A 115,343-nucleotide genomic window follows, 5' to 3' on the forward strand; every position below is an offset into this window, starting at 1 on the left:
AGCAACTGAAGATCTCCGGCCATGAGTTTATATTGGCTGCCGGGCAGTACTGTCCCATCCACGGTAACGCTGTTTACAGCGCTGCGCCAGGCAGAATCATCCTGGAAGGTTAAATCCAGTGCTTTTCCCAGAATGTTGTCAGTAGTGTCGGCGCTTATTACCGGCGGCTCGGCGTCAACGGTTTGCGTACTGCCAAAATAGTAAATGGAGGTTTGGCCATTGGTACTGACACTGTTGTTTTTGACAAACCTGTCATAAGCCGCTAAGGCCAGATAGGCTTGTTCGGTGGCCATGTCGTTGCCGCCGTCTCCCGATACATGGCTGAAAGACCCGTTGGTCTGCTGGAAGGCCAGCAAGGCATCCAATAAGGTATGGCCGTTTTTAGTGAATTTATCCGCCGTGGGATCAATCCCGTTAGCGCAGAGGGCAATGATGGTTTGAGAAATGGCCTCACTGTTAACTGTGCCGGTGGAGCTAAAACCTCCGTCTGCACGCTGCGATTTTGAAAGCCAATTCAAGGCCTTGTCTGTCGCTGTTTTAACATCCGGATTGGTGTTGTAATAAGGTGCCATAGCCTGCAAAGTCATGCCGGTAATGTCCACATCGCTGGTGCCTGTGGCCCCGAGATCCCAGCCGCCATCGCTGTTTTGATGACTGAGCAGGTAAGAGATCAGAAAGTCCCTGGAATAACGGGCATTCTCCGGGATCGGGTAGCGGTTGGAATCCAAGGCAATCAGCCCGAAAATAACGCTGTTCAATCCCTGGTAAGTGATATCCAGCTGACTTGAGGGAATATAAAAGTTGTAGATGCCGGAAATCAGGTCATGCCCGCCAATGTTGCGCGGATCACCGCCCGCCGCCAGAATGGAGAGCGTCCATTTTTCCAAATCAGTGACCTTGCCCCGATTTTCGTTGTTGAGGGTCGTATAGTAAGTATTAACGGTTTGCACCATGCTGTCCAGATAATCTGTCGGCGCAATGGTCTGCCCGGTAACCCCCTGGCCGACGACGGTCCAATCGGAGGTATAATGGCTTTTAGCCAAATAACTGTTAACCCCACTAAGAGCGGTCCGCACTTTGCCAATCGCTGTTCCCTGCTGGTCAATAAGGGTTTGAATCACTGTAGAATCGTTATACCCTGTGGCTTTGACAACTATAATATGATTGCCTATGCTTGTCAGGGCACCGGAAAGCAACTGAAGATCTCCGGCCATGAGTTTATATTGGCTGCCGGGCAGTACTGTCCCATCCACGGTAACGCTGTTTACAGCGCTGCGCCAGGCAGAATCATCCTGGAAGGTTAAATCCAGTGCTTTTCCCAGAATGTTGTCGGTAGTGTCGGCACTTATTACTGGCGGCTTGGCCAGGCTCTGTGACACGCTGGTATCAGCCATAACGGCATAAGTGGAGAAGTGGTAGGTGGGCACGGAAAGGGTTTTCGTGAGCGGATCATAGGTCCCGCCCAATTTGACCCATTCCTGCTTGTCCGGGTTCCACCAATAGACAGCCAACTGTCCCGTAGTGATGCCGGCCGGCAATTGGCTGGTGACGATCGGGAAGCTCAAAATGACGGGAGATGTAAAGATGGCTGTTTCTTCCGGGATTAAGCCCGCGGAGTTCTCCAGTTCAAACTGGCGCTGGTATTTAAGCGGATCAAGAACCTGAACCATGCTGCCGGCTTGCGGCGGAGTAGTGATTTGGCCGATTTTGACGCTGACTTTAAGCGCTCCGCTCCAGGTACTCAGCGCGCCGGACGGTACGTTCAGCTGGACTCCGTCGGCAGCAGTCAGGACAGTGGCCGCAGGGGCTGCGGGGTTGAGACTCGGCGCGCTTGCCGGCAAGGCCGCAGCGGTCTGCTGTGCGGCCGTGACCCCGGTCAAAGCAGCCAGAGCGTCTTTATTAGCTTGATCAAGGGTAGGTGAAGTGGGTGGGTTGGATGGGGGAGGCTGATAGCTTCCCGAACCTTCTTCTTTTGTATAGTCGTCGGTGTAGTGCCAGACGATGGTATCTCCATTTTTCAGTGTGTAATATTTCAGGCCCACATTAGGATGGGTTCCGTTGACGGTGTACATCCAGCCGGAAAGCTTGCCGTTGGTGAACTCAGCCAGCGTCGGACCGCCCGGCTTGGTGATGGAACTGACATAGTTACCGGAGGCCCCCACATAGGTATAGCCGTTGGCGTCCAAAACCTTGGTAAAGGCGTCATACACGGTAGCACCGCTGTTCAGGGTCACCGGAGTGGCGGGAATCCAAGTCGTCAGGTTACCGGCCGCCAGAGTGTTGACAGTGCCGTTGGGACCGTCAGCGTTTGTGCCCAGTAGGCTGAAGGTCACGTTGATAGTGTTGGGGGTGATGGGTGGGGTCGCCCCTCCCGAATACGGGATGGCGGTGAGCGTACCGCTGACTTGCACGCTGCCGGTAGCCAGAGTACTGCCCTGACCTTTCGCGAGATTTACCGTGAAAGTAAAACTACCGCTTGTGCCATTGACACTCGCCACTGTACCGGCAATGGCGGCGGTAAGGTTGTTCATGGTGACCGTTGCCGTGACGCCGTTCAGGCTGAGCGTGCCGATCTTATTCTCAATCAGGGCTTTGACTGCGTCCGTGCCGTTGGCCGCACTCATGGCGAAGGTATAGGTAAGGCCGCTGATCGCCGTTTTAGCCGCCGCCACATCGGCCTTATTCCCCGAGGCCGGGTCTTGCGAGACGCTGACCTGAAGGGTGTAGCTGGCCGTTGTCTTGCCGTCCGTGGCAGTGACGGTAAATGTCCAGGTCGCACCGTTGTCAGCAGTGCTGGGGTCTGAAGTCACGCTGGCCTTGGAGTCCAATGGTTTAACGGCCACATCGGCTGCGGTGACTGTGGACGGATCTGAGCCGTAGGGCAAGGCGACTGTAAAGGTATTATTCGCGCCCGCCGTCGCCGCCGTACCTTTGACGGTTACGGATTTGACACCCGCGTTATCGGGCGCGACAAAAGCGTCGGACATAACGTAGAGAGGATTCTCGCCTTTTGTGAAACGGTCGTAGGCCGAGAGCGCGTATGCCGCCTGCTCGGTAGACATCTCGTTTACGTTAGCCGGGGAAGATTCGCCGAAATAACCGGCCGTCTGGTTATAATTGAGCAGCAGAGCTGTGAGCGGGTTCTTACCGCCCGAGATCGTCCAGGCCGAACCCGCAGGGTCCTGTCCCAGCGCACAGAGCGCCGTGACGACTTGCGCCGTGCTGCTGGTGCTCAGCAGACCGCTTATACCAATAAAGCCACCCGTTGCCGCATTCTGCAGGCCGTGCAGAACAGGCAGCGCCGAGTCGACGGCCGTCTTGACGGCGGGGTTCGTGCCATAGTACGGAGCGAGAGCCTGAATCGCCATGGCCGTCATGTCCGGGTCCGCTGTGCTGCCAGTGAGGTTCCAGCCGCCGCCGGGAAGGGCGGCAGAGACAATGCCGTTCACATAAGCACTCGTGGAGGCTGCCGGATAAGGCTTGGAATCCAGGGCCAGGAGAGCAAAGATTTTAGCGTTGAGCAACATGCTGTCATCGTAGGTTGCATAGGGTACCGTCAGGTCGGCACTGTTCGTCCCATAGGCGGAAGCGTCGAGGCCGAGAGCCGTTAAAGCCAGAGTGACGCGTTCGTAATCCGTCGCCGAGATGATACCACCGCCCGCCAGCGCCGTCTGCAGATTGGCAAGATAGGTATGCGCCCAGGTACTGTCCGCGTCAATCGCTCCGGCGCGGGCTAGGGCCAGCACCGACCACTCGCCACCTTCCGAGCCGGGGGCGGGGTTGGTTACGTTGGTCTGAAGGTAGTTCAGCACACCTGTTAAGGCGTCGCCGGGCTGGACCGTTTGCCCCCCACCTCCGCCGCTGAGCGCCACATCGGTCAGTAGGGTATTGTAGGCCGTTTTATAAGGTTCGCAGGTTTTGAACAGGAAAGGATAATAGAGGGCAGAGCCGAAATCAGTCTTAGGCAGATTGTTGTAGGCTGTTTGGGCAACTCCGACTGCCGTGAGCCAAAGGCTGCTGCCTGTCGTCTCTTGGCCGATAGCGTCAATCTTGTCCTTGACCCGGTCGAGGGCGGGCTTAAGTGTGTCGGCGAGATGCCAGGAAAGGTCGATGCCCGGGTACTCGGCCTGCAAGGCCGTGACAGTATCCAAGGGAGCCGTGCCCACGCTGGCCGCCAGCAGGTCTGCATCCAAGTAGTGCTCGCGCAAGGTGGCCATTGCCCAGCATTGGCTAAACGAATTGCCGGTAAATTTTGTAGGGACCGTATTTTGGGTAGATACTCTTCCCCACATGATGGCTTCACCGTCTGAGCAAATCCATTGGGCGGTTCCGATATCACAGAAGAACCCGTTTACCAGATAGGTGCCCCATCCCCAGCAATCATTTCCGCCCGGCGCCGGCGGATGCACATATCCGCTCAGCGTCTTTGTGGGGTCGACGCCGATGTTGTTGATGAAACCATTGTAAATATCAATGTACCACGTACCGTGCTGATTGTCGGGGGGATATTCCTTTTCCAGCGCTGCCTGCAGAACCTCAAGAGCGCTTGAGACTTTGAGGACATGCACCATCGTAGGCTCAAGGCTGTCCTGGACGCTTATGGCAACGTTAATATAGTCGGTATCCGCTGGGGTCACGGTGGATACCGCGTAAGTCTTAGTGACATCCCCGCCGTCGCCGAGTTTGGCGACAACAGTCAGCTGAGACACGCTCGGCATTTGAGGGATCCTCAGGCATATCTTGTACGTGCCCGCGGAAATGGTAGGAGATGGTGATCCGTTGTTAAGCGTGCCGACAGCCTCCGCCAGGGGATCCCCTGTGGCGCTATCCCCCGCGTAAAGCTTAAACGAGACCGCTGTGCCGGCTGTGACAGCCCCCGAGAGGGTGTAGTCAAATCCGAAAGCCGATAGTTCTCCCGCAAAGACTTGGGATTGCCGAACATAGTTTACTGGACTTGCTATTATCTGATCGTTTCCCGCATAAGGCAGGTAAGGGTAAACTATATTCAAGTCGTGCAACCCTCCCAGGGTACTATCGCCCAAGCCGAGCTGCGTTGCGGAAAAATGCGCGGTATACGTTGTGTCCTGCGAAATCGCCACCGTTGTCGTCGCCTGGTCGATAGTACATACATCGGTGCTGGGGGCAACGCTATAGGTCCAGTTGCTGAAAGAGTATCCTGCGGCCGGTGTAGCGCTAAGAGTCCAGCTGCTGCCGCCGTCCGCGGTATTTTCGACAAAGGAGACTGTGGCCGTCCCTTTGGAGGCATCCTCCGAGACGGCTGTGGCTGTATACTGCTCACTCTCACCGGTGTCAAAAATGTAACTGATATTAATGTCTGACGAGGGGTCCAAATTGCTTAGTCCTATGTAAGGTCCATCTTCGATTTCATTGAAATCGTCGTCGTAATGGGTAGTGATACCGAGGTACAAATGCGCGTTACTCCCAAGCCCAAGTCCCGACGTCGAGTAGGCGTCAGTATAGCCATAGGGAAGGCTGTCAAGCGAGAAGGATTTACCGTTGATTTTGATGGCCTGCAGAGGATGGCCGGCCATAACATCCGGGTAGTTATTCATCCCTATAGTATAGTCGTCGTCAGAATCGATCGGCTCAGCGTTTATATCGGCAAGGAGATCAACATTCTGCCCCGAGCCGCGCATATACGTCATGTCGGCGCCGACTCCGCCGTCGCCGGTCAACGGGATATTCGACGTGATATTAAACTTATAGGCTGTTGGCGCCGCCGAAACTGCAGCCGGAAAAAAAGAGATCAGCAATATAAAGGCAAGCAGAACCGACATCAGTTTGAAAAGAGGTTTGGTTTTCATTCTGTTCACTCCATCTTTAGTTTTAAGCAAGTCACAAGCTGAGTTTCCTATTCATGCGGCGCCTGGGCCTAAACCGCCGTCACCCGTTTCGGAATCGGCAGAGGTGCCGCCGCTGGCGCGGCGGCACCTCTGTCAAATTACGATCTGGAATGAACCAGGCTGTCATCAGCTCAGTTAATGACAAAGAGCGTATTGCTGTCATTGCCGAAGACGAGTCTGCCGACATCGGCGGCAAATCCTTGGAGCGTGTAGGTTCCTGTGCTGGTCTGCCAAATCTGTGTCGCTGTTGGTGTTATGGTGTTGAACGAGTAGCAATAGCCGCTGCCGGAGCTGGAATTGGTGGTGAAGTAGAGGTAATCATATTTCGTGGTTGTGTTGGACCAGACGGCTACCGATGCCTGTACAGGGTCGCCGCTGTAGACGGTCTGCAAGATACCGCCCGTAAAGTTGGAGACCTGGACCCCCTGAACCGCACCTATACTGAAGCCGTTGGAACTGGCGGCATAGATGTAACCGTTCGAGGACACAACCGGCGTGGATGTGGAACTATTGGCGAGTGTCCGGTAAGTCGTTGTCGGTGTGCCAAGGATTGTACTCGTCGTCACTCTGACCAGCTGGCCGCCCATTGTTGTGTAATAAAGGTAACTGCCGGCGGAGCAAATGCAAGAACGAATCTTCCCGGATGTGCCCGAAGCCGTAAAGCTGTTACCGGCGGCGGAGCCAAAGGTCGAGCCGGTGGGCCTGACATAAACCGTGTTGGTCTGACTACCGAAGACCACATAGTCCGTGCCGCTGACCGTGGCTTTCGCGGACCCGGCCCAGTAGAAATCATCCCCACTGCCCGGCTTGAAGGCCGTCAGGGTTCCGGTGCCGAGATCATATTGATAGTAGCTCCTGTCACCCTCGAAAATTCCGAAATACAGGTTGTTGCCGATGGAATCAATCTGGGAATTGGCCTGACCATAGCCACTCGCCAATAAAGTCTTGGAGAGACTGCCGACACTATTGGTACTGACGTTGCCAATCTGGTACAACGCCCATCTGGAGGTCAGGAACTGGAAGCTTGACGCGGCCAGAGTGGTATTTGTAGTGATGGAGACGGTTAAGGTATAGGTACCGGCGGGAACCATAGTCCCATTGAGGTTGTACAGCGTGAAGGGGTTATTCACTGTGGGATCGTAATAATAGGTGTTGGAGCCAAAGGGAATAGAGGTTGCGCCGCTAGTCAGAGTGACAGTACCGGAAACTGAGGCGGTGGAACTCAGGATGTCCGTGGCCAGCTGGGATTCCCAGTAATCGCTGGGGACAACGAGTCCATCGTAGTGGATGGTGGTTGTTCCGACAGGGAAGCTGAAGCTGGAGAGCGGATTGTTCGAGGAGTCTTTCCAACCGCTCACACCGGTTCCGGCAAGTTCATTGTTATAGTGGGTCGTAGCCGCGTAAATTGTCTGGTTGCCCGCGGTGTCAAGGTAAGGCGTGGAGAGTTGCTGAACGTTGTTGGAACTTGGATCGACCTGATAGTTCCAAAGCAGGGACGGCGTACCGGAGGTATCCGTCGCGGCAAGGCGGGCCCCGCCCGTCGAGCCAGTAAAGCCGCCGTTATAGAGCGTATAGGCTCTGGAGCCGTTAACAACAGGCGTATTGTCCACACCGGAGTAGTACGCGCCATTGTTCGGCAGGGAAATCTGCGTTTCGGTTTTGGACGAGGTGATAGGCGGCGTGGGCGTGGAATCCAAGGTTCCGTTGTTGACATTGTTCTTCTGAAAGCTCGACCAGGCCGCGAAGGTCGAGGTGGTCATGGCGAAGATAAAAACCAGGGTCAGCAGAAGTGTCGCCAATTTTTTGGATAGCACTCTCATCTTTTTCATCCTCTCTTATTTTTTAGGTCACTATTTTGGAGTCCGGGGGGGAAAGTAGCGTTTGCCGTCCCTAAAGACGGCCTCAGTTCGACGAAGGATGTAAGCCCGAAGCTAGGAATCACCCCTTTTTCCGCGCACTTAGGAATCCTCCCCACCGCCGACTGAGCAGCCCGCTGTCCGGGCTTAGGGAATCATTTTGCTCCTGGGGGCTTCCGGCCACCTCCTCTCCTTCGTTCCCTTTGCGTCTGCCGGGACAGACGGTTTCAGCTGTCCATGGTGATCCCCCCCTTTTGTAATTTTGATTCTTTTAAAGGACTTGGCGCCGTAGCCACTCATGTTTCAGACGAAAACACTGTCTTCGCACGTATTAGCCTTCTTGCAGTACACAATAAAACAGTATTTTCCGGTTAGTGCAAAAAAAGAAGCATTGCTCAAGAGTGAGCAATGCTTCCGTTGTTCGGTCAGCATTTCCAAAACCTTATCATTACAGTGGTCCGGCTTGCTTTAAAGCACCAAAATAAGAAAAACCCTCGCGCATCCGGCTAACGAGGGCAAAATACTTTCCAGCACTGTGCCTCCTCATTTCCGTGAGTGACGCGGCAAATTCTCAATAAGCAGGTCTCCTGGCTCAGGTTCATAGTCCAACCTATTCCTTCCCGGTAAACCCGGTGGCATTTTATAGGCCGACTCCCCCTTACAGTGGCGGAACCGCGCCGGACTTACACCGGCTTCCCTTTTCAGTTTTGCGGAGCAAAACCACTTATTGTGAAACTATTAATTTAAAATAGCTGAAACAGTTTCCTCCTGGTTTTCAAAACCAATTAGAAATTTGAGAAATTTTCTATTTTTAGAATATATCTTGTAACATGCTATGTCAATATGTTCCAGGAAATTTTTCTTAAAATAGTACTTTATGCTATAAATAGTATTTTAAGTAATTTTTTTGTTTAAAATTCAATTCCCTTCCTCCCGACAATTCCCTTGCGGAAAGGATGCTTGACGGGGGTGATGTCGGAAACATAATCTGCCATTTCTATCAGTTCCTTGGGAGCGTAGCTTCCCGTCATGACCACCTCCAGCTTCTGAGGTTTATTTTTCAAAAACTGCACAATAGTTTTTTTGCTTATAAAGCCTGTCAAAATTGCCCCCATCACTTCATCCATGATAAACACGTCCCAATCTTCACTGTCAACTAACTGAAGGCTGTAGTTCAGCAAAGCTTCAGTGTTTTCCCTCAAGCCTCTTCTTTGTTCTCCATTTAAATTCCAGAGGAAATTAGTTTCTTCTGCCCGGCAGAGCTTAAAATTTGGTTCCAGTTTTTGAAGAATTGCTGTCTCTCCGGTCTCAGCCCCTTTAAGAAATTGGACCATTAAGACCCTTAAATTATTGCCAACCGCTCTGATTGCCAGGCCAACTGCTGAAGTCGTCTTCCCTTTGCCCTCTCCGGTGTAGATATGCACTAAACCAGTCAAGTGTTTACCTTCTTTCTCATCCATTTCTGAAAATTATTTGCTGAGTTAATAGCTGCTTTTTCGCTGGTCCATGAGATTATAAAACCACCGCTCCGAATTAAGATCCGTTGCGGAAACATTCTCGTCTATCCAGGCCATTAATTCACTGACGGTATTTACGATCAGTCTGCCCCTTTCTTGGGCTCTTTGCAGAAAAACTATCTCTATTCCCAGTTCTAAGGCCGCTGAGATTTTGGTGTCGGTTCCGCCGGCGGAACCGCTGTCCCTTGTCAAAAGAATATCTACCCCATAAAACTTAAACAAAACCTTATTGATATCTTTCGAAAAAGGCCCTTGCATCGCCACAATATTTTTGGAGCGAATCCCCATTTCCTTACACTTTTTAATGATTTGAACTTCCGGAAGGATACGTACCACCAAACGGGCAGACTTGGCAAGCTTGCTGCGGACAATAGTTTCCAGCCGATATCTGCCTGTAGTAACAAAAACCGTGATCAAACGCCGCCTTTCCTGGGCCAAAACCGCTACCCTTTGCTCCAGCCCAACTATGACTTCTTCCCAATCCTCTGCAGGAAAAATCAGCGGGCTCACAGGAAGTTCGGTTTCAGGGCGCTGAAGTCTGAGATAAGGGATTTTTTCATGGAGACACCAGTGACGTAATTGAGCAAGTTTAGCACTGACCGAGGGATGGCTCACATCAATAATCAAATGAGGAACTTGCGGACACTCATGTTCTGCCCAGGTGGGCATATGAAGCAACTCAAGTCCCCGTTTATTAAGATTTTCCTTTACCTCACGGGCCTCTGCCGTTTCTCCCAAAAGAATAATCATCCTTCGCTCCTCCTTCTTCTCTCTTCTATACTTCTTTTCTCCTCTATCTTCTTTTCTCCTCTATTTTTTTACTCTTCTTTTATTCTTTACTGTTTAGTGTTCAACACCTTTTTATCAGCTGTTTTCCAACAAGCCGAATTTTGTTTTAATCCGCTCCAGCCTTCTAAGCCAAGGCTTCGCCAAAACCGCCAGGAAGATTAGGGTGGTCAGAGCGTGGGTAAAATCGAACCAGAAGCTGGAGACGTAGGCTCCGATCACCGCCTGATAGGTGATGGGCTGAATGAAGCCGATCACATACCAAATATTCATCACCCAGCCAAAGCCAAACCCGCTCAGAAAACCAAAGACGGCCAAACTTAATCTGCTGCGCAGCCAGCCGGCCTTGCCGAACATTCCGGCCGCAAAGCCAATCAGACCCCAGGAAAACATCTGCCAAGGGGTCCAAGGCCCCTGCCCAAAAAACAGGTTCGAGGTAAGGGCGGCCACGGCGCCCGTCAAAAACCCGGCCTCCGGTCCAAAGGCCAAAGCCGTAATGATCACCACCGCCGAGGTGGGTTTGACTTGGGGAAGCGCGGCAAATGCCACTCGCCCTAAAGCGCCGATGCCGGCCATGACGGCAATGACGACCAATTCCCGGGCCTCCGGCCGGCGTTTCTCAAAACTCAGGAAAAAAGGGATCATCATCAGAAGGATCAAGAGAATACTCAGGAAACCATAATTCCTGTCCCCCATTAACGTGAAACCAATCAACAAGCAGGGCAAGGCGGCCACCAAGGCCCAGCGGATTATTTGGAGGCGGCGACCCTGGGGGTCTGTAGGGTTTGACATTGTCTAATCACATCCTTACAAGTGACTGCTTGGGGGAAAATCCCACGGGCCATGCGGTTGGCGGCTGTAGTATAAAAGCTGTTGCCGGCAAAAAATTCCCGCGGGCTTCCCTCCGAGACAATCTCTCCATCGAACAGCAGCGCACAGCGGTCTCCGTACTCGGCGGCAAATTCCAGATCGTGGGTCACTGCCACAATGGCCACCCCCTGAGAGCAGAGCCGGACAAGAATTCCGGCTAAGCCTTCTTTAGAGCAGGCATCCAATCCTTTCGTAGGTTCGTCCAGCAGGATAACCTTAGGCCGGAGCAGCAAAAGCTTGGCTATCCCGACCTTTTGCTGCTCCCCGCCGCTTAAATTGTAAGGATGACGCTGGAGCAAGGCTTCAATCCCCAGTTCTTCCACTAATTTAGAGATTGCCTCTTCCTGCACTGTTTTATCCTGCTCAATCAGCCCCGCTGTTTCTTCCAGTTCTCCCCGCACCGTTTCCGAGGCAAACAACGCTTTAGGATTCTGGGGCAGCACGACCAAATTGTGGCGATACAGGTCACCCCCTTTAAAGTCGGCAAGTTTTCTTCCCCTGACCCAAACCTGCCCCCGCTTTAGCTTCAGGGTCCCGGACAACACCCCCAAAAGGGTGGTCTTGCCCGTGCCATTGCCACCCAGCAGACAGAGGATTTCTCCAGGATAAGCCTGCAGGAACACCCCTCGGAGAATGTCACCCCCTTCGGCGGAGTATTTAAACCAGACTTCCCGGGCCTCAAGAGCCGGCCTGCTGTCCCCGGTCTTTGTTTCCCGACTAAAGGCAGTCTTTTTTAAATTACCCGGCCATTCCGCTCCTATCCCCTCGGCTGAGTCGTGCCGGACATACTGCCGCAGCCACTGCCGCCCTTCCCGCACCGTCAGAGGGCACTTTCCTCTCAATTGCAATTCGCTGTAAATCCGCACGGGCGAAGGAAGGGCTTTAAAGATCCCCTGCCGGTTGTCTGCTTCTAACACCTGGGCGATTTCCTCCGGCTTGTCGGCCCAGAGAATCCGCCCCTTCTCCAAGACAACGACCCGGTCCGTCAGGGGGAAGATTTCTTCCAGCCTGTGCTCGCTCAGGATAACCGTAACGGCTAAGTCGCGATTGATTTTTTCAATCATGGTCAGAAACTCCTGAGCAGCAATGGGGTCAAGCTGAGCCGTAGGCTCGTCGAGTAAAAGCAGCCTGGGCTGCATAACCATGATGGCGGCCAAATTCAGAATTTGCTTCTGTCCCCCGGACAAATCGGCCACGGAGCGGCGAAACCAACTCTCGATACCGAAAAAGCCGGCCATTTCCGCGACCTTACGCCGGATCTCTCCACTCTCCGTCCCGATATTTTCCAAACCAAAAGCCAGTTCATGCCAAACTGTGTCCGTCACAATCTGAGTCTCGGGATTTTGCTGGACAAAACCGATTTCCAGCGCAGCGGCACGCCGCTCCAGCTGCTCGATGTTTCGCCCTGCGTAACAGATTCCCCCGCTCTTAGGCCCATGCGGGCGCAGCTCAGGTTTAAGGTGGCGCAGCAGCGTGCTTTTGCCGCAGCCGGAGGGACCGATCAGCAGAATTAATTCCCCCTCCCCTACCTCCAGCGTGATATTATCCAGCGCTTTCTGAGGGGATTCAGGATAAGCGAAACTTAAGTTACTGATTTGTAAGAGCGCCATTGCAGTTTCTCTCCCAACTCGATCAAACTGGGCAGCAAAGCCAGAACCCAAAAACACAGATACATGCCCAGGGCGGGCCAGGACAGGTCTAAAGGCGCGAGTGAGGGATAGAAGCTCAAGGCTCCCCATCCCCTCAGGTAACCAATCAAACAGGCAATCCCTAAGACAGCGACAAAGCTAAGCAAGATCCCATCGCGCCGGGAAAATCTGTAGAGAGAAAAGGAGGAGCGGTTTCTTAAGCCATACCCCCTGGCTTTCATAGAATCCGCGGTTTCTATCCCGTCTTCCAAAGCCCAGCTAAGCAAGACGGAAAGCGTGCGCATGCTCCGCCGGAGCCTTTGCCAGATCCTTCCTTCCCCGGCATCCAAACCGATGGCCTGCTGAGCCGTGGCGATCATTTTCAGGTGAAAGCGCAGCTTGTAAACCATTCTGATGCTCATGGTTATCAGCAAGGCCACCGTAGGGATCGTTTTGGCAAAAATATACAAGAACTTATCTGAAGTTATCACTTTATTGTAGCAAGAAAACCAGATGATGATTCCGACCAGGGAGGCAGCGGAACAAAAGCCATAGAGGGTGGACTCTAAAGTAACCGGCTGACCCAGAAAGAAAAACAAGACCGTTTGCCCTTGATGATTAAAGAGCGGATTCGCCAGGGCAATCAGCAAAAACATAGGCAGTCCGAATCTGAAATTAAAACGAAGGTCCCGCCAGCCATTCAAAAACCAGGAAAACAGACAGGCCGAGATCAGGTTCAGACCAACGAATACCGGATGCCGCAAAAGCATAGCTAAGGCCAAAATCACCATAAAGAAACTGAAGCTGACTACAGGGTGATAGGAAGCAAAGGCTTTGTTCATCCTCCTTCTCCTCTTTGACATTCTTCTTTACTTGTTGTCACTCTATTTCTGCAAAGCGGATTTTAAAGCCTGCAGAGTACCGTCCGGAACAACGGCGCTGCCGCCGAGAACATAGGTTTCCGTGACCTGGCTGCGAACCCCTTGGAGAAGCTGTTCTTGCCCGCTGCTCAAACCCTCTGCCTCGGTTGCCCCTCCGTTGACCAGCAAAATCCAGGCATTCGTCTGACCGGCAACGGCCGCCCCGGCCAAGGCATCGGCAAATCCCCTCCCGGTAGCCACAAAAATCTTGGCAGGGTTGGGCTGGAGTTCACTTAAAACCTCCAGGTTGGTGTCGAAGAGCGTTTGCCCGCTGTAGCGCGTCGGAGCGGGGAGCAATTGCTCCAAGGCCGGAGAGAGTACGGCCGGACCGCCAACCAGGAGAGTCTTGGTAATCCCCAGTTCGGCGATAGCCTTCTGAGTCGCTGGGGGCAAGGGGGCCGCTTGATCCGCATAAAGGATCGGCACGCCGTTGTAAGCGGCCCAAGCCGAGATGGAGAGCGCATCAGGATAACTGTGCAGGTAATCCCCGCTGACAATCACAGCTTGCCCTGAACCGCCCAACAGCTTGGCGATTTCATAGGCCGTGGCGTAGTGGTCCTCACCGGATACTCTCTGAACTTCCAGGCCCGCTTGAGTTAAGCTATCGGACACCGCTCTGCCGACAGCTCCCTCTCCCCCTATGATTAAAACCTTCTTAGCCCCCAAGGCTTGGATTTCTGTGAAGACCAGGTCAGGCAGACGGTCGGAGGGCGTCAGCAAAAGGGGCGCCTGGTATTTTTGGGCTAACGGCACAGCCGGCAGCGCGTCGGCTGAAACATCCCCCCGGGTGAGAAGAACCGTTTCCGCACCCTGGGGAAAGTTTTCTTTGGCAATCTCCACCGCCGTAGCGTAGCAATCCGCTCCGGCCAGACGCACTATCCCGGGAATTGAGGTTTCCGGCTGTTCTCCGGAAGAAGTCGGGTAAGGCAGCGCCTTTTCCGGGTTATAGTCGTATAAAGCAGACTTTTTATCCTGGAATCTCACATAGGCGGCCAGGGCAATCAGGGCCTGCTCGGAGGCCATATCATTAGTCTTGCCGTCCAGGGTGTGTTTAAAACCACCGTCGTCAGCCCGGTACTGCAGCAGATTGCTTAAAAGGGTGTGGCCGTTTTTCACAAAGCGCGAGTCCGTATCCGGATCAAGTCCCAGAGAGCAGACTGCAATCATAGTTTGACAGACACTCTCGCTGTTGGTTGTCCCCCAGGACTGATAACCTCCGTTGGCGTCCTGCAGCCCGGACAGGCAAGTGAGGGCTTTTTCCACGGCGGCTTGCACAGCGGGTTGGCCGGCTCGGTAATAAGGAGCGAGAGCCTGAAGCGTCATGGCGGTAATATCCGTATCGCTGCTGCCGGTGCTGTTCAAGGAAAACCCGCCGTCCGGCAGCTGCTCATTTAAAATAATTCCCAATAGTTTTTCCCTGCTCCATTTAGCGTCGGAAGGAATGTCATACTTGCCGCTGTCCAGGGCAATCAAGCCAAATACCGGCCCGTTGATACCCTGAGCCTCAATGTCGGGGTAGTTGTAGATTTCGGCCACCAGGTCTTTGCCGCCGAAATCCCGCGGATTACCCTTGGCCGCACCCACGGCCAAAGTGATTCTCTCCAGATTAGTCACCTTACGGGCTGCGGAATCCCAGTCCTGGCTGATATACTTCTCGGTTTCCGCCAGATAAGTATCCAGCCCCTGATATTGCTCCAGTCTTCCCAGTCCGATGGTCGGCCAATTGTGAATTGTGGGATCGACATAAGCTTCACCGTCTGCGGCCTGGAAAGCAGCTTGAATATAGTTCCTTTCCCATTGGGTCAATGCATTGACCGCCTGATCGACTGCAGCACGGCTCACGTCAGTCTGGCCGGCTGTGGTTTCCGCGCCGGCCTCGGCTGCCAGACCGGCAAGACAAGTACTGACCAGCAGCAAGGTGACCAAGAGGAGGGCAAATGTCCCTTTTATTCGTTTCATTCTCTCTGACTCCTTCCCCAATATTCCTTTATCTCTTTTTAAACAGGGCTTGCTAAATTATTAAAAAAAACTGGATTTTGCCAGGGTTTACGGACAATTTTGAGGAATATACGTGCCTGAAAAAACAGTCTTTGGCAGCAAAAACTCTGCCCATGGAGGTAAAAACAACGTAGCGAAAAGCCAATAGTTAAGATGAAATCCGGCCGGGCTTGTACCAAGAATCTTACGCGCGTAAGATTCTTGGTACAAGCCTAGGACAAGGCTCTCAGAATTGCCCGGATTCTGATTGGGATATCGGCCGGAAAAATGGCAAGATTCTGGCCACCTACCACGTTCTGTGCCTTGAGAACAGACTCAAGCTTAGTTGGGAGGGCGGCACTTCATGGCATGCGCTAATCCCCTCCTGATGATGGCAGCTCTCCGTTTTGGCGGCAAAGCCGGACCACATCCTCCACCGTCACCGCGTTTTCGTACAAAGTGCGTGAAATGCGGCTGGCTGCCGTCGTGTAAAAGGTGTTGGCCGAGAAAAAATTTCTCGGGCTGTCGGCTCCGATAATCTCTCCTTCAAACAGCAGAGCGCAACAGTCCGCGGCAATGGCGGCAAATTCCACGTCATGAGTTGCCATAATCACCGTCAGACCCTGGCTTTTCAACTCATTAAGAATATCCTTCAGGGTATTTTTGGCATAAGCATCAATTCCTTTCGTCGGTTCGTCCAGCAGCAGGATTTGGGGCTGGAGAAGCAGAATTTTGGCCAAGGCCGCCCGCTGCTGTTCTCCGCCGCTCAGGTCATAAGGATGCTTTTTCAGCAAATGATCAATTTCCAGCAAAGCGGCGTTGCGGCGGATCATGGCCGCCGCTTCCCTTGGCTTATAGTCCATAGCGGAGCATAGTTCAGCAAAATCTTCTTCAACGCTGGATTTCAGAAACACCGTCTGCGGGTCCTGGGGCAAAAGAGCTAGGTTATGCCTGTATAACTCTTTGCCACCGTAGCGCTGAATCTTTTGGCCGTTAATCTCCACTCTGCCGCGATAAGCACGGTTCTGGCCCGCAATCAGGCGCAAAAGGGTCGTTTTTCCCGAGCCGTTTTCTCCCAGGATGGCGAGGGTCTCGCCCCGGGCCGCCTTAAAGGTCGTTCCTTTAAGAACGTCGGGAAGCTGGCGTTCATAGCGAAACCAGACCTCCTTCAAGTACACGGAGTTCTGTTCCCCCCCGTTTGCCGGCGGAGCTTGCTCAACCGGCAGACGGGAGATCGCATTTTGATAATGGTCTTCCAGAAAAAGCCGTCCTTCCTTGACCGTCAACGGGCATTGTCCCCGGGAATCAAGGGCTGTGAAAATGCGCACGGCACTGGGCATCCCCAGCAGCATGCGCCGGCCCTCCGCAGCCCTCCGCAAGGTCTCTCCCACCCGGGCCGGCGTGTCAGCAAGAAGAATGCGGCCCTGATCCATGACCGCGACCTTGTCGCTCAGGGCGAAAACCTCTTCCAAGCGATGCTCCGCCAGAATAATAGTCAAACCCAAATCACGGTTGAGTTTATAGAGGGTGAAGATAAATTCGGCGGCGCCGATAGGATCAAGCTGGGAGGTGGGCTCATCCAAAATCAAGACTTTAGGCTGCATGACCAGGATGGAGGCTAAGGTCAGCAGCTGCTTCTGACCGCCCGATAACTCGGAGGTTTTGCGCTCAAACCAGCGATTAATGCCGAAGAAGCAGGCAATTTCCCCCACGCGGCGACGAATTTCGGCATGGGAAACGCCCATATTTTCTAAGCCATAGGCCAGCTCATGCCATACTTTGTCGGTCACCACCTGCTGTTCGGGATTTTGCATGACAAAACCAATCTCCGCGGCGGCTGCCCGGTCGGAAAGCTGAGTCTGCGCTGTGCCGCAATAACGTATTTCTCCGCTTTGGAGACCGTGGGGAGCGATTTCGCGCTTCAAAAGCCTCAATAAGCTGGTCTTGCCGCAGCCGGAGGGACCGCAGAGCAGCAGGAATTCCCCCTGGTTTACCGTGAGATTGATTTGATCCAAGGCTTTTCCCGTCTCACCGGGATAAGAGAAGGTCAGATTTTCGATCTGAAATAGTTCCATAGAATGGTCTCCTTAACTTCACTCAAAAAAGGGAGCAACATCAAAATCAGCACCCCGCCATAATTGGCCTTGGCGTACCAGGACAACTCCAGCTCCGACATGCCGGGGTAAAAAGCAAACCTCAAGCTTCCCCCTCTAAAACCCAGAGCCGTCCAACCAAACAACAGTACGAGCAGTCCCAGCAGAGCTAAATCTCCCAGGGTAAAACGAAAGCGGGAAAAATTCGTTCTTCCCGGCAGGCCGTAGCCCCGGGCCCGCATGGCGGCGGCAGAATCAACGGCATGTTCCAACGACCAGGTCAAAATCGCCGCAAACACCCGCATTCTGCCCCGCAAGCGGTCGACGACGCTTTCCGTGGCGTATAAACCCATAGTCCTCTGGGTCTGATGTATTTTTTTCATCTGCTTGAGGAACAACGGACAAAAACGCAGCGCTATGGAGAGGAACAAGCTCAGCTTCGGTATGGCTTTGCCGAACAAATAAATGAACTTATCCGAGGTCATAACCTGACTATAACACCGGCCCCAATAGAGAATTGACACCATCATTCCGGCAATGGCCGCTCCGTAAAGGACCGCTTCCAGAGTCACCGGGTTGTCATTGAGAAAAAAGAGCGGCGTGACCCCGTTATGGGAAAAGAGCGGATTGATCAAGGCAAGCAGCAAAAACAGCGGCACGTAAAATCCCAGGCTCAGCACTACCGCCTTGCCGCTCTCCAGCCTGCCGGCCCAGAGAAAGGCCCCCAGAAAGGAAAAGGCCAAGAGGAAAGGGTGGAAGGTCAGGGCCGTTATCAGGGCAACGCCGCTGAAATAAAGCAAGAGCACACTTGGGTGGTAGGTCGCAAAGGTTCTCATGGCTGCTTGTCCTCCTTAAGCCAGGTGTTGCCGACATCGCGGCCCAAATCACAAGTATAGACCCACTCGACGACGTCGCCGTCCCGCAGCACGTATTTGCTGCAGCCGAATTGCGGAAATTTTTTATTGACAAGATACATCCAGCCGCTGAGGGGGCCGCAGGAAAACTCATAGAGATAATGGATGCCCTGAACGTAAACACTTTTATAACTGTTGTAATTGGCGCCCTGGTATTCCATTTGGATCTTGTTGTAGCGTACAGCCCGGTCCAGCAGGTCAAAGGCCGTGTCCCCTGGTCTCAGGACGTATTGCGTAGGCGGCAGGATGATGCCGTCCGCCGGCACATAGTTCTTCGTCTTGAGTGACGGATCCAGTTTGTCCCAATTGCTGAGAACCGTATCACAGCGGATGCTGATGGTCACTGTTTTGGACTGGGGCGTAATCTGATCGATATGAGTCAAATAGTACTCGTCAACAGACTGAATTTTAGTCCCTGAAATCAGCAGCGCGATGATTAAAGCCACAAAGCCCAAAACCAGCAGGTCTTTTTTCATGGACTGTCCTTCTCCCCATAGAGCGCAGCGAGTTCTTCCATCTCCCGCGCTTTTTTACCCCGGCGGCGTTTTATCCTGTACGTCACGCCGATCGTCGCCGCAGTTGCCGTCACCGCCAAGGCCAAGGCTATATAAAGGGCCCGCAGCAAGTTGTCAAGCTTGGTTTTGGTCTTGACAACATCATCCCAACGCAGGATTTTTCCCTGGTCATAATCAGACAAGGTCTCATAGCGTTGCACGATATCGTTGACTACTCCCCTATCGGCCAGAGAAATCCCTTCAAAGGGATAAAGCTTATGCAAAACATCCTGATTGATGCCGTCAATCTTAGCTTGAATACCCAGTATTGCCTGCCTGGCAGCTGCGAGACGGGCCGCATAATCCGCCTTGCCCGGAAAATCCCCGCTTTGCTCCAGCTTGTTGAGCAGGCTGACCACTTCCACATACTGCCCGGTGGTCAGCTTAGCTGGCAGGGCTTCCACACTCGCCCGGTCGGCGGAGGAAAAAATCAGCTTCGGCCGGCTCTCTCCTGTTGAATCCGGAGTACCGGCAAGGGTATCCCCAGCCGGCCTAAAATCGTAAAGGGAACTCAAGCCTTTCATCTGCCGCCAGACTGCCACCAAAGAATATAAGGCCTGTTCACTGGCCATGGAATTGGATTTGTCCGGTTGGGAGGTTGGGTTGTCCGGATCATAAGCCCGGGAATGGACAAAGCCGCCGTCAGGCATACGGTAACTTAACATAGCAGCCAGAAGCGAATGACCGTTTTTAATAAAGCGCTGATCTTTCTGAGGATCTATTCCCAGTGAGCACAGGGCTACGGCTACCTGGGCGGTACTCTCCAGATTCCTTGTTCCCCAGCTCTCGTAATCACCCTCCGGCAGCTGCGCCTTGGCCAGCCAAGCCAAGGCTTCATCCGCGGCTTCCCGCACCGAGCGCGTTGTTCTTTCTCCCGTAGCCTCGCTCTGGTAGGTATAGGTCTGGGTACTGCCGTAATAAGGAGCCAGGGCCTGCAGGGCCATGGCCGTGATATCCGGGTCGGCGCTGTTTCCCGTTAGAGTAAAGCCCCCGTCAGCCAGTTGGCGGCTCAGGATCTCCCTGATGATGTCGCTGCGGGAGTAAGAAGCGCCGGCGGGGATGGCGTAACGCTTGGAATCCAGGGCAATCAGGCCCCAGATCCAGCCGTTGATCCCCTGTCTGCCTAAAGAGGCCGTTTGGCCCCGGTTATATGTCCCATCGGCAATGAGATTAATCGGTTTGCCATTTTGATCCTTTCCCACCGCCGTGGGGTCGCCGCCCATTGCCAGAATGGCCAGAGAAATGCGGTGCCATTCCGTAGCTTTGACTGCCGACAGCTTGCCCGGTTCTTGATACCTGTTTTGAACAACCTCAGTGATCATGGCTAAGTACCCCTGGTCGTTGTCCGGATAACCATAGCGGCCCAAGCCGAAGGGAAACCAGTCCCCGGAGGTCGTCCCTGCGAGGGTCAAAAAGGTATCGTTAATTAAATAACCTTCCGGCGTCGAGCCGTTATCAGCTTTCTTCCAATTAATAATCCCCTCAATGACCTTGGCGATATCCGGGGCGGAATAGTGTTCAGCGGGCGCATCCTGGGCCCGAACCGGCTGGGCCGCAGGCAGCAGCGGAGCGGTTAAGGATAAAAGGCACATAATGACGGCGATCAGCCCTTTGCCGATTCGTTTCTCACCCTTGCGCGCCATTACGCGGCTTCCTCCATTAAGAATTTGACGGCCTGATCAACCTCGTCCTGGGAAGCGTTCAGCTTGACAACAGTTGCACGTATTTTGTCCGGCACCTTGGCATAACCCTTTTGGGCAATCAGCGTCGTTAATCTGTCCTTATCGGCTACGCTGTAATAATTGCCGGCGGCACCGCTGCTGCCTATGGCGGCTCCGCCGCCAATATCCGCGCCGTAGGCCAAGGTAAACTGCAGGCGCAGCACATCCCCGTCCGAGGGGTAATAATCCGCCAGGCCCACGTTGGGGAATTTGGTGTTGACACAGTACATCCAGCCGGAACCGTGTGTATAATCAAACTCACCCAGGCCGCCGTCATTGACCTTGTCTTTCTCATTCAAATCATTAAAGCCATTGCTTAAGAGCTTTTCCTTCAAAAAATCCGGAACCTGAGCTTTAAGCGGCAAAACACCGCCCCGGAGAACGGCCAGATAAAAGCCGGCGGTGAGAGAACCCTCTTTTTCGTAGGTGTAGCCATGCTCTTTGAGGACACTGTCCAAAAGCTGAGCGCCGTTTTCTCCTTCTTCAATGTCCACATAGGCCGGATTCAGCAAATAGCCGCCGCCAATGCTGAAAGCCTCAATGCTCAGCACCATTTGCCCGATCTTTTCACCCTTTTGAGCCGGCTGATAGTTCAAGGTGTAATCTTTTTTAAGTGCTCCGGTTTTAATCTCGACAACGTTGGCCCCGCTTTTCCCCTGAGAGAAAACCAAAGTATAGCTTGTTTTCTCCGTGTCATCCCAGGCAACGGAAACCGGCTGCCCGTTTAAGGTGACCGTCAGCTCCGCGGGGGGGATTTTTTCCCCCTTTTGGTCTTTGGCCCAGACGTCAAAGGTTTTTTTGCTTCCTCTTTGGAGCGCTCCCTCTTTTAGTGTCGTCTCTAACGTACCGGTCGTGGTCTGCGCAAGGGCCGGTATTGGCGCGTCAGAGGAAGAAGACACCTGAGCCTTGGGAGAAGAAGCCGCTGTAGAGTCCGGGGCAGCATTTTCCGGAGGGTTTCCCGCAGAGCTTGCCAAAGAATCCTGCGCCGGGTTTTCCTCACTGGCTCCGGACAAAGCGGATACTGCAGACACCGGCAAGGAAGCTCTCTCTCCGGCTTGCTCTCCGCTCGTCTGAGCCGCCACACTTTTTGATAGCTTAGCAGGCTCGGGGCTTGCTCCCTTACATCCGGCCGTCAGCCACGTGAGCAGAAAAACCAGGATCAGCGCTGTTATCGTTTGTTTTTTCAGCTTACCTCACCCCTTTCTTAACTCTGACGACATCTGAGTATCTTAGAAGAAATCCATTTTGACAATAAACCAACAAAAAAAGCATCACTCAAGACGAGCAATGCTTCCGTTGTTCGGTCAGTCATTGTTGCAGCAATAAAATTGCCAAATGTGAAAATTATTTGTTTATTTAATAATAACACATAGAAAGAATGGCTGCATAGGAAATTCTAAGCAATGGCAGGATTAAAAGCCGGAAAACATCTTTTCGCTGCTTGATCACCACTGTTAACAACGGGTGTGAAAAACGCGGCCAAAATTTTGTTGCCTTAAAGCGGGTATTTCCGTCCCCCTTCTGACATAGTCATATCAAGGATAAGGTGGGATGGAGGGTAAAACAGTGCAATTCAATGTCTCCCAATTATTTGTTTCCACATTTATAATTCATATCATCGATACTTTTGCTTATTCCGTACGGCTCAATTCTGTCAAGAGCAGACAATTCGCCTTGTCCAACACTTTCTTTAACCTTTTCTACTTAGTCTCTCTGGCGGCGCATACCCTGCAAGCCCCCTTGATTGGAGGGCTGATGGATATTTCTCTCAATCAAAGGAGCGATCCTCTTCCCGCCATGCGCAAAGTCATTTGGATAGCGACGTTAGGAGTTTTTGTGGGTATTTTGTTAACCCCAAGCTTTTTGAGGTTTTTCTCCAAGGCCGTGAAAAGCCTTGAGCGGTCAGGTTCCGTGCCCTCCGTTGTCATGCACACTTTGAGACCTGGCAATGTCCGTAAATTCTTTTGGAATGTCACATTGCCTTCAAAAAGCATGGTAAATACGTTGCCCTTTCGCAAAGTACCCGGCGAATTAATGGCTCTCAACGCTTTCGTCACGGGGCTCTATACGGTTGGCGTGATGTCGGCTTTTTATGCCACGTTACTGGTCAATGCCCAGCATCGTTTGGCCGCCTCGGCCTCGGCGGGGATCATCAACAGTGCCGCCAATATTATCCTTATGCTCTTTGTCGATCCAAAGTCTTCAATCATTACGGATCAGGCTTTAAAAGGAAACCGTCCCTATGAAGATGTCAAGGCCCTTGTCGTTATGCTGATCGGTTCCAAGCTGGCGGGGACCTTAATGGGACAAGTGCTTCTTATTCCGGTAGCTCATGTTATTGCTATTATCTATAAATGATTATAGAGATAGCTGTGCTTAAAACACAGGTTTGACCTGGTTTAATCCCAGTTTAACTCAAGTAATTAGTTAGCCCGCTGCGAAAGTTTCTATGATCCGGGATTTATCCATGTTATACTCATAAAAAGATTGCCCTGAATTTTGCAGATCTGCTTTTTACTTTTTGCGTACTTTCCCGAAGATGGTTAAATTAAGAGCGGGAGGAAATTTAATGGCAAATCAACGTAGACTGGGAATATTCTCGTGGTTTGGTTTTGTACTCCCTTTTCAAAAACGGCTGAGCCTAATCAAAGAGGCCGGATTCGACGCAACTTCTATCTGGTGGGAAGATGAGGATACACCATGGCAAACCAAAAAAGAGCATATGCCCCAGTTAGTTAAAGATATGGGGCTGGAATTAGATAACCTACATGTCCCTTACAATAATTCTAACGAATTGTGGTCGGAGCGCGAATCCGTCAGATCAAATTTTATTCAACGGCATATCCGCTGGCTTAATGACTGCGCCAACCATCATGTACCGCTCATGGTCATGCATCTGACCGAAGGCCTCAATCCTCCGGCCCCCAACCATTACGGCCTGCAAAGTTTTTACGAGCTTGTGAAGGCCGCGGAAGAGCTTGGAGTGACCATCGCCATCGAAAACACCCGCCGCAGTGACAATCTTCCTTATCTGCTCTCCGCAATCCCCTCAAGCCGTCTGGGGTATTGCTATGACAGTTCTCATTACTTTTTATCCAACAAACAGGACTTCGACTTACTGAAAAATTTTGGCGAGAGGCTTGTTGCGACTCATCTCTCAGACAATGACGGGTTGGAAGATCGGCACTGGCTGCCCGGACACGGCATCATTGACTGGACCGTGTTAAGCAGGCATTTTCCGGCCACTTACCAAGGGGGGTTAACCTTGGAGGCCTATCCGACGCTCGAAGAACGCCGGAAATCTCCTGAAGCCTATCTCAAAAATGCCTGGCAAAAAGTCAGAGCTACCCGTGATCTCTTCGGAAATTTATAATTTCAGAGAGCGGGTAATCTCTTCAATTCTCACGGGTTCGTTATTTTGAATGATTATCTTTAGTTCGCCGTATCCCGTAGCCCTGATTAACTCAATAATCTTCTTTTCCTTTGCTGTAAGGATTATATTCGACCCATCCTCTCTCATTGATGTTCCTCCCTATTTATACTTTTTCTTTAGGAAACCCTTAACCAATTAGTTCTTCATTCGCAAACTCTCGATTGCCCGTTCACTTAGCGCCAGGCAGCAGCTATGCCAGAATATAAAAAATCCTTCCTCAAGGGAAGGATGCAAAATCCCAATCAGTATCTAAAGCATCTAATCAACATTACAAGATACCGATCACCTTCCCTAACACCCCGTAGGTCCAAAAGTGTGGTATGAGCAGGTCTCCTGGCTCAAGATCAACATCGGCTCACGTCTTCCCGAATAAATTTCAGTGACAGTTTGTGAGCAAACTCCCTTTTACAGTGGCGGGTACCGCGTCAGGCTTAACTGACTTCCCTTTTCAGTTTCTATCCAAAGATAGAAATCACTCATCACCGCATATTAAGTTCTATGTTTACAGAATACCATGAAAAAAGGGACATTGTCTAGAGGTGCAAAAAAGCCGTACTTCTCCTTTGGAGAAGATACGGCTTAATATTTTTTTTGGTGCGCCACCCAGGATTCGAACCAGGGACCTGCCGATTAAGAGTCGGATGCTCTACCAGCTGAGCTAGTGGCGCATTTAGAAGAACAGTAATTAGTATACCTAAGGAAGTTAAAATAGTCAAGCCTTTTCTCGATCTTTAGTTCCGATCTTTAGTTCCGGCTATAAGAAAGAGAACTGATCCTGAGGTGGGTTTTCAGGAATTAACGAAGTTCGGGATCAGCGGCAAGGTTTAATATAGCCTGAGCATATACCTTAGTCGTTAAGAGAATATTGTCAATGGAAATGTATTCATCTGCGCAATGGATTACCTCAGGTTCACCCGGAAAAACAGGGCCAAAGGCAACCCCTTGCGGCAATGCTTTGGCATAGGTTCCCCCGCCTATGGCAAAAGCATAGGGTTTGAGGCCCGTAACATCGGCATAGGCTTTAAGCAGGGACTGAACTAAATCGCTGTCTTTAGGAACATGATGAGCCTTCTGCTGGCTGATCACCTGCAAACTATAGTTTTCTTTTTGAGCGACTTTTTCTATAGGCAGCAGCACATCTTCACGTTCATAAGTAACTGGGTAACGTATATCCAGAACGAAACGTATCTGGTCGGACTTTAATTCTAAAATGCCGAGATTGAGGGATAATTGACCGGAGGGTTCGTCACTGTAGGCAATGCCAAAGCCTTCCCCGGAGAAGCCTGTGCCGGGATAGTTTAAAAGGAAATCAAGAGCTGCTTGTTCTTCCGCACTAAGAGACAAACACCGTAAAAACTTCAAAGCGTAAAGAACTGCATTTTTACCTTGTTGGGGAAGACTGCCATGAGCCCCGACCCCTTTAAACGTGAGCTTTATTTCCTGTCCGGCCTGCTGGGCCTGGATTTGTCCGCTGACATCCTGCGGAAAAGCAAAGTCCTGCAAGGATTGAGCAACACTGCCGTGATCAAGTCCGGTTAAAGTAACTTCGCAAATATCCGGGACGACATTGGCCCGTTCTCCGCCGCGGATAGTGACAAGATGCGGCAAAGAGGCTGCAAAGGATTTCTTAAATTCAAGATGGAGAATTCCCTTTTCGGCATGGATTAAAGGAAACTCAGCGTCAGGTGCGAAGCCCATATAGGGAACTTCTTCTTTTTGCAGATAATAGTCCATGTCGGCCCAGCCGGACTCTTCATCCGTGCCCAGAATCAAGCGCACTCGTTTACTCAAAGGTATTTTAGCATCTTTTATGGCTTTCATGGCAAACAGAGCTGCCAAAGACGGTCCTTTATCATCTAAGGCGCCCCGCCCATAAATTTTTCCGTCTTTAATTGCTGCACTATAGGGCGGGACAGACCAGCCGTCCCCTTCCGGCACAACGTCCAAGTGACCTAATATGCCAAAGAGTTCTCCGGAACCCATTTCTATATGACCGGCATAGCCGTCTACATTCTTCACAGCAAAGCCCAGTTTTTCACCCAATTTCAAAGTCCACTCTAAAGCTTCCCGTATTCCAGGTCCAAAGGGAGCCCCCTGGGCCGCCTGGGTCATGTCTTTAACACTTTTAATTTGGATGCAGGCCTGCACAGCCGAAACTATGTCTTCTTTCATGGCGTTAATTTGTTCGTCGAGACGCATCAGCAATCATTCCCCCGTCTTTTTATGTTTGTTTCAACCCATCCTATCATACCCGGCTTGATAAATGAAGATGCATAAGTTATCACCCCAAGAACTAAGGCGTTAAGGTGGAAAACTTGACATCAATTGTCGTACCTTTGGGCACTACTTTTCCCGCCTGAGGATTTTGTTCCGTTACAAGACCACTGCCCGAAAAATTAAAATGAAGTTCGGACTTGGCCAACATGTCCCCCACTTGACGCATCGTCATTCCGGTTAAATCAGGAACAACAGCTTCTCCGCCGACAGGCGAACGATCCGGGACAACCGGTTTGGGAGAAGGCCTGACCGGAAAATCGCCAGAAGATATCGTAACCGTGCTTTGCGTATCTTTAGCCACCGGCAAACCATAATATTGCAGCGCCCCTTCAATAATGGCCTTGGACGGAGGACCTCCTAACGTTCCGCCTTGGTGCCCTTCGGCGCTTTTAGGGGTATCGAGGATCACTAAAACGGCTATTTTGGGATTTTCCGCCGGAGCATACGCCGCAAAGGAAGCAATGAAGTCTGTTGGAGAATATTCCCCGGTCTTAGGATCTACTTTCTGCGCGGTTCCCGTTTTACCGGCAACATTGATGCCCGGAATTTGCGCAAGATGACCCGTCCCCCCTGATACGACTTGCTCAAGGATATTAGTCATCTGGGAAGCCGTTGCCTTCGAGATGACTTGACGGATTGGTGTCGGTTTTTGTTGCTGAACCACTTGTCCGTCCGGTGTCGTGATTTTATCCACGATATAGGGGCGATATAAAGTTCCACCGTTGGCAACCGCGGATATGGCCGTTAATAATTGAATCGGAGTCACCAGATTAGCTTGCCCGAAGGACATCGTTGCCAGCTCCAAATCGCGGACTTTATCCTGGGGAACGAGCAGACCGCTTTCTTCACCCGCGATGTCAATACCGGTTTTAGAGCCAAAACCAAAAGCCTTTAAATACGTATTAAATGCATTTTTGGTTAATTTCATGCCGACTTGAGCCAGCACAACATTGGAGGATAGCTGCATGCCCTGAGTAAAGGTTGGATTTCCATGAGCTTCCTGGTCTGAATCCCAGTTCGTAATTAAACGAGGGCCTACCCGCAAATAGCCAGGATCAGGAAAGGCTTCGTCGGGGCTGATCACACCCTCTTCCAAGGCGCCCGACCCGGTGATGATTTTGAACGTTGAGCCTGGTTCATAAGACATACTGATGGCTAAATTCCGTCTGTCTTCGGGGGAGGTCTGCGCGTAATTTGTCGGGTCAAAGGTTGGACGGCAACCCATGCCTAATACTCGTCCTGTCAGTGGGTCCATAGCCAGGATTGTCACACTGTTGGCATGAGCCGTTTGCTGCAGATTATCCAGCTGCTGTTCTATTAAGTATTGAATCGTCGCATCTAAGGTAAGTACTAAAGAGCTGCCCGGGCGGGAAGGGGCGCTTTGATCATTGGCTTTAAGAATGGAACGGGCCCGCGTGTCTTGTTCTTGTGACTGAAAACCCGGCTTGCCGAACAATACTTTGTCATAATAAGACTCAATACCTTCCACACCATGGCCTTCCAGATTCACGATTCCCAAAGCCGCTGCCGCCAGGCTCCCCATAGGATAAACACGTTTTTCTTCGTCATTCAAGCCTACCCCTGGAATTTTCAGCGCCATGATTTTCTCGGCCTTTTGCAGGTCCACTTGATGGCCCAGGCTGACCCAAGACAAATTCTTATTGAGTTTAGCGAGAATATCCTGTGAGTCGATTCCTAAAATTTCCCCCAGTTCTTTGGCCACAGTCTCTTTGGAAGCGTTGAATTTATTTTGAGTGATTAAACTCGTTAAGGTTTTGGGATCAGCATAAATCTCTTTCACCGGAATGCTTTGGGCTAATACGGTTCCTTGGGAATCATAAATTGTGCCACGTTCGGGCTGAAGGCTCTGGTCCGTTGTCCGGCGTTGAATTCCTTTGGCCTGAAGATCGGATGCCTGAACAACTTGAAGGACAATAAGTCTCCCTACTACCAGGAAGACAAAAAGAAACAGCCCAATATGGACCCAGCGATCCCGGGAAAAATAGTTGATGATGCGCCTGCCTCTTTTTTTCAAAAAACTCCATCCTCCTCTCGTTCATTATAGCATTAACCTCTCACTTCCAGTCCGTTTTAGACCTAAGAAATAAGCAAATTTTATAGCACGGATTGCCCTCAACATCATAAGCTATACAAAAAGAGAAAGGAGTCCTGCTATGAACAGCCCGCAAGAGATTGCAACGCGTATCACTATGGCTTGGTTAAACGCCTTTGCCACAGTCACCAAGGAGCTGGGTCATGTCGATCAACATATTCCCACCCCTCAGGAAGTGAGCGAATTCTTCATTGAAATTCACCGCACCGCTCAACAAACTAATACTTAAACTGTACCGGAAGAAAAAATAACCCAAAAGAGCTTACGCTATCTTAACTAACGATGGCATTATTAAAGGCCACCTCGCTAAGAAACCGCAAGCTCTTGATTGTATTTTTCCCTCAGTTGGGTGAAAACTATGCTCGTTGGAAAAAGGTATATTTATGAAACTCTGGTACACTTAGGCTTTGACGTTTTGCTGAGATAAGAGAAACCCCAGGAGCGCTCCGGTGAAAAGTCCGCCTAAATGGGCAAAATTGTCAATTCCCGGTTGGGAAATTCCAAAGCCAAGGTTTACTAAAATTACAATCACAAGGTTTAGGCCCAAACCGGATTTCCAAAGATGCGGCCGTTTATAGCTATAAATCAGCTGGGCGCCTAAAAGACCAAAAATTGCTCCGGAGGCCCCGGCCGAAAGTGCCGCAGAAAATAAGTAGCTTGCTATAGATCCGCCGAGTCCGCTCAGAATATAAATCAGGAAATACTTCTTATGTCCGTAACTTTCTTCGGTCAAAGGACCCAAAGCCCATAACGAGTATAAATTAAAGGCTAAGTGCATGATGCCTATATGAATAAACATACTCGTTAATAAGCGCCACACTTGACCGGCTTGAATCAGGGAATTCACTTTCGCCCCAAAGGCAATCAGCACAAGCTGATTGGTTGATCCGCCCGCTAAGGTCATGAGTAAAAAAACCAGAAGATTAATTCCTAAGAAAGTAAAGGTCACATACGGCTTCTCGCGCTTTCGCGTCAGAGGCTCAGGCTCCAGCGAAAGCGGCGAACCGCTGGCAATCTGCTTCAAGAGACGGGGAATATCTTGTTTTTTCGAAGGAGGATAAGGAAATAAATTGCCCAGTTTCAAATCCCAATACCACAATTGAAAGCCCGGAAAATGGTGCCTTTTTAATTCCGAAGAGTCAATTCCCGCAGGGCAAAAAACAATGGCGTCCCATTGGGGGATATTGGCGAATCCGGAAACTTTAGATCTTAAATCCGCAGTCAGCTCAGTTAGGTATCCAAAAAGAAGTCCGCGCTGAAGTGCAGCGTGAACGGCGCAGAGCCAATTTCCTTCGAGTGTTCTCACATCCCAGCCGGATTCTTTAAGGTTAGAGCTAATTTGTTCAAACATAGTCTCTCCTTGTTTTAAATTTCTCCGATAACTCCTCGCAGTAAACTCGGTATTCCATAGTCATTTTTCCCTGAACCATAGCCAACATTATGGATCACCATTTCCGGAAAATCCGCTTGCCGCGCTAAAGCTCTAATCAGAGCTGCACCCGTGGGGGTAATAAGTTCCCCGGTAATTCCCGAATCCCGGAATTTGAACCCCCGCAACAACATGAGCGTTGCCGGGGCCGGCAAGGGCAAAATCCCATGAGCACATTCTACAAAGCCCTTTGACCACGGCAGAGTAGAAATCCGAATCTCCTCAATGTCCAACTGATCCAGAGCGATGCAGGTGCCTACAATATCCACGAGAGAATCCACAGCCCCAACTTCATGAAAGTGAACTTGATCGAGAGTTGTTCCATGAACATGGGCTTCCGCCTCAGCCAAGGCGTTAAAAACTTGCAAAGCGTGTTTTTGGGACCGTTCGGACAACGATCCGCTCAGAATCATTTTCTCAATATCGGGAAGCCGCCGGTCATGATGATGATGATGGTGTTCGTGTTCATGTTCATGTTCCGACTGGTCGTCATCATGGTGATGCTTAGCATGATGATCATGAATAACCACATCAATGTCAGTCGCTTGGATACCGTGAACCTGACGGGACCGAATATCCAACTTAAATTCTGTCAAACCCATAGAATGCAGTTGATCGATGATCGCTTCAGGGTTTGCGCCCAGAGCAATTAAGGAGCCTAAAGCCATATCTCCGCTGATACCGGCAAATGTGTCCCAATAAAGAATTCTCAAGTTGAAGCACCTCGCAAATGATGTTTAGAAATTCTGTGAATAATTGTCGACGCTAAAGAAGCCGCCCCGAAACCATTGTCAATATTGACAACTCCTACCCCGGAGGCACAACTGTTCAACATGCTGAGTAAAGCTGCCAGGCCTTGAAAATGAGCGCCATAGCCCACACTTGTCGGTACCGCTATGACGGGCTGTTCCACGAGTCCGCCGACAACACTGGCTAGAGCTCCCTCCATTCCGGCGACAACAATCAGGACTTCCGCGCTGTCCATCGTCTCACGCTGGGCAAGAAGGCGATGAATGCCCGCAACTCCAACATCATAGACAGTCTCTACGACGTGCCCCATATAACGGGCTGTTAGCCATGCTTCCTGAGCAACCGGCAAATCTGCTGTACCTGCCGTCATAATCAAAATCTTGCCTGGAATTGTCGGTTCTTCCAAAGGACGCAAGAGCAGACAGCGCGCTAAAGTATCATAGTGAGCCTGAGGAAAATGAGGTAAGATTAAAGCCGCATGCTCAGGGGTAAGGCGGGTCGCCAGGACATTTTTGGATTTGGCCCCCAGATGCCTTAAAATAGAAATAATCTGCTCCGGTTGTTTGCCTTGACAGAAAATGACTTCGGATTGGCCTGTGCGCAGTGCTCTATGATGATCTAAACGGGCAAAGCCCAAGTCTTCAAAAGGCAGTTCTTTCAATTGACTCAGAGCTTCTTCAGGAGTACAGGCCCCCCCTTTAACCGACTCAAGAAGAGCTTTGATTGTTTCCTCATTCATTGTAGCTTTCCTCCCTCCGGTTCGGGGTTAAGGCTTCCCGAACGAAGTCCGTCTAAATCCAAGGTTACAAAGCGGAAGCCGAGCCCTTTGAAGGAGTTGGCAAATTCAGAATGATTCTGAAGAAAAGGGGCAAAATTCTCAATTGGGATCTCGATACGCGCAATGTCACCATGGACCCTGACGCGACATTCTCCAAAACCTTTGCTCTGGAGAATGGCTTCAGCTTGAGCAACTTTAGATAACAGCTCAAGCGTAATCAAGTCCCCATATGGAACCCTCGAAGCAAGACAGGCCATGGAGGGTTTATTCCAAGTCCTTAAATTGCGGCGTTGCGATAATAAGCGTATCTCTTCTTTTGTGAGTCCGACTTCAAGTAAAGGGCTTTTGACTTTTAATTCTTGCAAAGCCTTTCGTCCCGGTCTGTAATCCTGGGAATCCGAAGCATTTGTTCCTTCAATGAGCGTGGTATAACCCAATCCCTCGCCTAAAGCTAAAAACCTGGAGAAAATTTCTTTTTTGCAAAAATAACACCGTTCCGGTGAATTAGCTCGGAATTCTTGCAACTCCAGCACGTTTATATCAATCACTTCTAAGGGGAATTGATAGGTTTGGGCCAAAGAGAGCGTTTCCTTTTGCTCTTGAGCGGAAATCATCGGCCCCCGGGCAAAAACTCCTTTGCAGTTTGCTCCCAAAGTCTCTAAGCTGACTGCCAGGAGATAGGTGGAATCTACTCCGCCTGAAAAGGCGACCAAAACACTTTGCAGCGATTTAATGAGGTCAATAAGTTGAGACTCTTTCTTTAAAATATCTGCATCTAATTTCATACCGTGGCTTTACTCCCTTCCACTCTATTCTACCTACGGTTTAAATGCCTGTCAAAGAATCTTTTGCAACACGAAATTTCAAAAAAACTTCATTTTAAAATGAATTATTTAAATAAAAAGAGAACAGGGTCAAGTTTTCCACTGCCCTGCTCTGATTCACCAGATACAATCGCCAATTCAGTAACGTCCTAAGAACTTAGCCATTTTTCCAGGAAACGCCAAATCCGCCTCTGGGGTATTTCCAATTGATGTTGCCGTAAGGACAACCAATCAAACAGGTGCCACACTCAAGACAACCTTCATACCCCACTGAAATCCGCTTCTCTTCATCATCCCAATCATAAACGTGAGCCGGGCAAAAGCGCGTGCAGGGTTTATCCTGGCATTGATTCAAGCATACTTTCGGGTCGTTGATCTTGATATGACTCAGTTTGTCCGTATTAAAGCGCACTAAATAAAGTTTATCATCTAATTTCATAGTAAGGCCCTCCATGCTCCATAGATATCTTTAAGGATACCGCCTTTGGACCTCTGCTCAAAGATCATTTTGATAATTTCCTTTTGGCGTTGCTTCTTGGGGGTCCCGTCCGCTGACAAATACATCTTAACAGCTTTGGAAAACATTTTGGGATAAAGTTTTAAGAGATGAGGATTATCCTCAAAGAATTTGCCCATATGGCGGTAATGGTGAAGATCTCTGAGCACAAAAGAATCGCGCAAACGGGTCTCATAGACCGCCATGGCCTGATCGCTCAAATCTCCGGCTTTGATGGCTTGGGCCGCGACTTCACCGGCAATTTTGCCGGATACCATAGCCAGGTTAGACCCTTCGCGGTTAAGGGAGTTCATAAGCATGGCAGTATCGCCAACGACCATGACCCCTTGCCGGTGCAGCCTGGGAACTTGAGTATAGCCGCCTTCCGGTATCAGATGTGCCAAATATTCTTTGGTTTCTCCCCCTTGTAAAAGTCGTTTAACGTAGGGTTTGGCTTTCAAGTTTTCTAAAAGATCGTTAGGAGTCCATTGTTCCTGGATCAAACGATCCAGTATGGCTCCGACGCCAATCGATATGGAATCCTTGTTTGTGTAAATAAAGCCGACACCCATCATACCTGCGGTGGAGTCTCCATATAACTCGATAGTAGCTCCTTGTCCTTCGTCAAGGCAGAAACGATCTTCAATCTTTTCTTTGGGGAGAGCGATTACTTCTTTAGCCGTCACAGCGACTGAAGCAGGTTTTAAAGGTCTGGCCAGTCCGGCTTTTACCGCTAAAAAGTTGTTAACCCCTTCAGCGATAATCACGACTTTAGCGCCTAAATCTCCTTCCGCGCGCCCGGTGCGAACTCCCACAACGTTCCCGTTGAGATAAAGCAGATCTTCCACGAGAGTTTCCGTGATGATCATAACACCGGCTTTTTCGGCTTGCTGAGCCAACCAGCGGTCAAATTTAACGCGCAGGATCGAATGAGCGTTATAAGGTTCCGTCGCCCAGGCCGGGTCCCGATAACCGGCGAGGATAGATTCATCCCCGCTCAACATAGCAATTCTTTGTTCAATAATCGGCCGTTCTAAAGGTGCCTCTTTCCAAAACTCAGGTACAACCATATCCGTAGCTTTAGTATAGAGAATACCGCCCATTACGTTCTTTGTGCCGGGATAATCTCCGCGTTCAATGACTAATGTTTTCATACCTGCATTAGCAGCACTAATTGCGGCAGATAGGCCAGCAGGACCGCCTCCGACGATGATCACATCAAAGTTTTCCATGTTTGCCCCTCCTTAATTAGCCACGCCATGCTGAAGGCGTTTTTTGAATTCTGCTGTCAATGCCGGTACTATCTGAAAAAGATCTCCGACAATACCATAATTAGCAACTCTTAAAATCGGAGCTTCCGGATCATTGTTAATGGCGATAATGAAATCTGAAGTTTCCATACCCACCAAATGCTGAATTGCCCCGGAAATCCCGATAGCAATGTATACTTTGGGACGAACTGTTACTCCGGACTGTCCGACTTGCTGGTCATGGCTGAGCCAGCCCGCTTCAACAGCTCCGCGCGATCCGGCAAGAGTGGCACCTAAAGCCTCGGCCAATTCCTCCGCCAAAACCAGATTGCGCTTAGCAGCAATTCCCAGACCCACGGCAACGATGATTTCCGCTTTATCCAAGAAAGCGCTCTTGGCGTCGGCAGGAATAAACTCCAGAACTTTGGTGCGGAAATCCTCTTCCGTTAAAGCAAATTCTTCGCGGATAAGTTCTCCGCTTCGCCCTTCGACACGTTCAGGCATTCCCATGACTCTGGGGCGGACAGTGGCCATTTGCGGGCGCCTCGTGCGGCAAAGGATCGTGGCCATGATATTGCCGCCAAAGGCCGGCCGGGTTTGTTGCAGAAGCTTGGTCTCGGGATCAATTCCCAAAACCGTGCAATCAGCCGTCAGACCTGTTTGCATTTTAGTGGCAACAGCGGGGAAGACATCCCGTCCCATTGAGGTGGCGCCCATCAAAATAATTTCCGGTTGATATTTGCGAACCAAAGCCGCAATTGCCTCGGCATAAGGTTCTGTACGATAATCCTTAAGTACTGGATGGTCTACAACATAAACTTTCTCTGCCCCATAGGCAAAAGCTTCAGGAATCACGCCCTCAACCTGATGCCCCGCAATTACGCCGCAAAGCTCACAGCCAAGGGAATCGGCCAGCTTTCGGCCTTCGCCCAGCAATTCCCAGGATACAGGCGCAATCCTGCCATTGCTGTATTCAATAATAACCCAAACCCCACTCCAAACATCTCCGCCGGCCACAGGAGACACTTGAGAACGGATCGTCTTCTTCTCATTGCCCTGGGAATAATCACTGACCGCTTCAGGGAGCGGATCTTTTAAATTAAACTTTGAACCCGCCTCCGGAGAACGTTGTTCGGGATTTGCTTGAGCTTGAGCTGGAACGGCAAGAGATAAAGCGTTCGTCGGGCAGACTTTAACGCAGGCCCCCAGGTCCTTACACTTTTGGGGATCGGGAACTGCGACTCCATCAACAAGATCAATGGCTTCAAGGGAGCATTCCATGACACAAGCTCCGCAGCCAATACATTTTGTTCTATCAACGGCAACCGTCATTAGTGTTTACCTCCCTTCATGAGGGGACTGACCATGATGATATTTTGTTGGAAAAGTTTTTGAACAACCGAAGCAGCAACCCCTGAAGGATCTTTCATGCCGTCGATAATCTCTCCGCCGGAGCGGCCGGGAGGCGCAAAAATGCGTGAGACGCTGGTCGGGGAGCCCTTAAGTCCCATTTGAGTCAGATCAAAAGGCAAGGCATTGACGGTCCACATTTCGGGTTCATAGGCGGCGGCTTTCATCATATTGGGAAGGGAGGCATAACTCAAATCATTTAGTTCCTTTTCCACGGTAATCAGAGCCGGCAGTTGAGCTTGGACGATTTGCCGGCCGCTTTCCGTTTTTCGCTCCACTGTGACTGACGTTTCTGTCAGTTCTTTTACTTTAATGGCATAGGTTAATTGCGGAAAACCAAGTCTTTGAGCAATACCGGGACCCGTTTGCGCCGTATCCCCGTCAATTGCCTCTTTACCGGCAAAAACTAAATCAATAGGCTCTGTTTCGTGAATTTTTTTCAGGGCAGTTGAAAGAATATAAGCTGTTGCCAAAGAGTCTGAACCGCCAAAAGAACGGTCACTTAAGAGAATTGCGCGATCAGCCCCAAAAGACATAGCTTTTTTCAGGGCCTCTTTGGCTTGCGGGGGGCCCATACTTACGATAGTTACCTTACCCCCAACTTTTTCTTTTAAGCGAATTGCTTCTTCTAAACCATGGGCATCATAAGGATTAATAATTGATGGAACTCCCTCCCGCATGAGGGTATTCGTATTGGGATCAATTCGAACTTCAGATGTATCCGGTACTTGTTTTAAGCAGACCACAAAGTGCACAGAGCTTCCCCCCTCTATTCCTTAATAGTTTTAATTGTTTGAAGTTACAAAATCATTGCATAGTTACAGCATATTACAAAGCATAAAAAATATCAAGGTTTGACACATTCTTCATTAAACCAACACGATAATACAAATTCCATCAAACTTATGAAGTACACAACCTCCGCTTAGCTGTTTGGTGTCCCGGAAAGATACTTCTCAACCTCAGCCGCCGCTAAAGCACCATCCCCCACCGCTGTGGCGACCTGACGCAAAGGAGTATCGCGAATATCACCTGCCGCATACACCCCCTCAATATTTGTCTGCAAGTACTGATTAGTATAAATATACCCTCGTTCGTCGGTTTTTATCTCACCATGAATAAATTGGGCATTGGGATCTGTCCCCACGTAGATAAAGACACCGGCAGCGGGAATTTCCCGCTTGGTAGAATCAAGGACATTGCGAACTCGAACTCCTTCAACATAATCGGAACCAAGAATCTCCTCCACAACACAATTCAGCTCAAAACGAATTTTGGGATTTTCTTTCGCTCGATTGACAGCGATCTGAGAAGCACGGAAACCCTCACGGCGATGAATAATGATTACTTCTTCCGCAAACCTTGTTAGGTACACCCCTTCTTCAAGGGCCGCATCTCCGCCGCCAATTACGGCAACTTTCTTTCCTTTAAAGAAAGCTCCGTCACAAGTTGCGCAATAGGATACTCCCCTCCCTTTAAAGAATTCTTCACCAGGAACACCGAGCAAACGCGGTTTGGAACCTGCGGCAATAATGATGGACCTTGCCTCCAGTACTCTGCTTTCGGTCTGGATCTTCTTTACCGGGTCTTTAAGGTCAAAGGTTTGAACTTCTTCGAAAATAAATTCCGCACCAAAGGACAAAGCTTGTTGATGAAAGGCATTCATAAGTTCATATCCGTTAACCCCTTCCGGAAATCCCGGATAATTTTCAATTTTTTCGGTTGAAGCTGCTTGTCCGCCTGGCATTGCCAACTCAACAATGCCGGTTTTGAGCCCTCCGCGAGAAGTATAAATTCCCGCTGTCAGCCCTGCAGGTCCTGCTCCTATAATAACAACGTCAAACACTACAAAACAACTCCTCTTTAATCCTTCCTCAGATACCCCTTATGGGTATTATATGCAATTATACCATAACAAGCGTAAATTTAGAAAGGACTGGATTAGCAATTTCTAAAATTTTAGGAGGGATTTTTATTTGTTGGGCAGAATATAACCATTACTATCCATTAAAACATTATTGACTTTTATTGAAATAAAGGAGGTATTTTGGTTGCAGCGTTTTCTTAAATTCCTTGTGGGCCTTGTTTTAATTGTGGCTTTGTTAAAAGCCTCGAGCGGGTTATTTGAAAACTGGCTCTGGTTTAAAGATCTCGGCTATGCACAGCTATTCTGGACCCCCCTTTTGAGTAAGGTTCTTTTTCAAGCTGTCAATGGCACAATTCTTTTTATCTTTATCGCCGGAACCCTATTTTCCGCGCGCCATGCTATAGTGACCTTTGTCAATGAACGCCTGCGCCTGCGTTTGCGTTTAGTCCACGATATGAACCGGCCTGTCCTGAGCCTGAGCCAACGCAAGGTGACAGTTTGGCTGCTCATTTTCTCAGTTATTGTAAGCTTCGGGGTGAGCTTTATCGCCGGTTTTACCGGCTGGCTTGATGTCTTATCCTTTATCCACGCCACACCTTTTGGCCAGACCGACCCCATCTTTGGTAAGGATTTAGCCTTTTATTTCTTTCAGCTTCCTTTTTTGGAAACGCTGTTCAATGCTTTTTTCGGTCCTTTGTTTCTGCTTACACTCTTTACCGCAATTTTTTACTTCGTTACAAGGGTCTTGAAATTCCACTCGCTTAAACTTTGGCGCAAAGGGTCTGTCGAAATAACTGCAAGTGCTCGGAAACACCTGGCCTTATTAATTGGTATTCTTTTAGTTCTTAAAGCCTTTGGTTATTATCTTGACATATTTCAGTTACTTTATTCTGTCCACGGACATGTCGTGGGTGCAGGCTGGGCCGATCTGACAGCAACACTGCCCGCCCTTAAAATCCTGGTGGGCATTAGTGTCCTCGGCTTCGTCTCGGCGATCCTTGCCCAACCATTTAAAGACCCTCGCCTCTTAACCCTTCCCATCGCAGGAATTTTTACAATAGGAATTCTTATCTACGGTATTTTTCCCACCTTGCTCCAATCGTTTATCGTTATCCCCAACGAACTGACTAAAGAACAGCCCTACATCCAGCATGAAATTGAAATGACCCGCTATGGATATGGTTTAAACCATATCTCAGAAGTTGATTATCCCGGCAACACGCCCATAACTCTAAATACTTTGAAATCCGACCAGGGAACCCTTAATAATATCCGGCTCAACGATACCCGGCCTTTGCTGCAAACCTTCACTCAAAAGCAAGGGATTCGCCTTTATTACAAATTTAACGATATCGATATTGATCGGTACACAATAAATGGGGAATACCGGCAGGTTATGCTGGGACCCAGAGAAATTTCCACGCCCGATTTAGATCCCAAAGCTCAAACCTTTGTTAATTTACGCTTTAAATACACTCACGGTTATGGTGTCGCCGCATCATTTGCCAATGCAGTCACCCCCGAAGGGCTCCCCTCTTTCGCCATTAGCGATGTGCCTCCGGTTACAAATTTTCCTGAGCTCAAGCTCAAAGAGCCGCGCATATATTATGGGGAACTGACAAATGATTGGGTTGTCGCCGATACTTCAGTCAAAGAGTTTGATTACCCTCAAGGGGACACCAATTCAGAAACATCCTATACGGGCAAAACCGGTATTCCTTTTACTCCAATTAACAAATTAATGCTCTCCTTAAGCCATGGGACTTTGCGGTTTTATCTGGCAAGCGAAGTGACCCCAAACAGTAAAATGCTGATTTACCGCAATATTAAAGAGCGGGTTCAAAAACTGGCTCCCTTTCTTACTTACGATTCTGATCCCTATATGGTCATTGATAACGGCCGGCTCAAATGGATTATCGATGCCTATACCACCTCGTCAGCCTTACCTTATGCCAATAAATATTCCGGCCAGGATTTTAATTATATTCGCAACTCCGTAAAAGTCGTTATTGATGCTAATGACGGTACTGTTGATTTTTATGCCATTGATCCCCAAGACCCTATTCTCCAAACCTACATGAGTATTTTCCCGGGCGTATTTAAAGATTTTACAAGCTTCCCCGCCTCATTGAAAAGCCACTTGAGATACCCTGAAACCCTTTTCTCTGTCCAAAGCAATATGCTAAAGACCTTTCACATGACAGATCCTTCAGTATTCTATAACAAAGAAGACGCCTGGGATATTGCCAAGGAGCTTTACGAGGCCAAACCTCAGAACGTAGATCCTTATTACACGATCATGACAATTCCCGGGGAAACAAAACCGGAGTTCGTCCTTATGTTACCCTTTACTCCCGCCTCAAGCTCTTCTAATTCCCGCAATAATATGGTCTCCTGGCTGGCCGCACGCATGGACGGCAGTCATTACGGCCAGCTACTGCTCTTTAAACTCCCTAAGAATATTGAAGTCGACGGCCCTTTACAAATTGAATCCCGCATTGATCAGGACCCGGATATTTCAAGACAGCTCGCTCTCTGGGATCAAAAGGGTTCCAGTGTCATCCGGGGGAATATTTTGGCTCTTCCTGTCGGAGGAAATTTCCTTTACGTAGAACCCATTTTTCTTCAATCCGATAAAGGAGGGAGTATTCCCGAAATGAAACGAGTCGTTTTGGCCTATCAAGATCAATTAGTCATGTCTGAAAATCTGGGGTCGGCTTTAACTCAAATTTTCGGAGATGGAGCACCCCAGCCCACAACACCTGGCCAAGCCGCTTCTCAGCTCACCACTCCGCAGCAAACGCCAACTCCGGCCGATCAAACAGAATCCATCTCTTCGATTCTTGACCAAATGAATCAGATCCGCGACATCCTTGATAATTTGGAGTCTCAGCTTAAGGATTTACAGAGTTCAGCAAGTCCCGGGCCCTGACGGGCATCGTCTTTCCTGGGCGATCCTGCTGTTTTGAATTTAACTCAGTCATCGGCGAGGCGTTGCCAAACGAATATTTGTAAGTTTTCATAAATAAAAGCCATGCATATATGTGGACTTTACCCACATTATGCATGGCTTTGGTTCTGGTAAGGCTTTTAGGTATTTTGCAACAATCCTTTAACTTCAAGATTTGCAAATCACCTTAATACTCCCAGGTTCACTGTCTGACGGTGCCGCGGTAGCAGCAGGAGCGTCTATTTGGATTTGAGGGGCTGTAATTCGGCAAGGGTTGTATTGCCGTTCTTTGTAAGTTGGATTAACTCCGCGCCATCAACGGAAACGTAATTTTCATCGCCTTGCAATTTGACTTCCGAAAGCTTGCCATCAACCACAATGTAAGCAGTTTGATTGTCATAAACTATAACTTGACCATCCTCGCCAATGAGAGTTCGTATGGAATCTCCAAAAGGAATACTGCCTTCCCATTCAGTTTTTAAAGAGGGATTGCTGGTTACGTGAGTAAGGTCATCGGTTGTTTTAATTTTAACCAGTTGATCGTTTTTCACTTCACCAATATAAACACTCCCGTCCCTAATACCTAAAATCTGATCAGAGTTATTTTTGGAAATGGTAACCCGTTTAGAACCGTCTAAAGCCAGAACCTGATGAGTAGAGCCTACCTTACTGTCAATATAGAGGGTTCCATAGCGGTCGGAAGCAGCCATGTTATCAATAGTTTCTCCCGATTTGCTTAAGGTTTCAACGTTTTTCATAACATCAATTTCCAGAAGCAATTCGGAGGATTCATTTTTTACTGTAAGATACATCAAATTGGTAAAGGTGGAAACAACTAATTCCTCGATTTTGCCGCCTGCCGGAAAATTATCGATCGACTGATTGAAACGATCGTCGGGCGCAGTTGTGATGTCATCACTGTCGGGAAGTTCCAAAGAATATAACTCTGTAATCTGCGGATTATTATAACGCTTCTCAACATGAGGCTGAGCCGGCGTTTCCTTAGTTTCCGCCTTGGCTGGTTCTTTAGTTGTGGTTTTGTCAGTCGTTTTATCGTTCGTTTTATCATTCGTTTTTTCATTGGGATCTTCAGTTTTGGGTTCATTCGTTGTCGGTGTTTGAGTTGGAGTCTGAGTAGTTTTTGCTGGTTCAGTTTTAGTTGGGTAAACCGTAACATAAGTTACAGGATTGGGATTTTTCTTAGCATAAAAATACAGCAGTGTATTTCTGTCAGGCAACCATTGATAAGTCAAGACTCCCAAGGATTTATCGTTAGAAGGTGGGGCCTTTTCAAAAACAACCTTTTGCTTTTGTAGGTTAAAAACTTTAAACGTCCCATTTTCGGTATAGGCAATGTAATCTTTGGCATAAGAGACTTGAATATTGCTTAGATCTGATCCGGGAATTTCAGCCTTGAGCTGACGAGTGATTGGAGTGTTGTTCGGTTTATTAGGATTAATAACCTGCTTCACCTTATTATTCAAATAAGAGTAGGCCCCAAATTGCAGCAGCAAAGATATTAACGTCCAAACGATGATTACACGCAGTTTCTTCTTCATGAAATTTCTCCTTTTTCACAGAGATTCTGGTTTAAGGGGTGACGACAAAGGCTGTAGGGATATAGCGTTCGCCAAAAATATCCCAGAGCTTGTTTTGAACCTTCCCATTATAGACGAGTTCTGAAGAAGAACCTCCATCCAGATTAACGGCATTGACGGCATGATAATCATTAAAAACATTCATAAGGTCCCTTAGAGTTGCCCCAATGCTCCAGGTTGGCTGGCGACCGTCAATTACCACAAAAATCACAGTTCCATCGGCCATTTGTCCTATTCCGGTCCGCGGAGCAATTCCCCATCCTCCATCTCCGGAAATCACCGACTTGCCATTAACAATGAGATTCGGTTCAAAAGACACCGCTTCTTGGATGTGTTTCTTTTCCAGCTGACTGGCCGTCATATCTCCGATCACCAAGTTCCCCTGATCATCAAAGCCTACGATATTAACTGTCTGATTGCCAACATTATTGTGAACCAGTTTGCCATTTTGCACGGTTAAACCATCCGGAAAGGCTCCATTGCCTTTACCATTGGGATCATAAAATCCTCCGGCATTTATTCCGGCGATCGCTCCCATATCCTGAACAAGATCACTGACCCGCTCACCGGTCGTGCCAATTTCTTTGGTCACTGCCAATTTCACTCGTTTGGGATCTTTAATCAACATCACTTTACCTTTAAAGCTTGGGCCTTGTATATCTTCAATGGTAATTCCTGAAGTCGTGTCATTAACAACACTATTGCGGGAAATGTCCTGACCTGTGCTGATTACGCCGTTATTACTAGTCATGATTTTATCAATTTCATCTTGTGATAAAAAGGCTTTGACAACCTGTGGATGGCGCGAAGTATAAACAGAACCTACGGCAACGGTTTTGAGTGCTTGGAATGGCCCCCAAAACAGAATAAAGGGAGAAAGAACAGCAGCAAAAATTAGATTAAAGCCCAAAAAGGCTAAAATCTTTTTCATTCTGACAGTACGCTTTTTCTTCATATAATCCTTTTTCTCCTTCTCTAATCTAATAAAATTCAAACTATAACTTAATTCATGAATCCTTCAAAAAACAAAGCCGCAGTTTTTGCGGCCCCAAACCTTTATTGACCTCGTTTTTTTAACTCAACACCTAGCTTCCATATAGAATAAATAATTATAATCACATAAAAGTAAACGCTGATCTGTGTAGAGGACCATGGAGACGTTCCCAGATAAACTCCAAGCAGTTGGATAAGTAAGCCGGAGGTCATACCGATGACGATAATAGTCCATAAATAAATTGAGACATTATGTTTTTTTCGTTTAGAAAAATAATAGATATAAAGTACTACACAAATAATAAATATGCTCCTTAAAACCATCTGTATTATTGACATTCTTCATCCTCATTCGCCATTAAAATATCATAAGTACACCGTAATTAGTATAGCAAAACATACTAGCTCAAGCAAGGATTGTCTCTGAGGTATCTATTGGGAGAAATTATGAATAAAAGCTCGGCATGTGCCGAGCCTATTCATTATCCGGATTTATTTCAATTCGATATGTTAAGTTAGCCGCCTTATCGACCATATTGGCCACACTGCAATATTTCTCCATAGAGAGCCGTACTGCCCGCTGCAGCTTGTCTTCAGGTAAGGATTCTCCCCAAAACTTGTAGACAACCTCGATATCTTTAAACACTTTCGGATGATCGCTGGCCCTCTCCCCTTCTACCGTTGTCTCAAACCTTCGAAATTTAACCTGCATTTTGCCAAGTATTGACACTACATCCATACCACTACAGCCCGCGATGGCCATTAATAACAGTTCCATAGGATTAGAGCCGTGTCCCGACCCCCCTGCCGTCACCGCTGTATCAATATGCGTAACTACCTTCGAGCTCCCTTCACCTTGAAAATACATTCCTTTAATATATTTGACAGTTACTTTCATAAAAGCACTCCCTTTCTTTTATTTAGATTTTCTCTCAAACTCAAATTCATTCGTTGCTGCTTGGCAGCCATATTCCTTTTATGACACTTTGGGCTATAGTTCTTAATGATTTACGGGTTGCCATGGCTTGATTGCGCAGCGCTTTATAGGCCGCCTGCTCTGTAATTCCCTGTTCCTGTATAATGAATAACATTGCTTGAAAAATAAGTTTACGGGTTTTAAGTTCTTCTTCCAAACGTTGCACTTGCTGAAAGTGTTCAGTTTCTCGCTGAAAACGATGCTCTGCCATCTGGATGCCGGCTACCATTTCTAAAACGCGCCAAGGGTAGACGATAACATGATGAGCGTCGGCTTCTACAACTTCAGGCAGGACATAGTGCTCTTCTTGAGTCAACATAACAATAATGGGACAGAGATGCTGTAAAACAAGATTTTGCAGAACTTCTGATGAACTTAAACCCCGAAGGTTCCAGCCCATAATCATCAGATCCGGTTCAAAACGGTGAATAAAGCGCAAAGCTTCCATACCGTTATCCGTTGTCGCCAGGAGCTGGTAGTCAGCCAAGGGCAGCATGGATTTTACTTCTTGCATTAATAAAACTTTTCCAGTTACTAGAATAGCCCTCTTCATTCGAAACCACCCATTTCAGTTCCAAAATAATCGTTAAAGCAATTGTCTTAATTTCTTCGACAATGAATACTTATTTCCCTGCAAAAGAAAGCGCGGCCAGCGCCTGATGGCACTATCTTTGAAATTGTTTGCAGCGGTATCGGCTCACTGTCTTTATGTTTCCAGAAAGTTTCTAAATCTATGTCAGCATTTCTGATGTTGTTACATAAAAAACAGGACCAAACTAAATAGCTTTACAAGAATAAAGCTTTCTAAAATAAAAGAAAAAGGCGCCCAAAGAGAGCGTCTTAGCTTATAATTATTTAGCCACGGCACCAATATGCTCATCTGGTGAACAGAATTCCGAATCTTGCTGAACTACAGAAGCAACGTGCCGTGCAGGGTCAATTTTCAAGGGAAAGATCAGGACTAATAGAGCGAGCCCACCAAAGGCAAACGCTAAATACTGTAAAAATACCGACGTGAAAACCAGAGAAATAACGTTGGCAGGAGTACCTATAGCAAAGCTAAATGGTTGAATAAGTTTGAGATTGGCATTTTGCAGTTCATTGCTTGTTTCATCCGTAATGCTTGTCTTATCCGCAAGAATCCAGACGGGTTTTGTTTCAGAGTCAACCGATCGGATAAGCTGTTGCCCAGTTTTAAAGAAAGGGTCTAAGGATGAAAAGTAAATGAACCCTTGTGTGGTATAAATCTTATCCAGCTCAACGGATGTTCCTGTGATACTAGCTTTAGCATATGTCTGCTCTATTCTTAAAATATCATTTTTATCAACATTTACAGGACCATTATCAGTAATAACAGTGTACAGATCACCATCTACTTGTTCGATGTTAGATATTTTTACATCGAAATACCTGATACTAAGCATTGACAGGAAGATCACCAGTAAACTGATGATTATAGCCGCTCCAGCTAGGCGCTCGCGATCGATCTGCCTTTCTTTATTAAACAACTTTGACACGTCCTTTTCTTGCTTCTTAAAAATCTAAGATTATTAGTTCTAGTTTAACCACAAAACTCATTGTACTATAAATAATTTTGTGAAACAAATTTTTTGTAAAATCAACGATAAGATCAGCCTATTGAAAAAAGAAGGCTATAAGCCTTCTTTTTTCAATAGGATCTTTGATAATTTTTCTCTTTGCGTCTAAGCTGTCTGGATGTTAAAGCGCTTTTTACGCCTCGCTGCTAAATAATCAAGAACCCGCTCTGGTGACGTATTGAATATCTGATCTTCTCTAATCCCGGCCTCTTGAATCAGTTCAAGCGACCGGCTAAATACACCAACCCGGTCCCAGTAGTGGGCATCACTTCCCAAAATGACAGGTCCCTTGTACTTGGCCACATAATTTGCAAAACGATGGCAATTATCTTGAGTTGTTTTTTTACCCGAAGATAGAGAACTGTTATTTATCTCCACAGGCACCTTTAATTGAGCTGATTTATAAGCAATTTTCTCCAAATCCAGTTCGAATTCCGGGCGCCCGGGATGAACCATCATATCTGTAAAAGGATTTTCCATTGCCCTAATATAAGCTTGAGTATTTTGTTCAACAGTTCCACCAGGATAACAATTTTCATGAAGCCCGGCGAGGACTAGTTTCAACCGCCCTAAATAGTCAAGAGGAACATCCAACTCTCCCTCATGACTAATAATGTTCGCCTCTACACCCGGTAAAATGGCAACTCCATAAAGCTCTGCCGGCAAAATCGCCAAATTTCCAAAATGATAAAGAGACGGAGCCCCCAGCATACTGGGACCATGATCGGTCATTCCCAAAAGCTTTAATCCTCTGCGCGAAGCAGCCAGAGCATTTTCCGAAAGGGTGCTGTAAGCATGCCCACTCGAAATTGTATGAGTATGTAGATCTACCAACATCTCCATATGCAACACCTCTAGGCTATTATAACACCATTGAAAGTTATAAAGCAAAAGCGAGATAGTTGGCCGTAGCCTCTGCAATGACAAAGAGAATCATACCAAACTCAGTACAATCCTCTTTAAAAAGCTTTATTCTGCTCGTTAATTTGCGGTCTATCCGCCTATCTCTTGCTGGCGCCTGCAGGAGCTTTAACGGTTGAATCAACTACAAAGCGAAAGCTTGCTTCAGTAGCCTGATCCACTCCGCCCACCGGATTAGGCTTAATTCTTACGGTCATTATGTGCTGCCCTGCAGTAGCACTTTTCCCCATGGCATCCCCTAAGCATTTAATCTGGCGAAAAGCAATACGGGCTGTGGCACCGGGGTCTAAGGAAGGAAGCGTACCCGGCGAAGTTACTTTCTTGGTCTCGTCTCCGGCCAAGGATACTTGTAATTCCACCGGAATATTTGTCATTTTTTTAGCAGTGGTATTCTGAACAGTAACAATTAGATCAAAGGTTTTACTCGTAATAACTTGCGCTCCTTTAAGAGTAACATTGCCGTAGGTTAGATCTTTGATAATTGAAGCTGGCTCTACCGCTACTCCTAACATTTGAATTTCAGGTGCCGCATTAACCTTAGAGACACTTGCTTGCTTGTTCTGCCAAAGTGAATACCCAGCAATACCAATTAAACAGATTACGAAAACACAGGTCGCCATAACGATGTATTTGCGATTGAGCGCTACAATTTTAGTCAAACTAAAAACCTCCTATACTAAGTATTTTTTCCTATAAAAAACCTATGCATGTCCTTTTAAAGACATGCATAGGTTAGAAAATTTTTATATAAAACTTTATAAAACTTTATTTTTTAATTCTTCCCTCACGTTCCTGGTAAAGCTGAAGCCGGATATCTTTGGGTACGGTTAAGCGAAAGATGCGTGTCGCTTGGATAATTCTTGAGGTTGTGCGTACACCCAAATATTCTTCCATCTCTTCAAGGGTGAGGTTTGAAGTGATAATCGTCGGTAATTGTTCGTTCATTCGGTAATTAATAATCGAATAGAGACGGTTGCGAGTCCAATCGGTGTAATTGTGAGCGCCTAAATCGTCAAGAATCAGTATAGGAATAGTTCTGGCGGTGTCAAGCAAATCAAATTCATTGACCTCCGATTTAAACGTTGCCCTTAACTCATCTAAGAGATCGGGGACCACCAAAAAGAGAACCTGATGTTGAGACTCCATAAGCTCATTGGCAATTGCCGCTGCGAGAAAGGTTTTGCCCGACCCTACAGGGCCGGTGAACATTATTCCCAAAGCATTGGGGTTTTTGCGGCATTCGTCCACAAAATTTTGAGCTGCCCTTATAGCTTTTACGGCACTTTCACGATGAGTATGATCGTCCTCAGAAAGATAATAATCATACCTAAAATCTGCGAAGCGGCATTTTTTTAAATCCCGAGAAATGCGCGCGGTGCGAAATTGATTCTCTAATTTTCTAATGTTCATGCAGCTGCAAGGAAAGGCCACATCTCCCTCGAGCAAAATCCCCCGATCCTGACAAAGCGGACATTTGTACTTGGGGGCTGATGGTGCATGTTCCTCTGTTTCAGGGAGATTATCAGGCCTGGATGGCCTTGATTGAATATTCAAATCTCCGTCTAAACCCGACCTGATTGCGGCCTCTGAAACCAGAAGATTATTTTTCAAGAGATCTTTAACCTGTTTCATCTTAAAATCCCTCCCAAACAAAATAGCAACTCAATAAACTAAAGGTAAAAGTTATCATATTTGTTAGGGGAAGTTTTCGATCCTTTTTTCGGCCGAGCCGTTTTTTTCTCCTGACGGGATTGAAAATAGGCATCTTCAGCTTCGACCTCCGCTTTTGTCCGCAAACCCTTCTTTTCCCATTCACGAAGTATCGAGTCCAAATAGCGGAAATTTCTAATGCCTGCGCTGACGCCTCTTCTCAGGGCTTCAATGATAAGTTCTTCCGAAAAATGGGATGACAACCACCGGTCAAAATTCTCACATTCCAGACTCGTCAGAGGTCTGCCTAATTCTTCCTCAAAAACGCGAACCAAATTTTCCAGGGCTGATTTTACTGGCGCGGCAGGCATGGTGTTGGAAGCTGATTGAGCTTGGCGTAAAGCTCGTTCCTCCTCCAGTTGCTGGGAACGTTCAATTGCCCAAAGTTCGGCAAGTTCGTCAATCAACCCGACAAAACCATAACTATTCAGCCATCTTTCCTCAGCCGAACTCCAATATCGTTCTATGGACAATAAACTTCGTTCGACCAAATGACCTACACTTTCCTCTATATCGGATAAAGAAGCAGTCATGCGTGCTGCCAGGGAAGCTAAGGAAGGATAGGGGTTCGTCTCGGCCTCACATAAAATTTGCAGCAGGATCATCAGTTCACGATCCGTCAAACCAATAGCTTTATAGTGCGTCAAAAGATATTTGGGAACTGAAACGACACCGGAAAAGAAAAGAGCTTGTGTGAAGCTCCCATAAACACTTACCTTATTCACAACAACATCACTCCCTGGGTATATCCATTAAATAATTTACAGCCTTATTCTCTTTTCGAAAGTTATCCTCCCTAAAAACAAATTATTGAGCTTTTTAAGCTATTAAATGTCTAATTTACTAGATTAGAGGATGGTTTTACGCTCAATTTGTTTCCATTTTCTAGGAGGATTTTGGGATGCTTTTGGCGTATATAGTTTTGGAAAAGAAACTAAGGAGGCCAAATTTATGGAGTTCCGGCAAGAACTTATTCAAATCATCAATAAATCAGGAGCACATCCCGGCTGGGGAATTAAGCACTGCTTTAGAGTATATCATCTGGCTAAAGAACTTTCTACTCATTTGACGCTGGACGATGAAACCTTATTTACGGCGGCAATGCTCCATGATACAGGGAAGTATCCCATTTATGCCCTAAAAAATGTCGACCATGCCTTACGATCTAAAGGGGTCTCGGCAAATCTTTTACAACAACTAATGTTTCCTGCAGAAAAACTGCCTTTGGTCTTAGATGCCATTGAAAATCACATGTATTATTCTGAACCGGGTCGAAGTGATGAAGCGGTCTATTTGCGTGAATCCGATATTTTGGATAATCTAGGCAATATTGGCTTGATGCGGTTATTCAGCTTAGTCGGGCAGGATGAATTAATTCAGACTCCCGAACAGGCTCTGGAGAGAGCCCGGCTCTTCGCCGATGCTTTGCCGGATAAAGTCTCCACTAAAACAGGAAAACGTTTGGCAATCAAACGGCGGGAAGAAACTCTGCGTTTTCTTGCCGGTATAAAACGGCAAACGGCAGAGTTTGCCTGGATTTAAATTCCAAAATATTCTTCCGCCTATTTTGGCTTACGCTCGTTCAGCCGTTCTTGCTCCTCGAGCCAATGCGTCAAGCCATCGAGCAAGTAAACTGCCTGGTCATAATTATGTGTGCGTTGACCCTCATCTACGAGCTCCTTAAGATGATGCCGCAGGCGAATATACGCCCGATTCAGCTGAGCTCTGGTATGGTGAACTTCAAGACGCCTTGCGCGCTTTGCCGGCACCGGAATAGGTTGAGGCAGTGGTTCCTTAATAAAGGTCTCTGCGGGACACCCTTGCTCGGCTTTTGATGGCTGCCCGGAAGCTTCTTCAGTCATCCAAACCTTTGGCGGCGCATGCCGGACAATCTCATTGAACTTATATTCGAACACTTCACCCAATTGGGGAATAGCCGGCGTTTTTCCAAAGGTTTCCTGAACCTTGTCTGAAAAGACCGACTGAGCCTCTATTTCTCCGTGAATAAGGATAATCTGCTCCGCATTCTTACCTAAGAGAGAAAGCCAATGGAGAAGCTCAGCCTGATCAGCATGTGCCGATAGGCCATCCATGTGGCTTATTCGGGCTTTGACCGCTACTTTCTCTCCATGAATGGTGACTGTTTCAGCTCCTTCAGAAAGAAGCCTGCCGAGAGTTCCTTGAGCCTGATAACCGACAAATAAAACTGTAGCGTTCTCACGCCAAAGATTATGCTTGAGATGGTGCTTGATTCTACCGGCATCAGCCATGCCGCTGGCAGCGATAATAATCGCTCCGCCATTTATCTCATTAAGGGCCATTGACTCTTCGGCAGTTTGACTAAAATGAACATTGGCCATAGTAAGCGGGCTGCTGCCGTGCTTAATAAGCTCACGTGTTTCCAGGTCAAAATGCTCTGTATTTTCCTGGAATATCTTGGTCGCGGCAATCGCCAGAGGACTATCTATATACACAGGCAACGTAGGTATACGATGTTCATCCTGAAGTTTACGTAAGTAGTAAAGGAGATCTTGAGTGCGTTCTATAGCAAAAGCAGGAATAATTAAATTTCCTCCAGCCGCATAAGTTGAACGTATCGTTTCGGCGAGTTGCTCCACACGATCCGTTTTCTTACCGTCATCATGAAGTCGATCCCCATAGGTTGTTTCCATAATAACGATTTCAGCGTCACTTAAAATGCTGGGGTTTTGCAGATACGGCTGATTAACATTGCCGATATCGCCGGAAAATACAATAGATTTATGGAAATCCGCTTCTTTGATATGAAGCACGACATGAGCCGATCCCAAAATATGACCGGCGTCAAACATTTGAAACGACACCGTAGGCACGAGCTGGACAAGTTCATGGTAGGATACGGCTTGAAAATAGGGAAGGGTATCCAGAGCATCTTGAACAGTATAAATGGGGACTAACGGGGAAAGTCCTGCTCTAAGACGTTTCCTATTTTTCCGTTCTATTTCCATTTCTTGAATATGACCACTATCAGGCAACATAATAGAGCATAGCTTTATTGTTTCCGGTGTAGTCCAAATATGTCCTTTGAAACCGGCTTTCACTAATTTAGGGAGCATCCCCGAGTGGTCGGTATGGGCATGAGTTAAGATAACGGCATCAAGGCTTGCAGGATTAAACGGAAAATCGCCGTAATTCAGCTCTTTAAGCGCCTTAGATCCTTGAAACATTCCACAATCAATTAAAATTCGGGATTCACCGGATTCTACAAGAAACGATGATCCAGTTACAACCTGTGCTGCACCATAAAAGCTAATTTTCATTGACAATCCTCCACTAAATAAAATCCAGCATACTTGATTTAGACTTTTAAATAATTATTAGATTTGGGAAAAAAGCTGTTATTTTGAGTTTCCGGAGAATTTAGTTTATACACTATATTACCTTTTTAAAGCACGTTTAGCAATGAATAAACGGGTGTTAATTATTAATCCAAATGTATAAATTTAAGCTTAACGGCTTTGAGGGCAGCTTGAGTCCGATCTTCAACCTCTAATTTTCGATAAATACTCGATAAATGGTTTTTTACTGTTTTTTCGCTGATAAATAGAGCTGAGCCTATTTCTCTATTGGATGATCCCCGAACTACATAGTGAAGAATTTCCAATTCCCGTTCGCTAAGACCGTAGGTGTTCTTGACAGGCGGATGTGATAATTGTCCCATTAATTTGCCTGTAACAGCCGGAGATAAAATGGGTTCACCATTAAATACTTTGCGGATAGACTGAATCAGGGTTTTAGAGTCAACATCTTTGAGCAAATACCCGGCAACTCCAAGCTGTAGAACCTGAAAAATCTTTTCATCGGAATCATCAACTGTGAGAACCACTATGCCAATATCAGGTTTCTCGCGGCGGATGACCCGCCCAGCCTCAAGGCCATTAACTCCAGGCATATTGAGATCCATTAACAGAATATCGAACTCTATATTTCGGGCGATATTTATAGCACCTTGGCCATCTCCAACTTCCGCAACAACTTCAATCCCATCTTCAAACTCTAAAATACGGCGTAATCCCTCTCTCAAGAGTGGGTGATCATCGGCAATGACGATCCGTATCATGTTCTTGTTCCTCCCTCATGCCTCGATGGAATTGAAATTTCAATTGTCGTTCCTTTCCCATAGGTCGATTGAATAGAAAATCGTCCGGAAAACATTTCTACCCGTTCCCGCATACCTATAAGGCCAAAATGTTCCCCCGGAATCATCATTGCAGATTCAACTTCAAAGCCTTTTCCATAATCACGAATACTAACTGAAGTCCAATCGTCTTGAAAATTCAGAGATATGCTAGCTTTAAGAGACTGGGCATGCTTTGCGACATTTGTCATAACTTCTTGAACTAAACGAAAAAGTGCAACTTCCTGAGCAGGAAGAAGCCTTTTTACGTGCCCCTCAAGTTGTAATTCACAATCAATTCCATAACTTTTACGAAAATTATTAAGATATTTAGTAACCGCAGGTACTAACCCCAGATCATCCAAAGCTACAGGCCGAAGGTCGAATATAATCCTGCGGATATCTTGAAGATTTGCCCGTACTAAATTCTTTAAATCCATTAGCTCAGATTTGACACGGTTGGGGTCTAATTCCAGCAGCCTCTCAGCAATCTCTAAACGCAAGACAATATTAGCAAGTGTTTGCGCCGGCCCATCATGTATTTCTCTGGCAACGCGACGTCGTTCTTCTTCCTGGGCTTTAATCACTCTCAAAACCAATTCTTGCCGCTGTTCATGATTTTGACTGTTTAGCGCTCCTTCAGCCTCACCTTTTAGTAAACTAATCGCCATACTAACCTGTGTCATCAAATTCTGGGCCCGTTCAATCGTTGCTTCCATTTGGTGCAAAGAACGCTCCAGTTCATCTCTGCGTTTACGCAACTGCGTTTCTTTCGCTTGGAGAAGCTGTAAATTCACCTGGGCGTCTTTGGCCTCAGCATAAGCTTCAATCATCTCTTTTTGGGTGTGTTTTTGAAAAGCCCGATTTACTTCCATAAGCCTCATGCGCTTTTGCCGATCTACTTTTTCCTGAGCGTTTACCTGTTCAATGATCTCTGAAATATCAGATTTAAGCTGAGTAAGTTCGCTTATCAGCCGGAGTGTCTCATTGCGCGAAGTTTCTGCTATAAAAAAAATTTCTTCTTTTCCTGATTCAATGGCTGCCAACGTCTTTTTTAGGATTTCTCCCAGTTGATCAGACAAAGATTACTCCTCATTTCACTGTCGATGTTATCGCTTAAGCGATTTCTAAGTTTATAATTCGACAAAGAAATGGTATTTCCTACTACCTGCTAATAAAATTCCCCTAATCGACTGACACCTTTTGTTTGCTCACTCGTAATATTTGTCGGATTCCTCTTTCCACCCGGCGGGGAAACAGTAAATCTTCAGAGTTGCAAACATATACTTTCCAGCCCTGACGATTCATTTTTTTAATATCGCAGGGGTTATTAGGATCATCCAGGCAAATTATTAGATTCTCAACCTGGGCAAAAACACACTGATCGGCAATCTTAACATTCCATTGGATTGATTTCTTAGGATAAATTGTTGACAAGACACGTTGCAAATGCTTTTGTTCCTCAGATACTTGAGGCATAGCGCCGGAATCCGCACTTTGCCTGCTTGTTTCCACCAAGTTCATTTCCGTTTTGCCAGCTTGCGCAATAACGGGAACGCTCAGCAATTTCTCGTTCATTGTAGCCTCTGCCATAGTTAAGGTCTCCTGAGGAGGCTCATTTTGTTCTTCTTGTTCAGCACCTAACATTTCGATTTTTGATAAATCCTGTTTAACAAGTTGATTTGAAGCAGCAAAAACCGGAGTTATTCCCTCTATATCAAGCTTGTCATTTTCCTGCTCTTGATTCAAAGGAATCTCTGCCTCTGCCATCTCTCCCTCTGTCGAAGCGACAGTGTGACTTTGTTGTCCAAAAGCAGATTTTAAAGGCTCCAGCGAGTCAGCCGGATAAGAGATTTCTTCGTTGATTGGGGTTGCTATTCCTACGGCTATTCCTTCATTTAGCATGCGGTTTTTTATATCGTGAAAAGCTGAAAAGTTGTTGGTAATCCGGGCATCGGGAAGCTGTTGTTCGATGAGCTGCTTTACCGCCTCTTCTAAATATTCCTCTGGAAACGCTGAGATGTTTTGCAGCAGCGCTGTTAACTTAGTGACAATTTGGGCTCCTTTATTAAATTCCGTTTCAGCGTCCGTTCCTTTTAAAAGGCAAACTGTAAATACTTCTTCAATGATTTGATCAATCCATTCCGGAATGCGTGAGTCGTTATGAAAATATGTTTCCAAGAAATCCACCTCCAGATTTAATATCTGTAGATAGCTATGCTTGTTTCTTGAACGGTATGAATGCAATCCGTGAAAAACCCTCTATAAATGCCAAAACTCCTCAGATGTTTTCTGAGGAGTTTTGATAACGAGAAAATCTAACGTTTAACGAGTCCGGAAAACTTTTAAATAAGAATCGGCGTAAATGCTCTTATTGAGCAAAATTTGGGCAGTTGCGGCTACGTCAACCAAAGCATCGTCATTAGCGTCCATAATGGCAGCATCCAGACCGCAAGCAATAGCCATTGCCAAGTATGTTCTATTAATTAAATTGCGGTCCGGGGACTTTTGCGAAACGTTTGATAAGCCAAGGACCGTACGAGGCGCCGGATTAGCCAACATTTTCACTTGGCGCAAACTCTCCAGCACTTCCGGGGCATGTTCTTGAGCGACGTTGACGGGAAGAATTAAAGGATCAATGTAAAGATCTTCCATTCTCAACCCATATTCATCAGCAGCGGCTACTAATTCCATGGCAAAAGCCACCCGGTTTTCAGCGTCTTTAGGAATACCCTGTTTGTCCATGGTTAATCCGATGACGCCGGCGTTATATTGCATAGCCATTGGAAATACCCGTTCAATTTTAACTTGCTCGGCCGGGCAGGAGTTAATAATCGCCGGGCGCTTGCAAACCTTCAAGCCTGCTTCGATAGCGTTATAATTCGTAGAATCTAAAACAAGGGGTAAATCTGAAACTTCCTGAATAACATTAACCATCCATTCGTAGGCTTCAACACGTTCCTCGGAAGGAATTGCCGGTCCGGAGTTAACGTCGAGGTAATGGGCCCCTCCCTCTTGCTGCTTTACCGCCCAGTATTGCAAGGGCTTAGGATCTTTACTGCGCAGGGCGTTTCCAATGTCGGTAAACATTCCATTAATACGTTCTCCAAAAATAATCATTTAATCACGACCTTTCATTATTATCCAGTTGATATTACAGAAAGTCTAGCACTTAAGTGAGCGAGCCTTGAGGAGAAGTTATTTACTCATCATCGCCGCTATATTTTTCTGGACTAAACGCACCGCTGCAGGATTACGCATAACAAGAATGCTGGCACCAACTTGAAGCATAGCTGAAGCTGTCATAGCCTCCCAAAGTACGCCTCTGTCCTGAAGATCGCCCCACCCTGGGAACTCCTCAGCTGAGGCATTTGCCTCTTTGCAGCGGTTGGACTCATACCCGACCGTACAAATCATAGGCATGGAAAGCATTTTGTCATTGGCCAGGGCGCCTAAACGAGCACGCTCCATAATTGAATAGGCGTATTCAATACCAAAGCCAAGCCCCCCAATCATAGGGTCAATGACGATTTTATTGAGCGGCAATCCCATTTCATTAATCAGAATGTTAAGCTGTTTGCAAATGTTGATATCCAGAGGTGAACGGGCAATCAGAGTATGCTTATGAACCATAGCGGCGGCAGTAATCGATTTATAGTTATCCTGCTCCGCCAGTCCAAGGAGAAGGTTTTCTCCTGTCGCTGCTTCAGCAATAACAGCCATAACCTCATTGTTCTTTTGGTCATTTTCACACCCGACAACAATAAGGGGAACCCCAACAGCTGCTAGAACTTCCTTGACAATACGTGCACAATCTTCCGGCGATCGATTCTCTCCATCGGGATCTGCTCCGTTTAATTTTAAATAAATTAAATCCGCTTTAAATTCCTCAACACATTTTTTAGCCCAAGCGGCAGGATCATTGAGAACATCTCCAAATTGACTCATAATTGCCTCGTTCCAAGAAGGCACAATGTCGTTAATTTCCATGGCAATCACCGGGCGATTTTGCATTTCCCCCTCAAAGTGAAGAAATGGTAATGTGCTGTCTCCGCCCACTGTTAAAGTTGAAGTTCGTGTTCCTCCTTGTTCAGGAGTCGCGCCAAGAACAACCTCTCCGACTTTACTGGAATATCTTTCTTTCACTAATGTAACGGACATGAACTTCTCTCCTTTCTAGTTAAAGATTCCGGCACGGTTCAAAATGCTGGCTACAGCTTTAACCGAGACGGCATCATCTGGCAATTCAAATAGTGGCTTCCCTGCAAGGTCATATTCCGCAACCAGAGGGTCAAGAGGAATATCACCTACTACAGTGAGGCCTGTGCGTTCAATTTCTTCGTTTAGAGATTCCACACTTCCCTCATGTGTTTTAGTGACTACCAAATATAATTTTCCTACTGCCGATTTAAGCCCTCGAATGAGATCATGAACCCGGCCGGCCGAACGAATCCCCCGGGCTGAAGAATCGCTGATGACAAACATGACGTCGACATGGGGAATCGTTCGCCGGCTGATATGCTCAAGACCGGCTTCGGAGTCCACGGCTACAAAGTCATAATTTTCTCCGATATTCTCGATATGCTTGCGCAGGATATCGTTAGGGTAGCAGTAGCATCCTGCTCCCTGAGGCCCACCCATGACGAGAAGATCAATATCCTTAGTTTCTACGAGCGCCTGCTGAAGCTTATACTCGATAAAGATATTTTTCGGCATCCCATTGGGAATTGCCTTGGGATCTTTGCTTTGTTCCAACAGCTCTGAAATAGTTGCCGTAACTTTCAGACCCAGAGCTTCATCGAGATTGGCGTTCGGATCAGCGTCAACTGCCAGGATGGAGATTCCTTGTTTCTGCTGAACCATTTGCCTCAATAACAACGCGGTGAATGTGGTTTTTCCTACTCCACCCTTACCTGCAACCGCTATATATTTTGCCATTTATGAAGACCTCCATTTATAACGTTAGTGACAAGATGGAAATAGGGCTAAGTCTGTATGAGGCAAAAACAGCGCGGAAACATATTCATCCATAAATGTTGCCCCAACCGATAGCTCAACGTAAGTCATTTTGCGTCCCAGCTCTTCAGCTTCGCGCCATGCCGCTTGGGATAAAAGCGCCAAACGTGCACCTTTGACCGAGGAATTTCCGATAAACTCAAATCGTTCCGGCTCAAGATCCGGCAACAAGCCTATTTGCACGGAATCGTGAACATTGAGGTAATTGCCAAAACCGCCGGCAATAACAATACGGCTGATCATCTCAATATCTACTGCCACCATATTGAGCAAGGAGCGAATTCCTGCGTAAATAGCCCCTTTGGCGCGAATGATATTTTTGACATCATTTTCGGTAATGACCACATCTTTCTGTCCGCCTGCTTGGTGCGCCCAAGCTAAGACAAACTCTTTGTCATCGTCCGTCGCCCGCAAGCGCAGAGAGCCTGAGGGATGCCCCATTTGGAAATTCCCGGCGCGGTCGATAATTCCTGCCTGGAGAAGTTTAGCCACACAATCAACGAGCCCGGAACCACAGATACCGACAGGCAGGCGTTTGCCTATCACCTTGAGCGAAACATCAAGTGTCTCCGAATCAATAACGACTCGCTCAATCGCTCCCGGCATTGCTCTCATGCCAAAGGTAATCCCGCCGCCTTCAAAACTCGGACCGGCAGAACAGGCGCAAGCCACGAGCCAATCCTGGTTTCCCAGCACAATTTCCCCGTTAGTGCCAATGTCGATGAAAAGAATGATGTCCTCTCCATTGGCCAAATCTGTGACTAAAGTTCCCGCAACAATATCCCCGCCGACATAACTGGCCACCGAGGGATAACAGTGGACTAAAGCTTCAGGTAACATGTGCAGTCCTACCTCCCGGGCAGAAACAGGAGGAACCGCCGACATCGTTGGGATATATGGTTCCAGGCGAATATACTTAGGATCAACACCTAAAAACAACTGGGTCATTGTTGTATTGCCTGCCACCATCGCACTGGCAACATCAGTTGGCTTGATTGATCGTCGACTAAAGATTTTATCGATCAATTCATTAATCGTCTCTACAACAGCCCGGCGAATTTCCTGTAAATGTTCCCCGCTTTCCACGGCATAGACGATGCGGGAAATTACGTCGTCACCATATCTGGCCTGCTTATTGTAAGATCCTTGCTGATCAACAATCTCACCGGTCAACAGATTTATGACATAGACAACGACCGTCGTCGTGCCGATATCAATAGCTAAGCCGTAAAGAGGAGTGTCATTGCCGGTTTCAACGTGAGTCACTACAAATCCCGACTCAAGGTCTGTCAAAGTAACCGAAACGTTCCAATCTGCTTTCCGTAAAGTCTCAGGCAAGTTTTGGAGAACGGAGAAAGAAATATGGATAGGCTTTTCTCCCGCTTTCAAAACACGGCGAAGTTCCATATTCAGGCGAGCCCAGTCACTGGTGTTTTCCGTCAAGGTAGGAACCGACAGCACTATTCTCTGTTTCGTTGCCAAAGGGTGATGCCCAAACTTTTCGAGTAAATCATGTTCGCTTTCCTGTAAAAGCCCTGTTTGGGTGTCTCCCAACAAAACTTGATGCTCTTGTAAACGGGACTCAGGAGGCACCTCAACTGTCATATCTCCCTGAATAATTGTTTTGCAGGCAAGCCGCACTCCTTTGGCTAGCTGTTCCGGCGTGAGGTTTCCGGTTCCGGTCACCAGAGGGGCTCCGCTTAAAACGACTATTTTACAGGCACCGCATGTTCCCTTGCCTCCGCACCCTGATTTAATGAATATTTCTGCTTGAGCAGCTGCAGTGAGCAGCGTAGTACCACTTTCAACTTGAATAATGCGGTTTTCGGGCATGAATTTAATTTGAAATAGGGGCATCATCTTTCACTTCCTTAATCTTCCAAAGAAATCCCTTTTACAACCCAGTAATTATAAATAGTGCTCTCTTAAAAGAATGTGACTCAAATAAAGACGCTTATATTATGACAATTGAGATTTAGCAAAGGCTGAAATCCCACTCGATTCACGGGGACCGACAACAACTTTCCAGCCGGTCAGTTCGGCTAGTTTACCCGAGATTACGGCAACATAACCCGGAATAATTACATTGCGATGGGTTACTTTATCGGCAATCCCACTGGCAGTCATGGAGTCCGAAATTTTATCCGGCTCGAATTTACCGGCTGCATAAGCTGTAAGCACAGAGGTTCCATCTGTATCAATAGGCAGTATATAACTAGGTATTTTGGTAGCTTCCACTTCTCCCTCAACACTGTAGTATGTTAAGGAGAAGTTGGTTGTAATATACAGCGGGGAATTCTCATTAACGTCCCCTACAGAATGAAGTTTTGGTTCAACCTGAATTGGTTTCTGAGGGTCTGTGTAGAGATTCTGACGCAAGGTCATTAACGGTAAAAGATGAGCTTTAGTACTAGTATTTAAAACAACGGCACTGGCATATTTGGCAACATAAACAGACGCTTCCATAATTTCATCAAGAGGCTCTGTTTGAGTGGAATAAGCGATCACCGGATAGCCAAAGGGCCGGAATTTCTTCTTAATCGCTAAGCGACGCATATGAGTCAAATTAGCTAAGGTTTCCACGGGAGTTCTCGAACCCGGATCTAAAACGAATTCTTTATAACCTAAGGCTTGAGCTTTTTCCACGAGGTCGTTAAGGGCATCGAGTCCTTCCGCTTTCAAAATCAACGGAACGGAATTTTCTTTAGCCAGATTAACGAAAGCCTCATAGTTGTCTGCTGTCGCTTCACCGACCAGCGGCTTACGAGCAGCCAAGGGCCCAAGAGCTGCCTTTAGGGCTGCAGGATCACTGCTAAGCAAAAGTAAAGATTTATCAGTCCTTGCCGCTACAATGCCGGCTACTTTCTCAAAACGGGCCGCATCCCCTGATTCGTTGACAACGGCGACACCATCGACAGAATAATGCAAGCCTACACGGTCAAACTCTAAACTATTGATTTCTTGAACTTTAGATTCCACTTCAGCGTCGCTTAAGGTATCGGATACCCGGATCAGTAAGGTTGTCGGGTGATAAAAGGTTTTATCATGACGGAAGAGAACATTTTCATCCCCAAGAATGGAGTCTTTTCCGAACTTAATCGCTTTAATAGGGGGGGCGGAGGCAGAATCCAAAGCCTCTCTGGCGGCTGCCGTGACGTATTGGCAGGTGTCTAAGGACGCTTTGCCGGAAGCTAAGGCCATGGCAAAAGCCAGACAAGTCGGTACTCCACACTCTCCGCAGTTTTTCTTCGGTAATTGCTTATAAATTTCTAAACCTGTTAGAGCCATAGTGAAACCCCTTTCTTTTTGACTTTAAGTAAGTAAGCAGACTCTAAGGCCCCTTTGGAGAAAATTACGGGGCCTAGAGTCCTTAAATGTCTTACATTACATTAATGGATCAAGGCTGAAGCATGGATGTCCGTTTTCTTCAAGGAACGGTACTATTTCCTCAGCAGTCGTTCCAATGGACTCGTCCGCAATCTTGTCGATGAAATCGGCACCTAACCCTTCATCAGTAGAACGTTGGACAAAATCTTCACGCAAGAATTCTTTCAGTTCCTTAGGCATCCAGACAATACGGGCAATACCGCCGTCCGCGGGAATGAACTTCTTGCTAAGAAGATAGGTGCGGCCAATTCCCATAAAGCCTGGTGTTTGCATTCCGCCGCCACAGGTTCCAGCCAAAGTTGAGAATGTCATACCACAAGGTGTCATTCCGGAATGTTCCCGGGTTGTCAGCATGAGACCGTTTGCCTCAGGAACAATGGCCATAATCGCCTCGAAGCAGCCACAGGAAGTCATCGGTTTGTCCATTAAGGTGTAAAGATTAACTTCCTCTAAAGTATTGTTGGAAGCCTTGTAAAGGTAATCGTTGGTACTTTGCCACATACCTTTTAATTCATCAATCGCAGGTCCCTTGGGAATCGGCTGATTGGGGCCATTCGGTGCAATTTCGTGGGATGCTTTGGCATCCAGCCAACTCACTGCGCCACAAAGGCCAACCCGTTCCGGTGTGACAATACAGACATGGTTCGGAGCAAAGGACTGGCAAAGCAAGCAGGAATAGAAGTCTTCCACCGACTCGTCGGTTAGGCTCCTCATGCGGTCGTCGCGAGCTTTATAACGTTCGCGGGCCAGAATGATGCCTTCATCGACTGCCGCTTGGTCAAGCATAATGGTGACTTCGACCCGGTCAATAATAGCCGGGAATTCTTCTTTCAACTTAGCAATTAACAGATCTCCGAAATGTTTCATTAAGAAGCCTTTGGCCCGGGCATCTTTAGAAATCCGCACCCAGCATAAATCACGCTGAGCAACGTGCCAAACACCTTCGCCATAGTTAGCAAAATAGTGAATTCTACGTTCAAAAACCCCTTCGAAGTCAGCCTGCATCTTGCGGCCATAGATATCGATTTTAATTCCTAAAGGAAGTTTGGAACCTTCAGGGACAGTGTCGATGTCGGGGCCTATTACCGTTACCCGGCCATCTACGATATTTTCCGGACCAACCATTTGGACAAGTTCAAAAGCAGTCGTTCGGCCGCCGCCGAATTCGACGTAGGTGTCTCCTTTACGAATCGTCTCACCTTCGAAGGCAGGACCAAAGTTGACCGGGATAGGCAATTCAATGTTAGTTAATTTAATTCCGCGAACCTCCAAGGCTAAGGGCACTATTTTCTCATAGTCCGGTTCAGAAATATACCAGTCGGGAATCTGCATATCTTCATCAAGAGACTGATCCGTCAGAACCGGGAAGCCCATAAAGATTGCGCCCATTTCCGCGGCCACTTTGACATCGTCGAGTTCTCCAAGATGAAGCACGAAAGCCCGTACCCGGCGACGTTGGTAATCGCGATGGTTTTCCCGTTCTCCGGCAGGAATTCCACCGAAAGCGAGACCCGCCCGGAAAGCATAGTTTACGGCATGAATTACTTGAGTAAAGTTTCCTAAGGGGAAAGCGATGTAATCCTCACCGATTTTAACATTCTCTTCAAGTAATTGCTCAATGACCTCATCGCAAAGGAAAATCATAAACCCTTTACCCATCAAGTTATCAACAATTTTCTTGGCTGCTTTAGAATCTTTAGCGCGTCCAAGAATAACGGCAACGCCTGGGATGGTCCAGTCGACCATTTTAATTCCGTGTTTCCGTACAACCGGATCGCCTAAAAATCCTGTCCAGGGTTTCACTTTAGGTTCATCCCCGCAGAGATAGTGAATCGTCTCGATTATTTCTGCCGCATAAAGAACGGATTCACCCCAAAGTCTTGCATTTTCAAAAGTAAGTTCTGTCCGTACCTGACTGCGCATGCGGTTTAGAATAGGAACCAGTTCACCCAACGTGGTCACCTTTTCACCGGAAAGACATGTGATGACCGGGAGATGGTAAGCGGTATCGGGGTAACCAATGGTTTGAGCTGTTCCATAATCTTTGATGGCACGATTAAGAAGAATTTCAGCATAAGTCATGGCAATGACAGTTCCGTCATAAGCTTTGCGCAATAATTTTTTCGGTTGATTGTTAGGATCCTTAATGGCTTCTTCGTAAATTTGTTCCATCGACATCAAACATTCCTCCTTTCTTACCAGCCTTGGGCTAATGAGGTTTCATTTTTTTCGGCCGTCTTTTTATGAACGCCGAGTTTCCAGGTCCGGTACTCCAAAGCATCGAGAAGTTTTTGGGCACCAATAACCGGATCTACTTCAAAAATAAAGTTTCCGCCAAAGACATCGTGGGCAATTTGAGTTGCAATGCCATAGACAAGGTCACTGCCTTCAAGCGGCGGCAGAGAGCCGACATGAGTCGGTAAGCCCATGGTGACAGCCCAAGTACCAATCGCGACTGCCTTTTCATGCATGGCTTCAGGGGCGGAAGCCACAAACGGTACTTTGGGAACATCGACGCCGAGTTCGTTGGCCATAGCCATGGCTAAATCGATACCGCGGCTGTTGTCCACACAGGAACCCACGTGGAAGACCAGCGGTAAACCGGTGGAAAGTTGCGGATTGGCTTGTTCCAGAGTTTTAAGGAAAGATTTAAGTCCTTCTCCGGCATAGGCATCCACCGCCAGAGGCGACATCAGGCCAAATTTTGCATAGGCGCCAGCGGAGCAACCTGTTGCAATCACGAAAACGTCATTTTTGACAAGTTCTTTTAAAACGGCAACATGCCCTTCATCCTGAATCCGCTTGAGGTTGTTGCAACCGGCCATCAAAGCAACTCCCTTAAGTTGTCCGCTTAAAATGGCATCTGTTAACACGGAAATTGGCCGTTCGGGGCAAATCTTGGCGAAGATTTCGGTAAGCGCTTCGATACTGAAACCGGCAACCAGCTTATGCCGTTCCGAAGGAATGGAGATTTTCTTCGGATCACGATGTTTGTATGCTTCAATCGCAATACTAACAAGCTTCTGGGCATCTTCCATTGCGGTTTCGGTTTTAAAGGCAACATGCTGAGCCCCGGGAGTTTTCATGATCGCTTCAGTTGTTATCACTTTTGTGTGGAAACATTCCGCAGCGGTTTGTACGGAGGGATAAATACATTGAATATCAACAACCATCGCATCTAAAGCGCCGGTCATAATCGCCATTTCCTGGGATGCGGAGGAAGTTGCCAAATAAACTCCTTCTCTCATGAGCAGCTCATTACCGGTACAGCAAATTCCAACAATATTGATTCCTTCGGCGCCAACTTTTTGAGCTTCCGCTTTCATCTTCCGAGCTGCGGCAACCACCATTTCACTCAAGACAGGGTTATGTCCGTGAACGGCGATATTTACCATTTTGGGATCAATAACACCGAGATTCGCTTCAGAAACAATGGGTTCAGGGATTCCAAATAAAACGTCGCTTAAATTAGTTCCGATATATTCTCCGCCCAAATCAGCCAGTGCAGCTTTAAGACCTCCGAAAATAATATTGACGGGATCATTGTCAACTCCCATGGCTGTTTGAGCGATTAACTCAGTCACTGTGCCGTCAATTGCTTTAGGCATTACGTTCGTGTGCAAGAATTTTTTACGGCGTCCTTCCGTCAAAAAAGAATCCAGAAAAGCCAGCGGACGATCTTGATAACGGCCAAAGTCGGCATAACCCAGCTCAACGACCTCGCGGAGAATTTCCTTGTCTTCACGGTCAATTGTGGAAATTCCCAGCTTCTGCGCGAGTTTATGAAGTTTGGCCGGTGACTTAATTTCGTAATCCGGAGCGTGACCTTCTACCATGGCATGTGCCGTATGCAGAACATGGCGCGCATGCTCTGAGTGAGATGCAGTTCCTCCGGCGATTAGGCGTACAAGATTACGAGAGACAATGGTATAGGCAGATGCTCCACAAATCCCCCGGCTGCCGGGGCCTTCATCTTTTTTCACTCGACAAGGGCCGGCAATACAAATTCTACAGCATACACCTTTATAGCCAAAAGTACACTGCGGCTGTTGAGCAACGACACGGTCATACACCGTTTCAATATTTTTACCTTCCAACATTTTTAACATTTGCAAGGTACCCGGGTCTGTCGTACGAACAGGATTTTTAGGATCAACAACTCGCGGTGCATCCGATGGTCGGGCAGTATGGGTTAAATCCCGATATCTAGGCATGTTACAACCTCCTCTTTATTAAGATCCCCTTCTCATATTCTTATTGCTACAAAAGAAAGCCTCAGTCATCTCCTTCCTCGATTATTTTCCCGTAAATTTTATTGAGCTGAACTCCCAGAGACCCCTCAGGCAATACTTCACTGCCTGTATTAATGGACATTTCCAACAGTTCGTCGCTGTAAGGGATGATGCCAATAAGCTGTTCTGAAGAAAAGCGGTCTCTAAGAAACTTTTCATCGTTTAAATTACGGACTTTATTGCCGATAACGACGACGCGGGGAATACCAAGCTCTTTGGCAAGCTGTTGAATAACCTGAACCGTTTGAACGCTGACTTTGGAGGGTTCCGTAATAATCACTAAAACATCAACACCCAAAGCAGTGCCCCGGGTCAATTGCTCAATACCTGCTCCCATATCCAATATTACGGTGTCTTTCTCCCCTAAGATCAAGGAGTTTACCAATGCTTGCAGAAAACTGTTTTCTTTGCAATAGCAAGAGGTTCCTCCTCCCTTGATATTACCCATTCGAAAAAAGCGGAGTTGGCCGACAGATACACTGTAATCATCTAAAATGTCATCAACGTTAGGGTTAAGCGGATAAAAAGCGCCGCTTCCCCCCATACGTTCCTCAATAAGCTCCTTCATATCGACGATTGGCTTCAAATCTGTCAGCACATCGTCTGAAATTCCCAATATTGTCCCCAAGCTTGCATCCGGGTCTGCGTCAACTGCTAAAACTGTAGCTCCTTTTTGTACTAACCAACGAGCGAAATTTGCAGTAAAGGTAGTTTTTCCGACACCACCTTTACCGGAGATTGCGATTTTCAAAACTCTTCAACTCCTTTGTGATGCAATTTAGCGACATATCGGAGACTGTTTTGGTATTATAGATATATTCTTTTTTTCTTTGACTAATCCTGCAAAATTTCTGAATTTATTTTAAAATTACCATTATTTTTATTAATAAGTTTATTTTTTCCCGATCAGAATATTGTTATCTATTTTAATTTTCTGTAAATATGAATATTCTGTTAAATCTTTTTTTCATTTTTTGGCCATATGCATAAAAATTTGTAATTAATTGACCTTTGATATTATTCGCTAAAAAAGTCATTATTCCTATCTTTGGAATAAATATTAAGCACCTCCGAATTTTCAAACTCAAAAAGATCTCTTGTTCAAACGCCGCTTTTTATTGCCCGTTCAGCCCACTGGGAATCAGCCAGAATTGCCCTGCCAACGCCAATTAAATCGGCTTTTCCTTCTGTTAATAATTGCTCCGCAGCAAAAGAATCGGTAATCCCGCCTGTTAGAATTACGGGGATTGTTATAACCCTTTTTAAGGCCTCCGTTAAGGGAGCGAAATAACCTTGCCCACTGAGTCCGGGAACCTGATAACCGGAAAATCCCCCCGAAACATCCAGACAGTCAATCCCGGCCTTGGCAAATTCTTTAGCCGCGATGAGGCTGTCTTCGCTAGTTACTCCACCTTCCCTATAATCGCAGGCTCCCAGGCGCAAGAGCACCGGGAAGTCTTGTCCAACCACTCCGCGAACCGCTTCAATGATTTCGAGGTGTATGCGAATACGGTTATGAACATTTCCGCCATACTCGTCGGTCCGCCGATTCGTAAGCGGAGAAAAGAATTGATTGAGAAGATAACCGTGAGCCGAGTGAATTTCAACTCCGTCAAAACCCGCCTCTTTGCTCCTTCGAGCGGCATCCTGAAAATATTGAACCACTTGATTGATCTCCGGGCGAGTAAGTTCCCGCGGCAAACTGTCTCCACCTTTACGGGGGTTCACAACGGCTGAAGGACCTACCGGTGTCGTTCCAATAATGTCTTCGCCGGCTGAGCTTCCGGCATGATTTATTTGCAGCACAGTTTTAGAACCATTTTGGTGAATTTTTTTTGCTAAAGCGCGTAATCCGTCAATCATACGGTCAGAAGCAGACGACAATTGACCAGCGCTGGCTTTTCCTGTTTCATGAATAAAACTATGTTCAATAATGATCAGGGAAATATATCCCCCTTGAGACTTTTCAGCATAATAATCTAAAAGTGCCTGGTTTACCTCCCCTTGCGGAGAAGCTTTTGCGGTAGCCATCGGCGGCATGACCAAACGATTTCTAAGTTCGAGAGCTCCAATATGAAGGGGTTTCAGTAAATAAGACATGCCCCAATCCTCCCAATATTCCATTTAATTCCAATTGAACCCTTAGAATAGGCTTTAAGAAAAAGAACTTTTACTATTTTAATGTAAGAGCCAGTACTATAGCGGCCAAGGATGAAAGACCAGACCAAACGCTCCCGTCCCGACATGAGTGGCAATTACGGCCCCCGCTTCAAACAAGCGAATATCATGTTCAGGAAAACGAGACTTCAACTCCCTAAGAAGTGCTTCCCCTTCATCCGGGATGTTGACATGCATCACACAAATGCGAAAACGTTTTCCGCTGGAGATGGCTCTTGTTAACATTTCCAGGACCCGCTGCCATGCTCTTGGGCGAGATCGCACTTTATCAAAGACATCTATCTCCCCCTGTTGATTAAAGTAGAGAATTGGTTTTATCTGAAGCAAAGTACCCAATAGTGCCGCAGCACCGCCTATCCTTCCACCTTTACGCAAATTCTCCAGAGTATTGACAACAAAATATAATTCTGTCTGTTCTTTTAAAATTTTTAGATTTGCCATGATTTCCGAGGCACTTAACCCCTGTTCCGCCCACTCCGCTGCAGCCCAGGCTAAAACGCCAAGGCCCAGGGCCGATGATTGGGAATCAAAACTATAGATTTTCTTATCTAAAGCCAAGTTGATTGCCATTTGGGCTGACCGCAATGTTCCGCTTATAGAACTGGAAAGATGAAGACTAATAATCTCCTCTACGCCTTGAGAAAACAGGGATTCATAAGCTTCAAGAAAAGCCCCGACAGAAGGCTGTGACGTTGTTGATAAGCCGTTTATCCTTTTAAGCTTTTCAAAATATTGCTTATTTGACAACTCTGTTTCAGGATACGTTTCAGTCCCGACAGTAACAGCGAGGGATACGACAAGAATCTGGAATTGCTGCAGGATATCACGGGTCAGATATCCGGTAGAATCCATAACGATTCCTATTTTTCTCAAATCTTTTCTCTCCTCAAACAAAAGCCTAAATTATCTGTCAATTGCATCTGTCTCCAGTATATCCTAAAATATTGGGGCTAGCAATTCTGTCAACAGCCTAATCAAGAAGCAAAATTGCTCCCTGACTGTTGAGATAGTTGCTCTTCTTTGGAATAAAGGTTGACAGGATTAACATGGTTTGTTATTATAATATTCGTTCTGACGAACAGAAAGCGGGGCGTAGCGCAGTTTGGTAGCGCGCTTGGTTCGGGACCAAGAGGCCGTGGGTTCGAATCCCGTCGCCCCGACCATTGTAGAGTGAAGGTTTTCTTGGAAAAGGAAGCCTTTTTTATTTTTATGTTTTTAACTTTTAAAATTGATATGCACATGATTTGAAATTATTGTGATATGATATAAAAAGACTATCATGGTTTCACTGACTTGTCGATAGGAAATCGATATACTGGCGATCGTTTTTATGTATGGAAACATTTTGTACTTTTGCCAAGGAACAATCACTTTCTAAGCGCCGAAAAAAGCTCACAGCTTTGTTAAAGTTGGATAATAAAAACCCCCACCGTTTTCTGATGAGGGCCTATCAGAGCATATCCCTGAATAAGGCTAAAGTTAAGTGCGCAACCTTGAACAAACCTATAGATTGCCCATCATCACAAGTTTTTCTGCCATTTGGGTAATTTGCACTAAAGCATTTGTAAGTTCCGTCGCTGCAGTTGCTTGAGAATCAGTGACTCCGCTCAATTGTTTCACTGATTCCACCAAATTATTAACGGAAATTCGTACACCATTAAGATCCGACTCAATTTCATTCGTTGAGATCTTAGTTGACTCGGCCAACTTTCTTATCTCATCGGCAACCACAGAAAATCCTTTGCCATGCTCTCCGGCACGAGCTGCTTCAATCGATGAATTAATACCCAGAATATTACTCTGAGCTGAGATCTTATTAATCTTAACTGTTACTTTATTGGTATGCTCAACTTCCTCCATAACCTTATCCGTCTCATCAATCATAGCTTTCGTAGTTGCTGCCAGCTCCTCCGAGGCGGCTGTAAGGTTTTCTGAAATTGCCGAAATTTCCTCCACCGCAGCAAGAATCTCCTGCCCGGCCTTAAGTAAGTTATCGTAATGTTCGGTTGAAATACTTACGGTAATGCATCCAACAATCGTGCCATTTTCCCGGATAGGATGAGCTATGCCAACATAAGGAATACCCAAAACTTCTTTGGGAATACGTTTTACAATGCGGCTGCCTGTGCGAAGGGCTTCTTCAGTTGCCGTATTTTTAGGTATTAAATCTCCGGCTGTTAGGTTTAAGTTTAGACGTGGTCCGGGACATGCCGCCAGCACCTTTTCGGTATCCATTAAAGTAATCGCTGTTTCTGTATCAAAGAGGTCCTGTAATTCACCAACGATTTCCAAATAAGAATTAAGTTTCAATTTAAATGACCTCCGATTATTATAAAATAAAGATTAATTTTAATATTTACTGACATTCTAGTATGCTTTAGCGTTAAAATCAACTGTTTGGCTTTAAACTATGTTTTTTTCTTTAATTGTTCTGATTTCGCAAGATTTTCTTTAAGCTGCACTTGTTTCAGACACATGATAAAATAGATATTATTTTAATTTTAATAGAGAGTAAAAGGAGCCAAAAATGCTGAAAGGTAAACGTATCAGGATTCGTCCTATAGAAGAAGATGATATTGACCTTTTATATCAGTGGACAACTGATGAAGAAGTTAACTATTGGTCCAGCGGCGCTTGGCCGCTAAATTCCCTGCAAACCAAAGATCAACTAGCCGAAAAATATCTGGACAGTCAACCGGATAGTTACAGGTACGCCATTTTAAACGAAAAGGATTCTTTAATCGGGACAATAGGTTTTAAGGAAATCAATGTTCCCAGCCGCTCGGCAACTCTTTTCGTCGTTTTAGGCGATAAAACATGCTGGAATCAAGGTTATGGGACTGATGCCCTTATTACCTTTGCGCGCTTTCTTTTTACCCAGTGGAATTTTCATAGAATCTCCCTGGACACTTGGGATGAAAATCTTCGAGCTATCAGAGCTTACGAAAAAGTAGGTTTTAAAGTCGAAGGCCGCCAGCGCGAAGCTCGTTTTGTCTTAGGAAATTATCATGATGCCATACTCATGGGCTTATTGCGTCATGAGTTCCTGTCTCTGCACGGGAAATTATAGGTTGCCAAATCAAACGGCCTGGAGTAAACTATAGTTAAATTTAATAATGATAATATCCTCTGGGGTTGGGTGAAATTCCCTATCGGCGGTAAAGCCCGCGAGCCTTCTGGCAGATCCGGTGAAATTCCGGGGCCGACAGTAAAGTCTGGATGAGAAGAGGAATGGATAAGGATGCGTTTTTCTGCGCTTTTTTAACTATGACTTTTGATTCGACACCCAAGGATAGGCGGGTGTTTTTTATTTGCCTTTTTATTTGTTATAGAGATTTTTACGCTTTTTGGGAGACAATAAATAACGCCGTTAAGAAAGGATTCTTATGAACGAAGAAACTTCTCTGAAATTTACGGATGAACAATTTATGCGCAAAGCTTTGGAACTAGCCGGCCGAGCCAGGGGCAGAACAAGCCCTAACCCAATCGTAGGCTGCGTTCTTGTCAAAAACGGCCAAATAATTGGCGAAGGATACCACCAGAAAGCGGGAACGCCTCATGCTGAAGTCCACGCTTTAAAAGCCGCTCAGGACCAAGCCTTTGGGGCAACGGCCTATGTTACTCTGGAACCTTGCTCACACTTTGGGCGAACTCCACCCTGTGCCGACGCCTTGATACGCGCCGGCATTCAGCGAGTTGTTATCGCTATGGAAGATCCCAATCCCTTAGTATCCGGTCGGGGCATAGAGCGATTGCGTGAAGCCGGAATTCAAGTTGACGTTGGGATTTTACATCATGAGGCAGCCACACTGAATGAGGCATTCTGCAAAACAATGACTGCGAATTTGCCTTTTGTAGTTTATAAAACGGCTATGACCTTAGATGGAAAGATTGCTACCGAAAGCGGCGATTCCCGCTGGGTAAGCAATGAAACATCACGTCGTTACGTCCATCAATTGCGCGACTATTACGACGTTATTCTCGTAGGGAGTGAAACTGTTCTCCGCGACAATCCTGCACTAACCTGCCGCTTGCCTGGCGGACGAGATCCGGTTCGTCTTGTTGTTGACGGAGAATTGCGTCTGCCTGAAAGCTCGCACGTCCTGACCTCCTCCCCATCCAGTCCCTGCATTATTGCCACAACAAAGGCAGCACCCTCCGATAAGCTTGAGCGGCTTAAAAAGCTTGAACAGGTAGAAATCTGGCAATACAACACGTCACGGCATGTTCCGCTGAAAAAGATGCTGCAAGATCTGGTGCAGCGAGGGTGGATAAGCGTTTTGCTGGAAGGCGGAGGCCGGCTGGCCGGCGCCCTCATCCAGGAACAGTGTATCGATAAACTGGATTGCTTTATTGCACCTAAATTAGTCGGCGGAAGCGGCCCTTCCCCTCTCAGCGGACTGCATATTCAGCGCATGAATGAGGCCATTGAACTTTATGATCTATCTGTCGATAAAAATTCAGGGGATATTCATGTAACCGGATATTTCCGACATGATTAAAGCGCTGCTTTAAAGGAGGATTCAAGTGTTTACCGGAATTGTTGAAGAACTAGGTATTGTCCGCGCTCTTCGCCTTTTGCCAGATTCAGGAAAACTAACTCTTCAAGGAAAAAAAGTCCTCGAGGATACACAATTGGGAGATAGTATAGCGGTTAATGGAGTCTGTCTGACCGTTGTCCAGCAAAATGGCAATGAATTTACCGTCGATGTTATGGCTGAAACTCTGGCTAAAACAAACCTTGGCGACTTGAAGAATGGCAATCAGGTTAATTTAGAGCGAGCATTACAGCTCAAGACCCGTCTTGGGGGACATTTAGTTAGCGGGCATGTGGACGGGGTTGGACGTATACGCAGGATAACTCCTTGGGGTATTGCTCAAGTTTTGGAAATCAGTGCTCCCTCTCCTCTCCTTTCTTTTGTCCTGCCTAAAGGCTCTATTGCTATCGACGGAATTTCTCTAACCGTTATTGATGTCGAAGAAGATTATTTTACGGTTTCCTTAATCCCTCACACCTTTGAGGAAACAACCCTGGGACTAAAAAAAGTAGGTTCAAGCGTTAATTTAGAAACAGATTTGATCGGAAAATACGTTGCCCGATTTATGGGACATAAACTTTCAACTCACGATTCCCAAGAAGACCTTTCTTTAGCTTTTCTAACCGAACACGGTTTTGTTTAGAAATTGTAAACTTATTCAACATTAATTTCAAAGGAGTGAATGATCATGCCATTTAATACAATTGAGGAAGCTATCGCCGATATCCGGCAAGGTAAGATGATCGTCATGGTGGATGACGAAGACCGGGAGAACGAAGGGGACTTAGTCATGGCCGCTGAAATGGCAACCCCTGAAGCTATTAATTTTATGGCTACTTATGGCCGAGGACTTATTTGCGTGCCCATGACCAAAGAACGAATTCAAGCCTTAGAACTCGAACCCATGGTCACTCAAAACACAGATCCCCATGGAACTGCTTTTACAGTCAGTGTGGATTCCTCCGACAGTTCAACGGGAATTTCGGCCTTTGAACGGGCTCAAACCGTAAAAGTTCTTATGGACCCTAACAGTGTACCCAGCGACTTGCACCGTCCCGGTCATATCTTCCCTCTGCAGGCCCGAGAAGGCGGAGTATTGGTCCGCGCCGGCCACACTGAAGGAGCCGTAGATCTGGCGCGACTTGCCGGAATGAAGCCGGCAGGCGTTATTTGTGAGATTATGAATGAAAATGGGACCATGGCCCGGGTACCGGATTTACAGCTCTTCGTGCAAAAACATAATTTAAAAATTGTAACTCTTAAAGACCTCATTGCTTACCGGCGTCAGTCCGAGAAGCTTATTGAACGGGGAGAAACGATCCACCTCCCGACTGATTTTGGCGATTTCCGCGCCGTGGGCTATCTCAGTATTGTCGATCAAAAAGAACATTTAGCTTTAGTCAAAGGAACCGTCAACGACGGAGAGCCGGTATTGGTGCGGGTTCACTCGGAATGCCTCACCGGAGATGTATTCCATTCCCGCCGCTGTGATTGCGGCGACCAGCTTGTCGCTGCTTTAGAAGAAATCGAACATGAAGGGCGCGGCGTTTTGCTTTACATGCGGCAGGAAGGCCGCGGAATTGGTCTCTTAAACAAGCTTAGAGCTTACAAACTTCAAGAAGAAGGAAAAGATACTGTCGAGGCAAATCTGGCTTTAGGCTTTCCCGAAGACCTGCGGGATTACGGCGTTGGTGCTCAGATTTTAGCCGACCTCGGCATTTCTAAAGTTCGTTTAATGACTAATAATCCACGCAAAATTGTTGGACTCGAAGGATACGGCCTGAATGTTGTAGAACGAGTTGCTGTGGAAATTCCTTCGAAGCCCGAAAACTCAAGATATCTCTGCACCAAGAAAACCAAATTAGGCCATTATTTATCTGCTGTCCAATAATTAATTTCTGTACTGTTATATTTTCAAGAAGGATTTTTTAAGAAGAAAGGGCGTCACAAACTTATGAAAACATTAGAAGGAAATTTACTGGCTCAGGAACTCAAAATTGGTATTATCGCTGCCCGTTTCAATGAATTTATCACAAGCAAACTCGTAAGCGGTGCTCTGGATGCCCTACGCCGTCATGGCGCCCTGGAGGAAAATATTGAGCTGGCTTGGGTCCCGGGAGCTTTTGAAATTCCCCTTGTAGCGCAAACTATGGCCAACTCCAAAAAGTACGACGCCGTAATCTGTTTGGGGGCGGTCATTCGCGGCGCAACTCCTCATTTTGACTTAGTCAGTAACGAAGTCAGTAAGGGGATTGCTCAGGTCGGTTTACAAAGCGGAATTCCCGTTATCTTTGGCGTATTATCCACAGATAGCATCGAACAAGCTATTGAACGGGCGGGAACAAAAGCAGGAAACAAAGGTTTTGATGCGGCAATGACTGCTATTGAAACAGCAAATTTATTAAAATCTTTTTAAATTAACTTTTGAAGCTTTTTAACAAGATCTGGATGATTGTCCACTAAAAACTCCTTGTCAAAACGGTCGATCTTTATTAGACTCATGAAGAGGGATCATGACAAATTTTTGGCAAGGAGTTGAGTGCCATGTCTGGCAAAGAAAAGGCCATTGAGATATCGATGCTTGAGGCAGCGCGCTCAGGTAATAAAGAGGCATTGAACCAACTGATCGAATATTATGAACCTGAAGTCCGAATGATCGCCTGTAAATACTTTTTACCGCGAGCCGACTATGAAGATCTTATCCAAGAAGGACGAATCGCCATTTATAGGGCTGTTTTAGATTATGATGAGGGTATGGCTATCCCTTTCCTTCATTTTTTAAGAATGGTTGTGAAACGCAAATTAATCGATAGCATTCGCAAATATACCCGCAATAAACACGTTAATCTCAACAACGCTTACTCTCTCAACAATGTTGTTTCAGAGTCCGAGGAAACGAGCTTTATTTCCCTGCTACCCAATGCTGAGGACCCTGCTACGGCGGTTATCGCCAATGAAGAAGCCCGTTCAATTATTAACGATTTAAACCAAGACCTTTCCAATCTTGAGCGTCTGGTCTTTGAACATTATTTTCTTCAAGGCTTTAAACAGCGGGAAGTGTCGGAACAACTAGGGCTTCATCCTAAATCTCTGGACAATGCTATCCAACGCATACGGCGCAAAACAGTACTCTATCGATCTCGACAAATGGCTGGCTAAATCAACCACTTGGAGGAGGTATTGATGCTTTCGTTTTCCAGTTTCGTTTTTTCCTGGCGAATGCGCCTCTCAAAATTAAAACATCATAAATTAGCTGTCAGTCTGGGGGGAATTATCCTTCTTTTCGCAATAATAATGGGACCCCCTTGCTATGAGGAAAGCTGGCTCGACCCTTTCAGTACCCTTAATGTCGCCAATCGGGAGCTTCACCCTCACTCCATCACAATGATCGGGCTGCTTAATTCTGACGATCCCTTTCACCCTTATTATTACGCAAACAAAGGGAAAATCAGTGAGTTAATGCACAATTTGCAAAGATCAACTCCTCTTTCTTCTTCTGAGATTCCTGCCAATACATTAGATAATCTCAAGATTGAATATTTCACACTCCATAGAGCATCCTCAAAATATCATGATGAAGAAGATTACGCCTTGCAATACTATCCGGACAAGGGGATCGTTCGTTTTGGACAACAATTATTTCGTGTTAACGAGGCTACAATTTATACGTTTACTCAAATCTCCACAGGCATGACTCCAGGATGGTGGCAATAGATTTTAGGGATTAAGGAATAAATCTTGAAATATTGTAAATTTCGTAATAAAATGGGCTGTAACAATTGGAAAAGTTTGTTACAGCCTTTTATTTCGCAATAAGATCTGTTTAGGCGATGCCACCGTTTTGATTAATTAATTTGCTGACTTTACTATGTGCATTGGTGGCTTCGTTAGCTAAACGTAAGTAGATATTTCTGAGATCGCCATGATGAGCCCGGGTTGCTAGGGTCATATAACCCATGGCGGCAGTTGCGGCGTCTTTTTCATAATCATAGAGCATATCCAAATCTGTGAATTGACTCATGCCAAAGCCTCCTTTTTATTGTATTTCAGCTATACCTTTTTTAAAATACCCTATTACGTCTTCTAAACCCTTAGCTTGGTCTTTGAAAAATCCTTTTACAGTGGGGTCTTTAGCCATTTCATAATACATTTGGCACTTTTTCAGGGCTGTTTCGTTTTCAATAATACTTCGCGTCAACATTCCTTGATCTAGAAGTTTCTTCATTTCCATCTCATTGAGTTGCATCTTGGTCCCTCCTTTTTTTAGAAACTAATTCCATATAACAATTTCAGGATGTGTAAAAACCACTCAAATTATTCACAAACCTTAAATTTCTATAAGGCAAAGAGGAGGATTTTAAATTTGGAAATGCCCAATTTCAAGCGAGTCATTCGTGGTTACGAGCCCGAAGCAGTTGATCAAGCATGGGCAGAAATGGACCGCCAATTATCAGAAGCAAACGCAGCCAATAAAGAGCTTCGTCTTCAGATAAACAATTTAAAAGAACAAAATACGGAGCGGGGCAATCGTCTTAAAGACTATGAGGGCATTGAAAAAGACTTGCGGGATGCTTTGCTCAATGCGCAGCGAATCTCCACTCAAATGAAAGAAGAAGCTGCTAAAGAAACCGAAGAGCTGATCCAATCAGCTCGTGCGGAAAGCAAAGCCCTCATTGATGAGGCGACTCAAATTTCGGAATCAAAAGAAGCTGAAATTGAGTTATTGCTTATGGACAAAAAGCAGAAAGTCATTGCCGTTGAAGAACAAATTCGGGAACTTACCTCTAAAAAATCCGATCTCCAGGCTCTGGTAGAACAAAGCATTCAGCATCTGGACATTGTGCAAAGAATATTAAGAGATTCTCCAACCTTAATTGTCGAACCTCTTGAGGGCCTGGAAAAGGGCAATTTTTCAAATGATAATTTTTCTTTCACCAAGAACCACGAGAACTTAGAGCACGACCAATAATCAACAGTACGACGGCAAATACTATCCCCCATAGGATCAACTTAGAGGAGTTGGGGGAAGGAATTTCTTCTTCCTCTTCCTGCTCAAACCTAAACGAATTTTCCGGCTCGCCGCTATCTTCCGCCCCTGTCTGCAAAGGCTCTTGAACTAGTTCAAGAGCCTTATCTCGTAATTGGAGCGGAACATAAAGATCTACCCCCGCCGTTAAGCCATAAGCTATTTTCAAAAAGCCTCCGGCTTCCGGATACTTTTTAAGGGATGGAATGCCCTCTTGATCTAACAGGGCAACAATAATATCCGCCTCTTGCTCCTTATTTACACCGCAAAGGAAAGCCCAATTTTCCTTCTCCATCATGTTCTCACTCCCCTCCTTGTCTTATATTAGCCAATCGTTAAACCGTAGTCTTGCCAACGCCGGTCAACAAGTTTGCTGGTCGCCTCATCAGGAAGTACTTCTCCGGGATAATCCGGTTTCATGCGGGCGTCAATTAAGATGGGGCCATGATATACCAGGCGATGCTGACAAATTTCGCTCTCCGCGTAAATATCGTGAGCAGGATCAAAGCGTGTAAAAACTTGCCAGAGAAAGCCGGTGCTATCCAGCGCCGAATCAAGGTCATCAACTAAAACAGCCAGAGGCCAGTTTTTGAAGGTTTCACCGCGTAAATCAGGCAAAATCTCCTGCGCAAATTCCGGGGCCTCTTTAAAAGGAGGAGCCTCCAACAGCAGACAGCCGGCACAAAAGGCTTTAATTCCGGACATGCCCGGCAGCTCCTCTCCCTCAAATTGATGAGGCAACTCGCGTTTCGGACTGCCCAGACCAAGCATAATGGCCTTGCTGCCGTGATTGAGCCTGCGCCCAGTGTAGTCTAAAGTGTCCATAGAGGTTTCATTTAAAATCATAAGATCTGTTTCAGGCTCAAAGCGAGCGAGAACAGTCTCCAATAAATTGGGGAAATTTTTTAAATCCAGGGAAACATCCGTAAGCACCAGGAATTTTGTTAACGTGAGCTGCCCTTCTCCCAGAATTCTAAAAGCGTGAGCTAAAGCTTCCCTGCGATAACTTTCCCGGACTACAGCCGCAGCCAAAGCATGAAAACCTGTTTCTGCATAAGTCCAAAGGGCTTTTACCCCGGGCATTACAATGGGAAACATTGGAGACAACAGCGATTGCAAATATTCGCCGATAAAATAATCTTCCTGGCGAGGTTTACCGACAACTGTAGCCGGATAAATAGCGTCCCGGCGATGGTAAACTGCCTGAACATTAAATACCGGAAAATCGTGGGTTAAAGAATAATAGCCATAATGATCGCCGAAAGGCCCCTCAGGCTTGCGAATACGTGCCGGCACGCTGCCGCATAAGGCAAATTCCGCTTCAGAGATCAGGGCATGGGGATGGGACGGTATATTCACGCGGGACAGTTTTTCTCCCATTAAGAAGGAAGTAAAAATTAACTCAGGCAACATTTCGGGCAGAGGTGCTATGGCGGATAAAACCAGAGCCGGCGGTCCGCCTAGAAAAAGCGTTGTTGGGAGGTCTTGGGCGAGCTGTTCCGCTTCATAGTAATGAAAACCCCCGCCTTTATGTATTTGCCAATGTATCCCCGTTTGTTGAGGGGTATGAATTTGGATGCGATACATCCCTAAATTATGTTCTTTAGTTCTCGGATGTTCCGTGTAAACCAAAGGCAAGGTTACAAAGGGTCCACCATCTTCCGGCCAACTTGTCAATACGGGAAGGCGGGTTAAATCCACTGACTTCTCCTGAATCTCTAAGACCGGGGCTTTAGCTGGTTTTATGCAGCGCAAGCCGCTTTTAGCCAGAGAGATGATCCACTCGCGCTCTTGCCAAAGCAGGGAAGGCTTCGGAGGGAGCAAATAATTCAGGGCCGACACGGCTCGTTGAACAATTTCTTCCGGCTTGGGGCCTATGGCTAAGTCAACTCTGCGGCGAGTGCCAAACAAATTGGTGACAACCGGAAAATCGCTGCCTTTGACTCGTTTGAAAAATAAAGCCGGCCCTTCCTTCTCGATGACGCGGCGGTGAATCTCAGCCAGTTCTAAATAAGGATCAACTTCGGCTTCAATTTCCACAATTTCTTTTTCTCTTTGCAGAGTATTAATAAATTGACGTAAATTTATATGCATAATTCACCTTCTAAAAAGATTTCAGAATGAAGGATAATATTAGCGTGAGGTTAAAAACTTTAAAGCTTCCTGAGAGACAAGATTGCAGTTTGCAATGATGCCGCCCAATTCCTTGGCATTTAAATGATCGGAGTGAATACCGGCCGTAATTGTCACCGGAACCAAGAGGCTCTTAGCCAGCAATTCAGCGACTGTATGGGCCACATCGACGTCCTTGTGTCCCGGAACGGGCGTGACATAGACGTCTGTGCTCCAGCCTTCTCCGCGCAGGCTGGGACGAGGGAGCGCCAGAACAGTGCCGCCAACATGAGGTTTTTCTCCTCCCGTTAAGAGACCTTGAACACCGTTACCGGTATCAATCAGGGTCAACACTACCTGACAGCGTCCTTCACCTTCCTGCCATTGCCAAAAGCCTAAATGGATAGGGCTCTCTAAAAACATGGATAAATCCCCCGCTTAACTTTATGGTTCGGCTTCATTATACATTTTGTCCTTGATTATAGACAAGTTTTTAAGGCAAAATATTTAAACCGTTCGGGGAGACAACGAAAGCTGTCTCCCCGAACGGTCCAGGATAATTTAAACGCGTATACTGTAATCTCCGGTAACGTTGTCGACGTCTACCAAAATCCTTTGTCCGTCTTTAATCTCACCTTGCAATAGTTTAAGAGCCACAGGGTTCTGGAGGCGCTGCTGAATCACCCGTTTGAGAGGCCTTGCGCCATAAATAGGATCATACCCTTCGCCGGCAAGCTGTTGCAGGGCCCGCTCAGTCAATTCTAAGGTTATCTTGCGTTCACTCAAGCGCTGGCGCAAGAGGCCCAGTTGAATCTCGATAATTTTCCCGATATGGGAGCGGTCAAGGGGGTGGAAAACGATAACTTCATCCAGCCGATTGAGAAATTCCGGTCGGAAATGCTGCCGCAGTTCCTCATTAATCGTTGTGCGAACCTCTTCCTGAGGGGCATTACGGCGGGACATTTCTTGAATTAAAGGACTGGCGATGTTGCTCGTCAAAATCACGACAGTATTCTTAAAGTTAACAACCCTTCCCTGCCCATCTGTAAGACGACCGTCATCGAGAAGCTGTAAAAGTACATTGGTCACATCACTATGGGCTTTCTCTGTTTCGTCAAAGAGAATGACACTATAGGGTTTGCGGCGGACAGCTTCCGTTAATTGTCCTCCTTCTTCATACCCCACATAGCCGGGAGGCGCTCCGATAAGACGGGCAACGGTGTGTTTCTCCATATATTCGGACATATCTATCCGGATCAGAGCTTGTTCGTCATCGAAAAGGAACTCAGCCAGAGCGCGGGCTAATTCTGTTTTACCGACACCTGTGGGCCCTAAGAAGAGGAAAGACCCGAGAGGACGATTGGGGTCCTGCAGACCGGCACGTGCCCGCCGCACTGCGTCTGAAACCGCTCGCACAGCTTCATCTTGACCGATTACTCGTTGATGAATGCGCTCCTCCATTTGAACAAGCTTTTCCATCTCACTTTCCATCAATTTGGCCACAGGAACATGGGTCCAAGTAGCCACGATTTCGGCAATATCTTGTTCAACAACTTCTTGCTTCAGCAAAGAATTTTGTTTTGCTTGGAGTTTCTCTTCCTCACTTTTTAAATTTTTCTCTAAGCTGGGAATAATACCATATTGCAATTCTGCCGCTTTATTATAATCTAATTGCTGTTGTGCTTGTTCCATAAGAGTACGGGAACGATCCACTTCTTCTTTAAGCTGCTGAATTTTAGCCAGAATTTCCCGCTCGCCCTGAAGCTGGGCTTCCAATCCGGATCGCTCCTCTTTAAGATTGGCAAGCTCTTCTTCAATTTTAAGCAGACGCTCTTTGCTGGCCTCATCCTTTTCTTTCTTTAAAGCCTCACGCTCGATTTCCAGCTGCATAACCCGGCGTTTAATCTGGTCAAGCTCATAAGGATCGCTCGTAATCTCCATTCGCATTCTTGCCCCAGCTTCATCAATCAAGTCAATTGCTTTATCAGGCAGGAATCGATCGCTGATATAGCGGTCTGAGAGCACTGCCGCGGCAATGATGGCTCCATCGGTTATGCGGACCCCGTGATGAGTCTCATAGCGTTCTTTCAGGCCACGCAAAATGGAAATAGTATCTTCGACACTTGGCGCATCGACCATAATTGGTTGGAAGCGCCGCTCCAGAGCCGCGTCTTTCTCAATATGCTTGCGATATTCGGCGAGAGTGGTCGCACCAAGCATGCTTAGTTCGCCGCGCGCCAGCATAGGCTTGAGCATATTACTGGCGTCCATAGCTCCTTCGGCTGCTCCCGCACCGACAACGGTATGCAATTCATCAATAAACAGAATAACATCCTCACGGTCTTTGATCTCTTTGAGCACCGCTTTCAAACGTTCCTCAAATTCTCCGCGATATTTAGCCCCGGCAATCATGGTTCCCAGATCAAGGGCTATAACCTGTTTACCTTTAATGGCCTCCGGGACGTCTCCACGCACAATCCTTTGCGCTAAACCCTCCACAATCGCCGTCTTGCCAACACCCGGCTCTCCAATTAAAACAGGGTTGTTTTTAGTCCGTCTGGATAAGGTTTGAATCACTCGCCGGATCACTTCATCTCTGCCAATAACCGGATCAAGGCGACCACGTTTAGCTTGTTCGACTAAGTTAAGCCCATATTGTTCGAGAGCAGCATAAGTGCCCTCCGGATTAGGACTTGTGACACGCTGAGTTCCTCTCACCTCTCGCAAGGCTTGCAGGAGACTTTCCCGGGTCAGGCCGGTCTGGCGAAGAGCCTTTTCAGCGGCTCCTCCCGCTTTCTCTAAAATAGCCAGCAGGATATGCTCCGTGCTGACATAATCATCACCAAAAGTAGCCATTTCATCATGGGCCGCAACTAACACGGTCCGCAAACGCGGAGAAATGGTAATTTGCACATTCCCTCCGCTAATCCGCGGGAAACGATTAATTTCTTGCCGCATAGTTTGGATAAGAGCACCAACCGCCAGATTTAATTTGGACAATACCTGCGGAACGACACCGTCTCCCTGCTCCAAAAGAGAGAGCAAAAGATGTTCAGGCTCAACTTGACCGTTGCCATTGCGCTCCGCCATTACTTGAGCTTCAGCAATAGCTTCCTGGGACTTTTGAGTAAATCGATTGGTATCAAAGGACATTTTTACACTCTCCTCTCTAGTATTTACACGATATTAAAGCGACAATTTTCTAGCTTATACCTCGTTTTTGAGCTAATTCACGCAAAGCGGCAATTTCTTGCTGAGTCAGGTCATCCGGTAAGGTGATCGCTAATTCCGCTAAAAGCGCCCCCTGCTGCTGGGGATGTTCCAGATTAGGCATTCCTTTTCCTTTCAGCCGGAACTTTTTGCCGCTTTGAGTTAAAGGCGGAATTTTGAGCAGGACTTCACCGCCGAAAGTCTGAACCCGAACCTCTCCCCCCATAATTGCTTGATAAAAATTAACCGGCAGGGTTACTTTCAAGTCATCTCCATCACGAGTAAAGCGCGTATCCGAAAGGACCGTAATATTTAAATAGAGGTTCCCTGCCGGTCCTCCGGAAGTTCCCGGACCGCCCTGACCCGCTAAGCGCACTTTAGAACCGGTTCGTACGCCTTTGGGAATTTTGGCCTCAATTTGTTTTTCCCCGGTCCGGACTAATCGTTTGGTTCCGTGGTAAGCCTCTTCCAGGGTTACTTCCACTTCGACCTCAAAATCCTGTCCGGCTCTGGCCCTTACCCCTGCAGAACTTCCGCCAAAGCCGAATCCTTGCCCTCCTCCGAAAAGGGTCGAGAAGAAATCCGAAAAGCCTTCCGTGCTGTGAAATCCTCCGGAGCGTGCCGAACCACCGCCGAATATTTCGGCAAAGTCTTCCGGGGACATAGTATATGTCTGCTGGCTCCCGGACCCGGGCTGGGCCTGCCAACGCCCCCAATCAAAATCTCCCCGCCCTCCACGGGTTTGCCATTGCTGATAATCCTGTCTCAGCTCATCATACTTCCGCCGCTTCTCAGGATCGCTGATCGCTTGATATGCTTCCGTAACTTCTTTAAACTTAGCCTCGGCTGATTTATCTCCGGGATTTACATCGGGATGATATTTCTTGGCCAGCTTTTGGTATGCTTTTTTAATAGTCTTTTCATCTGCTTCAGGAGAAACCCCCAGGCTCTGGTAATAATCTTTAAAATCCATAGTTTCACCTCAAATGTTTATACTTATGATTTAATTACGATTTAATGGCTATAGCAAATTATTCAGTCGTCACTCTGTATCGGCGCCTGTTTGGGATATATTGGTTTTATTTTTCCTTGACAATTAAATTATATTCTCTTTTCGAGTGAAGGTCAATAATGGTCAGGAACTTTTTTAAGAATTATTAATTAGGAAAGCATATTTAATAGTAGCGAAAAGGTATGTATTTGAAAAATGATGGTCAAATACATACCTCAATAATAGCGCTCCTTTACAGGCAACTTATTCCCAACTAGTCAACCCCATAATTTCAGGATTCCCGGGTGAAGGACAAAACTAAGCGGTGTGCAGCCCGGCTGTTCGCCGTCGATATCCAAAAGGGCTGTTTCTTCAGACGTAATGACAACGGAGCATCCGCGCCGCTCCATAACTCCAGGAATTTTAAGGTGCTCTCCTTTATAAATTTTCGGCAAATGTTTTAATATGGTCCAAGGTGAAAAATCGCTTAAGATAATAATATCAAATAAACCATCGTCAATTTCAGCCTTGGGCGCGATCATCATGCCGCCGCCAAAATAGCGTCCATTAGCAACTACGATACTGTTGAGCCGTCCTGCAAAACGATCTTTGCCATCTATGACGCAAAGCATTCTTTTATTGCGGTAATGCAATATGCTTAATACCGAGCCTATTAAAAACGATAATTTCCCGCCGAGCCATTTACTTTGCTGATTGACCCGGGCTACTGTCTCTCCACCCAGCCCCACATCTGCAACATTTAAGAAATAGCGACGGGTTCGCCCGTTTTTAGTTTTAAACTGAACTTCCCCGACGTCAATACTCCTTTTATGACCTTGACAGAGGATTTGCAGAAAGCCTTCAATCCCCTTGGGTATTAGAAGAGAGCGAATGAAGTCTCCTCCTGTACCGTGAGAAAGAAGAGCAAGTTCAGCATTGGGATTGATCAGACAACCAGCGGAGAAAAAACCATTAATGACTTCATTCATCGTTCCGTCTCCGCCAACAGAGATGATCTGCTTATAGCCTTCTTGCAAAGCTTGCTGGGTAAGATACGTTGCATCACCCGCTCCAGAAGTATAAGCAAAATCGACACGATACCCTTCAGCTTGTAAACGTTTTAGAAATTCAGGCCAGCGTTTTCTTGTGCAGCCGCCTGCGGAATGCGGGTTTACAACAGCAAACCAAGCTCCCTCATCTGCCATCCTTTAATCTCCCTTGGGCTAGATTCTTGTCGTAAAAAATACATAGATCTAACTTACCTCGGGAGAATTCGACGCTAATTGCACATTATCCTTTAATAAGGGTAGCCTGCTGCCTGAAATCGCTGCAAGAGTTTCTCCTGATGGGCATAATTTTGTGTTTCCAAGGTCATAGTCACACGCACGTAACGCAAAGGCACGCTCAAGTCATAACGCACTTGCTCAACCGTAACGACATTGGCCTGTTCCTCGGCTACAAGATTTAATAATTTTTCCAAGCTCCCGGGCTTATCGGGAAGAACGGTGCGCAATACCATCGAACGACCTATGGTACGCAATCCACGTTCGATAATCTGAGCAAGAAAATTAACATCGATGTTTCCTCCGCTCATCACTAGAACGGTTTTTTGCCCCGCAAGATTAACTTTGCCCTGTAAAGCAGCAGCGAGAGCAACTGCGCCTGCTCCTTCAGAAATACCTTTAGCCCTCTCCAGAAAGGTAAGAATGGCAGCACTGATTTCATCTTCAGTAACGGTGACGATATCATCCACCCAATCTCTGATATGTTCAAAGGTAAGATTGCCGGCTCGTTTAACAGCGATTCCATCGGCAATAGTGTTGGCATTTTCAATCGCCAGCGGATGTCCATGCTGCAGGGCAGCGATCATTGAGGCGGCTTCTGAAGCCTGAACGCCAAGAACGCGTACACCCGGCTTAAGGCTTTTAAGAGCTACAGCAATCCCCGCAATCAACCCTCCGCCGCCGATCGGAACGAGAACCGTGTCGACATCCGGCAGATCTGCAAAGATTTCCAAGCCAATTGTTCCTTGGCCTGCCATAACATCTAAATCGTCAAAAGGATGGATAAACGTAGCACCCGACTCGGCTTGGATTTCTCTGGCTTTTTCATAGGCATCGTCATAAACATTCCCATGGAGAATCACCTTGGCCCCATATCCTTTAGTGGCATCTACCTTAGTCAGAGGTGCTCCCGCAGGCATGACTATAGTGGCGGAAATGCCACCTCGCGAGGCGGCTAAAGCCACTCCTTGAGCGTGATTCCCCGCTGAGGAGGCTAAAACGCCCTTTTTCTTTTCCTGAAGAGTGAGCTTGGAAATTTTATTGGCGGCTCCCCGCACTTTAAATGACCCTGTTTTTTGCAAATTCTCTAATTTTAGGTAGATTTCCGAAGAAGTCATACTGCTGAAACTTCCCGAATAGTTTAAAGGCGTGTGTTGGATAGAGGAACGAATATTGGCATAAGCCTCTTGAATCTGAGTTAATGTTAGTGTCTCCATCATTGATAATCCTTCTTCTTTATTTCTCAGCATTAAGGCAAAATAGGCAGCCCATACTGAGTCAAAAGTTAGTATGTACCTCTGCAGACGCTTTATCCAAACATTAAGGGACGGTCCTTTAACACATTGTCTGTGTTGAAGGACCGCCCCCTTAACCGCTAATAATTATTTGGAACGAATTAAAGAAATACGGCTCATAACATCCTCCCTTATGCGGCCTAAAGCTTCTTGCGCTTCTGCGAAGGTGCTTGCCTTTACAGAAAAATAAAACTTAATCTTTGGCTCTGTGCCCGAAGGCCGAACCATGGCAAAACCGCCTCCGGCAAAAGAAAACCTCAGAACATTTGAACGCGGCAGGGTTAAGGGATACGATTCCCCTGTCAGGAGATTTTTGCCTACTCGTCGTTCATAATCGTCGACCGTTGCAATCGGCATACCACTAAGTTCGGAAATTTCTTCGTGACGCAAGGAGTCCATAATCCGCTCCATCTCTTCGTGACCCTGCAAGCCTTCTAAAGTTATAGATTCTTGAGAATCAAGGAAATAGCCGAACTTTTGATAAATACTATCCAGGACTTCAAAAAGATTGCGCTGCTCAACCCGCTGATAATAGAGAGCTGCTTCCGCCAGAAGAACAGCGGCGATTACTCCATCTTTGTCCCGGACAAAGTTTCCGGCCAGATAGCCATAACTTTCTTCAAAGCCGAATTGAAAGGTACCCCAACCGCCGTCTTCCATCTCTTTTTCCTTTTCGGCAATAAATTTAAAACCAGTCAAGACATTTTCTACGGCAACCTGGAACGATTGAGCAACCACATCGGCCAAGTCTGTAGAAGCCACTGTTTTGATAATCGCCGCATTTTTCGGAAGGATTCCCAGATTCTTTTTTTGCGAAAGAATGTAATAGGTTAATAGTACTCCGATTTGATTGCCTGTCAGCTGAATATAATTTCCGCTCTTATCTTTTAAAACCACAGCGAAACGGTCAGAATCCGGATCAGTCGCTATGAGCAGTTCGGCATTTACTTTCTGTCCATAGCTGCGTGCCAAGTCAAAGGTTGTAGGGATTTCAGGGTTCGGATAAGGGACCGTCGTGAAGTCGGGATCGGGAAGTTCTTGTTCACGGACGACCGTAAGGGAGCTGAAACCCAACTCTGTCAAAGCCCGGCGTACCAGTTTATTGCCTGCACCGTGCAAAGGGGTATAGACAATAGAAAGTTCTTTTCCGTACTGGGCATCAAGATCGGGGTGAAGGGCAAGTCCTTTTACCCTTGAAAGATAGCGGTCATCAATATCCTCCCCGATTATCTGAAGAAGCCCTTGACGTTTCGCTTCTTCCAGCGGCATAGGTTCGATACCTGACCAACTCTCACGGGCTTCGATGCGGGCCAAAATTTCATCGGCTTTTGCCGGGGGGACTTGACCGCCATCTTCCCAGTAAACCTTATAACCATTATAGACTTTGGGATTATGGCTGGCTGTAACAACGATTCCGGCAATCGTCCCAAGCTCCCGGACCGCAAAAGACAGTTCAGGCGTAGGCCGCAAGGCGTCAAAGACATAAGCCTTAACTCCATTTTGAGCCAGAACCAACGCCGCTTCAAGGGTAAACTCCGGGGAGAACCTGCGGGAATCGTAAGCAATCACTACCCCGCGTTTCATCCCCTCGGGTCCATGATCACAAATATATTCTGCCAAGCCTTGGGTAACCTTGCGAATGACATATTTATTCATCCGATTTGTACCTGCAGCCATAATTCCTCTTAAACCACCTGTGCCAAATTCTAAATCCTTATAAAAACGATCCTCAATCTCTTGCTGGTCGCTGATTTGTTTCAATTCCCACCGTGTTTCTTCATCAAAATAGGGGTTTTCCAACCACATTCGATAGCGCTCTTGAAAACTCATAAACATATTCCTCCTAACCGGCATTAAAGAATCATTCACCCTCAACTTTGAGCCTAATCCACAGGTCTTTAATGCCTGAATCTTTTGAGATGAATTTTCCCTATTAAGTGAGTATAGCATACTCCCAAAGGTTAGAACAGCTTGAACATTTCCTGTCTTTTAATCCTGCTTCGACAAACTGGCAGGCATTTTGAGCTATTAAGGCGCTAATAAAATCTGAATCGCTGATCGGACCTCTTCAAAGGCAGTAGGATGATCAAATATTTCCCCTGCTTGATCAACACCGCTATAGAGGCAGGGCTGAAAATAGCGAATATCCAGCATATGAAAAAAGGTTTGAATCGAACGTTCGGCACACTTAAAAACATCAGGCTTCCGAGTTCCGGCAGTGGAAATAAAAATTCCACTTCGTTTACGATCCGGCGGGTTTGCTGTTGGCTGACGATGAAGGTATTTTAAAGCCCAAAATGGCTGCATCCGGTCTAAAAGGATTTTGGTCTGGGCGTTAACTCCCATAAAATAAATAGGAGCAGCGATAACAACCCGATCAGCCTGTTTCAGCTTTTCCTGCAACATGGGAATATCATCTCGAATGACACAAACCCCTTTAGTCGAACAGGCACCACAACCTCGACAAGGGTGAATCTTTAAATCCGCAAGATAAACAAGTTCTGTTTTCCCCCCTAAGGTTTGTGCCGTTTTCAGTCCTTCAAGAAGTAATTGGCTGCTGTTGCTCTTAGGCCTTGGGCTGCAGGCAATGCCAAGTATCGAGAGAGACAAATATACCACTCCAATCTTAACTGTTCTTTCATGCTAAGTATAAACCAAGTACAAAAGCGAGTTTCCTAAATAAGAAACTCGCTTTCAGATTTGGTTCTTGAATGAATTAAAGCCGATCAGGTTACAATTGAGGATTAGAATTCGGGTCAAAATACCGCTCCCTTTCTGTAACTACCTATCTCTTTTCATGAACTGGCCTTCGAGTCTGGGGCGACCTAATTGATTCCAACCCAATTGACTCTAAAATCGCATCAATCATCAATTGTTCTTTTTGTGTCATAGAATTCTCCTTTCCATTTCAGTTGGATACTAATATATTATATACTTTTTTACCAACTATTTCAAGTCAGTTTCTAAACTCTCCTTATTTTTCAGAGACAGCGCAGCAATCGTAACGAAACGACCCCTATTTCCTTAAAATCACCTGACCTTAACAATATATGGTGCGGCAAACAGGATTATGCCAACTTAAAACACATTTCATACTGCTGGGCATTGGGCCGCATTCCGTTAGCCCTGAGTACCGCTACAATCCAATCTTCCGGCTGATTGATCAAGGAAAATCCTTGGCTGCGCAAGTGAAAAGCCGTTGAGATAATTTCCTCGGCGCCAATTGCCGTTGAGCTCCAAATATCCAGCAAGGGAGCATTTTTTTTCGGCGAAAGAAGGATTCCCGCCGTTCCTTCAGAATTTATTAAGGCTGTCAGGTTCCCGTAGCGCTCCAAATAACTTTGACGGCGCTGCCAGGCCGGATTAAATGATGTCAGCTTGCGTTTCGCAAAGTATTGAGACAAGGAAACTTGTTCACAAGAGCTAACTTTAGCAAGCCCGGGGGGAAACTTAATTTCTGAACCGGTGCGGAATATCTGAAGCTGACGAATCCGCTTAAAGCCAACAGACAGATAAACCTTTTGAGCGTAATTCTGAGTTAAAACCTCCAAATAAATCCTTTTAAGTCCAAGACGTGCAGCTAAATCCAGTTGAGAACGCATTAAGGGAGTAAAAAAACCTCTTCCCCGATAATCAGGGGCAATACACGTCCCGGCAATCCAGCCTTCATCACCACTTATCGCTAACAGAGAAAAACCCACTATTTGATTTTGGGTATAAATGGCGACGGAATCCGCCAAAACCACTTGACCAAGGTCCAGCCAAAACTTCATGTGTTCTTGTGTATAAACCATGTCATAATAATAACCCTGCCAACAGCGATTCCAAATTTCCACCATGTCGCCCAATGTTATGTGCTCTAATGTTGTCATCCGTATAGTTTCCATATCTGATTTAAACTCATTTCTTTTCATAAATTTTTAATAATTTGTCACCATCAACATCAGAAATACTTCTCTACGATCAACTGATTTCCTGCTTAATCTCAAATATATCTTGTAGAAGTATTTTCCAGTATAGAGACTTATCTCAAAGAAGAGGTCATTTTTTCTGAAAATAATGGTAAGATATGTTCATGAGATAAAGAAAGGCGGCTCAGCAATGCAAAATTCCAATCTAACCACCGAGGAACTTCAATTTTCTCGGGAACTGCTCCAGTTTATTAATGAAAGCCCCTCCCCCTTCCACACTGTGGAAAGTATCAGAAAAATACTTGAGCCCAGCGGTTTCACTAACTTAAACCCGGAAGATAAGTGGTCCTTGACACCTGGGGGTAAATATTTTGTAACTCGAAATAATTCGGCAATTATTGCTTTTGTAGTTGGTTCCGGGGAACCAGAGACCTACGGATTTCATCTTATTGGGGCGCACACGGACAGCCCAAGTTTTCGGGTCAAGCCCCAGGCGGAGATTTTGCAGGAAGGATACCTCAAACTCAATGTCGAAACTTATGGCGGACCAATTCTTAATACTTGGCTCGACCGCCCCCTTTCTTTAGCCGGCCGGGTTATCTTGCGTGGAACCTCTCCTTTCTGCCCACAAAGTAAGCTTTTCCGCAGTGAACGCCCCTTGCTTGTTATTCCCAACCTGGCAATTCATATGAATCGAAAAGTAAATGAAGGTATTGAATTAAACAAACAAAAAGACCTCCTCCCCTTAATGACTCAAATCAGAGCGGGGCTGCAAAAAGAAGGCGTCCTCATTGAGCACCTGGCTGAAACGCTTGAATGTTCGCGAGAAGATATTCTGGACTTTGACCTTTTCCTTTACAATACTCAGGAAGGGTGTCTCGTTGGCTTACAGGAAGAATTTATCTCCAGCGGGCGGCTTGATGATTTAGCCATGGTCCATGCGGGAGTTGCAGCTTTGACCAAGGCTAAAATGGCTTTACCTACCCAAGTGTTGGCCTGTTTTGATAACGAGGAATGCGGCAGTACCTCAAAGCAAGGAGCGGCTTCTCCATTTTTGGCAAATGTTCTCAGTAGAATCCTTTTGGCACAGGAAAAGGGCCAGGAAGCATATTTCCAAGCCACAGCACGTTCTTTCTTTATTTCGGCAGACATGGCCCATGCTCTTCACCCTAACTCCGGAGAAAAACATGATCCCACACACCACCCTGCCCTCAATGGCGGCCCCGTGATCAAATATAGCGCAAACCAAAGCTACACCACAGATGCTGAATCCGCAGCGGTTTTCATAGCACTTTGCCAAAGTGCCGGCGTTGCTATCCAAAAATTTGTTAATCGTTCTGACGAAAGGGGAGGCTCAACAATTGGACCTATTTCGAGCACGCACCTTGATTGGCGGTCCGTAGACATCGGAAACCCAATTTTAGCCATGCATTCTGTGCGAGAACTAGGAGGGGTCAAAGATCACTTAGCCATTGCCAAAGTCTTTACCAAGTTTTATGAGACTCCGTAACTAGTTTTCAAGAGCTGGCCGGCTCATTTCCCCAAGCTTGTTTGCGCTTTGAGCATTTTTTAAAACTCATAAGTTGTTTGTTTGACAACATTATAAATGAAGTGAGGCAATACTGCTCTGGATGAATGATTGTGCACAGTCACAATGTACTGCCATGACCTGATCATTTGTCGAACTAAGAGGAATGAAAACTGCCACAACCTCCTCAAAATTATATATCTTTTTCCCACTCGACTGGCAGACCAAATAACCCTTCTGATTAAATAACCCTTCAAGTCTTAGCATACCTTGAATACGTCTTGGCAGCGTCTCAGCTCCTGAACACTCCATCCCGTCATCCCCTATCTTGCTGAAATCTAAGCATTGTATCATTAATTTATGCTGCTGAAAATTTCTTTATTATGCTGAGGCGGGGGATTTCCATCATTTCTAGTTTTCAGTTTTCAGGAAAAACTTTGCTGGAAACAAACTGGAAATAAAGCCGGAGAATTGACTTATATTTCTATTTTAGTTATACTTAATTAACTCGTTCGTACTTGTGGATTTGCTCAAACCTTCTCGATTGCCTCAGGCTATGGGAAGATTTTTCTGAACTTCCCATGTAGCGGGTAATAAAAAATCGTGGAGGTATTTATGTTCAGCGACAAAATTTTAAGTTGTAAGGAATGCGGTCGAGAATTCGAATTTACCGCATCTGAACAAGAGTTCTATGCTGAAAAGGGGTTTACTAACGAACCCGGTCGTTGCCCTGAATGTCGTGCTGCCAGAAAAGCACAAAGCAGAAATAACGGTGGTTTTTCCCGTCAGCCACGTGAAATGTTTCCGGCAGTTTGTGCTAATTGCGGAAAAGAAACAACCGTTCCTTTTCAGCCGTCAGGAGATAAACCCGTCTATTGCCGTGACTGCTATCAACCACGTTCACGCAGTAACTGGTAAACTTTTGCTAACTCAATAGCATTAAAAAACCTTTCTAGTTTGAGCTAGAAAGGTTTTTTATTAGCAGGTCCTTATTTTAGATTAACTAATCAAGAACCACAACATTCATAAGCCTACTTAATTTCCACATGGCAAAAATTAAAATAAAGACAACGCATCTTAACGAATCCTATTCTCAATTAGCCTTCTTTGTCTTGTTGTGTAACTTCAAGTTGAATTAATTCGTGATAAAGCTCTTTCTTGCGGTCCGCCAGAAAAAAACTATCCCGCATCGAAGCACGGTCAAAACGGCGTATGCGATTGATTCGCTCCGCTGAAAGAAGTGCCGTAGTTATGCTTTCTTCCAGAAATTCTGTTTGCTCAATTACTTCTCCTTTAGGTCCGATGACTAAAGTCCCTCCGCTGAACTCTTTAGCTTTTCCGTTACTTCCGATCAAATTACAGGCTCCAAGATACACGGAATTGTCATAAGCTCTTGTCCCAAGATAGCGCAGCCAAATCTCTTTACGATCTCCGGCAATTACCGGCGAGGCATGGGGTGCGAAGATAAGTTCGGCCCCTTTTAACGAATAGATAGCCGCCATCTCCGGAAAATGCCAATCCCAGCATATTCCTACCGCAAAATTCATTCCATGAGCCTTAAAAACCGGAAATTTGTCACCGGGTGAAAAAAAATCTTGCTCGCTGCGACCTAAATGAACCTTGCGATAAACCATATCCTCTTTGCCCGGAGATAAGATTACTTGCGAAATATAAGGCTTTTTCTTATCACTAGTCTGCTCAACCAAACCCACCAATAAGGTGATTTTTAAATCTTCAGCGCACTCCCGCAAACGAGATATTCTTGGACTTTGGAGAGAGTCACCAATTTCCGAAGCATCTTGCGGCGAATAACCATCTAAGGCACATTCAGGAAAACATAAAAAAGAGATTTCCTGCTGACTGGCGACCTGAGCGAGATGGGTTATTCTCTTACAATTGAGATCACTCTCTCCGACATAAGATTCCATCTGAACCAGGCCTATCCGGCAATCTTGTTTCATAGTTTATACCTCGTCTTCCACCTCATTAGAACCATTAGATTAAGCAGATAGATCCTTAAATTTTCTTTATTCGATTGCATCCAGCTCATTATAATCTCTGCTCAAAATATTAGTTAATAATCTATGATCATGAAGTAAATCAATTAAAAGACGTTCATCTTTAGTTTGGGTTGTTTGGGCCTGAGCATTCGTCAGGATACTCAAAGGCCGATAAACCGGAGCATCTTGGATCTTTAAGGATTTAAAAATTTTCTGATCGCATTCACGGCGAACTGTAAGAGAAGAAATAATTGTAATTCCTAAACCCGCGGCAACGACTTCCTTAATTGCCTGGGTACTTCCTAATTCCATACTGATATTCAGTTGATCAGGATCAAGTCCTCTCTCTTTTAGGGCCATTTCCATAACTCTGCGCGTTCCGGAACCGTCTTCACGGGTCACTAAACGCTCATGGGGGAGTTCGGCCAAGGTTATGCTTTCTCGGGAGGCCCAAGGGTGAAAATACGGCAGAACAACCACCAGCTCATCTTCCCAGAATTTTTCGACATTTAAATCTTTATGACGGGGGACAGGACCTTCGATCAAGCCAATATGAATCTTTTTTTCCAAAACATCCTGGGAAATCGAATCCGTATTAGCAATCTTAACTTTAAAATCTACGTCAGGATGATTCCTATATAAATAGGCCAAAATGTTAGGAAGAATGTATTCTCCTATGGTCAGCGTTGCCCCCAAATAGATAAGTCCCCTTCGCCCTTTAGCCAAGGCGGCGATCTGTTCTTTGGCATTTAAAAGAATATCCAGAACACTTCGAACATGTGTGTAAAATATTTCCCCTTCTTTCATAAGAGTTACACCTTTGTTAGTTCTGTCGAAAAAGCGAGCACCATACTGATTTTCCAAGTTTTGAATCTGTAAACTAATACTAGGTTGGCTCATATGGAGTTTCTTCGCAGAGAGCGTAATGTTCTTAGTTTCTGCCACTTCTTTAAAGACAAGAAAGTGTTGTTCCATGATGGTTATATCTCCCTCCTAGATTCTTATATATCAATAAAGATTCTTCGCCGATTGCTTACGTTGTCAAAAAAAAGATAAAAAATTATACCGAGTGGCTATCGCATATCTTTATAATACCATTAGCAGAAAGATTCCGCCAGACAATCGAACTATCTTTTCCAAAATGAGCTATCTATACAGAGGTGCTGAATTTAAAAACTCCGCATTACACATGGTTCTGCGGAGCTCTTTTATAATTATTTAAGAGCGGACGTGTTTAGATTACAGAAATTCTATCAAACTAATTCAAATGAGGATTAAAGCGACTCAATTTTGTCCGGCAACCTTCTCAATAGAAGCCCATTTTGTTTGGTTATATTGAGCGGCAAGATGAACCATACGTTCGGCCCAAACCGGACAACCTAAGGCATGAAGGTGATTATAAGAAGCAAAGACATTCTTATAGCAGATTCCATCATGTTGCCCATCAATCCCATGACCGCGTTTAACCAGCAGTCCAAATTTTATATCAGAGGGTAGGTTAATAATCCGCGAATTATGAAACTCATGCCCCTTAATTTCCGTATTTTTTGCAAACCAGGATTGAACTTCGTTAGCTTGCATCAAGGTATAGCCATGACCTTGCGGTTTTGCTTCCATTTGAGTATCAAAAGGAAGCAGTCCAACCATTTCGTAGGTTTGAGCAGCGGTACGTATAGTACGGCCCAAAAACATTAATCCTCCACATTCGGCATAAATCGGCAGACCTTTCTCACCATAAGAGCGGATCTCTTCTCGAATTGTCCGGCTTTTCTCAAGCTCTGCCGCAAATATTTCCGGAAAACCGCCGCCGATATATAAACCATCTAAATCATCGGGAAGTTTATCGTCAGCAAGGGCTTTAATTGGCACAAGATTCGCGCCCAGATGTTGTAAAGCCTCTAAATTTTCAGGATAGTAAAAACTGAAAGCGGCATCTCGAATTACTCCGATTTTAGGGGCAATGCCTTTTGTTTTGAAAACATTGCAGTTAAATGACGATTTCTCAGAGATGTACGGCAGTTCCGGAGCGCTCTGAGCCAATTCGAGGATTAATTTCAAATCAACATGGTCAGCGATTACGTCGGCAAAATAATCCAATAGCTTGTCCGTTTCATTGATCTCACCACTAGTAACCAAGCCAAGGTGACGATCGGGAATCGTCAAATTAACGTCTTTAGGAATCGCTCCAACGACTGGAATTTTGCAGAACTCTTCAATAGCTTCGCGAGCAACTTTTTCATGACGATTCTGCGCAACTTTATTCAGAACAACTCCGACAATTTGTACTTCAGGATCAAAGTGCTGATACCCCATAACCATAGCCGCTATGCTGCGGGTCATGCGAGTCGCATCTACGACCAATAATACGGGAGAGCGAGTTATTTTGGCAATCTCCGCAGTCGAACTGCTCCCTTTCAGATCTGATCCGTCATATAAACCCATAGCGCCTTCTATAATCGTGAGCTTCTTATCTTTAGAATGATTCAAGACAGATTGACACAGTTCTTGACGGTTCATAAAATAGGCGTCTAAATTTCGACTCGTGTTCCCAGCCGCTACAGAATGCCAACTTGTATCAATGTAATCCGGGCCTTTTTTAAAAGGCTGAACCTCAAGGCCTTGACGAGCAAATGCCCTTAATAGACCTAAAGTGAATGTTGTCTTGCCACTTCTCCCTTGGGGTGCTCCAATGACTAAGCGTGGAACGTTTAAGTTACTCGATTCCGGCATAATTGACATATTTCCTGACAACGGCAACATATCATCCACCCTTTCTTGGAGCAATTTGGCATAAAAATATATGGGATTAGGAACAAAATTGACCACCCACCTTCCATACCCAAGAATGCTTGTTCGAATCACCAGCAGAAATAAGGGCATGAAAAGTAGGATGGTCATTAATTTAAATTAAAAATGTTAAGAACATAATCCCATCGATCAACGGTGTATTAATTTGGGGTTTGAACTTTTCCTTTTAAACAAATATACGTGGTCGTAATATAGAGGTACTCAACAAGATCCTCAGCAGTAAGTTCTTTTACAGCGTCGTCTACTTCGCTTTTCTTTGCTCCAATAGCAACCGCTACATCTCTGCTTTTTGCTTTTTGAACTTTGGCAAGATACTCAAGAATTTTGGCCTTAATTTCGGGGTTTGCTGGACCTCTACCCATAAGGCGACACCCCCTATCATTTAATTAATGGCTGATTAGAACTTAAATCCAGCAGCAGTACGGAATGTTTCTCTGGAGAAAATGTAATCATCAATTAACATATCTGAGAAAGGCAAACCGCTGAGGCTGAAGAATTTCTCCCAGCCAATACGCTCAACCCATTCACCTAAACGCTCACCTTTGCGAGCATTGGCAATCCAGAGTTCGAGAATATCACGGATAGCTGAAGAAACTTCGGGCCAACGTGGAGGATTGTTAGGCAGGAAAGGAATTACCATGCGAGAGAAGCTCGGTGCTGTACGAGCATTGGAGACTTTACCACCGATGAGAATTGCGATACCGTCATTTCTCGGATCATAGATCTCCATAGCTGGCGACATAGTGTAGCAGTTTCCGCAATACATACATTTATCTTCATTGACAACAACACTCTTGTTTTTCGGGTCTGGACGAATAGCCCCGGTTGGGCAGCTAGCAACAAGGGTCGGAATCTCAGTGGTTTTACGAAGTTTCTCGTGGTCAATACGAGGAGGAGTACGGTGAACTCCAACGATACCGATATCACTGCAGTGCGTAGATCCACACATATTTAAGCAACAAGCTAAACCCATTTTTAATTTAGCAGGTAACTTCATGGAACCGAAATACTCATATAAGTCATCCATAACCGCCTTAACAACACCTGAAGCATCGGTAGCAGGAGTATGGCAGTGTACCCATCCTTGTGTGTGGATGATATTACTGATAGAAGCACCAGTACCGCCAACTGCGAAACCCTTTGCTTGCAGTTCAGCAAGTAATGGATTAAGTTTGGACTCTTCAGAAACTAAGAATTCAATATTGTTACGGGTTGTAAAGCGAAGATGTCCGTCACAGAATTCATCGGCAATTGCACATACATCACGAATGAAATCAACGCTTACTAAACGAGGAGATCCTACGCGTACACTGTAAAGTGCAGCACCGCTTTCAGCAACGTGTTTGAGCACTCCCGGCTGTGGGATCTCATGATATTGCCACTTGCCATAATTTTCAAGAATTATTGGGGGAAGCATCTCTTTATAATTAGGAGGTCCTTGGTCTAATTTTGCCATGATTATCCACCTCTCATAAGCTACTTATTTAGAATTAGAGTTTCGATCCATCTAATGCAGTTCCGGATTTGTCAAGTTCATCTTGCTGCCAGAACACATATGGGTTAGCACGCGGGCGGAAAACTTGTTGTGGAACAGGAGGAATTTCACACTCACGCAGGAATTTGCTCATTCCTAAGCGATAAATTGTCTCACCAAGACGTTCGCGGGATTTGCCGTTTTCATCCCACCATTCCCAAACGCGACGGACGAGATCTTTGAACTCTTCGAAATCATTCTCCGGGTCCATCTTAATGAAGGGTACGATAACCCAAGACATGAAGGCTGATTGAACAATGGTTGATTTTCCGCCGAGTAAGATGGTAGCTCCCTTTTCCTTACCGGCTTTAATAGCTTTTGGCATCTTATTGATGCAGTGCATACAGCGGGTGCAGTCTTCAGCAACAATAGAAAGTTCTTGAGCTGCACTGTCATATTTCAGACATTTGGTTGGGCATTTATCACAAACTTGACCTTGGATGTCAAAGTTTTGCGCAGCATATTCTTTAACTGCAGCTTGATTAAACTGGATGGAATCACGCCAAGTTCCAATTACTGAAATGTCGGCGCGAGCAATTGCCCCAGTGCAGTCATTAGCACAGCCTGAGAATTTAATTTTACTCTTATATGGCCACATAGGGCGATGCAATTCATCCATGAATTCATTGGTTATATTATAGCAAGCTTCCAGCGTATCATAACAGGCATTCTCGCAACGGCCTGGTCCAACGCAGCAGTTTGTTGTTCTGAGGCAAGATCCGGATCCACCCAAGTCGAATCCAGCGTCACTGTACTCATCAAAGATCTTTTGAATATCTTCTGTTTTACAGCCAAGCAAAATTACGTCCCCGGTAGAACCATGCATGTTGGTTAAGCCGCTGCCATATTTTTCCCAAATATCACAAATTTTACGAAGTGTTTTCGTGTCATAAAAAAATCCAGATGGTTGGTTAATACGAACTGTGTGGAACTCAGCAACATGAGGATAGGTTTCCGGTTCGTCAACATAACGGCCGATAACTCCACCGCCATACCCTCTTACACCAACAATTCCCCCATGCTTCCAGTGTCCTCTGTGCTCTACATAGGATCTCTCCAAGACTTGGAGTAACTCGCCGGCAGATTCACTTTTTACTGCAGCTCGTTTCATTTCCGTCACAAAACTGGGCCATTTTCCTTTTTCTAACTCGTCCAGTAGCGGCGTTTTCTTTTCCGTCATTGCACACCCTCCGTCTTTTAATTTATGAGGTTTTTTACATTTCACTAATAGTGATAGCACCTGTCGGGCAAACAGAAATGCAGCTTTCACAACCCATACATTCTGATTCGTCGCCGATTACATGTGCTTTGTCATCACTAAAGCCAAGCAGGTGAGCTGGGCATCCTTCAGTACATGAATTGCAACCAGAGCACTGATCTTCGTCAATTGATACGATAAACACTAATTACACCTCCTTAACCTTAAAAAAGAGAAGTATCAAAAAAATGAACATTGTGAGGGAATTTGGGAGAAAATCTTCTTGTGTAAATTAACACTAGTTCATATTCTTAATTTAACACCTTGTATTCTATACGTACAATACATAATCACGATTGTACAATATACAAAACTAATTATAGTTTGTATTGCAAACTTTTTCTGAAATAAGCATTTTGAGAGGCAAACTTCGCAAAATAGCGGCAAAAAGAAAAACATATCAAGTATTACGCGCAGGCCAAGCAAAGGGAACATGCGTTCCTTCAACACTATAGACAGCTTGAGGCGCGTCACACTGAGCTAATTTAAATTGAAGCTGTCACTGTAACGACAATTAGTTTTAGTGGCTCATTCTATTTGAATTTATAATTATAGTGTAACATTTAATATTTAAAATTCAACTATAATATGGACCATTTCCTACCCTGAAAATGGCCCATAAACAAATTCTCATACTATTTTTATTCTAAAAATTCAAAGAAAGGCTTCTTCATGCTTACTAAGGCGTTGACCATAAGTTCAACTAAACCGCCATATTGGAGGTTATATTTTTCTGTAGCTTCATAATGCTCCAGAATTGCCCTCATAGCGCCTTTGCAGTTTGAACATGGAGCACAAATATATTTAGGCAGAGAAGTGTCTTCCATGACTCCTTTAAAAGCTCCGAGGATCTGGTTAAATTTCATTCGCGAAGCCACGTTATCTCTGAATTCAGGGAAATTATGGGAATTCATAATGGCGAAACCGCTGCCTCCGCCACAGCAATAGTTGTGCACTCCATGTGGAGTCATTTCTCTAAATTGAGGACATATTTCCATTAAAACATTTCTCTGTGGCTCAACAATCCCCATTTGACGAACTACATTACAAGGATCGTGCAGAGTTACTGGAAAATTATTGCGACTGGGGTCAAGCTTTAGGCGCTTAGTTCTCACTAAATCCCAAAGAAGCGGCAAACAACTTTCCACAGGGATCTTAGCGTCACCATAAGCCATACGATCGCCGACAATGATAGACGCCTTGTGAGCGTGACCACATTCTCCTACAACAATTCGGTTAACTCCAAATTCCTTCGCCACTTTCATTTGCGCTAAGGCTATTTGTTTGGCCTGGTAGTCATCATACCACAAACCGTAGTTGACGCTGTCATAGCCCATAATTTCGCTGCTAAGTGTCCAGTTTAGACCGGCCTCATTAAACAAAATTGCAAAAGCCACAGGATTTTCCGGCCAAGCAATGAATTCGCCGGCGTTATGCAAAACTAAGATATCCGCACCTTTTTTATCGATAGGAAACTTTAGCTTAATCCCAAACTTTTCTTCAGTATCTTCTTCCAAAAACTCAAGAGTGTCCAAAAAAGCCGGTTTGCTCAATCCGGTTGAAGAACCGGTTTTGAGTTGCAGCATGGTTCCTTTGTTATGCAGAGGGGTAGGAGCAATTCCCATTTCCTGACTGAAAATCTTACGAATCTCTTTGGCAAGAATTGAATTGTCCAATCCCAAGGGACATGTTTGAGCACAACGTCGACATAGGTTGCAGCGATAAGCCAATTCACCCAAACGAGCAATGGTTTCCCAATTCACGTCAATGTCAGCACCAACAAAATTGCCTAGCAATTTGCCGCTCTTGGTAAAATATTTCTTGACGATTTTGCGCAGAACCTCGGAACGGAAAATCGGACGGTAGAGTTCATGATTTCCGGTTGCCTTATAGATATGACATGCTTCCGAACAGGTATTGCATTTGGCACAATAATCAAAGGACAATATCAGGGGTTCCAACACACCATTGTTGGCATCCGTAAAAATTTTCTCCAAACCGTTGAGAAATTTCCGGACAAATTCGTCCTCTTCTTCTTTCGATTTTGGACGAGTCAGAGTATCAAGTCCAATATAACCGTCTAATGAAGTACAGTTTTTTTCTCTCCAGGCCGGCTTGGGGTCCGTAAGCGGGGGTTGCATACCGGGTTTATCATAAGGCGGCAACAACGGCATGAGATCATAAGTTTCTAACTTAATCAACTGCTCGTCCGGACGTCCCATATCCTTAGGACGCAAATCTTTTTGATTTAACATATAGCTCTCCTCTTTCCACAAAGTTCACTCTGGAATTCGATGCTATTCCTTAGGGGGGTTAGGTTTGGCAATATGCGGGGCAGACCAGGAGTGGGTCGGGCGATAAGCAGTAGCTTTTTTTACTTTCTGCTCTATTGCACTCCCTTTCAAGTTTGGACTATTGTCCCACAAAACCGTATGGAATGTAAAATACTTTCCAACGTAGTGACTCATCTTGCTGAGAGGAATATATGTCAGCATGATTGCGACTAAAATGAGGTGTAAGGTTAAAATACCACTGGCCGGAAACGAGGTAAAGGTCAAAAGGTTAGCGGTTACTTCGCGTGCAGCAGTAAAGGAGAAATCACTGCTCCAAGTAATAATTCCCGTAATGAGTGCGGCAAAAATGAGCAAGAGATTAAAATACTCCTGAGGAGTTGTGAATTTCTTGAGTGTATTGTCAAACATGCGGCGAAGAACTAATAAACCAGAGCCTAAGGTTGCTAAAATAAGTCCGAGGATACCGGTTATATAGGTTAAATAGAATACCAAAAGCCCCCAAGCATTCGTACCGTTCGCTGCGACAGCAACCCCGTTTAGTACGGTAATTGCTCCGGCGACTAACAATACTGTCCAGGCAATAATAAAATAAATCCCCAAATGAAGAGCATAAGAAAGCCACCAGAAAGGCCGCTGATTCTCAAACAGCGTTTTAATAAAGAGTATTTCTTTCAGCATTTCGACGATTTCCCGGCCATGGGAAACTTCATGAGGTTTACTCCACCAAGAAACCTCCTCATAGAAAGACCCTCCATGTTCATACCCTTTTTCCTTAGGCACAGGATAGAGTTCCATTCTGCCATGCATGGGCAATTGTGAAAACTGATAGGCCTTATAAGCGGAAATTCCGAGAAAAAGGAGTATGGACAAATATGCAATAATACTTAGAAACAAAACCGTCAACCTCCTTTGTTATTATTATCACGTTTAGTGTATGTGAGTTACTATAGCTTGTAAAATTATCATTTTTTATCTCACCATATCATAATATGATTGTATCTTAACCACGTACATATCTAATTTTTAATTCAAAAAAAGCGTAATGGTCTGATATTTCTTAATAATATCAACACCTTTAGGGAAATATTATATTCTGCTTTTACTAATTGACTTTTTCGTATAACATATACTAAATACTTATTAAAAACCTATAATTTCAAGGAGGAAACACAATGAAAGCTCTAATTACATTAACCACCAGCGAGTCAAAACGCCTAATTGCCAAAGGCGTCAAGGGAATGTCCTGCGTGCAAAACGCTTTACAAAGGCATACTGTTATTGTAGCGGGAGGTACGACAAACGCTTTCGTCGCGGAGGAACTGCTCGGAATTACCATCGAAGATAAGACAGGCTACACTATGGGCATCGTCACCCAAGGAGAATTGGGGGTAAGCCGTTCAACAAAGAAAAAATCTCCCTATGTTATTGTTGCAGGAAATGTCGTTGAAACACCTTGGAAAGATTATCTTCCGCAATTGAAGACTGGTGATGTCTTCATTAAAGGTGGAAACGCTTTAGACCATACCGGCTTAACAGCAGTAACAGTCTCGGATTCCGTCGGCGGAACCATTGGGGCCGCTCAAGGAGTTTTATATGCTCGCGGCGTAAAACTTATCGTTCCCATCGGTCTCGAAAAGATGATTCCTGATGTTCGCCAAGCTGTTGAATTTATGACGAAATCTCCTCTCGACGAATCCATGGGACACAAAGTCGGACTTATCCCCATGCTGGGAGCAATTCCTGTCACTGAGCTGACAGCATTAGAAACTTTATATGACGTTGAAGCTCGTTGTATTGCCGCAGGAGGAGTTGATGGCTCAGAGGGAGCCGTTATCATCGCCATTGAAGGACTTGATGAAGAAATACAACGTGCCCTCCGGGATATTCAGGCTTTAAAAGGTGAGCCCCCTGTTTCTGTGCAATAATAAGATCTTTTTCTCATGCTGTCTGATAGTATGTAACGAAGTTATAGTTTCTGGCATTACAAAACGAGGATTATTCTCTAAACTTTGGAGAATAATCCTCGAATTTTAAGTTCCATCTAAAAATTAATTCAGATGGAACTATTATGCTTTTCAAGCGGGGCTTAGAGTAAATAGCTTATGCTTTAAATTTCTTTGTTTTCTCTTGGCGGCCTGGGGCCAAAAAATTGATAGTAGTGGCATTCTAAGCGACCGTTGTACAATTTTCTGCTTTTATCCCAACGTCGTCCTATAAAGCGTTCAGGAAATTGTTGCGTGGTGAGAAGATGCAGAGACCAGTTTTCCAGACGTTTAAAAGTTTCACCTAATTCCGTATAAAGCCCTTCCACGTCTTTTGTCTCCCCGAGGCGTTCTCCATAAGGTGGATTAGCGATTAAATGTCCAAAATTGAATCGGGATCTTACCTCTGCCACAGGTAAGCGCTGAAAATGGATAATATCCTCAACACCCGCTTCCAGGGCATGTGTCCGGGCCAAGGACAAAGCTTTAGGATCAATGTCCGAACCATATATATGCAGGCTTGCATTATTCTCTTGAAGATCGAGGGCTTCCTGCCAAGCCTCCTGCCAGTGATCTTTGGGAATTCGGGGCCATTTCTCGGCAGCAAAACTGCGTTTGAGACCGGGGGCCCGATTCTGAGCAATTAAAGCCGCTTCTATGGGAATCGTTCCTGTCCCACAAAAGGGATCTAATAAAGTGCGGTCCTTATGCCAACGACTTAGCTGAATCATTGCCGCTGCCAAAGTTTCTTTTAGCGGAGCTTGTCCCGCCAGTTTCCGGTAGCCACGTTTATGCAGCCCGGGCCCTGAAGTATCAATGGTTAAAGTCGCCTGGTTATTTAAGAGGGCGACCTCAACTTGATAGCGAGGTCCACTCTCCTCAAACCAATCTTGATGATATTTTTCTTTTAAACGTTCAACAATTGCCTTTTTAACAATTGCTTGGCAATCTGATACGCTAAATAACTTTGATTTAATAGATTTTCCCTGCACGGGAAAGTTAGCATCTTTAGGAAGCCAATCCTCCCAGGGCAATTTTTTAGTCTCCTGAAAGAGTTCTTCAAAGGTTAACGCCTGGAATGATCCCATTTTTAACAAAACACGGTCTGAGCTTCGCAGCCAAAGGTTGGATCGGCAAATACCCAACTCATCCGCTGAAAAATTTACTTTCCCGTTCTCTACGCTTTGCTCAAAGTATCCCAGTGCTTTCAATTCTCGCGCTACGATAGATTCTAAACCAAAAGCAGCTGTTGCAATTAACTGAATGTTTGCCATCCGGATTCCAACCCCTCAATGTTTACCATCTAACTTGCGTATGGAAAGGAACACTATTTAGTGTGCTTTTGCATAAAATAGCAAGTTGATTAAATAAGTTGTATTTTTCTATCTTTAATAGAAAACACTGGGAACAAATGTTCTTACGTTAGGAATTCATGCGGAATTTAGAGGGCGGTATCCACACTTTTGATGCCTTCTTTTATTTTTCGAGATATTTCTTCCATAAACTCTTGGAACTTTGTATTGGCATCATTCGATCTGAAAACTTGAGAATTTTTCAAACACTCATTTTCCATAGTCTGCATCGTTTCTTTTTCCCCACTTGTTAATTCTTCCCCCGCTAATTTTTTCCGATACTGCTCTTGCTTTAACTTCTGCAGATCTTCGATTAATTTCCGGGCCTCGGGATTATGTAAAAGCTCATATTCCATTTTTTTAAAGTTTTTATAAATGTCCGTTTGCGCGATTAATGTTCCAAGCTCGATACCTTTTTGCATGATTTGTTCAATTTGGTCCATTATAAATAAAGCCTCCTATAAAAATATAATTTCCTACTAATTTCTATTAGCTAGTCTAGCCAACAAAATTACTTTTAACTCTCCGGAAGCGAATGCCCGCTCTTAACTTATTCTTTGATGACTGGCCCTGAAACTTTTGCCGTCACTATATCCCTTAGCATAGGCGGACTGGCTGACAGAGCCTTGGCTTAAGGAATGGGCTGAAGATCTTCCCCGTTCCAGACCCAAATTTTTATAAGCCGCAATAACTACAGCATCCTTAGCTAGAACTAACCCCCAGCCCTCTTTCGTTATTTGCTCCGTGTATTGTGAATCTAAGCCTGAAATCCACCCTTCTACATAGTTATTGCGCATTCCTCTTTGCAAAGATATATCGGGCCTAGATCCATGCTGGGACAAAAATTCCCGGCGATACGTCTTCATATATTGATTTGCCCCAACCCGGATTAAATCAGTGGCAAAGGCAAATACTTCCAAGGCGATTGCCACATCGTCCTTAAGCCCAATAAATACCAGCCTCGTATACCCATCACATTTATTCAGATAAGAGTAACAGCGAAAATTTTGTCCAATAACCTTACCCAGACGTTTTTTCCACCAGGACAATTTTTCAAAATCTGTAGCATAATTATCCAGCACTTCTTTCGGGGGGAGACCATCGCTTGGCTCTCTAAACTCAACCTCTTCAAGCCCGTATTCGGCCATAATCCGCTGGGCCGTTAAAAGAGCGGTCTGAGCCTCGTTGCTCTTGGGGTCCCCACCGTTACGCGCTAAATTCAGCAACGCCCGTATCTTATGAACTATCTTCTCCTGATCCCTACTCAACCTCTGAACCTCTCTTCCTCCAAAAGAACATTTCTCAAGCGAACAGGCCGGCTCAAAAGACTTCTGAACAATCTGCTTTGAAAATTAATTCGCCGTATATATTTCTGAAAAATGGAGGGTGAATTCCTAAGAATTAGCGTAAATAGCGATGATTTTCAGGATAACGTCAACTGCTTTTTCCATGGCGAAGGTCGGTACAAATTCAAACTTACTGTGGAAGTTATGCCCTCCTGCAAAAATATTTGGAGTCGGTAAGCCCATAAAAGAAAGTCTGGCCCCGTCTGTTCCGCCGCGAATAGGGCGGACATCCGGTATAACCCCCACTTCTTTCATCGCCTTTTCCGCACTATCAACGATATGCTTTACGGGCTCAATCTTCTCCTTCATATTAAAGTATTGATCTTTAACTTCCGCTACAAATGTCCCAGACCCATGCTTTTCATTAAGATTGGCCGCAATCCGGTACAAGTTGTCTTTTCTTCTTTCAAAAGAGGTCCTGTCAAAGTCACGAATAATATAAGTAAGCAGCGTTTCTTCCTCATTCCCCTGAATATCCTTCAAATGGTAAAATCCTTCATAACCGTCCGTATTTGCGGGGGTTTCGGCTTTAGGAAGCTGCTCAATAAATACCTGGGACAATAAAATGGAGTTAATCATTTTGCCCTTGGCATATCCGGGGTGAACATTGCGCCCTTGAATCTTAATTTTAGCTTCCGCGGCATTAAAATTTTCATATTCTAGTTCTCCGATAGGGCCGCCATCAATAGTATAGGCAAAATCTGCACCAAATTTCTGAATATCAAAGAGATCCGCTCCCCTGCCAACCTCTTCATTTGGTGTAAACGCAATACATAACTTTCCATGGAGAATGTCCCGATGACTCTGAAGATAATCCAAGGCAGTCATTATCTCGGCAATTCCCGCTTTGTCATCGGCACCTAATAAAGTGGTCCCGTCTGTGGCAATTAAAGTTTTTCCCTGATAATTTAACAGCTCGGGAAAATCGCGCGGAGATAGCACAATATTTTTATCATGATTAAGGACAATCTCCCCGCCATCGTAATTCTCAATAAGCTTTGGTTTTACATCCTTGCCGCTCATATCCGGACTTGTATCCAAATGAGCCATAAAACCTAAAGAAGGGACTGGCTTATTCATATTGGCAGGCAGGCAAGCTAAGACATAGCCATTTTCGTCCCTGGAAATATCCTCTAATTCCAAGGCTTGCAGTTCCTCAACAAGGAGCTTGGCTAACTCAATTTGCCCCGGCGTCGTATTTACAATTATTTCTTCACTGGACTGAGTATCGTATTTAACATACTGTAAAAATCTCTCCGTAACCGTTTTCATCCTGAATCCCCCATTATAAATTGTTGTCCTACGTCTCTAACTATAGCGATTTGAAACTGTGATTGCAATCAATCCTGTCATTTAATTTTAAATTTATGAATTAAGCCCCAAACTAAAAGTTTGAGGCCCAAGAATTAAACATCGGCATCCAGAGTGTTCTTTATTTCTTTCTCCTTTTTCTGTTCTTGCTTAAATTCTGCGCTTCGTGAATCGTACTTGGCGCTCGCGCGTCCCTTCGCTCGTTTTTGGTTTTCACCTGACTTTTTCATCGTTACCTCCCTGCTCTCGACAAACAAATTTTCATGTCTAGTATGTTACACGGGTCTTGATATCATGTAGCTCAATTCGACTGTCACCTTTTTTTTTAACCATAATATGATGCTGAAGGAGGAACATAATTTCACCCGAAAGAGATGATTACATGAATTATAAGCTGCCCGAGTCTGATTACAGACATCTTGTTGTCGGCACGGATACTAAAATCCCCTTGGCGAATGGCCAATGGGTAACTTGCATCAACTTCGACAATGCTGCTTCAACCCCACCTTTGCTCTCCGTCCTGGAGGAAATCAATCAGTTCTCTCTTCTGTATTCCTCCATCCATCGCGGCACGGGATATAAATCACAATATTCCTCCCAGCTCTACGAAGAAGCGAGATCAATTGTCCTCAAATTCGTAAATGCCGACCCCGTCAATGACACGGCTATTTTTGTCAAAAACACAACTGAAGCCATCAATAAATTATCCTATCGTCTCCAGGAAGAAACCCGAAGAGATGTGATTTTATCCACCTGGATGGAACACCATTCCAATGATTTACCCTGGAGAAAGAAATTTCATGTTGATTATGTCCAAGTGAATCCTCAGGGAAAACTAAACCTGGAAGATCTCGAACGCAAATTAATCCATTATAAAGGAAAGGTAAAACTTGTCACAGTAACGGGGGCTTCAAATGTTACAGGCTATCTGAACCCAATACATAAGATTGCCGAACTGGCCCATCGTTATCATGCTAAAATTCTTGTTGATGGTGCTCAAATGGTACCACATACCATGGTCAATATGAGACCTCCAAATCCCCTGCAACATATAGATTACCTGGCTTTTTCCGCCCATAAAATGTACGCGCCTTTCGGAACCGGAGTGCTTATCGGTCCTCGCGAAACCTTCCGGCAAGGGGTCTCGGAGCTGGTAGGAGGAGGCACGGCCGAAGTGGTGACTCATAATTGGGTCCTCTGGAATGACCCGCCTCATAAAGATGAGGCCGGTTCCCCGAATGTCATGGGAGTAGTGGCCCTGATGGCGGCCATCAAAACCCTCACTGCTCTTGGCATGAGAAAAATCGACCACTATGAATCTCAACTTGCAGAGTATGCCTATTCGGGGTTGAAGTCGCTACCCGGCATTACTCTTTATTCCCATTTTAGTCCGGGTGAACGGCGCATAGGGGTTATCCCCTTCAACGTCAGAGGCATATACCACGAACAGGTCGCCTCAATTCTCTCTCAGGCAGCCGGCATTGCCGTCAGGACGGGTTGCTTTTGTACCCAACCTTATATCCAAAAATTATTGTCTATTTCTTCTAAGCAAATGGAGTTTTACAGGAAAAACGGAAATTTCCCCCGACCCGGCGTCGTCAGGGTAAGCTTCGGTTTATATAATAATTTTAACGAGATAAATATTCTGCTGGAAACCCTGGAGCAAATCATCAGACATCCAACAACTGTATCCCCGAAATGTTATACAATTTGAATTTTTACTTATACTAAACCGGGATAACAATTTAAGGGGGATAAACGTTGGATAAGAAGATGAATATTCTCATGTTCAGCGGCGACTACGACAAAGCTCTGGCCGCTCTCATCCTGGCAAATACCGCAAGAGAATTAGACGTCAATGTGAGCATGTTTTTTGCTTTCTGGGGCTTATTTTTGGTGCGGGATCCTGCCCAGGTGTCTGCTGAAGATAAAACAACCTTTGAAAAAATGTTTGGTATGGTCACTCCCAAAGGGCCTGAGGAATTACCTCTTTCCCGAATGAACATGGCGGGTTTAGGCAAGCAAATGCTTTTAGAGATGATGGACGATGATCAAACGCCCAGTTTAACCGACTTTCTCAACGGCGCCCGCAAAAAAGGAGTAACATTTTACGGCTGTAAATTATCTGTTGATGTCATGGGCTTTAAAAAAGAAGAATTATTGCCCGAAGTTCAAATTATAACAGCCAAAGAATACTTAAAGGATGCCTTAGACTCAGATATGCAGCTTTTTATTTAGGGATAATCCCCAAGGCTTGTTTGGCTAGCCGGTCGGCATAATCATTAAATAAATTTCCGCTGTGACCGGCTACCTTTTCAAAACTATATAGACCTTGGTGCTCTTTCATAAAAGCAACATAAGCTTGGGTAAATTTGTTCTTGGCTTGCCAGTCACCGCTAACCCAATGGGAAATGCCCGAATAATCATGAAAAATTCTTACCCGCGCCTCTAAGCTCTTGGCTTTTTTTACGGCCTGAATAACTGCCGCGATTTCCCCGGCTACATTTCTCATGACGGCGGCTTCAGAATCTTCTCCAACTCCCTTGCCTTCAAAAACGATTTGCCCTTCTTTGACAAATACGTAGCCATAAGAATACTTTCCATCCCGATAACTGCCATCCGTATAAATTTCATAATCATAATCTTTGGCAGATTGAGCCAATTCAGCTCCGTGATCTTCTGAAAAGGGGCCTTTTGTCCCTGGGTTTTCCCTGCCGCTTTCCCAAGCAAGAGCTTCAGCTTTCGTCTCAAATCCTTTATAAACCGCTCCTTTGTATCCTTTGACAGCTGCCTGACATTCCGGCCAATTATTAAAAAGGCCTCTGGTATACCCTTCCTTGACAACATAATAATTTTTTTTCCCCAAAGCTGCCTACTCCCCTATTCATAATTTAGAGCTTGTTTTTAATTGCTACTCACCATTATAAACCTTGGGCTATAGAAACAAAACAACATCTCAAGAACCGTTCCCAAGGCAGAGTCTCTTACATACTATTAACTACACAGAATAATCCAAATAGTATACGTAATAGAGAAGGATAATTCAATTCTCTGTTGAACTCCTTATTATTGGCAGCTCCATAAAATACTTAAGTATCCTAGCTCAAAGGGGGAGAAACCATGGAAACTTATCGGGTGAAGGTTGGAGCAGAAGGGGAAATTATTTTACCCTCAGAATTGCAAAAGCTCTTTGGTTTAGCTGCAGAGGACAGCTTAGATTTGTGTGTCGACTCGGAAGGCAAAGTTTTCGTACGAACTGCCGAACGTTCTGTCGGACCCCTTTCTGATTTCTTCGAGGATTTAATTATCGGAGAACTACATGGTGCCGGGTGTAGCGGAGATGAACTCAAAAGCAAGCTGTTAGAACGCAAATTAAAGTTAAGTACAGTCCTTGACCGGATGTCGGAGGAAGCTCATAGAGCGCATAAAAACGCTCAATCCGTCAAGTGGCGGAAAGCTCAGACTCTTGCCTCATTTAATCAGGAGAAAGAAATCCAGGGATCTTATAACCTTGTTCTTACTACCCGCAGTATCCATGATTTAGCTGTTCTTCAGGAAAAGGAACTTCAAGAAATTCCGGCTGTCTTTAGCCGCCTAGAGCAAGATCCTTTAGCTTTCAAACGCTTAAAAGGGCCCTATTATGAAACATATCGAGTCTCTTTTAGGAGCGGGTCAAAAGAATATCGGGTCGTCTATACAATCTTTACTCAAGAAAGCCTAATCGTTGTACTGACCGTCGGAGCACGCGAGGCAATCTATGCGAATCTCAATGGCATCGCCTAGAAATGCACTTCTCGGTATCAATTAAAGTTGCTTTTAACGGGAGACAAGCCACCAGGCTTGTCTCATCCCTATATTTCCTCCTTTAAATCAGAGAAATAAAATCAATTTCTATCTTGACAAAAATACAAAGGTACCTTTATTATGAATTTATAAAGGTACCTTTGTATTGGAGATGAAGGTAAAGTAGAGCCATGGCTAAGAGTAATTTAGATTGATTTGAACAATTTGTCCGCTTGAATGGTTGCTGCACCGTTATCACCGGCAAAATCACAGACCCAGAGTCCCTTAGGCGACCTGCCGCCGGAGGTAAGCTCAGGTATTAGGTCGCTAAAGCTAAGACCCGACATAAGTCAGAAGGAACTCTCTGGTGAATCCTTCAAACTCTGATTGGCTTAGTATCCAAACTATCATTGTTATGGTATATTTGAAGTTAGCCCAATAACTGACATCTACTCCAAGCCGTTTCCGGCAGAACGTTTGGGGCAACCTTAAGAGCGGTATCCTCAACGCGGCGTTACTTACGATTTCAGGCAAGTTGACTACTGACTTTCCGGCAACTTTACCTAGTTGGTAACAGCCCACTTATTTGCTATTTACATTAGAAGAAAGAGGTTTTATCGTGCCAAACATCAGAGAACATCCCAACATCAGATGGTTTATACTACTGACTGTTTCAGTTGGAACCTTTATGTCCACTCTTGATTCAAGTATCGTAAATGTAGCTTTACCTACTATATCAAGTGCTTTTAAAACGGATCTTGAGACGTTGCAGTGGGTTGTTACGGCTTACCTGCTTACTATATCAAGTCTCTTGCCAATATTCGGTCGATTAGCCGATATATTGGGCCGCAAACGTGTTTTTTCAACAGGATTTATCATCTTCACCATCGGTTCGGCTCTTTGCGGCCTCTCAACGAATGTTTTTATGTTGATCGGCTTTCGCGTTTTTCAAGCAATCGGTGCGTCGATGCTTATGGCCAATTCCCAAGCCATCACTGTCTCAGCCTTCCCGGCTTCTGAACGCGGACGGGCACTTGGCTTAACGGGAACTACCGTCGCTCTTGGTTCACTGACGGGGCCTGCGCTGGGCGGTTTAATAGTAGGGTTGATCGGCTGGAAATATATTTTCTATATTAACGTACCTATCGGTATTATCGGTTTTATTGTTTCGCAAATTATTTTGCCTAATGACAAGCGAAGTACAGGTCGAGAGCCCTTTGATTTTTCTGGTGCTTTCCTCTTTTCCGTAGGAATGGTTGCTCTGCTTTTTGCCATTAATAACGGCGAAGACTACGGCTGGTCCTCAACTCCTATTCTATTAGGGATCATAGCCGGTTTGATTCTCCTCATCGCTTTCTACGTTGTCGAGCAAAAAGTCAAAGTTCCCATGATTAACCTGTCACTTTATAAAATCAAACCATTTGCCATCGGAAATATTTCAGGTTTTCTCTCCTTCGTTTCAACATTTTGTAATACTATGCTTTTGCCCTTTGTTCTCCAGCACTCTTTTAATTGGACACCCGAAACAATAGGCCTTCTCATGACATCATATCCGGTTGTCATGGCGATTTTCGCCCCAACAAGCGGTTATCTCTCCGATAAAATCGGACCTGTTTTTTTAACTACCGGCGGCCTGGTAATCAATGCCTTAGGTATGTTTTTTCTGGCAACAATTGGTATCCATTCGCTCTTCTGGTACATTATGATTGGGCCTATTCTAATGGGAATCGGTACAGGAATGTTTCAGTCTCCAAACAACAGCAGCGTTATGGGAGCTGTTCCCAAAACCATGTTGTCCACGGCTGGAGGTTTGAATGCTTTAGTTCGTAATCTGGGCATGGTCGTTGGCACGACGCTGGCCGTTTCCGTTTTTGACGGAAAACAAACTAGAATACTGGCTGGATTGACTCAGCCAACAATTACTCAGCAAGTTAACGCCTCTCTTTCTGCTTACCACACGGTCATGATTATCGGTGGTGTAATCTCGCTGGCTGCGTCGCTTCTTTCAATAAGCCGCAAAGGCTATCTTTCAAGTGATCTCAATAAAGGAAACCCGTCATCTTGAATTAAACTCAAAACAAATGATGATGTATTATTATTTGTCGTCGATGCTAAAAGCCAGGGCTTGAGCCCTGGCTTTTTCTTTCATTTTACAGTTATGCGTCGACCGATTTAGCGGCTAAGATCGTTGCGGGGGAATCCGGAGTCCAGGGTTCTTTTTCAAAGTTCCCCCATTGTTCCGTCATTTTCCAGCCGGTTTCCTCAAAGGCTTTCCTTAATTCGGAACAGGTCACAGGATACAAACGATTAACACCGGATACTTCCTCTCCGGAGTCCGAAAACAGAATTTTCGTAGTGAAATCCAAGCCGCCGTCCGAGCAAAAGGTGTAGAAGCGCTGGAACGTTAGGCTGGGAGTTTTGATCACAGGCAATTCCTTGATTTGCTTGGCGATAATCCGGTCATAGTTCACAGTTTGTACCAGGACATGAGCTGCTTTCAAGCGAAACTGAGTTAAAACCTGTTTTAATTCAGTTTCGCCCGATACATGAGCCAGGGTGTTTCCCAAGCAAACAATCCCGTCAAATTCCACCTCCATGCCACTGAGGTTACGCATATCGGCGACAGAAAACATGGCAGGACTGCCCACAGCTTGGGCTTTTTTTCTGGCTATTTCAATCATTTCAGTACTCAAATCCACACCGTGTGCTGCAATGCCCCCCTGAGCCAGTACTGTAGCCAGAGAACCAGTTCCGCACCCAACATCAAGGACCGAATTAAGAGCTTCTTGCTTTAAGTAATTTCGGATAAATGTCTCTTGCGCTTTCTTCAAAGGGAAAATTTCATCGTAGTATTTGGCTAAACTTTGATAAAACTCCAAACCCTATCCTCTCCTTTTCTCTAAAAGCGGGATTAACCTTTCCCGCTTCTTTTTAATTACAGGGTCAAACGCACACTGTGAGTCTGACCGTCATCCTGAAGGGAAATAACAGGTTCTTGTAAGGGTTCTCCATCACAAGTAAGCTGTTCAAATCCTGTCATTCGACCCTTTGGATTATCGACAACAATTTCGTATTTTGAAGAACAATAGTGGTAGACCAATTTATAGCTTTTCCAATGACTCGGTAGACAGGGCTTAAGAACCAGCTTATCCCCTTGACGCTTAAAACCTAAAATTCCTTCCAAGCCTGCCTGATACAGCCATCCTGCCGCTCCGGTATACCACGTCCATCCGCCGCGGCCCACATGGGGGTGAATAGCGTAAACATCGGCGGCTACGACGTAGGGCTCAACTTTATAGCGATTGGCCTCATGTTCTGTTCGGGCATGGTTGACGGGATTCAGCATATGAAACAGCTCCATAGCCTTATCCCCTTCTCCTAACGTCGTGTAGGCCGAAATGGCCCAAATGGCCCCATGGGTATACTGTCCGCCGTTTTCGCGCACTCCGGGGACATATCCCTTAATATAGCCGGGATCAGGCAGAGACTTGTCAAAAGGCGGAGTAAGCAAGAGCAGGACTCCATCTTCTTTACGCCACAAATAGTGTTCTAAAGCCAGCATCGCATCCTGAGCCCGAGTGGGTCTCGCTCCTCCGGAAAGGACTGACCAGGATTGAGCGATGGCGTCGATCTGACATTCGGTGTTGAGCGTAGAGCCTAAAGGGGTCCCGTCATCAAAATAAGCCCGCCGATACCAACCCCCATCCCAGCCGTATTTCTCCAGATTCTGTTGCAGTTCCTCGGCAACACGACGATAACGTTCCGCTCTCTCTTTATCCTGGCGCGCCTGACAGATTGAAGAGAAGCGCATCAGGGTTAAATAGAGAAACCATCCGAGCCATACACTTTCCCCTCTGCCTTGCGGCCCGATTTGGCTAAATCCGTCGTTCCAGTCTCCGGAACCAATTAACGGCAGCCCATGCTCGCCAAAGCTCAGCCCTTTCTCGATCGCCCGTAAGCAATGTTCGTAAACATCCCCTGACTCGCTGGAAACTTTGGGCACTGAATAGCGTTCATCTTCGCCCTCCCGCAGCAGTTCATCTTCCAGGAAGGGAGCCATTTCGTCGAGAACCGAACTATCTCCTGTATGTTCGATATAATGAGCAGTGACATAGGGAAGCCATAAAAGATCATCAGAAAATTTCGTGCGTATTCCTTTATTTCTCCCTTCATGCCACCAATGCTGTACATCACCTTCTTTAAATTGATGACCGCAATGAAGAAGTATTTGTTTCCTGCTAACCTCCGGGGACGTGTAGACAAGGGCCATTACGTCTTGGAGTTGATCCCTGAATCCATAAGCTCCCCCCGACTGATAAAAGGCCGACCTAGCCCATAAGCGGCAAACTGTGGTTTGATAAAGCAGCCAACAGTTCATCAGCAAATTCATCGACGTATCGGGTGTTTCAACTTGGATTTTGCTCAACAAACCGTTCCAGAATTGTCTTACCTTATCGAACTCCTCATCCACCTTTTTCGAATTCTCATACAGCGCAAGGATTTGTCCTATTTCTTCTTGCCTGGTAGTTTCCCCCAAAAGGAAAGTAACCTTTCGGGTTTCTCCGGCGGCGATCGTCAAAGGGACTTGCAGCGCCGCACAAGGGTCAAAGCCCGCCCCGACAGAACCAGAAAAACTCTCCAGCTTTAAGCCCGCCGGATCGGCTAAACCTCCATTGCGG

The 115,343-nt window shown here is 46.0% G+C and carries 101 protein-coding genes, 2 tRNA genes, 1 pseudogene and 3 riboswitches (1 of these 107 running past the window's edge); of the genes and pseudogenes, 23 read left to right on the top strand and 81 right to left on the bottom strand.

What is annotated here, in order from left to right:
• The coding region (locus REC12_RS14660) for a hemoblobin-interacting domain-containing protein (protein ID WP_308895711.1) at nucleotides 1-3,062 on the bottom strand (3,062 nt) is incomplete at its 3' end.
• A gap of 150 nt (nucleotides 3,063-3,212) precedes the next feature.
• Between REC12_RS14660 and REC12_RS14665 the strand changes: the two genes are divergently transcribed.
• Nucleotides 3,213-3,611 carry a hypothetical protein gene (locus REC12_RS14665; protein WP_308895713.1) on the top strand — a complete coding sequence of 133 codons (399 nt, stop codon included), beginning with the start codon at nucleotides 3,213-3,215 and terminating at the stop codon, nucleotides 3,609-3,611.
• Between the two features lie 1,500 nt (nucleotides 3,612-5,111).
• Here the strand turns inward: REC12_RS14665 and REC12_RS26505 are convergent.
• A pseudogene (locus tag REC12_RS26505) lies at nucleotides 5,112-5,429 on the bottom strand (InlB B-repeat-containing protein); the annotation flags it as partial.
• Between REC12_RS26505 and REC12_RS14675 the strand changes: the two are divergent.
• Nucleotides 5,406-5,867 (top strand): hypothetical protein, encoded by a 462-nt coding sequence (locus REC12_RS14675; RefSeq protein ID WP_308895716.1) that lies wholly within the window; start codon nucleotides 5,406-5,408, stop codon nucleotides 5,865-5,867. The pseudogene REC12_RS26505 and the gene REC12_RS14675 sit on opposite strands and share 24 nt — an antisense overlap.
• Before the next feature lie 128 nt (nucleotides 5,868-5,995).
• On the opposite strand, the gene REC12_RS14680 is transcribed toward REC12_RS14675, so the two are convergent.
• The 12 genes from REC12_RS14680 to REC12_RS14735 form a co-directional block, all read right to left on the bottom strand.
• The gene (locus REC12_RS14680) at nucleotides 5,996-7,693 is read right to left on the bottom strand and encodes a hypothetical protein (protein ID WP_308895717.1); all 1,698 of its coding nucleotides are present in this window, start codon (nucleotides 7,691-7,693) and stop codon (nucleotides 5,996-5,998) included.
• Nucleotides 7,694-8,280: 587 nt separating this feature from the next.
• A riboswitch (cobalamin riboswitch) is annotated at nucleotides 8,281-8,463 on the bottom strand.
• A 168-nt stretch (nucleotides 8,464-8,631) separates the two neighbouring features.
• Nucleotides 8,632-9,156, bottom strand: coding sequence for a cob(I)yrinic acid a,c-diamide adenosyltransferase (locus REC12_RS14685; RefSeq protein ID WP_308895719.1), 525 nt, complete (start codon nucleotides 9,154-9,156; stop codon nucleotides 8,632-8,634).
• Between the two features lie 45 nt (nucleotides 9,157-9,201).
• Nucleotides 9,202-9,987, bottom strand: a complete 786-nt coding sequence (locus REC12_RS14690; RefSeq protein WP_308895721.1) for a precorrin-6A/cobalt-precorrin-6A reductase — start codon at nucleotides 9,985-9,987, stop codon at nucleotides 9,202-9,204.
• Between the two features lie 114 nt (nucleotides 9,988-10,101).
• A complete protein-coding gene (locus tag REC12_RS14695; RefSeq protein ID WP_308895722.1) occupies nucleotides 10,102-10,815 on the bottom strand; it encodes an ECF transporter S component in 714 nt (237 codons plus the stop codon).
• Nucleotides 10,773-12,503, bottom strand: a complete 1,731-nt coding sequence (locus REC12_RS14700) for an ABC transporter ATP-binding protein (protein WP_308895723.1) — start codon at nucleotides 12,501-12,503, stop codon at nucleotides 10,773-10,775. The genes REC12_RS14695 and REC12_RS14700 overlap by 43 nt, the downstream gene beginning before the upstream one ends.
• Entirely contained in the window at nucleotides 12,476-13,363 is an 888-nt protein-coding gene (locus REC12_RS14705) for an energy-coupling factor transporter transmembrane component T (RefSeq protein ID WP_308895724.1), read from the bottom strand. Before REC12_RS14705 ends, REC12_RS14700 begins: the two co-directional genes overlap by 28 nt.
• 42 nt (nucleotides 13,364-13,405) lie before the next feature.
• Nucleotides 13,406-15,400 carry a cell wall-binding repeat-containing protein gene (locus REC12_RS14710; RefSeq protein WP_308895726.1) on the bottom strand — a complete coding sequence of 665 codons (1,995 nt, stop codon included), beginning with the start codon at nucleotides 15,398-15,400 and terminating at the stop codon, nucleotides 13,406-13,408.
• Nucleotides 15,401-15,792: 392 nt separating this feature from the next.
• Nucleotides 15,793-17,493: an ABC transporter ATP-binding protein gene (locus REC12_RS14715; protein WP_308895728.1), complete on the bottom strand. Its 1,701-nt coding sequence runs from the start codon at nucleotides 17,491-17,493 to the stop codon at nucleotides 15,793-15,795.
• Nucleotides 17,466-18,347, bottom strand: coding sequence for an energy-coupling factor transporter transmembrane component T (locus REC12_RS14720; protein ID WP_308895729.1), 882 nt, complete (start codon nucleotides 18,345-18,347; stop codon nucleotides 17,466-17,468). Before REC12_RS14720 ends, REC12_RS14715 begins: the two co-directional genes overlap by 28 nt.
• Nucleotides 18,344-18,901, bottom strand: coding sequence for a DUF4430 domain-containing protein (locus tag REC12_RS14725; RefSeq protein WP_308895731.1), 558 nt, complete (start codon nucleotides 18,899-18,901; stop codon nucleotides 18,344-18,346). The genes REC12_RS14720 and REC12_RS14725 overlap by 4 nt, the downstream gene beginning before the upstream one ends.
• Entirely contained in the window at nucleotides 18,898-20,622 is a 1,725-nt protein-coding gene (locus REC12_RS14730; RefSeq protein WP_308895733.1) for a prenyltransferase/squalene oxidase repeat-containing protein, read from the bottom strand. Before REC12_RS14730 ends, REC12_RS14725 begins: the two co-directional genes overlap by 4 nt.
• Nucleotides 20,622-21,731, bottom strand: a complete 1,110-nt coding sequence (locus REC12_RS14735) for a DUF4430 domain-containing protein (RefSeq protein WP_308895972.1) — start codon at nucleotides 21,729-21,731, stop codon at nucleotides 20,622-20,624. The genes REC12_RS14730 and REC12_RS14735 overlap by 1 nt, the downstream gene beginning before the upstream one ends.
• Nucleotides 21,732-22,266: 535 nt before the next feature.
• On the opposite strand from REC12_RS14735, the gene REC12_RS14740 reads away from it, so the two are divergent.
• Nucleotides 22,267-23,058 (top strand): lipid II flippase Amj family protein, encoded by a 792-nt coding sequence (locus REC12_RS14740; RefSeq protein WP_308895735.1) that lies wholly within the window; start codon nucleotides 22,267-22,269, stop codon nucleotides 23,056-23,058.
• Between the two features lie 211 nt (nucleotides 23,059-23,269).
• A complete protein-coding gene (locus REC12_RS14745) occupies nucleotides 23,270-24,073 on the top strand; it encodes a sugar phosphate isomerase/epimerase family protein (protein WP_308895736.1) in 804 nt (267 codons plus the stop codon).
• On the opposite strand, the gene REC12_RS14750 is transcribed toward REC12_RS14745, so the two are convergent.
• The 4 genes from REC12_RS14750 to REC12_RS14765 form a co-directional block, all read right to left on the bottom strand.
• Nucleotides 24,068-24,220, bottom strand: a complete 153-nt coding sequence (locus REC12_RS14750; RefSeq protein WP_308895739.1) for a DUF2292 domain-containing protein — start codon at nucleotides 24,218-24,220, stop codon at nucleotides 24,068-24,070. The genes REC12_RS14745 and REC12_RS14750 overlap by 6 nt on opposite strands.
• 220 nt (nucleotides 24,221-24,440) lie before the next feature.
• Nucleotides 24,441-24,628, bottom strand: a riboswitch (cobalamin riboswitch).
• A 97-nt stretch (nucleotides 24,629-24,725) separates the two neighbouring features.
• Nucleotides 24,726-24,801 (bottom strand) — tRNA-Lys (locus REC12_RS14755).
• A 127-nt stretch (nucleotides 24,802-24,928) separates the two neighbouring features.
• Complete coding sequence (pepV, locus tag REC12_RS14760; RefSeq protein ID WP_308895740.1) at nucleotides 24,929-26,332, bottom strand: dipeptidase PepV; 1,404 nt, start codon at nucleotides 26,330-26,332, stop codon at nucleotides 24,929-24,931.
• A 94-nt stretch (nucleotides 26,333-26,426) separates the two neighbouring features.
• Complete coding sequence (locus tag REC12_RS14765) at nucleotides 26,427-28,445, bottom strand: PASTA domain-containing penicillin-binding protein (RefSeq protein WP_308895742.1); 2,019 nt, start codon at nucleotides 28,443-28,445, stop codon at nucleotides 26,427-26,429.
• Between the two features lie 139 nt (nucleotides 28,446-28,584).
• On the opposite strand from REC12_RS14765, the gene REC12_RS14770 reads away from it, so the two are divergent.
• Nucleotides 28,585-28,752 carry a hypothetical protein gene (locus REC12_RS14770; RefSeq protein WP_308895744.1) on the top strand — a complete coding sequence of 56 codons (168 nt, stop codon included), beginning with the start codon at nucleotides 28,585-28,587 and terminating at the stop codon, nucleotides 28,750-28,752.
• Nucleotides 28,753-28,923: 171 nt separating this feature from the next.
• Here the strand turns inward: REC12_RS14770 and REC12_RS14775 are convergent, their stop codons facing one another.
• From REC12_RS14775 to trxB, 9 genes are all read right to left on the bottom strand, one after another.
• Nucleotides 28,924-29,874: a rhomboid family intramembrane serine protease gene (locus REC12_RS14775; RefSeq protein ID WP_308895748.1), complete on the bottom strand. Its 951-nt coding sequence runs from the start codon at nucleotides 29,872-29,874 to the stop codon at nucleotides 28,924-28,926.
• A 14-nt stretch (nucleotides 29,875-29,888) separates the two neighbouring features.
• A complete protein-coding gene (gene larC / locus REC12_RS14780) occupies nucleotides 29,889-30,665 on the bottom strand; it encodes a nickel pincer cofactor biosynthesis protein LarC (RefSeq protein WP_308895749.1) in 777 nt (258 codons plus the stop codon).
• Nucleotides 30,662-31,441 carry a nickel pincer cofactor biosynthesis protein LarB gene (larB, locus tag REC12_RS14785; RefSeq protein WP_308895750.1) on the bottom strand — a complete coding sequence of 260 codons (780 nt, stop codon included), beginning with the start codon at nucleotides 31,439-31,441 and terminating at the stop codon, nucleotides 30,662-30,664. The genes larC and larB overlap by 4 nt, the downstream gene beginning before the upstream one ends.
• A complete protein-coding gene (larE, locus tag REC12_RS14790) occupies nucleotides 31,438-32,265 on the bottom strand; it encodes an ATP-dependent sacrificial sulfur transferase LarE (protein WP_308895752.1) in 828 nt (275 codons plus the stop codon). The genes larB and larE overlap by 4 nt, the downstream gene beginning before the upstream one ends.
• A 196-nt stretch (nucleotides 32,266-32,461) precedes the next feature.
• Nucleotides 32,462-32,743 (bottom strand): ferredoxin family protein, encoded by a 282-nt coding sequence (locus tag REC12_RS14795; RefSeq protein WP_308895754.1) that lies wholly within the window; start codon nucleotides 32,741-32,743, stop codon nucleotides 32,462-32,464.
• Complete coding sequence (locus tag REC12_RS14800) at nucleotides 32,740-34,032, bottom strand: FAD-dependent oxidoreductase (protein ID WP_308895756.1); 1,293 nt, start codon at nucleotides 34,030-34,032, stop codon at nucleotides 32,740-32,742. Before REC12_RS14800 ends, REC12_RS14795 begins: the two co-directional genes overlap by 4 nt.
• Before the next feature lie 12 nt (nucleotides 34,033-34,044).
• Nucleotides 34,045-35,382: an FAD-binding protein gene (locus tag REC12_RS14805; RefSeq protein WP_308895758.1), complete on the bottom strand. Its 1,338-nt coding sequence runs from the start codon at nucleotides 35,380-35,382 to the stop codon at nucleotides 34,045-34,047.
• Nucleotides 35,382-36,215: an electron transfer flavoprotein subunit beta/FixA family protein gene (locus REC12_RS14810; protein WP_308895760.1), complete on the bottom strand. Its 834-nt coding sequence runs from the start codon at nucleotides 36,213-36,215 to the stop codon at nucleotides 35,382-35,384. Before REC12_RS14810 ends, REC12_RS14805 begins: the two co-directional genes overlap by 1 nt.
• A gap of 170 nt (nucleotides 36,216-36,385) precedes the next feature.
• Entirely contained in the window at nucleotides 36,386-37,306 is a 921-nt protein-coding gene (gene trxB / locus REC12_RS14815; protein ID WP_308895762.1) for a thioredoxin-disulfide reductase, read from the bottom strand.
• A 205-nt stretch (nucleotides 37,307-37,511) separates the two neighbouring features.
• Here trxB and REC12_RS14820 point away from each other — a divergent pair, with 205 nt between their 5' ends.
• The gene (locus REC12_RS14820; protein WP_308895764.1) at nucleotides 37,512-40,259 is read left to right on the top strand and encodes a UPF0182 family membrane protein; all 2,748 of its coding nucleotides are present in this window, start codon (nucleotides 37,512-37,514) and stop codon (nucleotides 40,257-40,259) included.
• Between the two features lie 257 nt (nucleotides 40,260-40,516).
• Here REC12_RS14820 and REC12_RS14825 read toward each other — a convergent pair whose 3' ends face one another.
• The 9 genes from REC12_RS14825 to REC12_RS14865 form a co-directional block, all read right to left on the bottom strand.
• Nucleotides 40,517-41,836, bottom strand: coding sequence for a hypothetical protein (locus tag REC12_RS14825; protein WP_308895766.1), 1,320 nt, complete (start codon nucleotides 41,834-41,836; stop codon nucleotides 40,517-40,519).
• 31 nt (nucleotides 41,837-41,867) lie between these two features.
• Complete coding sequence (locus REC12_RS14830) at nucleotides 41,868-42,830, bottom strand: phosphodiester glycosidase family protein (protein WP_308895767.1); 963 nt, start codon at nucleotides 42,828-42,830, stop codon at nucleotides 41,868-41,870.
• Between the two features lie 513 nt (nucleotides 42,831-43,343).
• Nucleotides 43,344-43,766 (bottom strand): OsmC family protein, encoded by a 423-nt coding sequence (locus REC12_RS14835; protein WP_308895769.1) that lies wholly within the window; start codon nucleotides 43,764-43,766, stop codon nucleotides 43,344-43,346.
• Nucleotides 43,767-43,812: 46 nt separating this feature from the next.
• Nucleotides 43,813-44,397 (bottom strand): ANTAR domain-containing response regulator, encoded by a 585-nt coding sequence (locus REC12_RS14840; protein ID WP_308895770.1) that lies wholly within the window; start codon nucleotides 44,395-44,397, stop codon nucleotides 43,813-43,815.
• A gap of 298 nt (nucleotides 44,398-44,695) precedes the next feature.
• Complete coding sequence (locus REC12_RS14845) at nucleotides 44,696-45,361, bottom strand: hypothetical protein (RefSeq protein ID WP_308895771.1); 666 nt, start codon at nucleotides 45,359-45,361, stop codon at nucleotides 44,696-44,698.
• Nucleotides 45,362-45,547: 186 nt separating this feature from the next.
• On the bottom strand, nucleotides 45,548-46,285 hold the full coding sequence (locus REC12_RS14850) for a phosphatase (RefSeq protein WP_308895773.1): 738 nt from the start codon (nucleotides 46,283-46,285) through the stop codon (nucleotides 45,548-45,550).
• 158 nt (nucleotides 46,286-46,443) lie between these two features.
• On the bottom strand, nucleotides 46,444-47,022 hold the full coding sequence (locus REC12_RS14855) for a hypothetical protein (RefSeq protein ID WP_308895774.1): 579 nt from the start codon (nucleotides 47,020-47,022) through the stop codon (nucleotides 46,444-46,446).
• A 106-nt stretch (nucleotides 47,023-47,128) separates the two neighbouring features.
• Nucleotides 47,129-47,995 carry an ATP-binding protein gene (locus REC12_RS14860; RefSeq protein WP_308895776.1) on the bottom strand — a complete coding sequence of 289 codons (867 nt, stop codon included), beginning with the start codon at nucleotides 47,993-47,995 and terminating at the stop codon, nucleotides 47,129-47,131.
• 38 nt (nucleotides 47,996-48,033) lie between these two features.
• Nucleotides 48,034-48,798 (bottom strand): DnaD domain protein, encoded by a 765-nt coding sequence (locus REC12_RS14865; protein WP_308895777.1) that lies wholly within the window; start codon nucleotides 48,796-48,798, stop codon nucleotides 48,034-48,036.
• Between the two features lie 226 nt (nucleotides 48,799-49,024).
• On the opposite strand from REC12_RS14865, the gene REC12_RS14870 reads away from it, so the two are divergent.
• Nucleotides 49,025-49,615 carry an HD domain-containing protein gene (locus REC12_RS14870; protein WP_308895779.1) on the top strand — a complete coding sequence of 197 codons (591 nt, stop codon included), beginning with the start codon at nucleotides 49,025-49,027 and terminating at the stop codon, nucleotides 49,613-49,615.
• Between the two features lie 20 nt (nucleotides 49,616-49,635).
• Here the strand turns inward: REC12_RS14870 and REC12_RS14875 are convergent, their stop codons facing one another.
• The 14 genes from REC12_RS14875 to fakB all read right to left on the bottom strand — a co-directional run bounded on the left by REC12_RS14875 (nucleotide 49,636) and on the right by fakB (nucleotide 67,975).
• Nucleotides 49,636-51,372: an MBL fold metallo-hydrolase RNA specificity domain-containing protein gene (locus REC12_RS14875; protein ID WP_308895781.1), complete on the bottom strand. Its 1,737-nt coding sequence runs from the start codon at nucleotides 51,370-51,372 to the stop codon at nucleotides 49,636-49,638.
• Nucleotides 51,373-51,536: 164 nt separating this feature from the next.
• On the bottom strand, nucleotides 51,537-52,172 hold the full coding sequence (locus REC12_RS14880; protein ID WP_308895785.1) for a response regulator: 636 nt from the start codon (nucleotides 52,170-52,172) through the stop codon (nucleotides 51,537-51,539).
• Nucleotides 52,169-53,311, bottom strand: a complete 1,143-nt coding sequence (locus REC12_RS14885; protein ID WP_308895787.1) for a sensor histidine kinase — start codon at nucleotides 53,309-53,311, stop codon at nucleotides 52,169-52,171. Before REC12_RS14885 ends, REC12_RS14880 begins: the two co-directional genes overlap by 4 nt.
• A 103-nt stretch (nucleotides 53,312-53,414) precedes the next feature.
• Complete coding sequence (locus REC12_RS14890; protein WP_308895789.1) at nucleotides 53,415-54,410, bottom strand: hypothetical protein; 996 nt, start codon at nucleotides 54,408-54,410, stop codon at nucleotides 53,415-53,417.
• 144 nt (nucleotides 54,411-54,554) lie between these two features.
• Nucleotides 54,555-55,349 carry a methyltetrahydrofolate cobalamin methyltransferase gene (locus REC12_RS14895; protein ID WP_308895791.1) on the bottom strand — a complete coding sequence of 265 codons (795 nt, stop codon included), beginning with the start codon at nucleotides 55,347-55,349 and terminating at the stop codon, nucleotides 54,555-54,557.
• A 78-nt stretch (nucleotides 55,350-55,427) separates the two neighbouring features.
• Nucleotides 55,428-56,390 (bottom strand): acetyl-CoA decarbonylase/synthase complex subunit delta, encoded by a 963-nt coding sequence (locus REC12_RS14900; protein WP_308895792.1) that lies wholly within the window; start codon nucleotides 56,388-56,390, stop codon nucleotides 55,428-55,430.
• Nucleotides 56,391-56,405: 15 nt separating this feature from the next.
• Nucleotides 56,406-57,167: an ATP-binding protein gene (locus REC12_RS14905; protein WP_308895794.1), complete on the bottom strand. Its 762-nt coding sequence runs from the start codon at nucleotides 57,165-57,167 to the stop codon at nucleotides 56,406-56,408.
• Nucleotides 57,168-57,191: 24 nt separating this feature from the next.
• Nucleotides 57,192-59,102, bottom strand: coding sequence for an ASKHA domain-containing protein (locus tag REC12_RS14910; RefSeq protein WP_308895974.1), 1,911 nt, complete (start codon nucleotides 59,100-59,102; stop codon nucleotides 57,192-57,194).
• Between the two features lie 102 nt (nucleotides 59,103-59,204).
• Nucleotides 59,205-60,533 carry an acetyl-CoA decarbonylase/synthase complex subunit gamma gene (gene acsC, locus REC12_RS14915; RefSeq protein ID WP_308895796.1) on the bottom strand — a complete coding sequence of 443 codons (1,329 nt, stop codon included), beginning with the start codon at nucleotides 60,531-60,533 and terminating at the stop codon, nucleotides 59,205-59,207.
• 96 nt (nucleotides 60,534-60,629) lie between these two features.
• Complete coding sequence (gene acsB, locus REC12_RS14920; protein WP_308895798.1) at nucleotides 60,630-62,810, bottom strand: acetyl-CoA decarbonylase/synthase complex subunit alpha/beta; 2,181 nt, start codon at nucleotides 62,808-62,810, stop codon at nucleotides 60,630-60,632.
• Between the two features lie 17 nt (nucleotides 62,811-62,827).
• On the bottom strand, nucleotides 62,828-64,846 hold the full coding sequence (gene cooS / locus REC12_RS14925; protein WP_308895800.1) for an anaerobic carbon-monoxide dehydrogenase catalytic subunit: 2,019 nt from the start codon (nucleotides 64,844-64,846) through the stop codon (nucleotides 62,828-62,830).
• Nucleotides 64,847-64,907: 61 nt separating this feature from the next.
• Nucleotides 64,908-65,675, bottom strand: a complete 768-nt coding sequence (locus tag REC12_RS14930) for an ATP-binding protein (RefSeq protein ID WP_308895801.1) — start codon at nucleotides 65,673-65,675, stop codon at nucleotides 64,908-64,910.
• A 350-nt stretch (nucleotides 65,676-66,025) separates the two neighbouring features.
• A complete protein-coding gene (locus REC12_RS14935) occupies nucleotides 66,026-67,024 on the bottom strand; it encodes an NADH:flavin oxidoreductase (protein WP_308895804.1) in 999 nt (332 codons plus the stop codon).
• 96 nt (nucleotides 67,025-67,120) lie between these two features.
• The gene (gene fakB / locus REC12_RS14940; RefSeq protein ID WP_308895806.1) at nucleotides 67,121-67,975 is read right to left on the bottom strand and encodes a fatty acid kinase binding subunit FakB; all 855 of its coding nucleotides are present in this window, start codon (nucleotides 67,973-67,975) and stop codon (nucleotides 67,121-67,123) included.
• Nucleotides 67,976-68,188: 213 nt separating this feature from the next.
• Here fakB and REC12_RS14945 point away from each other — a divergent pair.
• Nucleotides 68,189-68,265: transfer RNA gene (locus REC12_RS14945), tRNA-Pro, on the top strand.
• Nucleotides 68,266-68,605: 340 nt separating this feature from the next.
• On the opposite strand, the gene REC12_RS14950 is transcribed toward REC12_RS14945, so the two are convergent.
• On the bottom strand, nucleotides 68,606-69,412 hold the full coding sequence (locus REC12_RS14950; RefSeq protein WP_308895808.1) for a methyl-accepting chemotaxis protein: 807 nt from the start codon (nucleotides 69,410-69,412) through the stop codon (nucleotides 68,606-68,608).
• A gap of 217 nt (nucleotides 69,413-69,629) precedes the next feature.
• On the opposite strand from REC12_RS14950, the gene REC12_RS14955 reads away from it, so the two are divergent.
• The 7 genes from REC12_RS14955 to REC12_RS14985 all read left to right on the top strand — a co-directional run bounded on the left by REC12_RS14955 (nucleotide 69,630) and on the right by REC12_RS14985 (nucleotide 75,354).
• A complete protein-coding gene (locus tag REC12_RS14955; RefSeq protein WP_308895810.1) occupies nucleotides 69,630-70,172 on the top strand; it encodes a GNAT family N-acetyltransferase in 543 nt (180 codons plus the stop codon).
• Nucleotides 70,173-70,223: 51 nt separating this feature from the next.
• Nucleotides 70,224-70,337: riboswitch (FMN riboswitch) on the top strand.
• A 151-nt stretch (nucleotides 70,338-70,488) separates the two neighbouring features.
• A complete protein-coding gene (gene ribD, locus REC12_RS14960) occupies nucleotides 70,489-71,604 on the top strand; it encodes a bifunctional diaminohydroxyphosphoribosylaminopyrimidine deaminase/5-amino-6-(5-phosphoribosylamino)uracil reductase RibD (RefSeq protein WP_308895811.1) in 1,116 nt (371 codons plus the stop codon).
• Nucleotides 71,605-71,629: 25 nt separating this feature from the next.
• The gene (ribE, locus tag REC12_RS14965; RefSeq protein ID WP_308895813.1) at nucleotides 71,630-72,283 is read left to right on the top strand and encodes a riboflavin synthase; all 654 of its coding nucleotides are present in this window, start codon (nucleotides 71,630-71,632) and stop codon (nucleotides 72,281-72,283) included.
• 45 nt (nucleotides 72,284-72,328) lie between these two features.
• Nucleotides 72,329-73,531 (top strand): bifunctional 3,4-dihydroxy-2-butanone-4-phosphate synthase/GTP cyclohydrolase II, encoded by a 1,203-nt coding sequence (locus REC12_RS14970; RefSeq protein ID WP_374214213.1) that lies wholly within the window; start codon nucleotides 72,329-72,331, stop codon nucleotides 73,529-73,531.
• Nucleotides 73,532-73,594: 63 nt separating this feature from the next.
• The gene (gene ribH / locus REC12_RS14975) at nucleotides 73,595-74,056 is read left to right on the top strand and encodes a 6,7-dimethyl-8-ribityllumazine synthase (protein ID WP_308895816.1); all 462 of its coding nucleotides are present in this window, start codon (nucleotides 73,595-73,597) and stop codon (nucleotides 74,054-74,056) included.
• Between the two features lie 128 nt (nucleotides 74,057-74,184).
• A complete protein-coding gene (locus REC12_RS14980; protein WP_308895818.1) occupies nucleotides 74,185-74,799 on the top strand; it encodes a sigma-70 family RNA polymerase sigma factor in 615 nt (204 codons plus the stop codon).
• Between the two features lie 24 nt (nucleotides 74,800-74,823).
• Complete coding sequence (locus REC12_RS14985) at nucleotides 74,824-75,354, top strand: hypothetical protein (RefSeq protein WP_308895820.1); 531 nt, start codon at nucleotides 74,824-74,826, stop codon at nucleotides 75,352-75,354.
• 109 nt (nucleotides 75,355-75,463) lie between these two features.
• Here REC12_RS14985 and REC12_RS14990 read toward each other — a convergent pair whose 3' ends face one another.
• The gene (locus REC12_RS14990) at nucleotides 75,464-75,661 is read right to left on the bottom strand and encodes a spore coat protein (RefSeq protein WP_308895822.1); all 198 of its coding nucleotides are present in this window, start codon (nucleotides 75,659-75,661) and stop codon (nucleotides 75,464-75,466) included.
• A 15-nt stretch (nucleotides 75,662-75,676) separates the two neighbouring features.
• Nucleotides 75,677-75,886, bottom strand: a complete 210-nt coding sequence (locus REC12_RS14995) for a hypothetical protein (protein ID WP_308895824.1) — start codon at nucleotides 75,884-75,886, stop codon at nucleotides 75,677-75,679.
• A gap of 123 nt (nucleotides 75,887-76,009) precedes the next feature.
• Here REC12_RS14995 and REC12_RS15000 point away from each other — a divergent pair, with 123 nt between their 5' ends.
• Complete coding sequence (locus REC12_RS15000; protein WP_308895976.1) at nucleotides 76,010-76,609, top strand: DivIVA domain-containing protein; 600 nt, start codon at nucleotides 76,010-76,012, stop codon at nucleotides 76,607-76,609.
• Here the strand turns inward: REC12_RS15000 and REC12_RS15005 are convergent.
• The 10 genes from REC12_RS15005 to REC12_RS15050 all read right to left on the bottom strand — a co-directional run bounded on the left by REC12_RS15005 (nucleotide 76,572) and on the right by REC12_RS15050 (nucleotide 89,429).
• Nucleotides 76,572-76,964 (bottom strand): putative signal transducing protein, encoded by a 393-nt coding sequence (locus tag REC12_RS15005; protein ID WP_308895826.1) that lies wholly within the window; start codon nucleotides 76,962-76,964, stop codon nucleotides 76,572-76,574. The genes REC12_RS15000 and REC12_RS15005 overlap by 38 nt on opposite strands.
• 26 nt (nucleotides 76,965-76,990) lie before the next feature.
• Nucleotides 76,991-78,760: a UbiD family decarboxylase gene (locus REC12_RS15010; RefSeq protein WP_308895828.1), complete on the bottom strand. Its 1,770-nt coding sequence runs from the start codon at nucleotides 78,758-78,760 to the stop codon at nucleotides 76,991-76,993.
• A 39-nt stretch (nucleotides 78,761-78,799) separates the two neighbouring features.
• Nucleotides 78,800-79,201 (bottom strand): prenylated flavin chaperone LpdD, encoded by a 402-nt coding sequence (gene lpdD / locus REC12_RS15015; RefSeq protein ID WP_308895830.1) that lies wholly within the window; start codon nucleotides 79,199-79,201, stop codon nucleotides 78,800-78,802.
• 138 nt (nucleotides 79,202-79,339) lie between these two features.
• Complete coding sequence (clpB, locus tag REC12_RS15020; protein WP_308895833.1) at nucleotides 79,340-81,931, bottom strand: ATP-dependent chaperone ClpB; 2,592 nt, start codon at nucleotides 81,929-81,931, stop codon at nucleotides 79,340-79,342.
• Between the two features lie 49 nt (nucleotides 81,932-81,980).
• Nucleotides 81,981-82,961, bottom strand: a complete 981-nt coding sequence (locus REC12_RS15025; protein ID WP_308895835.1) for a DnaJ C-terminal domain-containing protein — start codon at nucleotides 82,959-82,961, stop codon at nucleotides 81,981-81,983.
• Between the two features lie 296 nt (nucleotides 82,962-83,257).
• The gene (locus tag REC12_RS15030; protein ID WP_308895837.1) at nucleotides 83,258-84,184 is read right to left on the bottom strand and encodes a diacylglycerol/lipid kinase family protein; all 927 of its coding nucleotides are present in this window, start codon (nucleotides 84,182-84,184) and stop codon (nucleotides 83,258-83,260) included.
• Nucleotides 84,185-84,276: 92 nt separating this feature from the next.
• Nucleotides 84,277-85,482 (bottom strand): threonine ammonia-lyase, encoded by a 1,206-nt coding sequence (ilvA, locus tag REC12_RS15035; RefSeq protein ID WP_308895839.1) that lies wholly within the window; start codon nucleotides 85,480-85,482, stop codon nucleotides 84,277-84,279.
• 162 nt (nucleotides 85,483-85,644) lie between these two features.
• On the bottom strand, nucleotides 85,645-87,387 hold the full coding sequence (locus tag REC12_RS15040) for a phospho-sugar mutase (RefSeq protein WP_308895842.1): 1,743 nt from the start codon (nucleotides 87,385-87,387) through the stop codon (nucleotides 85,645-85,647).
• A gap of 198 nt (nucleotides 87,388-87,585) precedes the next feature.
• Nucleotides 87,586-88,167, bottom strand: coding sequence for a flavodoxin family protein (locus tag REC12_RS15045; RefSeq protein ID WP_308895844.1), 582 nt, complete (start codon nucleotides 88,165-88,167; stop codon nucleotides 87,586-87,588).
• Nucleotides 88,168-88,625: 458 nt separating this feature from the next.
• Nucleotides 88,626-89,429, bottom strand: a complete 804-nt coding sequence (locus REC12_RS15050) for a GNAT family N-acetyltransferase (RefSeq protein ID WP_308895846.1) — start codon at nucleotides 89,427-89,429, stop codon at nucleotides 88,626-88,628.
• Between the two features lie 229 nt (nucleotides 89,430-89,658).
• On the opposite strand from REC12_RS15050, the gene REC12_RS15055 reads away from it, so the two are divergent.
• A complete protein-coding gene (locus REC12_RS15055) occupies nucleotides 89,659-90,978 on the top strand; it encodes a M18 family aminopeptidase (protein WP_308895848.1) in 1,320 nt (439 codons plus the stop codon).
• A gap of 90 nt (nucleotides 90,979-91,068) precedes the next feature.
• On the opposite strand, the gene REC12_RS15060 is transcribed toward REC12_RS15055, so the two are convergent.
• Entirely contained in the window at nucleotides 91,069-91,308 is a 240-nt protein-coding gene (locus tag REC12_RS15060) for a hypothetical protein (RefSeq protein WP_308895850.1), read from the bottom strand.
• A 303-nt stretch (nucleotides 91,309-91,611) separates the two neighbouring features.
• Here REC12_RS15060 and REC12_RS15065 point away from each other — a divergent pair, with 303 nt between their 5' ends.
• Nucleotides 91,612-91,914 (top strand): zinc-ribbon domain containing protein, encoded by a 303-nt coding sequence (locus REC12_RS15065; RefSeq protein WP_308895852.1) that lies wholly within the window; start codon nucleotides 91,612-91,614, stop codon nucleotides 91,912-91,914.
• Between the two features lie 179 nt (nucleotides 91,915-92,093).
• On the opposite strand, the gene REC12_RS15070 is transcribed toward REC12_RS15065, so the two are convergent.
• From REC12_RS15070 to REC12_RS15110, 9 genes are all read right to left on the bottom strand, one after another.
• Nucleotides 92,094-92,957: a nitrilase-related carbon-nitrogen hydrolase gene (locus REC12_RS15070; RefSeq protein ID WP_308895855.1), complete on the bottom strand. Its 864-nt coding sequence runs from the start codon at nucleotides 92,955-92,957 to the stop codon at nucleotides 92,094-92,096.
• Between the two features lie 66 nt (nucleotides 92,958-93,023).
• The gene (locus REC12_RS15075) at nucleotides 93,024-93,971 is read right to left on the bottom strand and encodes a LysR family transcriptional regulator (protein ID WP_308895857.1); all 948 of its coding nucleotides are present in this window, start codon (nucleotides 93,969-93,971) and stop codon (nucleotides 93,024-93,026) included.
• A 309-nt stretch (nucleotides 93,972-94,280) separates the two neighbouring features.
• Nucleotides 94,281-95,756: a cobyrinic acid a,c-diamide synthase CobB gene (locus REC12_RS15080; protein ID WP_308895859.1), complete on the bottom strand. Its 1,476-nt coding sequence runs from the start codon at nucleotides 95,754-95,756 to the stop codon at nucleotides 94,281-94,283.
• A 188-nt stretch (nucleotides 95,757-95,944) separates the two neighbouring features.
• Nucleotides 95,945-96,166 (bottom strand): hypothetical protein, encoded by a 222-nt coding sequence (locus REC12_RS15085; protein ID WP_308895861.1) that lies wholly within the window; start codon nucleotides 96,164-96,166, stop codon nucleotides 95,945-95,947.
• A gap of 35 nt (nucleotides 96,167-96,201) precedes the next feature.
• Nucleotides 96,202-97,260 (bottom strand): dissimilatory-type sulfite reductase subunit beta, encoded by a 1,059-nt coding sequence (dsrB, locus tag REC12_RS15090; protein ID WP_308895863.1) that lies wholly within the window; start codon nucleotides 97,258-97,260, stop codon nucleotides 96,202-96,204.
• A gap of 34 nt (nucleotides 97,261-97,294) precedes the next feature.
• On the bottom strand, nucleotides 97,295-98,518 hold the full coding sequence (gene dsrA / locus REC12_RS15095; protein WP_308895865.1) for a dissimilatory-type sulfite reductase subunit alpha: 1,224 nt from the start codon (nucleotides 98,516-98,518) through the stop codon (nucleotides 97,295-97,297).
• A 34-nt stretch (nucleotides 98,519-98,552) separates the two neighbouring features.
• Entirely contained in the window at nucleotides 98,553-98,741 is a 189-nt protein-coding gene (locus tag REC12_RS15100; protein WP_308895867.1) for an ATP-binding protein, read from the bottom strand.
• Between the two features lie 496 nt (nucleotides 98,742-99,237).
• Nucleotides 99,238-100,851: a (Fe-S)-binding protein gene (locus REC12_RS15105; protein WP_308895868.1), complete on the bottom strand. Its 1,614-nt coding sequence runs from the start codon at nucleotides 100,849-100,851 to the stop codon at nucleotides 99,238-99,240.
• A gap of 42 nt (nucleotides 100,852-100,893) precedes the next feature.
• A complete protein-coding gene (locus REC12_RS15110; protein WP_308895870.1) occupies nucleotides 100,894-101,784 on the bottom strand; it encodes a respiratory nitrate reductase subunit gamma in 891 nt (296 codons plus the stop codon).
• A gap of 278 nt (nucleotides 101,785-102,062) precedes the next feature.
• On the opposite strand from REC12_RS15110, the gene REC12_RS15115 reads away from it, so the two are divergent.
• Complete coding sequence (locus tag REC12_RS15115; RefSeq protein ID WP_308895871.1) at nucleotides 102,063-102,815, top strand: hypothetical protein; 753 nt, start codon at nucleotides 102,063-102,065, stop codon at nucleotides 102,813-102,815.
• 182 nt (nucleotides 102,816-102,997) lie between these two features.
• Here the strand turns inward: REC12_RS15115 and REC12_RS15120 are convergent, their stop codons facing one another.
• The 5 genes from REC12_RS15120 to REC12_RS15140 form a co-directional block, all read right to left on the bottom strand.
• Nucleotides 102,998-104,146, bottom strand: coding sequence for a THUMP domain-containing class I SAM-dependent RNA methyltransferase (locus REC12_RS15120; protein ID WP_308895873.1), 1,149 nt, complete (start codon nucleotides 104,144-104,146; stop codon nucleotides 102,998-103,000).
• Nucleotides 104,147-104,313: 167 nt separating this feature from the next.
• A complete protein-coding gene (locus REC12_RS15125; RefSeq protein WP_308895875.1) occupies nucleotides 104,314-104,667 on the bottom strand; it encodes a YlbF/YmcA family competence regulator in 354 nt (117 codons plus the stop codon).
• Between the two features lie 102 nt (nucleotides 104,668-104,769).
• Nucleotides 104,770-105,492, bottom strand: a complete 723-nt coding sequence (locus tag REC12_RS15130; RefSeq protein WP_308895877.1) for a DUF2786 domain-containing protein — start codon at nucleotides 105,490-105,492, stop codon at nucleotides 104,770-104,772.
• Nucleotides 105,493-105,618: 126 nt separating this feature from the next.
• Complete coding sequence (gene pepT / locus REC12_RS15135) at nucleotides 105,619-106,842, bottom strand: peptidase T (protein WP_308895879.1); 1,224 nt, start codon at nucleotides 106,840-106,842, stop codon at nucleotides 105,619-105,621.
• A gap of 134 nt (nucleotides 106,843-106,976) precedes the next feature.
• Nucleotides 106,977-107,111, bottom strand: a complete 135-nt coding sequence (locus REC12_RS15140; protein WP_308895881.1) for a hypothetical protein — start codon at nucleotides 107,109-107,111, stop codon at nucleotides 106,977-106,979.
• A 152-nt stretch (nucleotides 107,112-107,263) separates the two neighbouring features.
• Here REC12_RS15140 and REC12_RS15145 point away from each other — a divergent pair, with 152 nt between their 5' ends.
• Together REC12_RS15145 and REC12_RS15150 are read left to right on the top strand one after the other, a co-directional pair.
• Nucleotides 107,264-108,595: an aminotransferase class V-fold PLP-dependent enzyme gene (locus tag REC12_RS15145; protein WP_308895882.1), complete on the top strand. Its 1,332-nt coding sequence runs from the start codon at nucleotides 107,264-107,266 to the stop codon at nucleotides 108,593-108,595.
• A gap of 47 nt (nucleotides 108,596-108,642) precedes the next feature.
• Complete coding sequence (locus tag REC12_RS15150) at nucleotides 108,643-109,119, top strand: DsrE/DsrF/DrsH-like family protein (protein WP_308895883.1); 477 nt, start codon at nucleotides 108,643-108,645, stop codon at nucleotides 109,117-109,119.
• Here the strand turns inward: REC12_RS15150 and REC12_RS15155 are convergent.
• Nucleotides 109,112-109,747 carry a ribonuclease H1 domain-containing protein gene (locus REC12_RS15155; RefSeq protein ID WP_308895885.1) on the bottom strand — a complete coding sequence of 212 codons (636 nt, stop codon included), beginning with the start codon at nucleotides 109,745-109,747 and terminating at the stop codon, nucleotides 109,112-109,114. The two genes, REC12_RS15150 and REC12_RS15155, sit on opposite strands and share 8 nt — an antisense overlap.
• 254 nt (nucleotides 109,748-110,001) lie before the next feature.
• Here REC12_RS15155 and REC12_RS15160 point away from each other — a divergent pair, with 254 nt between their 5' ends.
• Nucleotides 110,002-110,664: a type II toxin-antitoxin system RelE/ParE family toxin gene (locus tag REC12_RS15160; protein WP_308895886.1), complete on the top strand. Its 663-nt coding sequence runs from the start codon at nucleotides 110,002-110,004 to the stop codon at nucleotides 110,662-110,664.
• Nucleotides 110,665-111,283: 619 nt separating this feature from the next.
• Complete coding sequence (locus REC12_RS15165; RefSeq protein ID WP_308895888.1) at nucleotides 111,284-112,729, top strand: MFS transporter; 1,446 nt, start codon at nucleotides 111,284-111,286, stop codon at nucleotides 112,727-112,729.
• Nucleotides 112,730-112,820: 91 nt separating this feature from the next.
• On the opposite strand, the gene REC12_RS15170 is transcribed toward REC12_RS15165, so the two are convergent.
• Together REC12_RS15170 and REC12_RS15175 are read right to left on the bottom strand one after the other, a co-directional pair.
• A complete protein-coding gene (locus tag REC12_RS15170; protein ID WP_308895890.1) occupies nucleotides 112,821-113,543 on the bottom strand; it encodes a class I SAM-dependent methyltransferase in 723 nt (240 codons plus the stop codon).
• 56 nt (nucleotides 113,544-113,599) lie between these two features.
• On the bottom strand, nucleotides 113,600-115,343 hold the 3' end of the coding sequence (locus REC12_RS15175; RefSeq protein WP_308895892.1) for a glycoside hydrolase family 94 protein. The gene runs 6,845 nt beyond the window's last position; only the last 1,744 of its 8,589 coding nucleotides appear in the window; its start codon lies off the right edge, out of view; it ends in the stop codon at nucleotides 113,600-113,602.

The organism is Candidatus Desulfosporosinus nitrosoreducens (assembly GCF_030954495.1).
Classification (GTDB): Bacteria; Bacillota; Desulfitobacteriia; order Desulfitobacteriales; family Desulfitobacteriaceae; genus Desulfosporosinus; species Desulfosporosinus nitrosoreducens.

What these genes read in the sequence shown, in the direction of transcription:
- REC12_RS14675 (WP_308895716.1), top strand. Translation starts at nt 5,406, where the DNA reads ATGGGTAGTGATACCGAGGTACAAATGCGCGTTACTCCCAAGCCCAAG.
- REC12_RS14680 (WP_308895717.1), bottom strand. Translation starts at nt 7,693, where the DNA reads ATGAAAAAGATGAGAGTGCTATCCAAAAAATTGGCGACACTTCTGCTG.
- REC12_RS14690 (WP_308895721.1), bottom strand. Translation starts at nt 9,987, where the DNA reads ATGATTATTCTTTTGGGAGAAACGGCAGAGGCCCGTGAGGTAAAGGAA.
- REC12_RS14695 (WP_308895722.1), bottom strand. Translation starts at nt 10,815, where the DNA reads ATGTCAAACCCTACAGACCCCCAGGGTCGCCGCCTCCAAATAATCCGC.
- REC12_RS14700 (WP_308895723.1), bottom strand. Translation starts at nt 12,503, where the DNA reads ATGGCGCTCTTACAAATCAGTAACTTAAGTTTCGCTTATCCTGAATCC.
- REC12_RS14705 (WP_308895724.1), bottom strand. Translation starts at nt 13,363, where the DNA reads ATGAACAAAGCCTTTGCTTCCTATCACCCTGTAGTCAGCTTCAGTTTC.
- REC12_RS14710 (WP_308895726.1), bottom strand. Translation starts at nt 15,400, where the DNA reads ATGAAACGAATAAAAGGGACATTTGCCCTCCTCTTGGTCACCTTGCTG.
- REC12_RS14715 (WP_308895728.1), bottom strand. Translation starts at nt 17,493, where the DNA reads ATGGAACTATTTCAGATCGAAAATCTGACCTTCTCTTATCCCGGTGAG.
- REC12_RS14720 (WP_308895729.1), bottom strand. Translation starts at nt 18,347, where the DNA reads ATGAGAACCTTTGCGACCTACCACCCAAGTGTGCTCTTGCTTTATTTC.
- REC12_RS14725 (WP_308895731.1), bottom strand. Translation starts at nt 18,901, where the DNA reads ATGAAAAAAGACCTGCTGGTTTTGGGCTTTGTGGCTTTAATCATCGCG.
- REC12_RS14730 (WP_308895733.1), bottom strand. Translation starts at nt 20,622, where the DNA reads ATGGCGCGCAAGGGTGAGAAACGAATCGGCAAAGGGCTGATCGCCGTC.
- REC12_RS14745 (WP_308895736.1), top strand. Translation starts at nt 23,270, where the DNA reads ATGGCAAATCAACGTAGACTGGGAATATTCTCGTGGTTTGGTTTTGTA.
- REC12_RS14750 (WP_308895739.1), bottom strand. Translation starts at nt 24,220, where the DNA reads ATGAGAGAGGATGGGTCGAATATAATCCTTACAGCAAAGGAAAAGAAG.
- pepV (WP_308895740.1), bottom strand. Translation starts at nt 26,332, where the DNA reads ATGCGTCTCGACGAACAAATTAACGCCATGAAAGAAGACATAGTTTCG.
- REC12_RS14770 (WP_308895744.1), top strand. Translation starts at nt 28,585, where the DNA reads ATGAACAGCCCGCAAGAGATTGCAACGCGTATCACTATGGCTTGGTTA.
- REC12_RS14775 (WP_308895748.1), bottom strand. Translation starts at nt 29,874, where the DNA reads ATGTTTGAACAAATTAGCTCTAACCTTAAAGAATCCGGCTGGGATGTG.
- larB (WP_308895750.1), bottom strand. Translation starts at nt 31,441, where the DNA reads ATGAATGAGGAAACAATCAAAGCTCTTCTTGAGTCGGTTAAAGGGGGG.
- larE (WP_308895752.1), bottom strand. Translation starts at nt 32,265, where the DNA reads ATGAAATTAGATGCAGATATTTTAAAGAAAGAGTCTCAACTTATTGAC.
- REC12_RS14795 (WP_308895754.1), bottom strand. Translation starts at nt 32,743, where the DNA reads ATGAAATTAGATGATAAACTTTATTTAGTGCGCTTTAATACGGACAAA.
- REC12_RS14800 (WP_308895756.1), bottom strand. Translation starts at nt 34,032, where the DNA reads ATGGAAAACTTTGATGTGATCATCGTCGGAGGCGGTCCTGCTGGCCTA.
- REC12_RS14805 (WP_308895758.1), bottom strand. Translation starts at nt 35,382, where the DNA reads ATGACGGTTGCCGTTGATAGAACAAAATGTATTGGCTGCGGAGCTTGT.
- REC12_RS14825 (WP_308895766.1), bottom strand. Translation starts at nt 41,836, where the DNA reads ATGAAGAAGAAACTGCGTGTAATCATCGTTTGGACGTTAATATCTTTG.
- REC12_RS14830 (WP_308895767.1), bottom strand. Translation starts at nt 42,830, where the DNA reads ATGAAGAAAAAGCGTACTGTCAGAATGAAAAAGATTTTAGCCTTTTTG.
- REC12_RS14835 (WP_308895769.1), bottom strand. Translation starts at nt 43,766, where the DNA reads ATGAAAGTAACTGTCAAATATATTAAAGGAATGTATTTTCAAGGTGAA.
- REC12_RS14840 (WP_308895770.1), bottom strand. Translation starts at nt 44,397, where the DNA reads ATGAAGAGGGCTATTCTAGTAACTGGAAAAGTTTTATTAATGCAAGAA.
- REC12_RS14850 (WP_308895773.1), bottom strand. Translation starts at nt 46,285, where the DNA reads ATGGAGATGTTGGTAGATCTACATACTCATACAATTTCGAGTGGGCAT.
- REC12_RS14860 (WP_308895776.1), bottom strand. Translation starts at nt 47,995, where the DNA reads ATGAAACAGGTTAAAGATCTCTTGAAAAATAATCTTCTGGTTTCAGAG.
- REC12_RS14870 (WP_308895779.1), top strand. Translation starts at nt 49,025, where the DNA reads ATGGAGTTCCGGCAAGAACTTATTCAAATCATCAATAAATCAGGAGCA.
- REC12_RS14875 (WP_308895781.1), bottom strand. Translation starts at nt 51,372, where the DNA reads ATGAAAATTAGCTTTTATGGTGCAGCACAGGTTGTAACTGGATCATCG.
- REC12_RS14880 (WP_308895785.1), bottom strand. Translation starts at nt 52,172, where the DNA reads ATGATACGGATCGTCATTGCCGATGATCACCCACTCTTGAGAGAGGGA.
- REC12_RS14895 (WP_308895791.1), bottom strand. Translation starts at nt 55,349, where the DNA reads ATGATTATTTTTGGAGAACGTATTAATGGAATGTTTACCGACATTGGA.
- REC12_RS14900 (WP_308895792.1), bottom strand. Translation starts at nt 56,390, where the DNA reads ATGTCCGTTACATTAGTGAAAGAAAGATATTCCAGTAAAGTCGGAGAG.
- REC12_RS14905 (WP_308895794.1), bottom strand. Translation starts at nt 57,167, where the DNA reads ATGGCAAAATATATAGCGGTTGCAGGTAAGGGTGGAGTAGGAAAAACC.
- REC12_RS14910 (WP_308895974.1), bottom strand. Translation starts at nt 59,102, where the DNA reads ATGCCCCTATTTCAAATTAAATTCATGCCCGAAAACCGCATTATTCAA.
- acsC (WP_308895796.1), bottom strand. Translation starts at nt 60,533, where the DNA reads ATGGCTCTAACAGGTTTAGAAATTTATAAGCAATTACCGAAGAAAAAC.
- acsB (WP_308895798.1), bottom strand. Translation starts at nt 62,810, where the DNA reads ATGTCGATGGAACAAATTTACGAAGAAGCCATTAAGGATCCTAACAAT.
- cooS (WP_308895800.1), bottom strand. Translation starts at nt 64,846, where the DNA reads ATGCCTAGATATCGGGATTTAACCCATACTGCCCGACCATCGGATGCA.
- REC12_RS14935 (WP_308895804.1), bottom strand. Translation starts at nt 67,024, where the DNA reads ATGTCTTATTTACTGAAACCCCTTCATATTGGAGCTCTCGAACTTAGA.
- REC12_RS14955 (WP_308895810.1), top strand. Translation starts at nt 69,630, where the DNA reads ATGCTGAAAGGTAAACGTATCAGGATTCGTCCTATAGAAGAAGATGAT.
- ribD (WP_308895811.1), top strand. Translation starts at nt 70,489, where the DNA reads ATGAACGAAGAAACTTCTCTGAAATTTACGGATGAACAATTTATGCGC.
- REC12_RS14970 (WP_374214213.1), top strand. Translation starts at nt 72,329, where the DNA reads ATGCCATTTAATACAATTGAGGAAGCTATCGCCGATATCCGGCAAGGT.
- ribH (WP_308895816.1), top strand. Translation starts at nt 73,595, where the DNA reads ATGAAAACATTAGAAGGAAATTTACTGGCTCAGGAACTCAAAATTGGT.
- REC12_RS14980 (WP_308895818.1), top strand. Translation starts at nt 74,185, where the DNA reads ATGTCTGGCAAAGAAAAGGCCATTGAGATATCGATGCTTGAGGCAGCG.
- REC12_RS14985 (WP_308895820.1), top strand. Translation starts at nt 74,824, where the DNA reads ATGCTTTCGTTTTCCAGTTTCGTTTTTTCCTGGCGAATGCGCCTCTCA.
- REC12_RS14990 (WP_308895822.1), bottom strand. Translation starts at nt 75,661, where the DNA reads ATGAGTCAATTCACAGATTTGGATATGCTCTATGATTATGAAAAAGAC.
- REC12_RS14995 (WP_308895824.1), bottom strand. Translation starts at nt 75,886, where the DNA reads ATGCAACTCAATGAGATGGAAATGAAGAAACTTCTAGATCAAGGAATG.
- REC12_RS15000 (WP_308895976.1), top strand. Translation starts at nt 76,010, where the DNA reads ATGCCCAATTTCAAGCGAGTCATTCGTGGTTACGAGCCCGAAGCAGTT.
- REC12_RS15005 (WP_308895826.1), bottom strand. Translation starts at nt 76,964, where the DNA reads ATGATGGAGAAGGAAAATTGGGCTTTCCTTTGCGGTGTAAATAAGGAG.
- REC12_RS15010 (WP_308895828.1), bottom strand. Translation starts at nt 78,760, where the DNA reads ATGCATATAAATTTACGTCAATTTATTAATACTCTGCAAAGAGAAAAA.
- lpdD (WP_308895830.1), bottom strand. Translation starts at nt 79,201, where the DNA reads ATGTTTTTAGAGAGCCCTATCCATTTAGGCTTTTGGCAATGGCAGGAA.
- clpB (WP_308895833.1), bottom strand. Translation starts at nt 81,931, where the DNA reads ATGTCCTTTGATACCAATCGATTTACTCAAAAGTCCCAGGAAGCTATT.
- REC12_RS15025 (WP_308895835.1), bottom strand. Translation starts at nt 82,961, where the DNA reads ATGGATTTTAAAGATTATTACCAGAGCCTGGGGGTTTCTCCTGAAGCA.
- REC12_RS15030 (WP_308895837.1), bottom strand. Translation starts at nt 84,184, where the DNA reads ATGGCAGATGAGGGAGCTTGGTTTGCTGTTGTAAACCCGCATTCCGCA.
- ilvA (WP_308895839.1), bottom strand. Translation starts at nt 85,482, where the DNA reads ATGATGGAGACACTAACATTAACTCAGATTCAAGAGGCTTATGCCAAT.
- REC12_RS15040 (WP_308895842.1), bottom strand. Translation starts at nt 87,387, where the DNA reads ATGAGTTTTCAAGAGCGCTATCGAATGTGGTTGGAAAACCCCTATTTT.
- REC12_RS15050 (WP_308895846.1), bottom strand. Translation starts at nt 89,429, where the DNA reads ATGACAACATTAGAGCACATAACATTGGGCGACATGGTGGAAATTTGG.
- REC12_RS15055 (WP_308895848.1), top strand. Translation starts at nt 89,659, where the DNA reads ATGCAAAATTCCAATCTAACCACCGAGGAACTTCAATTTTCTCGGGAA.
- REC12_RS15060 (WP_308895850.1), bottom strand. Translation starts at nt 91,308, where the DNA reads ATGGAGTGTTCAGGAGCTGAGACGCTGCCAAGACGTATTCAAGGTATG.
- REC12_RS15065 (WP_308895852.1), top strand. Translation starts at nt 91,612, where the DNA reads ATGTTCAGCGACAAAATTTTAAGTTGTAAGGAATGCGGTCGAGAATTC.
- REC12_RS15070 (WP_308895855.1), bottom strand. Translation starts at nt 92,957, where the DNA reads ATGAAACAAGATTGCCGGATAGGCCTGGTTCAGATGGAATCTTATGTC.
- REC12_RS15075 (WP_308895857.1), bottom strand. Translation starts at nt 93,971, where the DNA reads ATGGAACAACACTTTCTTGTCTTTAAAGAAGTGGCAGAAACTAAGAAC.
- REC12_RS15080 (WP_308895859.1), bottom strand. Translation starts at nt 95,756, where the DNA reads ATGTTGCCGTTGTCAGGAAATATGTCAATTATGCCGGAATCGAGTAAC.
- REC12_RS15085 (WP_308895861.1), bottom strand. Translation starts at nt 96,166, where the DNA reads ATGGGTAGAGGTCCAGCAAACCCCGAAATTAAGGCCAAAATTCTTGAG.
- dsrB (WP_308895863.1), bottom strand. Translation starts at nt 97,260, where the DNA reads ATGGCAAAATTAGACCAAGGACCTCCTAATTATAAAGAGATGCTTCCC.
- dsrA (WP_308895865.1), bottom strand. Translation starts at nt 98,518, where the DNA reads ATGACGGAAAAGAAAACGCCGCTACTGGACGAGTTAGAAAAAGGAAAA.
- REC12_RS15105 (WP_308895868.1), bottom strand. Translation starts at nt 100,851, where the DNA reads ATGTTAAATCAAAAAGATTTGCGTCCTAAGGATATGGGACGTCCGGAC.
- REC12_RS15115 (WP_308895871.1), top strand. Translation starts at nt 102,063, where the DNA reads ATGAAAGCTCTAATTACATTAACCACCAGCGAGTCAAAACGCCTAATT.
- REC12_RS15120 (WP_308895873.1), bottom strand. Translation starts at nt 104,146, where the DNA reads ATGGCAAACATTCAGTTAATTGCAACAGCTGCTTTTGGTTTAGAATCT.
- REC12_RS15125 (WP_308895875.1), bottom strand. Translation starts at nt 104,667, where the DNA reads ATGGACCAAATTGAACAAATCATGCAAAAAGGTATCGAGCTTGGAACA.
- pepT (WP_308895879.1), bottom strand. Translation starts at nt 106,842, where the DNA reads ATGAAAACGGTTACGGAGAGATTTTTACAGTATGTTAAATACGATACT.
- REC12_RS15140 (WP_308895881.1), bottom strand. Translation starts at nt 107,111, where the DNA reads ATGAAAAAGTCAGGTGAAAACCAAAAACGAGCGAAGGGACGCGCGAGC.
- REC12_RS15145 (WP_308895882.1), top strand. Translation starts at nt 107,264, where the DNA reads ATGAATTATAAGCTGCCCGAGTCTGATTACAGACATCTTGTTGTCGGC.
- REC12_RS15160 (WP_308895886.1), top strand. Translation starts at nt 110,002, where the DNA reads ATGGAAACTTATCGGGTGAAGGTTGGAGCAGAAGGGGAAATTATTTTA.